89 protein-coding genes, 1 pseudogene and 1 riboswitch (2 of these 91 running past the window's edge) are annotated in these 115343 nt (G+C 72.0%); of the genes and pseudogenes, 41 read left to right on the forward strand and 49 right to left on the reverse strand.

Annotation, left to right across the window (positions count from 1 at the left end):
- On the forward strand, nt 1-863 hold the 3' end of the coding sequence (locus ACWGI6_RS13310) for a hypothetical protein (RefSeq protein WP_453267596.1). Its footprint begins 1039 nt before the window's first position; only the last 863 of its 1902 coding nucleotides appear in the window; the start codon falls outside the window, past its left edge; its stop codon occupies nt 861-863.
- Between the two features lie 192 nt (nt 864-1055).
- On the opposite strand, the gene ACWGI6_RS13315 is transcribed toward ACWGI6_RS13310, so the two are convergent.
- Nucleotides 1056-2408, reverse strand: a complete 1353-nt coding sequence (locus ACWGI6_RS13315) for an ABC transporter substrate-binding protein (RefSeq protein ID WP_453267597.1) — start codon at nt 2406-2408, stop codon at nt 1056-1058.
- A gap of 117 nt (nt 2409-2525) precedes the next feature.
- Here ACWGI6_RS13315 and ACWGI6_RS13320 point away from each other — a divergent pair, with 117 nt between their 5' ends.
- Both ACWGI6_RS13320 and purU read left to right on the forward strand, forming a co-directional pair.
- Nucleotides 2526-3038: an SCO4402 family protein gene (locus ACWGI6_RS13320; protein ID WP_453267681.1), complete on the forward strand. Its 513-nt coding sequence runs from the start codon at nt 2526-2528 to the stop codon at nt 3036-3038.
- A gap of 32 nt (nt 3039-3070) precedes the next feature.
- Entirely contained in the window at nt 3071-3961 is an 891-nt protein-coding gene (purU, locus tag ACWGI6_RS13325; RefSeq protein ID WP_453267598.1) for a formyltetrahydrofolate deformylase, read from the forward strand.
- A gap of 166 nt (nt 3962-4127) precedes the next feature.
- On the opposite strand, the gene ACWGI6_RS13330 is transcribed toward purU, so the two are convergent.
- Nucleotides 4128-5465 (reverse strand): zf-HC2 domain-containing protein, encoded by a 1338-nt coding sequence (locus tag ACWGI6_RS13330; protein WP_453267599.1) that lies wholly within the window; start codon nt 5463-5465, stop codon nt 4128-4130.
- 131 nt (nt 5466-5596) lie between these two features.
- Nucleotides 5597-6178 (reverse strand): annotated as a pseudogene (locus tag ACWGI6_RS13335) (sigma-70 family RNA polymerase sigma factor); the annotation flags it as partial.
- Between the two features lie 478 nt (nt 6179-6656).
- On the opposite strand from ACWGI6_RS13335, the gene ACWGI6_RS13340 reads away from it, so the two are divergent.
- Nucleotides 6657-7019 carry an STAS domain-containing protein gene (locus tag ACWGI6_RS13340; protein WP_453267600.1) on the forward strand — a complete coding sequence of 121 codons (363 nt, stop codon included), beginning with the start codon at nt 6657-6659 and terminating at the stop codon, nt 7017-7019.
- Between the two features lie 172 nt (nt 7020-7191).
- Here the strand turns inward: ACWGI6_RS13340 and ACWGI6_RS13345 are convergent, their stop codons facing one another.
- From ACWGI6_RS13345 to ACWGI6_RS13370, 6 genes are all read right to left on the reverse strand, one after another.
- Complete coding sequence (locus tag ACWGI6_RS13345; RefSeq protein WP_453267601.1) at nt 7192-8484, reverse strand: sensor histidine kinase; 1293 nt, start codon at nt 8482-8484, stop codon at nt 7192-7194.
- Nucleotides 8481-9143, reverse strand: coding sequence for a response regulator (locus ACWGI6_RS13350; RefSeq protein ID WP_393910533.1), 663 nt, complete (start codon nt 9141-9143; stop codon nt 8481-8483). The genes ACWGI6_RS13345 and ACWGI6_RS13350 overlap by 4 nt, the downstream gene beginning before the upstream one ends.
- A 335-nt stretch (nt 9144-9478) precedes the next feature.
- A complete protein-coding gene (locus ACWGI6_RS13355; protein ID WP_453267602.1) occupies nt 9479-9790 on the reverse strand; it encodes a hypothetical protein in 312 nt (103 codons plus the stop codon).
- 227 nt (nt 9791-10017) lie between these two features.
- Complete coding sequence (locus tag ACWGI6_RS13360; RefSeq protein ID WP_453267603.1) at nt 10018-11232, reverse strand: helix-turn-helix domain-containing protein; 1215 nt, start codon at nt 11230-11232, stop codon at nt 10018-10020.
- Between the two features lie 61 nt (nt 11233-11293).
- Nucleotides 11294-12316, reverse strand: coding sequence for a hypothetical protein (locus ACWGI6_RS13365; RefSeq protein WP_453267604.1), 1023 nt, complete (start codon nt 12314-12316; stop codon nt 11294-11296).
- Nucleotides 12317-12520: 204 nt separating this feature from the next.
- On the reverse strand, nt 12521-12991 hold the full coding sequence (locus ACWGI6_RS13370) for a hypothetical protein (RefSeq protein ID WP_453267605.1): 471 nt from the start codon (nt 12989-12991) through the stop codon (nt 12521-12523).
- A 108-nt stretch (nt 12992-13099) separates the two neighbouring features.
- On the opposite strand from ACWGI6_RS13370, the gene ACWGI6_RS13375 reads away from it, so the two are divergent.
- The 3 genes from ACWGI6_RS13375 (at nt 13100) to ACWGI6_RS13385 (ending at nt 18695) form a co-directional block, all read left to right on the forward strand.
- Nucleotides 13100-14992 carry a serine/threonine-protein kinase gene (locus ACWGI6_RS13375; protein WP_453267606.1) on the forward strand — a complete coding sequence of 631 codons (1893 nt, stop codon included), beginning with the start codon at nt 13100-13102 and terminating at the stop codon, nt 14990-14992.
- A 131-nt stretch (nt 14993-15123) separates the two neighbouring features.
- Complete coding sequence (locus ACWGI6_RS13380; protein WP_453267607.1) at nt 15124-16824, forward strand: succinic semialdehyde dehydrogenase; 1701 nt, start codon at nt 15124-15126, stop codon at nt 16822-16824.
- Nucleotides 16825-16844: 20 nt separating this feature from the next.
- Nucleotides 16845-18695 carry a GMC family oxidoreductase N-terminal domain-containing protein gene (locus ACWGI6_RS13385; RefSeq protein ID WP_453267608.1) on the forward strand — a complete coding sequence of 617 codons (1851 nt, stop codon included), beginning with the start codon at nt 16845-16847 and terminating at the stop codon, nt 18693-18695.
- Between the two features lie 127 nt (nt 18696-18822).
- Here ACWGI6_RS13385 and ACWGI6_RS13390 read toward each other — a convergent pair whose 3' ends face one another.
- Nucleotides 18823-19920 carry an LAETG motif-containing sortase-dependent surface protein gene (locus tag ACWGI6_RS13390; RefSeq protein ID WP_453267609.1) on the reverse strand — a complete coding sequence of 366 codons (1098 nt, stop codon included), beginning with the start codon at nt 19918-19920 and terminating at the stop codon, nt 18823-18825.
- 908 nt (nt 19921-20828) lie between these two features.
- Nucleotides 20829-21125, reverse strand: a complete 297-nt coding sequence (locus ACWGI6_RS13395) for a chorismate mutase (RefSeq protein WP_453267610.1) — start codon at nt 21123-21125, stop codon at nt 20829-20831.
- 250 nt (nt 21126-21375) lie between these two features.
- On the opposite strand from ACWGI6_RS13395, the gene guaA reads away from it, so the two are divergent.
- Entirely contained in the window at nt 21376-22962 is a 1587-nt protein-coding gene (guaA, locus tag ACWGI6_RS13400; RefSeq protein ID WP_453267611.1) for a glutamine-hydrolyzing GMP synthase, read from the forward strand.
- 187 nt (nt 22963-23149) lie between these two features.
- Here the strand turns inward: guaA and ACWGI6_RS13405 are convergent, their stop codons facing one another.
- Nucleotides 23150-23641: an SRPBCC family protein gene (locus ACWGI6_RS13405; protein ID WP_453267612.1), complete on the reverse strand. Its 492-nt coding sequence runs from the start codon at nt 23639-23641 to the stop codon at nt 23150-23152.
- Nucleotides 23642-23787: 146 nt separating this feature from the next.
- Here ACWGI6_RS13405 and ACWGI6_RS13410 point away from each other — a divergent pair, with 146 nt between their 5' ends.
- On the forward strand, nt 23788-24573 hold the full coding sequence (locus ACWGI6_RS13410) for a class II aldolase/adducin family protein (RefSeq protein ID WP_453267613.1): 786 nt from the start codon (nt 23788-23790) through the stop codon (nt 24571-24573).
- A 164-nt stretch (nt 24574-24737) separates the two neighbouring features.
- Here the strand turns inward: ACWGI6_RS13410 and ACWGI6_RS13415 are convergent, their stop codons facing one another.
- From ACWGI6_RS13415 to ACWGI6_RS13425, 3 genes are all read right to left on the reverse strand, one after another.
- Entirely contained in the window at nt 24738-25319 is a 582-nt protein-coding gene (locus ACWGI6_RS13415; protein ID WP_453267614.1) for a lytic polysaccharide monooxygenase auxiliary activity family 9 protein, read from the reverse strand.
- A gap of 195 nt (nt 25320-25514) precedes the next feature.
- Nucleotides 25515-26273, reverse strand: coding sequence for a bestrophin-like domain (locus ACWGI6_RS13420; protein WP_453267615.1), 759 nt, complete (start codon nt 26271-26273; stop codon nt 25515-25517).
- Between the two features lie 545 nt (nt 26274-26818).
- Complete coding sequence (locus ACWGI6_RS13425) at nt 26819-27112, reverse strand: hypothetical protein (RefSeq protein WP_453267616.1); 294 nt, start codon at nt 27110-27112, stop codon at nt 26819-26821.
- Nucleotides 27113-27550: 438 nt separating this feature from the next.
- Here ACWGI6_RS13425 and ACWGI6_RS13430 point away from each other — a divergent pair, with 438 nt between their 5' ends.
- Nucleotides 27551-28828 carry a hypothetical protein gene (locus ACWGI6_RS13430; RefSeq protein WP_453267617.1) on the forward strand — a complete coding sequence of 426 codons (1278 nt, stop codon included), beginning with the start codon at nt 27551-27553 and terminating at the stop codon, nt 28826-28828.
- A gap of 199 nt (nt 28829-29027) precedes the next feature.
- The gene (locus ACWGI6_RS13435) at nt 29028-29573 is read left to right on the forward strand and encodes a TQO small subunit DoxD (RefSeq protein WP_453267618.1); all 546 of its coding nucleotides are present in this window, start codon (nt 29028-29030) and stop codon (nt 29571-29573) included.
- Nucleotides 29574-29897: 324 nt separating this feature from the next.
- Here the strand turns inward: ACWGI6_RS13435 and ACWGI6_RS13440 are convergent, their stop codons facing one another.
- Both ACWGI6_RS13440 and ACWGI6_RS13445 read right to left on the reverse strand, forming a co-directional pair.
- Nucleotides 29898-30125, reverse strand: coding sequence for a hypothetical protein (locus tag ACWGI6_RS13440; RefSeq protein ID WP_453267619.1), 228 nt, complete (start codon nt 30123-30125; stop codon nt 29898-29900).
- Nucleotides 30122-31588, reverse strand: a complete 1467-nt coding sequence (locus ACWGI6_RS13445) for a PspC domain-containing protein (RefSeq protein ID WP_453267620.1) — start codon at nt 31586-31588, stop codon at nt 30122-30124. Before ACWGI6_RS13445 ends, ACWGI6_RS13440 begins: the two co-directional genes overlap by 4 nt.
- A gap of 331 nt (nt 31589-31919) precedes the next feature.
- Between ACWGI6_RS13445 and ACWGI6_RS13450 the strand changes: the two genes are divergently transcribed.
- The 4 genes from ACWGI6_RS13450 to ACWGI6_RS13465 all read left to right on the forward strand — a co-directional run bounded on the left by ACWGI6_RS13450 (nt 31920) and on the right by ACWGI6_RS13465 (nt 37225).
- Nucleotides 31920-33656, forward strand: a complete 1737-nt coding sequence (locus ACWGI6_RS13450; RefSeq protein ID WP_453267682.1) for a serine/threonine-protein kinase — start codon at nt 31920-31922, stop codon at nt 33654-33656.
- A gap of 157 nt (nt 33657-33813) precedes the next feature.
- A complete protein-coding gene (locus tag ACWGI6_RS13455; RefSeq protein ID WP_453267621.1) occupies nt 33814-35112 on the forward strand; it encodes a PspC domain-containing protein in 1299 nt (432 codons plus the stop codon).
- Between the two features lie 89 nt (nt 35113-35201).
- On the forward strand, nt 35202-35915 hold the full coding sequence (locus ACWGI6_RS13460; RefSeq protein WP_453267622.1) for a LuxR C-terminal-related transcriptional regulator: 714 nt from the start codon (nt 35202-35204) through the stop codon (nt 35913-35915).
- Between the two features lie 185 nt (nt 35916-36100).
- Nucleotides 36101-37225 (forward strand): alpha/beta hydrolase, encoded by a 1125-nt coding sequence (locus ACWGI6_RS13465; protein WP_453267623.1) that lies wholly within the window; start codon nt 36101-36103, stop codon nt 37223-37225.
- Nucleotides 37226-37250: 25 nt separating this feature from the next.
- Here the strand turns inward: ACWGI6_RS13465 and ACWGI6_RS13470 are convergent, their stop codons facing one another.
- Entirely contained in the window at nt 37251-38378 is a 1128-nt protein-coding gene (locus tag ACWGI6_RS13470) for an NlpC/P60 family protein (RefSeq protein WP_453267624.1), read from the reverse strand.
- Nucleotides 38379-38702: 324 nt separating this feature from the next.
- On the opposite strand from ACWGI6_RS13470, the gene ACWGI6_RS13475 reads away from it, so the two are divergent.
- Nucleotides 38703-39056: a hypothetical protein gene (locus ACWGI6_RS13475; protein WP_393906553.1), complete on the forward strand. Its 354-nt coding sequence runs from the start codon at nt 38703-38705 to the stop codon at nt 39054-39056.
- Between the two features lie 183 nt (nt 39057-39239).
- Here ACWGI6_RS13475 and ACWGI6_RS13480 read toward each other — a convergent pair whose 3' ends face one another.
- Nucleotides 39240-40391 carry an NlpC/P60 family protein gene (locus ACWGI6_RS13480; RefSeq protein ID WP_453267625.1) on the reverse strand — a complete coding sequence of 384 codons (1152 nt, stop codon included), beginning with the start codon at nt 40389-40391 and terminating at the stop codon, nt 39240-39242.
- A gap of 8 nt (nt 40392-40399) precedes the next feature.
- A riboswitch (cyclic di-AMP (ydaO/yuaA leader) is annotated at nt 40400-40583 on the reverse strand.
- A 289-nt stretch (nt 40584-40872) separates the two neighbouring features.
- Between ACWGI6_RS13480 and pcrA the strand changes: the two genes are divergently transcribed.
- A complete protein-coding gene (pcrA, locus tag ACWGI6_RS13485; RefSeq protein ID WP_453267626.1) occupies nt 40873-43377 on the forward strand; it encodes a DNA helicase PcrA in 2505 nt (834 codons plus the stop codon).
- A gap of 58 nt (nt 43378-43435) precedes the next feature.
- Here the strand turns inward: pcrA and ACWGI6_RS13490 are convergent, their stop codons facing one another.
- Together ACWGI6_RS13490 and ACWGI6_RS13495 are read right to left on the reverse strand one after the other, a co-directional pair.
- Nucleotides 43436-45292, reverse strand: coding sequence for a peptidoglycan DD-metalloendopeptidase family protein (locus tag ACWGI6_RS13490; protein WP_453267627.1), 1857 nt, complete (start codon nt 45290-45292; stop codon nt 43436-43438).
- 249 nt (nt 45293-45541) lie between these two features.
- Nucleotides 45542-46474, reverse strand: coding sequence for an esterase/lipase family protein (locus ACWGI6_RS13495; protein ID WP_453267628.1), 933 nt, complete (start codon nt 46472-46474; stop codon nt 45542-45544).
- Between the two features lie 374 nt (nt 46475-46848).
- On the opposite strand from ACWGI6_RS13495, the gene ACWGI6_RS13500 reads away from it, so the two are divergent.
- The gene (locus tag ACWGI6_RS13500; protein WP_393906558.1) at nt 46849-47307 is read left to right on the forward strand and encodes a cobalamin B12-binding domain-containing protein; all 459 of its coding nucleotides are present in this window, start codon (nt 46849-46851) and stop codon (nt 47305-47307) included.
- Nucleotides 47308-47366: 59 nt separating this feature from the next.
- Here ACWGI6_RS13500 and ACWGI6_RS13505 read toward each other — a convergent pair whose 3' ends face one another.
- Nucleotides 47367-49205: a DUF5691 domain-containing protein gene (locus ACWGI6_RS13505; RefSeq protein WP_453267629.1), complete on the reverse strand. Its 1839-nt coding sequence runs from the start codon at nt 49203-49205 to the stop codon at nt 47367-47369.
- Between the two features lie 80 nt (nt 49206-49285).
- A complete protein-coding gene (locus tag ACWGI6_RS13510) occupies nt 49286-50647 on the reverse strand; it encodes an SWIM zinc finger family protein (RefSeq protein ID WP_453267630.1) in 1362 nt (453 codons plus the stop codon).
- Between the two features lie 167 nt (nt 50648-50814).
- Here ACWGI6_RS13510 and ACWGI6_RS13515 point away from each other — a divergent pair, with 167 nt between their 5' ends.
- The 5 genes from ACWGI6_RS13515 to ACWGI6_RS13535 all read left to right on the forward strand — a co-directional run bounded on the left by ACWGI6_RS13515 (nt 50815) and on the right by ACWGI6_RS13535 (nt 58420).
- A complete protein-coding gene (locus tag ACWGI6_RS13515) occupies nt 50815-51969 on the forward strand; it encodes an ATP-binding protein (RefSeq protein ID WP_453267631.1) in 1155 nt (384 codons plus the stop codon).
- Nucleotides 51966-54632, forward strand: a complete 2667-nt coding sequence (locus ACWGI6_RS13520) for a DUF5682 family protein (protein ID WP_453267632.1) — start codon at nt 51966-51968, stop codon at nt 54630-54632. The genes ACWGI6_RS13515 and ACWGI6_RS13520 overlap by 4 nt, the downstream gene beginning before the upstream one ends.
- Nucleotides 54629-55963: a VWA domain-containing protein gene (locus ACWGI6_RS13525; RefSeq protein ID WP_453267633.1), complete on the forward strand. Its 1335-nt coding sequence runs from the start codon at nt 54629-54631 to the stop codon at nt 55961-55963. The genes ACWGI6_RS13520 and ACWGI6_RS13525 overlap by 4 nt, the downstream gene beginning before the upstream one ends.
- Before the next feature lie 134 nt (nt 55964-56097).
- Nucleotides 56098-56979 (forward strand): hypothetical protein, encoded by an 882-nt coding sequence (locus ACWGI6_RS13530; RefSeq protein WP_453267634.1) that lies wholly within the window; start codon nt 56098-56100, stop codon nt 56977-56979.
- A gap of 91 nt (nt 56980-57070) precedes the next feature.
- Nucleotides 57071-58420, forward strand: a complete 1350-nt coding sequence (locus tag ACWGI6_RS13535) for a hypothetical protein (protein WP_453267635.1) — start codon at nt 57071-57073, stop codon at nt 58418-58420.
- 181 nt (nt 58421-58601) lie between these two features.
- Here ACWGI6_RS13535 and ACWGI6_RS13540 read toward each other — a convergent pair whose 3' ends face one another.
- From ACWGI6_RS13540 to ACWGI6_RS13635, 20 genes are all read right to left on the reverse strand, one after another.
- On the reverse strand, nt 58602-59609 hold the full coding sequence (locus ACWGI6_RS13540; protein ID WP_453267636.1) for a peptidoglycan-binding protein: 1008 nt from the start codon (nt 59607-59609) through the stop codon (nt 58602-58604).
- The gene (locus tag ACWGI6_RS13545) at nt 59609-61240 is read right to left on the reverse strand and encodes a DUF6519 domain-containing protein (protein WP_453267637.1); all 1632 of its coding nucleotides are present in this window, start codon (nt 61238-61240) and stop codon (nt 59609-59611) included. Before ACWGI6_RS13545 ends, ACWGI6_RS13540 begins: the two co-directional genes overlap by 1 nt.
- A gap of 102 nt (nt 61241-61342) precedes the next feature.
- Nucleotides 61343-63517: a hypothetical protein gene (locus tag ACWGI6_RS13550; protein ID WP_453267638.1), complete on the reverse strand. Its 2175-nt coding sequence runs from the start codon at nt 63515-63517 to the stop codon at nt 61343-61345.
- A complete protein-coding gene (locus ACWGI6_RS13555) occupies nt 63514-67344 on the reverse strand; it encodes a putative baseplate assembly protein (protein ID WP_453267639.1) in 3831 nt (1276 codons plus the stop codon). The genes ACWGI6_RS13550 and ACWGI6_RS13555 overlap by 4 nt, the downstream gene beginning before the upstream one ends.
- Complete coding sequence (locus ACWGI6_RS13560) at nt 67341-70538, reverse strand: putative baseplate assembly protein (protein ID WP_453267640.1); 3198 nt, start codon at nt 70536-70538, stop codon at nt 67341-67343. Before ACWGI6_RS13560 ends, ACWGI6_RS13555 begins: the two co-directional genes overlap by 4 nt.
- Entirely contained in the window at nt 70535-70921 is a 387-nt protein-coding gene (locus tag ACWGI6_RS13565) for a GPW/gp25 family protein (RefSeq protein WP_453267641.1), read from the reverse strand. The genes ACWGI6_RS13560 and ACWGI6_RS13565 overlap by 4 nt, the downstream gene beginning before the upstream one ends.
- Nucleotides 70918-71268 carry a hypothetical protein gene (locus ACWGI6_RS13570; protein WP_453267642.1) on the reverse strand — a complete coding sequence of 117 codons (351 nt, stop codon included), beginning with the start codon at nt 71266-71268 and terminating at the stop codon, nt 70918-70920. The genes ACWGI6_RS13565 and ACWGI6_RS13570 overlap by 4 nt, the downstream gene beginning before the upstream one ends.
- A 23-nt stretch (nt 71269-71291) precedes the next feature.
- Nucleotides 71292-71816, reverse strand: a complete 525-nt coding sequence (locus tag ACWGI6_RS13575) for a phage baseplate assembly protein V (protein WP_453267643.1) — start codon at nt 71814-71816, stop codon at nt 71292-71294.
- Between the two features lie 60 nt (nt 71817-71876).
- Nucleotides 71877-73019 (reverse strand): hypothetical protein, encoded by a 1143-nt coding sequence (locus ACWGI6_RS13580; RefSeq protein WP_453267644.1) that lies wholly within the window; start codon nt 73017-73019, stop codon nt 71877-71879.
- Nucleotides 73012-73392, reverse strand: coding sequence for a hypothetical protein (locus tag ACWGI6_RS13585; RefSeq protein WP_453267645.1), 381 nt, complete (start codon nt 73390-73392; stop codon nt 73012-73014). Before ACWGI6_RS13585 ends, ACWGI6_RS13580 begins: the two co-directional genes overlap by 8 nt.
- 3 nt (nt 73393-73395) lie before the next feature.
- Nucleotides 73396-74055 (reverse strand): hypothetical protein, encoded by a 660-nt coding sequence (locus ACWGI6_RS13590; protein WP_453267646.1) that lies wholly within the window; start codon nt 74053-74055, stop codon nt 73396-73398.
- Complete coding sequence (locus ACWGI6_RS13595) at nt 74052-74735, reverse strand: hypothetical protein (RefSeq protein WP_453267647.1); 684 nt, start codon at nt 74733-74735, stop codon at nt 74052-74054. Before ACWGI6_RS13595 ends, ACWGI6_RS13590 begins: the two co-directional genes overlap by 4 nt.
- A gap of 14 nt (nt 74736-74749) precedes the next feature.
- Entirely contained in the window at nt 74750-81889 is a 7140-nt protein-coding gene (locus tag ACWGI6_RS13600; RefSeq protein ID WP_453267648.1) for an eCIS core domain-containing protein, read from the reverse strand.
- Entirely contained in the window at nt 81886-82251 is a 366-nt protein-coding gene (locus ACWGI6_RS13605; RefSeq protein WP_453267649.1) for a hypothetical protein, read from the reverse strand. The genes ACWGI6_RS13600 and ACWGI6_RS13605 overlap by 4 nt, the downstream gene beginning before the upstream one ends.
- On the reverse strand, nt 82242-84296 hold the full coding sequence (locus tag ACWGI6_RS13610; protein WP_453267650.1) for an ATP-binding protein: 2055 nt from the start codon (nt 84294-84296) through the stop codon (nt 82242-82244). Before ACWGI6_RS13610 ends, ACWGI6_RS13605 begins: the two co-directional genes overlap by 10 nt.
- 33 nt (nt 84297-84329) lie before the next feature.
- A complete protein-coding gene (locus tag ACWGI6_RS13615) occupies nt 84330-85493 on the reverse strand; it encodes a DUF4255 domain-containing protein (RefSeq protein ID WP_453267651.1) in 1164 nt (387 codons plus the stop codon).
- Between the two features lie 52 nt (nt 85494-85545).
- Entirely contained in the window at nt 85546-86322 is a 777-nt protein-coding gene (locus ACWGI6_RS13620; RefSeq protein WP_453267652.1) for a hypothetical protein, read from the reverse strand.
- Nucleotides 86315-87067, reverse strand: a complete 753-nt coding sequence (locus tag ACWGI6_RS13625; protein WP_453267653.1) for a T4 family baseplate hub assembly chaperone — start codon at nt 87065-87067, stop codon at nt 86315-86317. The genes ACWGI6_RS13620 and ACWGI6_RS13625 overlap by 8 nt, the downstream gene beginning before the upstream one ends.
- A gap of 20 nt (nt 87068-87087) precedes the next feature.
- Nucleotides 87088-87612 carry a phage tail protein gene (locus ACWGI6_RS13630; RefSeq protein WP_363151679.1) on the reverse strand — a complete coding sequence of 175 codons (525 nt, stop codon included), beginning with the start codon at nt 87610-87612 and terminating at the stop codon, nt 87088-87090.
- 30 nt (nt 87613-87642) lie between these two features.
- On the reverse strand, nt 87643-89544 hold the full coding sequence (locus ACWGI6_RS13635; protein ID WP_453267654.1) for a phage tail sheath family protein: 1902 nt from the start codon (nt 89542-89544) through the stop codon (nt 87643-87645).
- A 766-nt stretch (nt 89545-90310) separates the two neighbouring features.
- Here ACWGI6_RS13635 and sucC point away from each other — a divergent pair.
- Together sucC and sucD are read left to right on the forward strand one after the other, a co-directional pair.
- Nucleotides 90311-91486 (forward strand): ADP-forming succinate--CoA ligase subunit beta, encoded by a 1176-nt coding sequence (sucC, locus tag ACWGI6_RS13640; protein ID WP_453267655.1) that lies wholly within the window; start codon nt 90311-90313, stop codon nt 91484-91486.
- A gap of 20 nt (nt 91487-91506) precedes the next feature.
- Nucleotides 91507-92391, forward strand: a complete 885-nt coding sequence (sucD, locus tag ACWGI6_RS13645; RefSeq protein ID WP_453267656.1) for a succinate--CoA ligase subunit alpha — start codon at nt 91507-91509, stop codon at nt 92389-92391.
- Nucleotides 92392-92580: 189 nt separating this feature from the next.
- Here the strand turns inward: sucD and ACWGI6_RS13650 are convergent, their stop codons facing one another.
- Nucleotides 92581-93423 carry a hypothetical protein gene (locus tag ACWGI6_RS13650; RefSeq protein WP_453267657.1) on the reverse strand — a complete coding sequence of 281 codons (843 nt, stop codon included), beginning with the start codon at nt 93421-93423 and terminating at the stop codon, nt 92581-92583.
- A gap of 100 nt (nt 93424-93523) precedes the next feature.
- Between ACWGI6_RS13650 and ACWGI6_RS13655 the strand changes: the two genes are divergently transcribed.
- A complete protein-coding gene (locus ACWGI6_RS13655; protein WP_453267658.1) occupies nt 93524-95134 on the forward strand; it encodes a cell division protein PerM in 1611 nt (536 codons plus the stop codon).
- 125 nt (nt 95135-95259) lie between these two features.
- On the opposite strand, the gene ACWGI6_RS13660 is transcribed toward ACWGI6_RS13655, so the two are convergent.
- The gene (locus ACWGI6_RS13660) at nt 95260-96129 is read right to left on the reverse strand and encodes a hypothetical protein (RefSeq protein ID WP_453267659.1); all 870 of its coding nucleotides are present in this window, start codon (nt 96127-96129) and stop codon (nt 95260-95262) included.
- A gap of 245 nt (nt 96130-96374) precedes the next feature.
- On the opposite strand from ACWGI6_RS13660, the gene purN reads away from it, so the two are divergent.
- Both purN and purH read left to right on the forward strand, forming a co-directional pair.
- Nucleotides 96375-97040, forward strand: coding sequence for a phosphoribosylglycinamide formyltransferase (purN, locus tag ACWGI6_RS13665; protein WP_393906591.1), 666 nt, complete (start codon nt 96375-96377; stop codon nt 97038-97040).
- Nucleotides 97037-98602, forward strand: a complete 1566-nt coding sequence (gene purH / locus ACWGI6_RS13670; protein WP_453267660.1) for a bifunctional phosphoribosylaminoimidazolecarboxamide formyltransferase/IMP cyclohydrolase — start codon at nt 97037-97039, stop codon at nt 98600-98602. Before purN ends, purH begins: the two co-directional genes overlap by 4 nt.
- A gap of 74 nt (nt 98603-98676) precedes the next feature.
- On the opposite strand, the gene ACWGI6_RS13675 is transcribed toward purH, so the two are convergent.
- Together ACWGI6_RS13675 and ACWGI6_RS13680 are read right to left on the reverse strand one after the other, a co-directional pair.
- The gene (locus ACWGI6_RS13675) at nt 98677-99240 is read right to left on the reverse strand and encodes a hypothetical protein (RefSeq protein ID WP_453267661.1); all 564 of its coding nucleotides are present in this window, start codon (nt 99238-99240) and stop codon (nt 98677-98679) included.
- A 111-nt stretch (nt 99241-99351) separates the two neighbouring features.
- Nucleotides 99352-100080 carry an RDD family protein gene (locus ACWGI6_RS13680; RefSeq protein ID WP_453267662.1) on the reverse strand — a complete coding sequence of 243 codons (729 nt, stop codon included), beginning with the start codon at nt 100078-100080 and terminating at the stop codon, nt 99352-99354.
- A gap of 242 nt (nt 100081-100322) precedes the next feature.
- Between ACWGI6_RS13680 and ACWGI6_RS13685 the strand changes: the two genes are divergently transcribed.
- The 9 genes from ACWGI6_RS13685 (at nt 100323) to ACWGI6_RS13725 (ending at nt 110118) form a co-directional block, all read left to right on the forward strand.
- On the forward strand, nt 100323-101177 hold the full coding sequence (locus ACWGI6_RS13685; RefSeq protein ID WP_453267663.1) for a bifunctional methylenetetrahydrofolate dehydrogenase/methenyltetrahydrofolate cyclohydrolase: 855 nt from the start codon (nt 100323-100325) through the stop codon (nt 101175-101177).
- A gap of 66 nt (nt 101178-101243) precedes the next feature.
- Entirely contained in the window at nt 101244-101672 is a 429-nt protein-coding gene (locus tag ACWGI6_RS13690) for a DUF3017 domain-containing protein (protein ID WP_453267664.1), read from the forward strand.
- Nucleotides 101673-102137: 465 nt separating this feature from the next.
- Entirely contained in the window at nt 102138-102998 is an 861-nt protein-coding gene (locus ACWGI6_RS13695; RefSeq protein WP_453267665.1) for a peptidoglycan-binding domain-containing protein, read from the forward strand.
- The gene (locus ACWGI6_RS13700) at nt 102995-104005 is read left to right on the forward strand and encodes a helix-turn-helix domain-containing protein (RefSeq protein ID WP_453267666.1); all 1011 of its coding nucleotides are present in this window, start codon (nt 102995-102997) and stop codon (nt 104003-104005) included. The genes ACWGI6_RS13695 and ACWGI6_RS13700 overlap by 4 nt, the downstream gene beginning before the upstream one ends.
- Nucleotides 104006-104246: 241 nt before the next feature.
- Nucleotides 104247-105344 (forward strand): helix-turn-helix domain-containing protein, encoded by a 1098-nt coding sequence (locus ACWGI6_RS13705; RefSeq protein WP_453267667.1) that lies wholly within the window; start codon nt 104247-104249, stop codon nt 105342-105344.
- A gap of 483 nt (nt 105345-105827) precedes the next feature.
- Nucleotides 105828-106820, forward strand: a complete 993-nt coding sequence (locus ACWGI6_RS13710) for a malate dehydrogenase (RefSeq protein ID WP_453267668.1) — start codon at nt 105828-105830, stop codon at nt 106818-106820.
- A 235-nt stretch (nt 106821-107055) separates the two neighbouring features.
- Nucleotides 107056-108909 carry a hypothetical protein gene (locus tag ACWGI6_RS13715; RefSeq protein ID WP_453267669.1) on the forward strand — a complete coding sequence of 618 codons (1854 nt, stop codon included), beginning with the start codon at nt 107056-107058 and terminating at the stop codon, nt 108907-108909.
- Nucleotides 108896-109270: a hypothetical protein gene (locus tag ACWGI6_RS13720; protein ID WP_453267670.1), complete on the forward strand. Its 375-nt coding sequence runs from the start codon at nt 108896-108898 to the stop codon at nt 109268-109270. Before ACWGI6_RS13715 ends, ACWGI6_RS13720 begins: the two co-directional genes overlap by 14 nt.
- 2 nt (nt 109271-109272) lie before the next feature.
- Nucleotides 109273-110118 carry a hypothetical protein gene (locus tag ACWGI6_RS13725; protein ID WP_453267671.1) on the forward strand — a complete coding sequence of 282 codons (846 nt, stop codon included), beginning with the start codon at nt 109273-109275 and terminating at the stop codon, nt 110116-110118.
- A 25-nt stretch (nt 110119-110143) separates the two neighbouring features.
- Here the strand turns inward: ACWGI6_RS13725 and ACWGI6_RS13730 are convergent, their stop codons facing one another.
- Nucleotides 110144-110353, reverse strand: a complete 210-nt coding sequence (locus ACWGI6_RS13730) for a DUF5988 family protein (protein WP_393906604.1) — start codon at nt 110351-110353, stop codon at nt 110144-110146.
- A gap of 157 nt (nt 110354-110510) precedes the next feature.
- Between ACWGI6_RS13730 and ACWGI6_RS13735 the strand changes: the two genes are divergently transcribed.
- Nucleotides 110511-111089: a carboxymuconolactone decarboxylase family protein gene (locus tag ACWGI6_RS13735; protein WP_453267672.1), complete on the forward strand. Its 579-nt coding sequence runs from the start codon at nt 110511-110513 to the stop codon at nt 111087-111089.
- A 19-nt stretch (nt 111090-111108) separates the two neighbouring features.
- On the opposite strand, the gene ACWGI6_RS13740 is transcribed toward ACWGI6_RS13735, so the two are convergent.
- Nucleotides 111109-111924, reverse strand: a complete 816-nt coding sequence (locus ACWGI6_RS13740; RefSeq protein WP_453267673.1) for a hypothetical protein — start codon at nt 111922-111924, stop codon at nt 111109-111111.
- A 213-nt stretch (nt 111925-112137) separates the two neighbouring features.
- Here ACWGI6_RS13740 and ACWGI6_RS13745 point away from each other — a divergent pair, with 213 nt between their 5' ends.
- The 3 genes in view from ACWGI6_RS13745 to ACWGI6_RS13755 are tightly spaced (at most 59 nt apart) and all read left to right on the forward strand, a layout consistent with a single transcriptional unit that may run on beyond the window.
- A complete protein-coding gene (locus ACWGI6_RS13745; protein WP_453267674.1) occupies nt 112138-113646 on the forward strand; it encodes an aldehyde dehydrogenase family protein in 1509 nt (502 codons plus the stop codon).
- A gap of 59 nt (nt 113647-113705) precedes the next feature.
- Nucleotides 113706-115256, forward strand: coding sequence for a GMC family oxidoreductase (locus ACWGI6_RS13750; RefSeq protein ID WP_393906608.1), 1551 nt, complete (start codon nt 113706-113708; stop codon nt 115254-115256).
- A protein-coding gene (locus ACWGI6_RS13755) for a quaternary amine ABC transporter ATP-binding protein (protein ID WP_453267675.1) crosses the window boundary here: on the forward strand, nt 115256-115343 show its 5' portion. It continues 1037 nt past the right edge of the window; the window shows 88 of its 1125 coding nt (coding positions 1-88); its start codon is at nt 115256-115258; the stop codon falls past the right edge of the window. Before ACWGI6_RS13750 ends, ACWGI6_RS13755 begins: the two co-directional genes overlap by 1 nt.

The following is a 115343-nucleotide window of genomic DNA, read 5'->3' on the forward strand; positions in this document are numbered from 1 at the left end:
GCCCCGGTGCGCCCGGCGACCGCCCCACCCCCGCCGAGTTCGACGGCCTGTTCCGCGACGGGCCGGGTACACCCGGCCAGGCCGGCGCCCCGGACTCCACCGCGCAGTTGCCGCGCTTCGAGGACCCGGGCCGTCCGCCGTACGCCCAGCAGCAGGGCCAAGGCCAGCAGTTCCCGCCCGGCGGCTACGACCAGAAGGGCTCGTACGACGACGACGGGGGCGGCCGCCGCAGGCTCGCCCCGATCGCGATCGTCGGCATCGTCATCGTGGCGCTCGCGGGGGCCGGCCTCGGGCTCGGCTGGGCGCTGAGCGGGGGCAGCAGCGACGACAGCGCGAAGAAGCAGGGCGGCGGAACCGACACGACGAAGGCGGCCAAGGAGTCGGAGCAGCCGAAGCCGTCCGCCGATCCGGCCGAGGCTCAGGCCAAGGGGCTCGACGGGCTGCTGGGCGACAGCAACAACAGCCGCTCCTCGGTGATCGGCGCCGTCAACAGCATCAAGTCCTGCAGCAACCTCGGCGGCGCGGCCAAGGACCTGCGGGCCGCGGCCGGCCAGCGCAGCGACCTGGTGAAGCGGCTGCAGCAGCTGCCCGTCGACAAGATCCCGAACCACGCTCAGCTGACCGCCACGCTGACCAAGGCCTGGCAGTCCTCCGCCGCCGCGGACAACCACTACGCGGCCTGGGCCGGCCAGGTCGGCAGTAAGAAGGGCTGCCACAAGGGCAAGGCCCGGCTCAGCAGGCAGACCGCCCAGGGCAATGTGGCCAGCGGCCAGGCGACCACGGCCAAGAAGCAGGCGGCGCAGATCTGGAACCCGCTCGCCCAGAAGTACGGGCTGACGGAGCGCCGCCCCGAACAGCTCTGAGCAGCGTCCGGGGCGGGCGCCATCGAGCCGCCCGCCCCGCCCGGCAGCCCGTCCGGCGGCCCCTTCCGGGCTGCCCGGCGCCGCGACTCCGGCGGGCTCCCCTCAGCTGCCGGTACGCGGCGGTCCGCCGTCTTCCCGGCCCCCTGAGCTGTCCGTACGCCGCGGTTCCCCGCGACTCCGGCCGGCTCCCCCTCAGCTGTCCGTACGCCGTCGCTCCAGCGTCTTGGTGACGTTCACAAAACCGTCCCGGGCGGCGATCAACTCGCCGTCCCGTACGACCTGGTAGGTCACCATCCCGTTCACGATGCGCGGGAAGTCCTGGACGGCGAGCATGTCGTCGTCCCGCCAGCGCAGCTTCGGGGTCAGCCCGCCGGTGTCGATGGCGTGGTCACCGTGGTCCAGCGTCGTCTGCAGGGCGTGCGAGGTGATGTCCTCGACGCCGTCGTCGTCGAGCTGCCCGACCAGGGCGCGCAGCACGGTGTAGGCGATCCAGGTCGTCTGGACGCCCTGGTCGGCCGGGTCGATGCGGTTGTCCCCGAAGGCGAAGTCGTTGATGACCTTGCGCATCGGCTGCCAGCGCGGATCATGGGCGACCGGGTACCAGCCGGTGATGTCCGCGCCTTCCAGCGGCCCGGCACTGCCGCCCGTACGGTTCAGCAGCGACTGGCCGACGCTGCCCAGGACGGAAGCCACCTGCACCTTGGGACTCTCCTCCTGCAGCCGCCGGAACGAGTCGAAGAACGCGTCCGTGTGGTCGCCGAGCGAGGCTGTCACGCAGGAGCCCGTCGCCTTTCCGCCGGCCGCGGACGTGCCGTAGACGACCGGGTCGGCGCCCACACCGTCCAGTGCGCGGTTCACCTCGGACGAGTAGTCGGTGCCGTCCTCGGGCGCCTTGATGTCCTTGGCCGGGTGCCGACTGCCGCTCACCAGGCCGGAGTTGAGCAGCGACGGCATCTGGTCCCCCTGGATGCTGTCCGGCCGGACCAGCGCCACGCGCTTGCAGTCACGCGCCAGCTGGCGGCCGTTCCCGGCGAGGAGGGAGGCCTGGCCGCCGTTCACGGGGTAGGACAGCGGGCTCTCGAACTCCTCGTCCGAGGCGCCGTAGCCGCCGATGAAGGGGATGCCCTTGACCTCCAGCGGCGACATGAACGAGCGGCCGAACTGGCTGTACGAGCCGACGACGGCGACGGCGCCCTCGTCCACCGCGCGCTGGGCGCAGTGCGCCGCGGTCACCGAGTCGTTGTGCTCGTTGCAGGTCAGCACCTTCAGATGGTGGCCCTTGATGCCGCCCCGGGAGTTGATCCAGCGGGCGTAGGCCTGCGCCATGGCCGGCATACCCGGCATATTGGTCGCCTTGGTGTCCTCGGGGGCCCAGGTCATCACCGTGACCGGGGCCTTCTCCCCGGAACCCTCCGACGCTCCGGCGAGAGAGCCGCAGCCCGAGAGCAGGGACGCGAGGACCGCCGTACACGCCGCCGCCGAAGCGGTCGCGACCGTGGGAGCGGAGGAAAAGGGGCGGGGGAAGGAGCGTCGCCGTCCGGTCATGGGACAGCAGCCTTCCGTCCTGCCCGGAACGGGTTGGTGACGACGAGGCAATGGATGGTGACGTAGAGGTGAACTCCGGGGGGCCGCTTGAGATCATTGGTGAAGAACGTACGATCGATTGCTGTGCAAGGTTCGGAGAAGTCTTCCCGTCGCGGCCGCCGCTCGACCACCATGGGCGGCATGCCACTCAACGACATGCCGTGGTGGCGCTGGCGCAGCAATGTGCGCTCCGCGCTGCACATGCTTTCCGACCCAGGCTTCCAGCAGGAGGCCTGGCTGGCCGGCCTGCCCGGGTACGGAGATGTCACCGACGCCGTCTACCGGCTCGTCGAGGACACCTGGCTGGACAACTGGTCCGCCGAGAAATACGTCGGCACGATCTTCCGGGACTCCCAGGAGGCCCAGCTCGTCGATGTCGCCGTGCTCCGGGTGCTGCGGATCATGCACCAGGTCGGCGCGGACGCCCCGGTGACCGCCTACATGGAGCACGAAGGCTGGCCGGAGGCCGTACGGGCGGCCCGTGAGGCCCATCTGCAGCTGGCGACCGCGGACGGTGAGGACCCCGATGCCGCGCCGCGCTCGTTGGAGGTGCTGGCCATCATGACCGGCGGACCGGACACCCCGGCCTGACCTGCTCGGCAGGTGTGCGACCCTATGAGGTCATGAGCGAGTCGCAGCCCACCCAGCCCGGTCAGCCCGACCGGAACGATCAGTACGTCCTCACCCTGTCCTGCCCGGACAAGCAGGGGATCGTGCACGCCGTCTCCAGCTACCTCTTCATCACCGGCTGCAACATCGAGGACAGTCAGCAGTTCGGCGACCACGACACCGGGCTGTTCTTCATGCGGGTCCACTTCAGTGCGGACACCTCGGTGAGCGTCGACAAGCTGCGGGCCAGCTTCGCGGCGGTGGGCGACTCCTTCGGCATGGACTGGCAGATGCACCGGGCCGACGAGAAGATGCGGATCATCCTGATGGTGTCCAAGTTCGGGCACTGCCTCAACGACCTGCTCTTCCGCTCCCGGATCGGCGCGCTGCCGGTCGAGATCGCGGCGGTGGTCTCCAACCACACGGACTTCGCCGAGCTGGTCGGCTCGTACGACATCCCGTTCCGCCACATTCCGGTCACCCGCGATACCAAGGCCCAGGCCGAGGCGGAGCTGCTGGAGCTGGTACGGACGGAGAACGTCGAGCTGGTGGTCCTCGCCCGCTATATGCAGGTGCTCTCCGACGATCTGTGCAAGGCGCTCTCCGGCCGGATCATCAACATCCACCATTCCTTCCTCCCGAGCTTCAAGGGCGCCAAGCCGTACCACCAGGCGCACGCCCGCGGTGTGAAGCTCATCGGTGCCACCGCGCACTATGTGACCGCCGACCTCGACGAGGGCCCGATCATCGAGCAGGAGGTCGAGCGCGTCGGCCACGAGGTCACGCCGGACCAGCTCGTGGCGATCGGCCGGGACGTCGAGTGCCAGGCGCTGGCACGGGCGGTGAAGTGGCACAGTGAGCGCCGGGTGCTGCTCAACGGGAGCCGGACGGTCGTCTTCGCGTAAGCGCCCGTACGTGCTCGTGAGTGCCCGTAAGCGCCCGCAAGCGCCCGTAAGCCCGAGACTCCGAGAGCGCCCACCCGCAAGAGCCCGTACCGGGCGTGGAAGGCGGGCGGCCGGGCACGACTGCCCCAGGGCCTGTCCGGTGGATCGGAGGCGGACAGGCCCTCGCTCAGAGGCGGGACAGGGACGCGGTCGCGAACAGGACCTCGCGGATCGCGTCGCGTTCGCCGTGCTGACCCGCGGCGGCCTCCTCGGGCGAGATGTGGCCGGCGGCCAGCTGGCAGAACTCGGCGCTGTCCAGGGCGATATGGGCGACCGTGCGGTCCGGGGTGCCGAGCGCGGCCGGTGAGTCCAGCGCTATGTACCAGTGGCCGCCGCCATTGCCCTCGACCTCCAGATGGAGCGTACGGCCCGGGGCGCCCGCCTCGACCAGCCGCTGCGGCGGCGCGGCCAGCCCGGCCCGCCGGCGGTCGGCCAGCGCGCTCGGCAGCAGCCGGGCGGCGAGGTCGACCATCCGGTGGAGGTGCCCGGAGGCCGGCGGCTCGTACGGATAGTCCACCGCCTCCGCGATGTCCCCGGCATGCACCCAGCACTCGAAGGCGCGGTCCAGGAAGGAGTCGCGCAGCGTGAGCCGGAACTCCCCGTACGGCACGGCGAGTTCGGCCACCTTGTCGCCGGCGAACGACACCTGCCGCATCAGCGCATAGCTCTGGTCGCGCCATGGTGCGTGGAGGGCGAGCGGGCTCTGCTCTTCGTCCGGCGTCCGCCAGAACGTTTCCGTACGGATGAGGGGGTCCGGGGTACCCGGCGGGGCGGCCGTGCCGAGCGGATCGGGCAGCCCGAGAGCCGTCGCGACCAGGCCGTCCACCGCCATCAGATGCCCTATGACACCGGCGACGGTGGACTCCCGCTGGACCGGGCGCTCACCCTCGAACCAGCGCAGCCGCACCGGGGCGCGCCACTCCGCCTCGCCCATGTCGCGCAGCAGCGCGTCCAGTTTGGCGGTCTCCGCGTCGTACGGCGTCGCCCACTCGGGCACCGGGATACGGGCCGGGCGGCGGCCCAGGCAGCCCTCCAGCACACGGGAGCGCAGCAGCGGATCGAGGTCGAGGCTGTCGGCGGGATGCAGCAGCCCGACGGCATCGCGCAGCCGCAGCGCCTCGTCCGCACAGGAGGCGCAGTCGGTCAGATGCGCCTCGACCGCGGCCGTCTCCTCGGCGGAGCAGGCCGACAGGGCCCAGGCGCCGAGCAGCGACTTGAGGATCCGGTGCGGCGGGGCGGGCGCCGGGACGGCGAGGGGTGCGGGAGCGGTCAGCTCGGTCACGCGCTCGGCTTCCGGTTCGCTGGGGCCGCCGCCGGTGTCCTTCATCGGGTCGCGGACAGGTACCGGCGGGGCGTCCGGGAGCGGGCCGCGGTCCTCGGCTGCGGTGCGCGGTGAGGGTATCCGCGGCCGTTCGCCGGGGCCGCCGGGGAGTTCCTGGCCGTCCCACTCGTCCGGGCCGTTCACAGGGACCGTCCATGGCCCGGGCCGCCGGGCGGTGCGGAGCTCCCCGGGCCGGTGTGCCGGCTGTGCGGCGGGCGCGGTCCGCGGGGAGCGTGTGGTGCCTGCGGCGTATGGGGCGAGGTGGGGGCGGAGCGCGGGGCGGGAGTGGAGCGGTGAGCGGGCGGCAGCGCCTGGTGGTTGTGGGCGGTGGACAGCAGCTGCAGGCCCAGGCGGAGCCGACGCCGGGCCTCGTCCTCCGTGACGCCGAGGTCGGCGGCGGTCTGGCGGTAGTCCCGGCGCTGGAAGTACGCCAGCTCCAGGGCGGCCCGCAGGGGTGCGGGCATGGACGTGACGATGAAGTCGGCGCGGGCCGCAGTGGAGGCCTCGCGGATCTTCTGCTCTATTTCGGCGGGCGCGGGGGCGTCGGGCCCGCAGTCGCGCGCCGAGGCCGCCTCGGTCTGGCGCAGCCGCTGGACGGCCTGGTGGCGGGTGACGCCGGCGACCCAGGAGCGCAGCGGGCCCTGCTTGGGGTCATAGGAATCCGGGTGCTCCCAGATGTAGCCGAACACCTCGCGGGTGACGCGGTCGGCGGCGTCCTCGTCGTCCAGGACGCGATGGGCGAGGCTGTGCACCAGAGAGGCGAAGCGGTCGTAGAGCTCACCGAGCGCAGCCGCCTCACCATGGGCGAGCCGCTGCTGCATCCGCCTGTCCCACCGCGGTGGGGCGTCGTGTCCCATCGGATCCCCATCCCTGCCCGTCGCCTCCGGGCTCACACCTCAGCCGTCACTCCTGCACCCGCACTTGCCCGGATCTGTGTGCACCCTCACAGTTCCGCCGTGCCATCGAATGTAATGCGCGGCTCTGACAACGCACGCTCCTTTGCGGCAAAACCGAGCCCTGAGGGTTACGGGGATGGTAAAGCCCTGACGGGCCGATGCCCTCGCTTTGTGGCGATAATGCCCGATCGCATCGGATCGATGCGGATCGTTCGTGCCCGTATGGGGCTATGTGTTATCCGTGTGTGACCGGATGTCGGCGAATAGTCGGCGTCGTCGGGGCATAGCCTTAGACGGACTGCCTGTTGCGCCAAGGGTTCGGAAGAGTTTCAGGGGAGAGGGGCCGGGCAGTCGAGGCGGGGAAGGGTGAGTTCCGGATGCAACCCCGGTTCATCCGGTACGAAAGCGAGCGAAAGGCTTCGAGCGCGTGTCGTTGAAGGTGGCAGAAGACGAAAAGGGCCCATGGGCCGTACTCCAGGTGTCCGGTGAGATGGACCTGGTCACGTCACCGGCGGTGCGCCAGCATGTGCACGACGCGGTGGCCGACGGGCGGAGATCTCTGGTGCTCGATCTCTCCGAGGTGCGGTTCTGCGATTCCAGCGGCGTGGGCGTACTGATCGCCGCCCGCCGTCTGATGCGCTCCTGTCAGGGGCGGCTGCGGCTGATCCTCCCCGCCCAGGGCGCCGTGGACGGCTCGCACGTCAACCGTGTGCTGGCCGCACTGGGCGTACGCCGGCTCTTCGAGGTCTACCCGGACCTGCACACCGCCGTCGACGAGGCCGCCGCACCGCTCTCCGCCTGACGCATCCGGGACGCGCCCCTGCCGCGCCGTCCCTCCGGGATGCGCCCCTTCCGCCTCCCACGAGCCAGGGCCTCGCACGGGGCCTTGCGACTCACGCGGCCCATCCGCCGCACGAGTCACGCGCCTCATCCGCCGCACGAGTCCTTCCGCTCGCCCGCCCGCGCCGCCCCGATCACCCCGCTCCGTACGGGAATTCCGCCCGCACGACGAAGCCGCCCTCGGAGGTGCGGCGAGCCTCCAGCGTTCCGCCGAGGCTCTGGGCGCGCTCACGCAGCCCCACCAGACCGTGTCCGCCCCCGGGAAGCCCGGGGACCGTCGCCGTCGCATCCGGCGGCCCGTTCCGTATCTCCACCCGCAGCCCGTGCGCCGTACGGCCCTCCTCGGCCGCCTCCGCCCCGTCCGCCCCCGCGCCCCGGACCACGTCCACCGGATCCACCCGCACCCGGACCCGCGCCCCCGGTGCATGCTTGCGGACGTTGGTGAGCGCCTCCTGGACCGTGCGGAAGGCCGCCCGCTCCACCGTCTTCGCGCCCCTCACGCCGCCGGCGCCGGCCACCACACCACCCTCGTACGTCACATCGAGCGCGCTCATCTCGATCAGCCGCGGCAGCTCCTCCAGGTCGGGCTGGGGAGCCAGGCCGCGCGCCTCCGCCACCTCGCCGCCGTCCGCCCGCAGCACGCCCACCATGTGCCGCAGCTCCTCCAGCGTCCGTACGGACAGCTCCCGGATCGTCCTGGCACCCGCGCGCGCCTCCGCGTCCTCCGTGCTGACCTGCACCGCCCCCGCCTGCAGGCTGATCAGGCTGACCTGATGGGCCACCACGTCGTGCATCTCGCGGGCGAGCCGGGCGCGTTCGGTGGTCTTGACCCGGTCCGCGAGCAGACGGTCCTCACGCCGCAGGCTGCGGGTCAGATCCTCCACGCGGGAGGCCAGTTCCCGGCGGGTGCGCACCAGCAGGCCCAGGGCGATGGGTGCGGCCGAGGTGACCGTGGCGTCGATCAGCACCAGGGTGTTCTCGCGGTACGCGGTGAGTTCGAAGTCGGAGATCGGATACGGGAAGAAGTGCGCGGCGATCAGCAGCAGCGCACAGATGCCGAGCCGCACCCGGCCGGGCCGGCGGGCGGCCAGTGTGTAGAGCGCGATCATCGGCGCGAACCAGATGTAGCCGATGTAGAGCCCGGGAAGGGTGAAGAGGAAGACCAGCAGCGGAAAGCGCCGGCGGATCAGCAGGGCGGCCGCGGCCAGCATCGAGACGCCCAGCTCCAGCCCGAACTGGACGCCGTTGACCAGCATTGCGTCGGCGACCGCCAGCAGTACCGGGACCGCCAGCGGAGCGGCCTTGCGCAGCCGCCGCCCCCACACCCCGCGCGCCGCCGCCCGCCACCACTCGGCGTCGCGCGCCGCCGCCCCACGGCCGGACGTCAGCGGACCGCCCCGTCTGCCGCTCCTGCCCCCGGCTCTCACCACGCCCCCCGCGGATCGCCGGCCACCAGACCCGCACGGTCGGCGACGATGGCCGCCTGGATGCGGTTGATCCCGCCCAATTTGGCCAGCAGGGCGCGCACATGGTCCTTGACCGTACTGGGGGCGAGCCCCATCCGGTCGGCTATCTGGGCGTTGCCCAGGCCCTCGCCGAGCAGGGCGAGCACCTGCGACTCCCGCGGGGTCAGCCCGCTCACCGCCCGGTTCGCGGCGGCTTGGTCCTCGGAGGTCAGATAGCCCCCGATCACCGCACGGGTGACACCCGGGTCGAGCACGCTGCCGCCCGCCGCCAGCGTCCGCACGGCCCGTACGAGTTGTTCCGGATCGGAGTCCTTGAGCAGAAACCCGGCCGCCCCCTCGCGCAGCGCCGCCGTCAAATACTCCTGGGCGTCGAAGGTGGTCAGCATCGCCACCGCGGGCGGCTCCGGGGCGGCGCGCAGCCGGCGCAGCACGGTCAGGCCGTCCACGTCCGGCATCCGGATGTCCAGCAGCACGACGTCGGCCGCGCACCGCAGCACGGTCTCCACGGCCTCGGCGCCGCTGCAGTCCGCGACCATCTCGATGTCCGGGTCGGTCCCCAGAATCATCCGCAGTCCGGATCTGACCAACCGCTCGTCGTCCACCACAGCGACACGGATCACCGGCCGCCCCTTTCTCCTTCGCGCCCACCCGAGCCCGCGGAACCGCCCCGCATCGCGCGGTTCCGCTTCCCTGTCGTCCAGGACCGCCCTGCGGCGGACCCGTACCCCCGCCGAGCGGCGGGGGTGAGCCCGCGACCTCTGGAGGATGCCGCGGGGAGGACCCCACGGGCAGAGTGGTTCTCATGCTGCACCACTGAAGAGGCCACAAGCCCGGGACGCGTTGCAGTTCACATCGGCGGCCGCCGCGACCCCCACACGCGGCGGCCGCTTTGCGCGTGCGGGGGCGGTTCGGAGGGGGATCTCCCCCGCACGCCGGGAAAGCCCTTGGCGCTTCCTCAAAACACCTGGTCAGGCGGGGTGTTGTCGCTTCCCGGCCGCGCGCCCCGGCTCTCCGCGACCCGTAAGGCGTCCCGCAGCGCCGCACTGAGCTGAGCCGACAAAAACCGCAACTGCCGCGCGTCCACCGCCGGATCGTCGATCAGAACCCGGGCATGCTCCAGCAGCCCGACGCCCATCCTGAGTTGCAGCGCCTCGACCTGATCGGCGCGCCCGGAAACATAGCCACCGTCCTGGTCCGTGAGGAGATAGCAGGGTTTGTCGTCCGGCCCGGTCCAGGGGAGCAGCCGAGGGGTGCGGGGCGCGCTCATCGGACGGCCTCCGCTTGCGCGTTCTGCGGGTACGCCCGGAGGCGGCTGCGGACGGGGGAAGCGGGTGTCACGTCGACCTGCTTTCGTCGGGTGGGCATGGCCCTCCGGGCCGCAGGCGGCGGCTGTGGGGCCCGTCGTTCTTGACGATGCGGCAACGCTAGGCAGGGGCCTGTGCCCCGGACAGTGACGCCCTGTGCCACTTTCCGCCCCTGCTGGGACGCACTGTCCTACCCGTCGATATCGAGACGGCCGGCCAGCTCCGTGAGCGGTGAGGTGCGCCGTCGTTCGCGGTTGCGCAGGTCGGCCACCAGGCGGCGGCTCGTGGAGTGGTAGCGCATCCATTCGGGCGCGGTGCGCTCGGCGGTGAGCAGTGCCTGGAGTGCGCCGTCGTCCTTGTGCAGATCGGCGAAGGCCAGTGCGCGGTCCACATGGAACCGCGCACGCCAGGTCGGGGGCAGCGCGTGCAGCTCGGGCACGGTGCGTGAGGTGCGCAGTGCCTCGGCGCTCTCCTCCATCTCCACCAGGAAGTTGACCTTGGCCACACCGACGTTGGTCGGGCCGAACGGCGTCGCGTAGTCGAGGCGGTCCGTGCCGATTCCCGCCGCGGCCGCGCTCGCCATGGCGAGCAGGTCCCGCACCGTGTCGCGCCGCTCCAGACGGACCGCGGCCGTTGCCGCACGGAGCAGCAGGATTCCCCACAGGGCCAGTTCGAGCGGCGGGGAGCGGAACCCGGGCTCGATGCGTTCGGCGGCGTTCAGCGCGACGCGCTCGGCGTCGGCCAGCCGGCCCTGCTTGGTGAGCACCCAGGCAAGGCTGGAGAAACCGACGGTCTCCAGGTGGGGGTCGTCGCCCTTGGCTGCCGCCGCCATCGACCGTTCGAGGGCGGTGAACGCGGCGTCCTCCTTGCCCAGCGCGGTCAGCGTCGTGGCGGCGACCTGATACGCCTCGGCCAGGACGGAGTGGGCCGCGGCGGCCTCGGTCCCGGTGGTGGCGCGGGCGGCTGCCTTGGCATCCCTGATCAACTGCGGCAGCAGCGCGCCGATTTCCGCCATCCGTCCGTCGCGGCGGATGCGCTCCGTCGAGCGCAGGGAGGCCCGCAATGCCGCGATGCCCGGTGGATCCTCGGGGTCCGGATCGTCGCCCAGCAGGTCGGACACCGGCGAGACGGCCTGCCGCAGCGCCAGGACGGAGGGCTGTTCGCCCGCGCTGCGCACCTCGAAGGTGGCAGGCTGCCCGACGAGGGCGGACGGTTCCACGTCCAGGGCTCTGGCCAGCGCGTTGAGCGTCGTCAGCCGCGCCGTGCGACGTACGCCTTGTTCGAGCTTGCGGACGATATCGACGCACAGGCCCGCCCGCTCGGCGAGGCCCTCCTGCGTCAGCTTCCGGCGTGCGCGCAGCCGGGCGATGCGCTCACCGATGCCGGGTTCCTCGTACAACTCCATGGCCACCCCCGCGGGAAGGACGTGCCGACCACGCTACGCCCGCGCACGGCGGCCCCGCCCCCTACAACCCCCCACCCCGCCCCACCGCCGCCGCCCGGACCCCCTCCGTCCGTACCCCGTCGTACGGGCCGAAGCCGCGGCCGGTGGTCAGGACGACCACCGAGGTCATGGCCGCCAGGGCGTAGGCCGTCGTGGCCAGCGACAGGGCGCCCTCGGGGGTCTCGAAGGAGCGGTTGAAGAAGTCCGTCACGGTCAGCCATACGACCGTCCGCACGGTCATGTACAGCTCCAGCACGGCGAACAGCAGGAGCGCGCCGCGCACTTCCCGCCGTCCTCGGAAGGCCAGTACACCGAGGAGCAGGAGCACGCACACCGATCCGACGGTGGTGAACTCATGGGGCGCCGCCAGATCGAGGGTGCGGAGTACCGAACCGTCGACCACCCCGCGCAGATACTGCCCCGTGTCCACCTCGGAGGCCGTCAGAGCGTGGACGGTCCAGCCGATACGGGCCAGACACATCAGCAGGAACAGCACCCCGCAGATCCGGGACGAGCGGCGCCACCAGGCTTCCGGGTCGCCCACCCCCGGGGCGGTCGGGTGCCCGCCGCGCCGGCGCTCGGTGGCCGGGAACAGCGTGAACAGTACGACCAGCGCCACCACCAGCCCCAGACCGCGGGTGGCGAGCACCCAGCCGCCCAGCGAGTCGTTGCTGTACTGGTAGCGGTAGGCGGCGTCGAAGAGGCCCACGCCCTCCCGTAGGGAGACGGCGAGCAGGATGAATCCGGACAGCAGCGCCGCGGAGCGCGCCACCCGTCGCCGGGCCAGTGCCAGCCCTGCGATCACCAGGAACGCCATGGCGAAGGCCCATTCGTAGGGGCCGAGAATCTGGGCCGTGGGGGAGTCGCCCGGGTTGAACAGGCCCTCCAGGAAGTCCCAGACGTTGCCGTCCCCTTGGGCGATGCCGTAGATCGTCCAGGCGATCAGTACGCCGGAGTAGAGGAGCAGGGACAGGGCCGTCGCCAGATAGGCGCCGCTGTGCTCCGCGGCGGCCCGGCCCGGGTCGGGGCCCGGACGGACATCCACCGTTCCACCGTCCTGCATCACCATGACCGACCCCCGATCCGCCTCTCGTAGCTGCCGTACCGGTCGCTCCCGTACGACAGCCTCACTGTGTCAAGGACGGTGGGAGAGCAGGTGGAGGTTCCACCCCGTGTGTCGTGTGGTCCGTGCGGGGCCCGGGTCGGTTTCCCCGGTCCCGGTCCCGGTCCGGTGCCCGGTCCCGGACGATCAGCGCAGATGCCGGGCGGTGGCCGCGACGAAGTCCCGTATGCCCTGGCGGGTGGTGGCCCGCAGTTCGGTGAGGCTCTCCCGGTCGGGGGCCCAGTGCAGCTCGGTCGTTGCCGCCATCACCTGCTCGCTGCGGTCGAGTATCCCCGGGTCGTCGGTCACCATCTGGGCCCGGAACATGGCCTCTTGAGCGGCATAGCGGGTCTTGTACACCTCCTCGCGCAGCTCGGGGGAGTCCTCGTCGCAGCGGTCCTCCTCGTGGAGCACGAACCAGCGGTGGACGAGGACCCGCCGGTAGTCCAGCAGCGCCCCCGCGTAGGCGCAGTAGGCATCGATACGTTCCTGCCGCAGCCGCTCCGCGCGGGCGAACTGCTCGCTGCGCTCGGTCGCCCGGCTCTGGAAGAAATGGGTGATGCCGGAACCCAGCAGGGTGCCGATGACGGCCACGACGCTTGCAACAACTGCCTCCATCCGGGCAGTGGATCACGGCGGCCCGGCCCGGCGTCAGGCATCTGCGACGTTGGCCGGTCCCCGAGGGGGCGCCCTTCCGGTGGAGGGCCGGTGCGGCAAGATGGGCCCATGGGGATCTTCGGGGGCGAGGGCCGACTGATCGGTGGCCGGTACCGCCTGGGAATACGGCTCGGCCGCGGCGGAATGGGCACGGTCTGGCGGGCCACCGATGAGCTGCTGGGCCGCCAAGTGGCGGTGAAAGAGTTGCATTTCGATGACGGCACGGCGGAGTCCGAGTCGCGGGTGCAGCGCGAGCGGGCGATGCGGGAGGCGCGGACGGTCGCCGGGATCAAGCACCCGAACGTGATTGTCGTGCACGACGTCGTCGAGCAGGACGGCCGGCCGTGGATCGTGATGGAGCTGGTGGAGGGCCCGTCGCTGGCCGACCGGCTGCAGAGCGGCGGACCGGTCGCGCCGCGCGAGGCCGCCCGGATCGGTATCGCGCTGCTGGGCGCGCTGCGGGCCGCGCACACCCGTGGGGTGCTGCACCGGGACCTCAAGCCCGCCAACGTCCTGATGGAGTCGGGCACCGGCCGGGTCGTGCTCACCGACTTCGGTATCGCCCAGGTGCCCGGCGTCACGACGCTGACCGACGCCGGCGGCTTCGTCGGCTCGCCCGAATACACCGCGCCGGAGCGGATGTCCGGCCGCGGCACCGGCCCCGAGGCCGATCTCTGGTCGCTCGGGGTGCTGCTGTGCGCCGCGCTCAGCGGTGACTCGCCGTTCCGTCGCGACTCGTTGGGCGGTGTGCTGCATGCCGTCGTGTACGAGGAGGTCGAACTCCCGGAGGCGGCACGGGCGTTGTACGCCGTCGTCGAGGGGCTGCTGGAGCGCGATCCGGAGCGCCGGCTGGGTGTCGCCGAGACGGAACGGCTGCTGCGTGGCTATCTGCAGTCGGGCCGTGCCCCGGAGCGCGGGCCGGGCGTCCACGGGCCCGGCCGCGGCCACGGGGGCGGCGGGGCAGCGGGCCTCGCCGCCGAGGCCGTGGCGGGCGCGAGCGGACCGGCCGGACCGGGCCCCGGGGGGCCGCACGCCCCGCATCACTCCGAAGCCGATGTCCACGCCTCCCCGTACGACGGCCCCGGCGACGGCCTGCCCAGCGAACACCCGCCCAGCGAGGACCCCGTGGCCGCCGGTACGCCGCCCGCGGTCCCGTCCGCTCCGGGCCTCGCCCCCGCCGGAAGCGGCGCCGGGGGGCCGGGCGGGCGCGCGGGCGGCCGGGCCCCGGGCCTGCCGATCCGTGCGGCGCTCGACGACCGGGCGCTGGCCGCGGCCGCCCGCCCGCACACCGGCCGCCTCCGCACCGTCCTGCTGGTGACGCTCGCAGCGGTGGTGATCGGTGGCGTGGGCGCGGGCATCACGGTCCTGCTGATGGACCGGCACGGGACCGACGACGGCACCGGCCGCCGTTCCCCGCAGGCCTCGGGAGCGGGATCGGCACGCAGCCCTCGCCCCGACAGTGCGAAGCCCAGCCTCACGGGCACCTCCTCGCCTTCACCAGGGACCACCGGCAAGGTCCCCGCCGGATACCGCCTCGTCCACGACCCGGCCGGCTTCGTGCTCGCCGTACCGGACGGCTTCACCCGCTCGTACGAGAACGACCGCGTCTACTACACCTCCCAGGGCAGACGGTTCCGGATCGGCGTGCAGGTGCAGAAGCGGGTGCCGGAGGGGCCGCTGGGGGCGATGCGTACGGCGGATGCGGAGGGGCCCGCCCACTACCCCGGCTACCGCCAGGGGCAGGTCGTCGAGACCACCCACAACGGGCTCCGGGCCGGGCGCTGGGAGTTCGTCTGGGACGGTGCTGCGCAGGACGGCGGCGCCCGGTACACCTACGACCTCAGCTGGGACGAGAGCGGCAGGATGATCGACGTGTGGATCTCCTCCCCGGTCGGCTCGCGCACCGAGGCCGCACGGCACTTCGACACCGCGCTCGACGTGTTCCGGCTGACCGGGTCCTGACCCCGCGGCCTCCTGGTCGCCCCAGACCAGCCCCCTTGCGGCCAGCGAACACTGGCACGATTGTGCGTAGGGCGTGAAAACTCATTACTCCCGGGTACACAAAGCGTCCTGGGAGGAATACGCTCGCCGACATGACGGACTCGCAGGACACCGGAACAGCCGCCTCCGCCCCCGCCGAGGCCCCCGAAGAGGCCCCGGCCGCGGCTTCCGCAGCCACCGCCCCCGCCGAGGCCGCTGCCGCGCCCACCGACGGCAACCCGGTCGCCCCCGCCCCGGCGGGCGCCCGTACCGCCGCGGACGTGGTCACCCCCGAGGTCGCCGCCCGGCTCACCCGTGGTGTCGTCGGCAGCGGCCGCACGGCCAACCACACCCCGTTCACCGGGGAGAAGCTGGCCGACCTGCCCGAGTCCACCCCCGAGGACGTCGCCACCGCCTTCGAGCGGGCCCGCGCCGCCCAGGAGCGCTGGGCCAAGGTCCCGGTCAAGCAGCGCGCCGCGGTCCTGCTCCGCTTCCACGACCTGGTGCTCAGCCGCCAGGCCGAGGTGCTCGACCTGATCCAGCTGGAGACCGGCAAGGCGCGGCTGCACGCCCATGAGGAGGTGCAGGCGGTCACCGTCACCGCCCGCCACTACGGCCGCAAGGCCCACGCCTACCTCAAGCCCAAGGCGCGCACCGGTGTCGTACCGACCCTCACCAAGGTCACCGAACTCCGCCAGCCCCGTGGTGTCGTCGGGCAGATCGCCCCCTGGAACTACCCCTTCGAGCTGTCCGTGGGCGATGCCCTGCCGGCCTTCGTCGCGGGCAACGCCGTCGTCATGAAGCCCGACACGGAGACCGCGCTGACCGCGCTGTGGGCCCGTGAGCAGCTCATCGAGGCCGGGCTGCCGGAGGACGTCTGGCAGGTCGTGCTCGGCGAGGGCCCGGTCGTCGGCCCCGCCGTCGTCGAGCACGCCGACTACGTCTCCTTCACCGGCTCGACCCGTACGGGCCGCGAGGTCGCCCAGGGCGCCGCCGCCCGGCTGGTCGGCGTCTCGCTCGAACTCGGCGGCAAGAACGCCATGTTGGTGCTCCAGGACGCCGATGTGGAGAAGGCCGCCGCCGGCGCCGTCCGCGGCTGTTTCTCCTCGGCCGGCCAGCTGTGCATCTCCATCGAGCGGCTGTACGTCCACGAGTCCCTCGCCGACGACTTCCTCCAGCGCTTCGCCGCCCGTACGAAGGCGATGCGGCTGGGCAACGCCCTCGCCTACGGCGCCGACATGGGCTCGCTGGTCGGCGAGCGCCAGCTGGAGACGGTCACCCGCCATGTCGAGGAGGCCGTCGCCAAGGGCGCCGAGCTGGTCGCCGGCGGCCGCCCCCGCCCCGACATCGGCCCGCTCTTCTACGAGCCGACCATTCTCGACGGCGTCCAGGCACCGATGGCGGTCTGCGGCGAGGAGACCTTCGGCCCGGTCGTCTCGATCTACCGCTTCAGCGACGAGGACGAGGCGGTGGCCCTCGCCAACGCCACCCCGTACGGGCTGAATTCCAGCGTCTGGACGAAGGACGGCCGCCGCGGCCGTGCGGTCGCCGCCCGGCTGCGTACCGGCACCGTCAACGTCAACGAGTCCTACGCGGCCGGCTACGGCAGCGTGCAGGCGCCGATGGGCGGCATGGGGGACTCGGGTCTGGGCCGCCGGCACGGCTCCGAGGGCATCCTCAAGTACACCGAGGCGCAGACCGTCGCCCAGCAGCGTCTGATGCCGCTCGCGCCGTCCTTCGGGATGACCGATGAGAAGTACGCACAGTTCATGACCCGCAGCCTGCGCGCGATGAAGGCGTTCCGACTCCGCTAACAAATCAGCAGGGAGAGCCAGTGCCCCAGGAGAACTCTGCCCGAAATCAGGACCGGCACGGCGACCGGGAGGCCCAGGACGGTGGCTACGACTACGACGTGCTCGTCGTCGGCTCCGGCTTCGGCGGCTCGGTCTCCGCGCTCCGGCTGACCGAGAAGGGCTATCGCGTCGGCGTCCTCGAAGCCGGCCGCCGCTTCACCCGGCAGACGCTGCCGAAGAACTCCTGGGACATCCGCAGCTATCTGTGGGCCCCGGCGCTCGGCTGCTACGGCATCCAGCGGGTGCATCTGCTCGGCAACGTCATGGTGCTCGCCGGCGCCGGCGTCGGCGGTGGGTCGCTCAACTACGCCAACACCCTCTACGTCCCCCCGAAGCAGTTCTTCGACGATCAGCAGTGGGCCCATATCACCGACTGGCAAGCGGAGTTGGCGCCCTACTACGACCAGGCCCGGCGGATGCTCGGGGTGCGCCTCAACCCGACGATGACGCCCTCCGACGTCCACCTCAAGGAGACCGCGGAGAAGATGGGGGTCGGCGACTCCTTCCACCTCGCGCCGGTGGGCGTCTTCTTCGGGGACGGACGGGACGCCGTCAGCGGGGAGGAGACCGGGACGTCGAAGGCCGCACCGGGCACCGAGGTCCCCGACCCGTACTTCGGCGGCAAGGGCCCGGCCCGTAAGGCGTGTACGGAGTGCGGGGAGTGCATGACCGGGTGCCGGCACGGCGCCAAGAACACCCTCAACGAGAACTATCTGCACCTCGCGGAGCAGGCCGGGGCCGTCATCCACCCCATGACCTCGGTCGTCACCGTCACCGACGACTCCCGCGGCGGTTTCGCCGTCGCCACCCTGCCCACCGACAACAAACGCACGGGCGAGGGCCGCACCTTCACCGCCCGCCGGGTCGTCATCGCGGCCGGTACGTACGGCACCCAGACCCTGCTGCACAAGATGAAGGACAGCGGGCTGCTCCCCGGCCTCTCCGCCCGGCTCGGCGAGCTGACCCGGACGAACTCCGAGGCGCTGGTGGGCGCACAGACCGACAACCGCCGCTACCGCAAGCGGCACGGCACCAAGGCCGACTTCACCCGCGGGGTCGCGATCACCTCGTCGATCCACCCCAACGCCAACACCCATATCGAGCCGGTCCGTTACGGCAAGGGCTCCAATGCGATGGGCGCCATGTCCATCCTCCAGGTACCCCTCGCCGGACGCGGCTCGCGCGCCGCCCGGTGGGCCGCGAACTGCCTACGGCACCCGCTGCTGCTGCTCCGGTCGCTCTCCAACCGCCGCTGGTCCGAGCGGACCATCATCGGCCTGGTGATGCAGTCGCTGGACAACTCCCTGACGACCTACCGCAAGCCGAGCGGCATCGGGAAGGGCCTGCTCACCGCCCGCCAGGGCCATGGCGCGCCGAACCCCGAGCAGATCCCCGAGGCGACCGAGGCCGCCACCCTGCTCGCACAGGAGATCAACGGCTTCGCGGGCAGCAATGTCGGCGAGCTGATGGGGACCCCGCTGACCGCGCACTTCCTGGGCGGCTGCCCCATCGGCGAGGACGCCGACCACGGCGTCATCGACCCGTACCACCGCCTCTATGGCTACCCGGGCATCTCGGTCGTCGACGGCGCCGCGGTCTCCGCCAACCTCGGCGTCAACCCGTCGCTGACCATCACCGCACAGGCCGAGCGCGCGATGTCGCTGTGGCCCAACAAGGGCGAGCCGGACCCGCGCCCCGCCCAGGGCCGGGCCTACCGGCGGCTGGCGCCCGTCGAGCCGGTCCGCCCCGCCGTCCCCCCGAAGGCGTTCGGCGCGCTGAACCTGCCGTTCCTGGCCGTCCCGCCGGTGCCGCCGAAGAAGTCGCTGACCTAGGGCGTGTCCGCAACGTCCCGCCCGGCCCGACGGGTCATGGCCGGGGCGCGTGCCTGGCGATGGCTACGACGAAGGGCCGCACCGTCCCCGAGTGCGGCCCTTCTGCTCTGCTGCTCTGCGCCGGCCGTTACGCGGCGGCGCCACCGTCCGTCTTACGGCGACGGACGACGAAGAGCGCGCCCGCGCCGACGACCATGGCGACACCGCCCACGAGGCCGATGGTCGGCAGCGCGGAGGACGCACCGGTCTCGGCGAGGTTGCCGGTCACCGGCAGCTTGGCCATGCCGTCCTTCGGCTTGGTGGTGTTGACCGGCTTCCCGCCGCCCTGCGTACCGGGCTTGTTGCCGGGCTTGCCGGGCTCGGCCGGCGGGATCTCGCCCGGCTTGCTGCTGGCGGGCAGGATCGTGAAGTCGTACCACTGCTCCTCGGACCAGCCGCAGGAGCCGTCCTTGTTCTGGTAGTCGCCCGCCACCAGCGCGAAGCCGTCACCGGCCTTGGCGCCCTTGTCGGCGCGGATCCGCAGCTTGAGCTCCGCGGTCTGGTGCGCGTCGAGCTGGAACCAGCCGAAGTACTGGCCGTCGGTCCACTCGTCGAACGAGGTCCACTTGCCGGTGTCGGGGTTCTGGTACTCCAGGTCGAGCTGCGACTTGGGGTGGTCGATGTTCCCGGTCGGCACCGCGTAGATGACCGGGTAGACCTCGTCCAGCGCGTGGTCCGTGGTGTTGGCCAGGTGCACGCTGAAGCCCTTCCAGCCGCCGCCCGCGACGAGCTTGGAGGGCAGGTGGGCGACGGTCACTTTGATGGCGGCGTCGTCGACCTTGCAGTCGGGCTCGTCCCCGGGCTCGGCCGGCTTGGTGGGCTTTGCCGAGGTGGTGGGCTTGGGAGCGTCGCCGGGCTTGGTGTCACCGCCCGGGGCGGCCGGGTCGGACACCGTGGTGCCGTCACCGTTCCCGGTCTCCTCGCCGGGCTCGGTGCCGTCGCCCGTCGCGTCGTTGCCTGCCGCGTCGCCGTCCGACGTGGCCTCGTCACCGGCGCCCGGGGTCTCCGGCTGTGTGGCGGTGTCGTCGGACTGCTCCGGGCCGGGGGTGCCCGGGGTCGGTTCTGCGCTCGCGCTGGACTCGGTGCTCTCGGGGCCGGTCGCGAACGCGACGGGGGCCGCCATCAGGGCGGCGGGGGCTATGACGGCCGTCGCGGCGGCAGCCGTCAGGGCACGGCGAAGCTTCATCGAGAAGACCTCTCGGGGCCAAAGTGCCGTGGGGCGGCACAAGTGGGTGCGGGCCGTCGCGGTGGGGCGCGGTAGGGCCGTGCGATTGCAGGTACATGACCGGCCATGGCCGAAAAAGGTTGTCTACTCAACAACAAATGCTGTCGTGATGCCGATCACATCCGTCACAGCAGCCTCACAGGATTTACCAAGACCGCGCACAGGAGAGGTTCCGCGACGACCGTGCGCCGGGCGCACCCCCCCGCATAGCGAAGGGCCCCGGATACCGTCCGCGAGGGGGGTTGCGGACGGGCACGGGGCCCTTTGCTTTCGGTGCCGGCGTCAGGGCAGCGCCGGCACCGATCGGCGGCGCTGGGGGGGGGTAGCGCCGCTGGCTTTTGGGTGGTGCGTGATGGTGCGCGTGCCGCGGTGGTCGGACCAATGGCAATGCAAGGTCCATACCGGATGCGGTAGGTCGTTCGTCAAGCATCGTCCTGGATACGCCTCACCTGGCGCAACCGTTTCGACCGGATGCGGTCGGTCCCGGGCGTCCCCAGGACCGACCACCCCATCGGATGTGACCGGGCTGCTGTCCCCTGCTGACCGGCCACGCCACCGGAGTGAGGTCCCACGACGCGGACCGCGGCAAGCGGCCGGCGTCTCATCGCTCCGGGTTTCCGCCCGTGGGGCGGCGTCTACGCGTAGTCCTGCAGGCCGCGCCTGGCTGGCGTGGCACCGGGAACAACGAAGCCTTGCAGCGGCCGGTCACGCGCCGTACGGGTGAGTCGGCAACCGAACGCGGATCCGGCAGCTGCGCCGGGGCGCGTGCGCCCGCGCCACGCGCCCCGACCACCCCGGAAACCGACCGAATACCGTCCAGAACCAGCCATCGGGCGGCGCCGGGTGTGCCCGCTGACTCCCATGCCGCCTCAGATCTGGCCGCGGGACAGCTCCAGCAGGGTCATCGCCAGTGCGGTGCCCGGCTTGCCGAGCTGGTCGCGGTAGTGGGCGAGGATCTCCATCTCGCGGGAGAGGTTCACCCGCCGTCCGCCGGAGGTGAGGCGCTCGCGCTGGATGACGGCCGAGACGGCCATCCGTTCCTGGACGAGGCCGATGATCCGGCCGTCGAGATCATCGATCCGCTGCCGTGCGTCCTGGATGATCCCGGCCGCCTCGGGGGTGTGGGCGCCGGTGGCGGGGGCGGGGGTGGTGGTCTGGGGGCTCATGTACGTATCTCCTGGGGTGAGTGGCCCCGGAGCCGGTGATCGGTCCCGACAGACGCAGGCGCCCCGGACCATTTCGGCCCGGGGCGCCTGGGAAGTTGCTTGTCAGTGGATCAAGCAGCACGACCATGGCAGCCGGACGGGCCGGTGCCATAGGTAAAGACGAAGGTCAGCTGCTTGGACATAGCGCTCAGTATGAGCCCGTTAGAATCGAAAGTCCAACCCTGCTCCACACCGCCGGAAGGCCGCCGAAGTGCCATCAGCGCCCCCTGCCGCTGCCCCGGACGTCGTCCTCGTAGTCGACTTCGGCGCACAGTACGCCCAGCTCATCGCCCGCCGAGTCCGTGAGGCCCGGGTCTACAGCGAGATCGTGCCGTCCACCATGCCGGTGGCGGAGATGCTCGCCAAGAACCCGAAGGCGATCATCCTCTCCGGCGGCCCCTCGTCGGTCTATGCCGAAGACGCCCCCAGCCTGGACCGCTCGCTGTTCGAGGCCGGTGTCCCGGTCTTCGGCATGTGCTACGGATTCCAGCTGATGGCGACCGCCCTCGGCGGCACCGTCGACAACACCGGAGCCCGGGAGTACGGCCGCACCCTGCTGACCGTCTCCCGCCCCGGATCCACCCTTTTCGAGGGCACCCCCGCCGAGCAGTCGGTGTGGATGTCCCACGGCGACGCCTGCTCCGCCGCCCCCGAGGGCTTCTCGGTCACCGCGTCCACGGACGTGGTGCCCGTCGCCGCCTTCGAGAACGACGAGAAGAAGCTCTACGGCGTCCAGTACCACCCCGAGGTCATGCACTCCACGCACGGCCAGCAGGTCCTGGAGCACTTCCTCTATCGGGGTGCGGGCATCGAGCCGAACTGGACCACCACCAGCGTGGTCGAGGAGCAGGTCGCCGCGATCCGCGCCCAGGTCGGCACCAAGCGCGCCATCTGCGGGCTGTCCGGCGGCGTGGACTCCTCGGTCGCCGCCGCCATCGTGCAGAAGGCCATCGGCGACCAGCTGACCTGCGTCTACGTCGACCACGGGCTCCAGCGCAAGGGCGAGTCCGAGCAGGTCGAGAAGGACTTCGTGGCCGCCACCGGCGTCCAGCTGAAGGTCGTCGACGCCGAGGAGCGCTTCCTGACCGCGCTGGCCGGGGTCAGCGACCCCGAGCAGAAGCGGAAGATCATCGGACGCGAGTTCATCCGCGTCTTCGAGCAGGCCCAGGCCGAACTGGTCGCCGAGGCCGGCGCCGAGGGCGAGGAAGTGGCCTTCCTGGTCCAGGGCACGCTCTACCCCGACATCGTCGAGTCCGGCGGCGGCACGGGCACCGCCAACATCAAGTCGCACCACAACGTGGGCGGACTCCCCGACGACATCGAGTTCGAGCTCGTCGAGCCGCTGCGGCAGCTGTTCAAGGACGAGGTCCGGATGGTCGGCTCCGAGCTCGGCCTGCCGGACGAGATCGTCCAACGCCAGCCGTTCCCCGGCCCCGGCCTGGGCATCCGGATCGTCGGCGAGGTCACCAAGGAACGCCTGGACCTGCTGCGCGAGGCCGACGCCATCGCCCGCGAGGAGCTGACGGCGGCCGGTCTGGACCGCGAGATCTGGCAGTGCCCGGTGGTCCTGCTCGCCGATGTCCGCTCGGTCGGCGTCCAGGGCGACGGCCGTACGTACGGCCACCCGATCGTGCTGCGCCCGGTGTCCTCCGAGGACGCGATGACCGCGGACTGGACGCGGATGCCGTACGAGGTGCTGGCGCGGATCTCCACCCGCATCACCAACGAGGTCGCCGACGTCAACCGCGTCGTCCTCGACGTCACCAGCAAGCCCCCGGGCACCATCGAGTGGGAGTGATCCCGCCGGCCGAGTGGGAGTGATGCCACCGGCCGCCCGATGATGCCGCCGCTCGGTCTGTCCGAGCGGCGGCGTTGTCGTTGGGGTGAACGGCGAACAGCGAACGGCGAGCTGCGAGCGGCGGCCGGGCCGTGGGGTGGCCGCGGCGGTGGCCGGCCGGCCCGATGACGTGGGCGGGGTGCGTGCCTCAGTCCCGTACGGCCGAGGCCAGCCGCTCCAGCGTCGTGGCCATCGCCGGGCCCATCCGCTTCGGGAAGCCGGGGAGTTCGATGACGAGGCGGGGGAGCCGGGCGCGCGACCAGTCGTAGGTGTGGGTGATCCGGGTGGTTCCGCGGCCCTCGGTGCCGTCCGGGCCGCCGGCGTCCTCCACCGGGGTCAGCTCATAGCGCCAGCGCTGCCCTCCGACGAGCCGCCGGCCGCGGAACTCGCCCCAGGTCTCCCAGGCGATCAGCCGGTCCTTCTCGTACTCCACCACGACGTTCACCGACCGGTACGCGACGCGCCCCTGCGCCATCCCCATGCTGAACCGGTCGCCCGGACCCAGCCGCGACGGGCCCTCCGGGCGGCCGCGCAGCATGCCCGAGCCGTCCAGCTCGGCGTGCCTGGCCGGATCCCGGAGGACGGCGAAGAGCTGCTGCGGTGTGGCGTCGATGTCCTTGTTGACCGATATGGCCCTCATGGTCGTGCCCCCTCTGGTCCCGTTCTGGTGCCCTCATCATGCAGGTCCGGGCATTCGTGCCGGTCGCGGCCCTGGTTACCTGGGGTAGTGGAAGGTAGCTTCCGCATCGAGCATCAAGTGCCGTATGCGCCAGGAGGAGAGCCGCGATGCCCGAGCCGAGCCCCATACCCACCGATCAGCTGCAGTTCGCGATGCCGCCGACGCATCAGACCGTCGAGGGCGAGCGGAGCCACCGCAAGGAGCGCCTGGTCGCGGCACTGCGCCTCTTCGGGCGCTACGGCTTCGAGGAGGGCGTCGCGGGCCATATCACCGCGCGCGACCCGGAGTTCCCCCACTGCTTCTGGGTCAACCCCTTCGGGATGTCCTTCCAGCACATCACGGTCAGCGATCTGCTGCTGGTGAACGCGGAGGGCAAGGTCGTCGAGGGCCGCCACCACGTCAACCAGGCGGCGTTCGCCATTCATGCCCAGGTCCACCGGGCCCGTCCCGACGTCATCGCGGCGGCCCACAGCCACTCCACGTACGGCCGGGCGCTGTCCTCACTGGGTGAGCTGCTGGACCCGATCACCCAGGACGTCTGTGCCTTCTACGAGGACCATGCGCTCTTCGACGACTACACCGGCGTGGTGGTGGACGAGCAGGAAGGCCGGCGGATCGCGGCCGCCCTCGGGCCGCACAAGGCCGTGATCCTGCGTAACCACGGCCTGCTGACGGTGGGCGACTCGGTGGACGCGGCGGCGTGGTGGTTCCTCACGATGGAACGCTCCTGCCAGGTCCAACTGGCCGCCAAGGCCGCCGGCAAGCCGGTCCTGATCGACCACCACAACGCCGTCCGCACGCGCGAACAGCTGGGCAACGACCTGGTGGCCTGGATCAACTACCAGCCGCTGTACCAGCAGATCGTGCGCAGCGAGCCGGATCTGTTCGGCTAGGGCGGGTCCGTGCGGTCCCGTCGTTCGCCCGCAGGCCAGGCGGGACTTTGCGGACACGCCCAGGGCATGTCCGGTGGGTTCCGGGACCGGCCCCCGGTCGGTGGCAGCGCCCGGTCGCCGAGGAAGGCGACCGGGCGCCGGCCGAGCTCGGACCGCGCGTTGAGCTATCCGATGTTGAGGTCGATGACCTGGTAGAAGGCGTTGCCGGTGTCGGCGACCTCCCACACCGACAACAGCACGTGGTACCCCTTGCGGTCACCGGGCAGCGTGACGTGGTGGATGGTCGGGTCCTCGGGGAGGAGGTCGTCGGCGCTCCAGTACGGCTGGCCGCTGTTCTGGTACGTGGCGATCGGTTCCGGGGCGAACTGCGCCCGCGTCAGGCGCGCCCCCGGGTCCCAGCCGCTCTTGGTGAGGAAGTAGTTCCAGCGACGGGTCTTGTGCGCGGCGTGGTAGTTCCAGGTGATGTCCAGCGCCTGGCCGGCGGCCACCTGGTGCTTGTGCCAGTCCTGCTGCGCGTCGGGCTCGTCGAGCTTGGACGCGAAGTCCTTCCCTGCGCTGGCGATCCGGCCGTCCTGGGGCGGCTGGAAGTTGGGGACATCGTCCCGCGCGTAGGGGTCGGTGAGGCCGGCATCTGTCGCGGGGAAGAATTTGCCGGCCTCCAGGCCGGCGGCCTGCCAGTCCGCGAGGTGAAGTTGAGCCCTGGACTTGGGGTTGGTCACTGCTCCGTGTCGGGCTTCTCGTGCCACAGCTCTCTCCTTAAACGACGAGAAGGTCGGTATATCGACCCTGTGTGCGCACTGTATCCATGCGGTTACTCATTGTGTCCGTGGAGCGTTACGTGTCCCCGCGAACCACCGGACGGCACACCCAGGCCGTTCCCTTCGGATCGGTCGGCCGGGCCCGGCGGCGCGGACGACTGTCCCGCCGGGCCCGGCCCCGTCTCACAGGTGCGGGAACAGATCGAGGAACGGTGCGGCGGTTGCGGCGATGCCCCGGCTGAAGGGCGCGTCGAAGTCCCAGACGAGGAACAGCAGGAAGGCGATCAACGCGCTGAAGAGCCCGGCCATCAGCAACTCCCGCCCCGAGCGCCGGATCTGCAGGGTGAACATGACGCCGATCGAAATGGCGCCACCGGTGATCAGCCCGAACCACACCACGCCCGGCAACGTCGAATCGGCCGCGTCCGCACGGGCCGTGCGGGCGCCGTCGGCCACCGCGACCTGGTCGACGAGGGGCTGGTAGGACTGCCCTTCGAAGTCGTTGCGCGGGTGGTAGTCGGCAACATCCGCCCGGACCTTCGTCAGCAGGTCGGCGGCGTGCCCGGTCAGTGCCCCCTGCTTGGCCATGACCGGCCATTCCTTGTGCACCACATAGGACACATACGCGTCGACGTCCGAGCGGATGCGGTCCCGTACCGGCGCGGGGTAGGTCCGTGCCCGCGCGCTGACCTCGTGCAGCGCCTGTGCCTCGGTCCGTACGGTGTCCTCGGCCGCGCTCCTGGCCTCCCAGACACCGGCGATGGCCAGGCCCAGCACGATCGCGTACACCACCCCCACCATCATCGTCAGATACTCGATCACATCGGGCGTTTCGGTCGGGTCGTCGTCCTCACCGACCCGGCGCTCCTTGAGGACGGTGATGGTCAGGACGACGCCACAGGCGACGACGATGGCGATGGTCAGCACCAGCCATTGCGACATGGAGGCCTCCTACGAGGAACGGCGCCCGGCGGAACCGGACGAGGAGCTCGAACGGGGACGGAGGGCGGCGCCGGCCAGCACGGCCGGGGCGGTGATCAGCAGGGTCGTGGTCACCACGGAGCGCCCGGCACGCGGTTTGTGGGACACCGGCGCATAGCTGCGGGGCAGGGCGGGCGGAGAGGGCGCCGGGCGGGGGGTCGGCGGCTTGGGCTTCGGCTTGGGCGGCGGGGCCGCGGGGTGGGTGCGGGGAGCAGGGGGCGGAGGCGGGGGTGGTGGTGTCGGCCGCGGTCTGGAGGCGGGCGGTGGTGGTGGCGCGGGCTTCGGGCTCCGCGGAGGTGGCGCCGGCGTGTGGGGTGGCGGGGGCGGGGGCGTGGGCTTGGTTGCGGTGCAGGGGAAGTGCCAGTGGCGGGGCATGGGAAAGCCGGTCGGTACGTCCACGGGTGGTGCGGTACCGGCATAGGCGCAGTTGTCGCCGGTGACCGGGTGGTGAAACCGGTCATGGGCGGTCGCCGACGGCGCGGTGACGAGCAGCGCGGCGGCCCCGGTCAGGAGAAGGAAAGCGGCGGCGGCCAGCAGTCCGGCCCCCAGGCGCCGGATGCCGACGAGGGGGTGAAGGGGGCGGGCTCGGCGCCGGTGGGTGTGGTCGTGGGGTGGTGTCCCCTTGTCGTGTCGCTCTTGTGGTCCGCCCTGTTCGCCCGGTCCGCACTGTTCGTCCGGTGCAACCGGTCCGCCCGGTGCAACCGGTGCATATCGCGCATCTCCTGCATCTCCTGCATCGCCTGCATCACGTGCTCCCGGTCCGCCCGGTCCGCCCGGTCCGCCCGGTCCATTCGGTCCATTCGGGCCATGTGGTTCATTCGGTTCAGTCAGTGCGTCGGGTCCGTTCGGTTCCGGTGGTCGGTCCAGGTCAACGCGGCTGTGCGATCCGTGAGGTCCGTCTATTGGGAACACGGCGAGAGCTTGCGCAGCGCGCGTGCCAATCAGCCGTCGCCGTGGCCCGGTTCGCCCGAATAGGGGAAGCGCCGGGGTTGCGTGGTCGGCCGCCGGTCAGGTGTGCGGAAGCCTGCGCACACCGGTGCGGATATGCCGGGGCGCGTGCGACGGCCGGGGCCGCCGCTTGTCGTACGTCAACGCGCCGATGCGCCCGCCACCCGCCACCAGCTGGACGTTTGATGTCCGCCGGGCCATTTGGGGCACAATTCGCCTTTGTATAAAACAAGTTGGCGGCGAGCGGTGGCGGGGCGGTAACGGACGTGTCGGTTGAGGCGGCGGGCAGGATGGCCGGAACGGGCGAGCCGGGGGACGGCGCGGAGCGCGCCACCGGCGGCGAGTGCCGATGCGGACGGTGCCCGCACGGCGCCCGTGCGGGGCACCGGCAGGCGGTCGCCGCGTTCATCGCGCTGCGCGAGGACTTCGCCGCCGGGCACGGGGTGCCGGCCGGCCTCGCACGCTCGGCCGGCGCGGCCCGGCAGTGGGTCTCCGACGAACTGACGCTGTCCGCACGGGAGGTGGCCAAGCGGGGCGCCGCCGAAGGAGCCGCCTGGCTGACGTCCGTACGGTGGCGCACCCTGCTCGTCGTCTGGGGCGCGGTGATCGCCCTGCTGCTCGGGCAGGCGCTGACCGCCATCGGTGACGGCTGGACGGCGGCCCGTACGGCGGGGCTGCTCGCGGCCGTCGTGCTCGCGCTGGGGCTGACGGCGGCGGCCTGGTGGCACCGCGCGCACGGCGGGGTGCTGGCGCCGCTGATCGGCGAGGACGGGCGGCTGTCCACCTCGCGCGCGGTGGCGTCGGGCTGGGCGGTCGCGGTGCTGTACGCCGTGCTGACGACGGCCGGGCAGCTGGCGACGGCCACCGCCCCGGCTGAGCGGCGCGCTCTACTCGGGGGCCTGGAACTCGACCGGTCCGGTGCCCTGTTGGCGATGCTCGCCGTCGGGTGCGGGGTGGCCGTGCTGGCGTACGGGCTGGTGGCCGCGCGGGTGCGGTCGGGGCGGTTGCAGAAGGTTCCCGCGGAGCGGCCACGGGCCGCCGACCTGCTGGCGGACGACGCGGGGCGGGGCAGTTTCCTGGACGTGCAGTACGTCCTGGTGAACGCGGCCGTGCTGGTGTGCGCCCTGGTGCGGCTGGCCGGGCGGCCGGGGGAAGTGCCGCAGCTGCCCTGGGGATTGGTGGTGCTCCTCGCACTCTCCGGAGCGACCTATCTGTGGGGGAAGGCGGTGGCGGGCGGGCGTCCGGTGATCCTCTCCGTCGTCCGCGCCCGTGAGCTGGGTGATCTCGCCGCCCCGGTCCGTACCGGCGACGACATCGAGATCCGCGGTGCCGGCTTTGTCCCGCCGGGGGCCGGGACGCCCGACCGGCTCGCCCGGACCGTCGTGCGGATCGGCGATGTTCATGTACCCGTCCCCCTGGTTCCGGTGGCCGGTGGCTTCGCCAATCCGACGGACGGGGTGCTGACCGTCCCGGTACCGGTCGATGTCGAGCCGGGCCGGGTGACGGTCCGGGTGATCACGGCGGCGGGTGTGGAGACGAACGGCTACCCGATCGACGTCCTGGACTGAGGTCCGCAGCGGGCGGGGTGAGGATGGCTGCGGGCGGCGGGGCGCGGCCGGTCGCCCTTGCGTGACGATTTTGTGTGCCGCAACCGCCCGAAGTGCATCGCGCCGTTGAACCTCTCGCGCACGTGCATACGTATCTCCCCACGAGGCGCGGGCGGGGGCACAATCGTCTGCGCCCGGAGGCAATGGAGAGGCGGACGTCATGGTTCACGCGAATCGTACGATCGGTGCCGAATTGGGAGGGGTGGCCGTTGAGGGCTCCGGCGTCGGGTTGCGGGGGCAGCTGGCGCGCAATGCGCTGCTCCCGTTGCGGCTGTTCCTGGGGGCGACCTTCCTCTACGCGGGCATCGACAAGCTGACGGATCCGGCGTTCCTGGCGACCAGTGGCGCGGGGTCGCTCGGTGAAATGCTGCGCCAGGTCCATGACGTGGCGGCGCTGCCGCAGCTCGTGGACCTCGCACAGAAGAGCCCGGTGGGCTTCGGCTATGCCATCGCGGCCGGCGAACTGGCGGTGGGCCTCGGGACCCTCGTGGGGCTGCTGGGGCGGCTGGCGGCCCTGGGCGGGGCGCTGATCGCGCTGACGCTGTGGCTCACCGTGAGCTGGGCGACCACGCCGTACTACTACGGCAACGACCTCGCCTATCTGATGGCCTGGGTCCCGCTCGTACTGGCCGGCACACCGAGGTACTCCCTGGATGCCGCCCTGGCGAACCGCCGCAAGCGGCATGGGACGCAGCTGTTCGGCTAGGGCGTCTCTTGCGGATCAGCGCGGGCCCGCGACGCCTGGCACGGCCCCTCGCCGCGTTGTTGTCTCGCCCACGGACACTCGGTCCGCGGGCGGGGCCGCTTTGCCGTGCAGCTCGGCATCCGGAGGGCCTATGAGGTGAGGACGGCGCCCTGCGGCTCGGACGACGCGGTGCCGCTCGGTCGGATCGGTGCGGCCGGACGACGCGGTGCGGCTCGGGCGGATCGGACAGCGCGGTGCGGCTCGGACGGCTCGTCCGATGCGGCGCGGCCGCTCGGTCCTTCCGCGGCGGCGCGAGGCCGGGCCGGTCACGTGAGGCCGGGCCGGTCAGGGGTGCGGCAGGGGTGGCGCCTCGGTGTGCGGTGTGTCGCGGCGGGCCGTGGCACGGAAGGCGGCGGTGAGGCCCGAGAGGAACAGGCCGGCGGGGAGGGCGAGGAAGAGCCAGAGGCCGGGGGCCTCCCAGCGGCCGAGGGCGTCGAGACCGTAGCCCGTGCCGACGGTCAGGGCGGTGAGGCCCGCGATCAGGCGGGCCGGTTCGAAGCGATGGCGCTTCACTGGGGGGCTCCCTCGGGGGTGGGGGCGGTCGGCGGTGCGGGCGGCGCCGGGGCGGGTATCGACGGGGCGGAGGCCGGTGTCGCGCGCTGGATGACGATCTGTCCCGCGCCGAGTTCGAGGTCCAGATCCAGCGAGCCGCGCGGCTTCTCGCCCCTCTTGAGGCCGTCGGCCGGCAGCGTGATGGTCCGCTGGTCGCCTCCTGCCGAGAGGTCCACGTCGTGCGGCGATTCCCCGGGCAGCTGGATGTCGCCGAGGCCGAGGGAGATATGGAGGCGGGTGGTGACGCCTTGCGGCAGCGTCACCTGGAGGCGGCCGAAGCCCACTTCCGCGCTGGTGTGGACGGTACGGCCGCCCTTGACGGGCAGGTCGCCGAGGTCCAATGACCCTTCTCCCGAACCGATCTCGTAATGCGGACGGACGGCGCCGAGGGTGGTGGGGGTCCAGGTGTGCTTCTGCCAGTCGGTGGTGATGTTGTCGGGCAGGGCGGTCGCGGCCGCCAGCAGCAGCGCCGTCAGCACCACCATGAAGACCGTGCCGCCGCCCGTCCGCCCGAACCAGGCGCTGAGTACGAGCCCCAGGCCGAAGACGGCCAGCGCACAAGCCAGCCCTGCCTGGAGGGAGGGTGCGAAGCCGTCCTGGCGGAAGACCGCGTGGGCGGTGGTGCCGCCGGCGAGCAGCGCGAGCAGGAACGTCCGGCCGCCGATCGGGCGGCCGATGCGGCGGGTTGCGCGCGGGGCGCGGGCGGGAGGTGCGCCGTGCGGAGGCGGGCCGGGCGGGCCGCCCGCGTCGGACGAGCGGGGCCGGTCAGCGGCCGCCGCGCCTGCGCCGTGCTCGTAGCGGTAGGCGATGTCCAGCGGGAGCGGGGTGTTCTCGGGCCCCCAGAGATAGCCGGGGCCGCCCGCCTCCCTGGAGCGCTGGTTGCGCCACCAGGAGGGGCTGGTCGGCACCGGAGGGGCCTTGGTCTCGGGTGGGGCGTCGGCGACGGCCTGGGCGGTGGCGGCGTCCACCGACTCCGGGCCCCTGGTCTCGACCTCCCGGCGCCGCCGCGACCAGTAGGCGGAACCGGCCGCCGCCAGCGTCAGCATGATGGCGAAGGACATCATGCTGCCCTTGGCGAGGGTCGTCAGGAACAGTCCGCAGCCGACCAGCGCGAAGAGCAGGGCCGTCAGCGCGGAGCCCTCGACACGGCCGGAGAGCAGCCGGCGGCCCTCGTTCTCGTCCTCGCCGTGGAGGGGGATGAGCAGCCAGGCGAAGCCGTAGACGATGAGGCCGACGCCGCCGACGGAGAGCACGGCGAGCACGATCCGGAAGATCACCGGGTCGAGATCCCACTGGCGGCCCAGCCCGCCGCACACTCCGCCGATCACCTTGTGCCGCCGGCTGCGGCGCAGCGGGGCGTGCGGCGGGGTGGGGCCGGCGGGGTCGGAGGGCGCCGACTCCTCGACGGGGGCTGCATCGTTCATGGACCCATGGTGACGTGGGCAGCGGAGTCCCGGCATCCGTGGAAACCCTGGCAGACCCCTGAGATTCCCTGATGGCCAACCCGATATGCCCCAGGGGGGTCCCGAAACCCCTCGTGCCTTCGCATATGCCCCCCCGCTGGGGCCCTGGCCGGAACACGGGCGCGGACGGGCGGTGGCCGGAGGGCTTTCCACCGGCGAGGGCGACTATCGTTGCGCCCTGGATACGTACGGGTTTCCGGAGGGGCGTGCGGTGACGGAGGCGGCGTCGGTGGACGAGGGGCGACTGGTCGCCGGGCGGTATCGCCTGGTTGAGCGGATAGGCCAGGGCGGCATGGGAACCGTCTGGCGGTCCCGGGACGAAGTCCTTGGGCGTCAGGTCGCGGTGAAGCGTCTGCATGTGGCGCCGTATCTCGATGCGGACGAACTGGCGAGGCGCCATGAGCGCACCACCCGCGAGGCGCAGGCCGCGGCGCGCATCAACCACCCCAATGTGGTGGGGGTGCACGACGTCGTGGACGACGCCGGCATGCCGTGCATCGTCATGGAGTACGTCCGCTCGACGACGCTCGGCGATCTCATCAAGGAAGCCGCGCGGCAGGACAGTTCGGTCACGCCGCGCGAGGCCGCCCGTATCGGACGCGGCATGGTGGCGGCGCTGCGGGCCGCTCACTCGGCCGGTGTGCTGCACCGTGACGTCAAGCCGGGCAATGTGCTGCTCGGTGAGGACGGCCGGGTCGTGCTCACCGACTTCGGCATCGCGGTCGCCAGCGGAACCTCCACGCTCACCAAGACGGGCGAGCTGGTGGGCTCCATCGACTACTTGGCCCCCGAGCGGGTCAGGAGCGGCAGCCCGGGTCCCGCCTCCGACCTGTGGGCGCTGGGCGCGACGCTCTATCAAGCGGTCGAAGGACGGCCCCCGTTCCGGAAGGACACCGCGGTCGAGACGGCGTATGCGATCGCCATGGACCCGCTGGAGGCGCCGCGCAACGCCGGGGCGCTGGGCCCGCTGATCGAGGCGCTGCTCGCCAAGGAGCCGGGCGACCGCCCGACGGCCGAGGTCGTCGAGCAGGCGCTGCGGTCCGCCGAGGCCGACGCGGAAACGGCGCTGCTCGGCTGGCCGACGCTGGCACTGGGCACGGTCGGACGTGGTGCCCCGGAGTCGGCCGAGCTGAACGAGCAGACGGAGGCTCCCACCCGTCCGGTGCCTCATACGGGCGCGACGGGAACCATGTCGGGCCACACCGGGACGGGCACCGGCACCGGCACTGGGACCGGCACCGGCACCGGCACCGGGGCGCCTACGGGCACGGGGCCGGGTACGGGTACCGGCGGCGAGGCCCTGACCGGCCCGGTGGCCCTCCCGGACGGGGCCGGCGGCGGGCGGACCGCCGTGGACCGTACGGGAGCGCCGTCCGGCGGCAAGCCCCGTAAGCGGCGTGCCGCCCGGGTCGTGGTCTGGAGCGCCGTCGGGGTGCTGTTCGCCGGCGGCGGTGCGGGCGCGGCCTGGTACCTGATGCACCATGGCGACTCGGGTGCGTCCCCCAACGCCTCCGACAAGGGCGTACCGGGAGTTCCCAGCGTCCCGGACAACGACATCGGGCCCCCGCCGGCCCTCCCCGACGGCTACCGCAAGGTCACGGAGTCCGGGGTCGGCGTCAGCTTTCCGGTGCCCGACGGCTGGAGGCGGGAAGTCAGGGACGGCGGCCGGCAGATCGTCTACTCCTCGAATGCCGAGCGCGCGCAGCTCACCCTCAGCGTTCTGGACTTCTCCTCGGGGGACCAGGTCCAGCACTTCAAGGACGTCGAGGTGGCCTTCAAGAAGCTGTACCCCATCTACTCACAGCTGCGTATGCAGAAGACGACCTACCAGCACGATCCCGCCGCGATCTGGGAGTTCACCTTCGGGGGCCGGGCCCGTACGTTTCGGGGGATAGATCTCGGGTTCGGCCGGGAGGGCGCCAAGGAGTACGCGATCTACGTGTCCGCGCCGCAAGCGAACTGGGCGAAGTTCGAAAAGGTCTTCTCGGTGGTGAAGGACGGCTTCCGCAGGACCGACCCGAAGGGCTGAGGCGGCGGGCGGAGCCAGCGGACCGGAGCAGGCCGCCACGGGCCGGCCGGACCGGTCGCCGACGGCCCCGTCCCGGGCCGAACCCCGGAAACGTCAGGGGCGGGTTCAGGGTCGACCCTGATGCCCCGGGCCCCGGCGCCGTGTGACGATCGGGGACATGACCACCGCTCCGCCCCGCGCCGAGACGAGCTACGCCCCGGCGCCGGACCCTGATGAGCCACCCGTGCGCAAGCTGTACCGCAGCGCCGACGGGCGGTTGCTCGGCGGTGTCGCGCGCGGTCTGGCGGGGCATCTCGGGCTGCCGGTCTCCTGGGTGCGGATCGTGTTCGTGGCCCTGTTCCTGGCCGACGGCATGGGCGCCCTGCTGTATGCCGCGTTCTGGTTCTTCGTCCCGCTGGGCGTCGGCGGCGTGGACCACCGGCAGCCCGCCACGGCCGGCGGGAAACTGCGGCTGCGGCGGCACAAGCCCGACAAGGGCCAGGTCTTCGCGCTGATCGCGCTGCTCGTCGGCGCCGCGATCGTCGCCTCCAGATTTCAGCTGGGTCAGGCCAAGGGCTATGTCTGGCCGGTGTTGTTGATCGGCGCCGGCGTCGCCCTGGTGTGGCGCCAGGCGGACAACTCCCGCCGTGCGCAATGGCTTGAGCTCGGCCGCCGCAAGGGCGTGCTGCCGGTGTTGCGCGGCGCGGCCGGTGTGCTGCTGGTCGGCGTCGGGGTGACCGGCATCGTCGTGCTGCAGGGGTCGGTGCGCCATCTCGGCGCGGTGCTGCAGGCCTCGCTCGCCGTCGTCGTCGGTATCGCGCTGCTGGCGGGCCCCTATCTCGTGCGGATCACCCAGGACCTCTCCGAGGAGCGGTTGATGCGCATCCGCGCCCAGGAACGCGCCGAAGTGGCCGCCCACGTCCATGACTCCGTGCTGCACACCCTCACCCTGATCCAGCGCAACGCCGAGGATCCCCGGGAGGTGGCGCGGCTGGCCCGCGCCCAGGAGCGGGAGCTGCGCGCGTGGCTCTACAAACCCGAGGGCCGCGGCAAGGAGGAGGACGAGGAACCGGCCACCCTGGCGGAGGCGGTCCGCACGTCCGCCGCCGAGGTGGAGGACGACCACGGCGTCCCCATCGAAGTCGTGATCGTCGGCGACTGCCCGCTGGACGAGGCGCTGGGCGCCCAGATGCAGGCCGCACGCGAGGCGATGGTCAATGCCGCCAAGTACGGTGGCGAGGGCGGCGCGGTGCAGGTGTTCGCCGAGGTCGAGGGACGCACGGTCTTTGTCTCGGTGCGCGACCGCGGCCCCGGATTCGACCTGGACGCGGTCCCCGAGGACCGGATGGGCGTACGGGAATCCATCATCGGCCGTATGGAGCGCAACGGCGGCACGGCCCGGCTGCGTTCCGCCCCCGAGGGCGGCACGGTCGTCGAGCTGGAAATGGAACGCCCGGCGGCGGAGCACGGCACATGACCGGGCCGGGCGAGCGGCAGCCGGTGGCGACACCGCGGGCCGGAGCACGGGATGATGACCGGGCAGACATCGAGGGACGGGCGGAAGAGATGAGCAGCGAGGGCGCACAGCAGGGCGAGACCGGCGGCGGGACGGCCGAGGGCCGGACCGTACGGGTCGTGCTGGTCGACGACCACCGGATGTTCCGTACGGGCGTCCAGGCCGAGATCGGGGAGACCGCGCGCACCGGCGTCGAGGTGGTCGGCGAGGCGGCCGACGTCGACCAGGCGATCACGGTCATCACGGCCACCCGCCCCGAGGTCGTCCTGCTGGACGTCCATCTGCCCGGGGGCGGCGGTGTCGAGGTGCTGCGCCGTAGCGCCGCGATGATGGCCGACGCGGAGCGCCCGGTCCGCTTCCTGGCGCTCTCCGTCTCCGACGCGGCCGAGGACGTCATCGGCGTCATCCGCGGCGGCGCCCGCGGCTATGTCACCAAGACGATCACCGGCACGGACCTGGTCAACGCGATCTTCCGGGTCGCCGACGGCGATGCGGTGTTCTCCCCGCGGCTGGCCGGCTTCGTCCTGGACGCCTTCGCCTCGACGGACGCCCCGCCGGTCGACGAGGACCTGGACCGCCTCACCCAGCGCGAGCGCGAGGTCCTGCGGCTGATCGCCCGCGGCTATGCGTACAAGGAGATCGCCAAGCAGCTGTTCATCTCCGTGAAGACCGTCGAATCCCATGTCTCCGCGGTGCTGCGCAAGCTCCAGCTCTCCAACCGCCATGAGCTCACCCGCTGGGCCACGGCCCGGCGGCTGGTCTGACCTGCACAACCCGCTCGGGGGCCGGATAGCGGGGCCGCCGGAGGGCGGGTCGTAAAGAACGGCCAAAGACGGGCAACCAGGACCACGCGGATCACCATCTAAGGGCGCGGAGAGGCTCACTGCCGAAGGCGGGGCCGGAACCACCCCCACGTCCTTCGCGTAGTTGTCCTGGAAGCGAGATCCCGATGAGCCTGACGGGCACGCCCTTCTTCCTCACCTCGGTCACGCTGTTGATCGTCGCCTTTGTTCTGCCGCTCGCCCTGTGGGGCCGAATAGCCGGGCCACCCCTGGCGCGCGGCCTCGGCCGGCTGCTGATGCTGCTGTTCGCCCAGGTCACGGCCATCACCGTGGTCTTCGTCCTGGTCAACAACGCAAACAACCTCTACGACACCTGGGACGATCTGCTCGGCACCGGCAGCCATGTCGAGGCGGCCCGGGACCTCGGCCCCGACGGCATGGGCGGCCAGCAGATCAGGAACGAGCCCAAGCAGCTCCAGCAGTTCCGCCCGGCCGACGACCCCAGGGTGGGCCCCGGCGTGCAGATGACCGACCTCAAGGGCCGGATCTCGGGCGTGCTGGGCGAGGTCTACGTATGGCTGCCGCCGCAGTACAACGACCCGGCCTACCGGAACAAGAGGTTCCCGGTGGTCGAGCTGCTGCCCGGCTACCCGGGCTCGGCGAAGTCCTGGCTGGGCTCGCTGCACGTGGCCGAGCAGCTCCAGCCGCTGATGCAGCGCGGCCAGGTCAAGCCGGCCATCCTGGTGGCACCGCGTACCAACATCCTCCCCGGCGCGGACACCGGCTGCGTCAACATCCCCGGGAAGGTCAACGCCGACAGCTGGCTGACCGTCGATGTCCGCAAGATGATCGTCGACAACTTCCGGGCCGGGAGCAAGGCGGACTCCTGGGCCCTGGCCGGCTATTCGGCGGGCGCGCACTGCGCCGCCAAGCTCGCCCTGGCCCACCCGGACCGCTACCGCGCCGCGGTGGCGATGTCCGGCTACAACGACCCGGCGCTCGAACGCGACTCGCTGGCCGGCAAGGACCCCAAGCTGCGCGTCGAGTCCAACCCGATGCACATCCTGCAGTCCGCCAACGCGGCCGGGAAGCCGCCGCGTACGGCCCTGTATGTGTCGGGCGCGGCGGGCGACGGCTACCAGGCCGGCATCGGTCTGCGACAGCTCGCGAAGTACCCGACGACCGTGGACGTGCAGCAGATCTCGTCGGGCGCCGGCGGCCACACCACGGTGGTGTGGAAGCACCAGGTGCCGCAGATCTTCCATTGGCTGGGGATGAAGCTCAGGGCGTGAGCGCGGCACCCCCGCAAACGGCCCCTTACGCCGGCCGGGTCGCCGCCGCGAACGGCATCTGGTCGATCGGCGCGATCCGTACGGGCGCCCCCGGATGCGGCGCATGGATCATCTTGCCGTCCCCGACGTAGAGCCCCACATGGCTGATGCCGGAGTAGAAGAACACCAGGTCACCGGGGGCGAGTTGGGACCTGTCGATACGCGGCCCGGAGCTGATCTGGGTGTACGTCGTACGGGGCAGCGCCACACCGCCGGACCTCCAGGCGGCCTGTGTCAGCCCCGAGCAGTCGTACGCGGAGGGGCCGGTCGCGCCCCAGACGTACGGCCTGCCGAGGGCGCCGTAGGCGAAAGCGACGGCCCGCGCGGCACGGGGGTCGGGGGCCTGCGCCGCGGCCGCGGCGGCTGCCGAGCCGGTGGGGACCCCGCCGAGGAGGCCGTCCCCGCGCCCGGTCCCGCGGTCCGCGCGGCTCTCGCCGGCGCCGCCGCGGCGCGCCATCCGCTGCCGCTGTTCCGCGGTCAGCCGGCTCAGCAACTGCTCGGCGGCGCCCAGCTTGTGGACGATCGTGACCCGGTGCTTCTTCAGCGCCGCCTCGGTGTCCGCCAGCCGTTCCGCGGTGTCCTCGGCCCGCCGCTGAATCTGCCGTACGCTGCCGAGCCGGCGGGCGTACCCGGCCACCGCGGTCGCCTGGTGGCTGCCCGTACGCTCCAGCACCGCGGCGCCGTCCAGATAGCGCTGCGGGTCCGCGGACAGCAACAGCCGTACGGTCGGGTCGATGCCGCCGGAGCGGTACTGGCTCGCGGCCATGGTGCCCAGTTCGGTGCGGGCGGCGTTCAGTTTCCCGGTCCTGCGGGCGGCCTCGTCCTGCAGCCTGCTCAGCTCCTCGCGTGCGGTGTCGGCGGCTTCCTTCGCGCCGTTGTAGCTCTGCGTGGCCACCTCTGCCTCCTGGTACAGCGCGTCGACCCGGTTCTTGACCTGGGCGGGGGTGGGCTGGGGTGCGGCCTGGCCGGTGCCGTCGAAGCCGGTGGCGGTGGCGGCACCGGCCAGCGCCAGGGTGGCGGCCGTACGGGCGGTGCGTGCGCTGCGGGAGCCACCGGTGAGAGCGGTGAGCGGATGCTGCCGGGGCTTGCGGTGCGAGGCCACGGTGGCCGTCACTTCCTTCCCTTCGAGCCGTGGGCCCGGCGGCGGTCCGTAACGAGGGAACGGACCGCCGCCACACCTCTCGGCGGGGCGGCCGACAGGACGCCGGTGGGAGGCCGGCGATGGCGGGGAGTCGGCCGCCTGGAGGAGGACGCTAAGCCCGTGTGTTGCGGCGACGGGTGCGCTTGCCCGGGATTGTTCGCTTTCGACCGCGGTCGGCGCGCGGGTGACCGCGGCGCCGTGGCCGCACGGCCGGGACCGGGCCCGGCCTGACCGAAGCGGCGATTGTGGGCGCCCTGCCTGAAGGGCCGTGCTATGCGGCGGCTACGATCCAGCACTATGGACGTAGTAATCAATCTCTTCGTCGGCCTGCACATCATCGGCATCGCCTCCCTGCTGGGCGGCTTTCTGACCCAGATGAAGGCGATGAGCGCGGGCACCGCCCGGTTTGTCCCGGCGATGCTGCACGGCGCGCTGACGATGCTGGTCACCGGCATCGTGCTGGTCGGCCTCGACCAGGCCGCGGGCCACAGCCTCAACAACATCAAGATCGGCATCAAGATGGCCGTTCTGGTGGTCATCCTGGCGCTGGTCTACGTCAAGCGGGACGAGGAGACGGTCGCCAAGCCGCTCTTCGGCGCGGTCGGTGCGCTGACGGTGGCGAACATCTTCATCGCCGTGCTCTGGACCTGAGCGGAGCGGCGTTCCGCCCGGGAACAGGGCTCCACGGGCCGGAAGAAGGTCCCCCCGTGGGCCGGGAAGGCCCCCTCCACGGCACACCGCGCGGTCATCGCACTCCGAATCCGGAGGCGACGGCCGCGCGGTGGCGTGTGGGGGGTGGCCGTGGGGGGTGGCCCGGGGGAGCGCGGCCGGGTCTCAGCCCGGGCGGACACTCCCGTAGATCGGCATGTAGTAGATGGACTCTTCCCGGACGTTGGCGCCCGGGTGCGGCGCGTGGATCATCTTGCCGCCGCCTATGTACATGCCCACGTGGCTGATGTCGTCGTAGAAGAAGACCAGGTCACCGGGCTTGAGGTCTTTGGTGGCGATCCGCTGGCCGACCTTGACCTGGTCCCAGGTGGTCCGCGGCAGACTGACACCGGCGGCCTTCCACGCGGCCTGCGTCAGGCCCGAGCAGTCGTAGGAGCTGGGGCCGGTCGCGCCCCAGACGTACGGCTTGCCCATCTGGGAGCGGGCGAAGGCGAGCGCCTTGTCGGCCTTGGCCGAGGTGGAACCGCCGGTCGAGCCACCGTCGTCCGCACCGCCGCCGGTCTGTCCGCCGGCCGAGCCGCCGGCGTCGTGCTGGCGCCGGCGCTCGCGCTCCTGCTGCTTGCGCGCCTCCTCCTCGGCCTTGCGCTTGGCCGCCGCTTCCTTCCGGCGCTCCAGCTCCGCGAGCCGCGCCTTCTCCTGGGCGGTCAGCCGGGAGAGCAGCTGCCGGGCCTCGGCCAGCTTTTGCTGCACGGACCGCTTGGACTCCTTGAGGGATGTCTGCGACGTCTGCAGCCGCTCCAGGCTGCGGGTCGCCTCGGCGCGCTGCCGGGCGGCCGCCGCCTGCTGCTCCTGGTAGTCGGTGACGGCCTGCTTCTGCCGGCCGGTCAGCCGCTCCATGAGGTGGCTGCGGTCGACGAACTGCTGCGGGTCCTTGGCGAGCATCAGCTGCGCCGTCGGGTTCATGCCGCCGGTGCGGTACTGCGCCGAGGCGAAGGTGCCCAACTGGCGCCGGGACTCGTTCATCTTCTCGGCACGCTTGGCGGCGGCGTCGAGCAGGCCGTCCACGGTGTGGCGCTGTGTGTCGGCGTGCTCCTTGGCGGCGTTGTACTTCTGGGTGGCCACCTCGGCCTGGCGGTAGAGGCCGTCGACCTTCTGCTTGACCTCTTCGACGGTGGGCTTGGGCGCCCGGGGGGCCGCGTCGGCGGACTGCGAGAGCAGCGTGGCCGAGGCGAGGGCGGCAGTGGTGAGCCCGACGGCCGTACGTCGGCCTCCGGGTGAGGCGAGAATGCTGGTGCGCGGCTTGCGATGCGACGCCAAGGCCGGCGACTCCTTCCGTGGACCGCCTACCGGGTTAGCTGTCGGGTTCGGGCGGTGTCGCTGACGGAAGGCTTGCCCTACGGTCCGGACGTCCGCTGGCGACGGCTGTCCGGATCGATTCACCCCGGTGGTGCTGGTGGGTCCCCGGCTCCGGGTGCCTGAGGGCAGGGCCGGACTCGGCGTGGGCGGCCCGTGCGGACGCTGTCGTCCACGGGGAGGCGGGCTGCCTGAGCGAGGACGTTAGCCAACTCGTGTGGCTCCTGTGAAGGCTGATGTTCGATATGCCCGAAACCTTTTCGTGACCTGAACGCGATGCGGGGTTGTTGTGGCAGATGTCGGATTCGGGTAGACGAGCCGCCGACCGATCTGTGCCGGTCCCGGCCACCTGACCTGCCGCGGTGCCACGCCTCGCCCCGCAAGCGGCCGACAATGGGCTACTCCGCGGCGGACTGTCAGTGCGGCGGCCTAGACTCGGTGGGCGATGAGCAGCCTCTTTGACGACAGTTTCCTGGCGGACCTCGGCCACAAGGGCGAGGAGCACCCGCCGCCCCCCGAGGACGAGCACGGTCCGGCCCCGGAGGAGATCCCCGCCGACCTCTTCGGCGGGAAGTTCGACGCGCCCCCGCCCAGAGAGGCGTACTACCGCGACGGCGCCGCCCGTCCCGCCCTCGACCCGGCGACGCTGCTGGAGGGGCTCAACGACGAGCAGAAGGCCGCCGTGGTGCACACCGGCGGCCCGCTGCTGATCGTCGCCGGCGCCGGCTCCGGCAAGACCCGGGTGCTCACCCACCGCATCGCGCATCTGCTCGCCGAGCGCCATGTCCACCCCGGCCAGATCCTCGCGATCACGTTCACGAACAAGGCCGCCGGCGAGATGAGGGAGCGCGTCGAGGAGCTCGTCGGCCCGCGGGCCAACGCCATGTGGGTCTCCACCTTCCACAGCGCCTGCGTCCGCATCCTGCGCCGCGAGTCCAAGAAGCTGGGCTTCACCTCTTCCTTCTCGATCTACGACGCCGCCGACTCCAAGCGCCTGATGGCCCTGGTCTGCCGCGATCTGGACCTGGACCCCAAGCGCTACCCGCCCAAGTCCTTCAGCGCGAAGATCTCCAACCTCAAGAACGAGCTCATCGACGAGGAGACCTTCGCCGGGACGGCGGCTGGGGGCGCCTCCCAGACGGAGTCTGGGGGAGGTTTCGAGAAGACCCTGGCCGAGGCGTACGCGATGTACCAGGCGCGGCTGCGCGAGGCCAACGCCCTGGACTTCGACGACATCATCATGACGACGGTCAATCTGCTCCAGGCCTTCCCGGATGTCGCCGAGCACTACCGCCGCCGCTTCCGCCATGTCCTCGTCGACGAGTACCAGGACACCAACCACGCCCAGTACACCCTCGTCCGCGAGCTGGTCGGCCCCGCCGAATCCGCCGCCGAGCTGTGCGTCGTCGGTGACGCCGACCAGTCGATCTACGCTTTCCGGGGTGCCACGATCCGCAACATCCTCCAGTTCGAGGAGGACTATCCGGACGCGACGACGATCCTGCTGGAGCAGAACTACCGCTCTTCGCAGACGATCCTGTCCGCCGCCAACGCGGTCATCGAGCGCAACGAGAACCGCCGCCCCAAGAACCTCTGGACGGACGCCGGCGCCGGCCCCAAGATCACCGGCTATGTCGCCGACACCGAGCACGATGAGGCGCAGTTCGTCGCCGACGAGATCGACCGGCTCACGGACGCCGGAGACGCCAAGGCCGGCGAGGTCGCCGTCTTCTACCGCACCAACGCCCAGTCCCGTGTCTTCGAAGAGATCTTCATCCGGGTCGGGCTGCCCTACAAGGTCGTCGGCGGGGTGCGCTTCTACGAGCGCAAGGAGGTCCGCGATGTCCTCGCGTATCTGCGGGTGCTCGCCAACCCCGAGGACACCGTCCCGCTCCGCCGCATCCTGAACGTCCCCAAGCGCGGGATCGGTGACCGCGCCGAGGCGATGATCGACGCCCTGTCGCTGCGCGAGAAGATCACCTTCCCGCAGGCGCTGCGCCGCGTCGAGGAGGCGTACGGCATGGCGGCCCGCTCCGCCAACGCCGTCAAGCGGTTCAACGTCCTCATGGAGGAGCTGCGCACCATCGTCGAGTCCGGTGCCGGCCCCGCCACGATCCTGGAAGCGGTTCTGGAGCGTACGGGCTACCTCGCCGAACTCCAGGCCTCCACCGACCCGCAGGACGAGACCCGGATCGAGAACCTCCAGGAACTCGCCGCCGTGGCCCTGGAGTTCGAGCAGGACCGTGGTGAGGCTGCGACATCGGGGGCTGATGCCCCGGGCCCCGGCACGCTCTCCGACTTCCTGGAGCAGGTCGCGCTGGTCGCCGACTCCGACCAGATTCCGGACGAGGACGAGGACGGCAGCGGCGTGATCACGCTCATGACGCTGCACACCGCCAAGGGCCTGGAATTCCCGACGGTCTTCCTGACCGGCCTGGAGGACGGCGTCTTCCCGCACATGCGCTCGCTCGGCCAGACCAAGGAGCTGGAGGAGGAGCGGCGGCTGGCCTATGTCGGCATCACCCGCGCCCGCGAGCGGCTCTATGTCACCCGCTCGACGATGCGCAGCGCCTGGGGCCAGCCCTCGTACAACCCGCCCTCCCGGTTCCTGGAGGAGATCCCGGTCGACTACGTGGACTGGAAGCGCACGGGCCCGGCGACGCCGTCCGCGTCGATGGGCGGTATGTCGGCGGGCAGCGGTGGCGGCGGCTTCGGCTCCATGCTGTCGTCGTCGCGCGCCAAGGGCCCGAGCGGCTTTGCGACCCGCCGCGCCGCGGACCGTCCGGTGGTCGCCCTGGCCATCGGTGACCGGGTCACCCACGACACCTTCGGGCTCGGCACGGTCGTCGGCGTCAAGGGCGGCGGAGACAACGCCGAGGCGACGATCGACTTCGGCGGCGAGAAGCCGAAGCGGCTGCTGCTGCGGTATGCGCCGGTGGAGAAGCTGTAACGGGGCCGAGCAGCCCCCGCGGGGGTGTCCCCCGGGGGCTGTGACGGGGAGGCGGCGGTCAGTTCGGGTTGAGGCCGTGGTCGCGCAGCCACGGCTGCGGGTCGACCGCCGCGCCGCCGCCGGGGCGCACCTCGAAGTGCAGATGCGGTCCCGTGGAGTTGCCGGAGTTGCCCGAATAGGCGATCTGGTCACCGGCCTTGACCGACCCGGACCGGATCTTGGTGCTGCTCAGATGGCAGTACCAGGTCTCGGTGCCGTCCGGCGCCGTCACGATCGCCATGTTGCCGTAGGCGGAGTTCCACTGGGTGCGGATGGTGCCGTCGGTGGCCGACCTGACCGGGGTGCCGTAGCTGACCGGGAAGTCGATGCCGGTGTGCACGGACATCCAGTTCACACCGGCCTGGCCGAAGGTGGCGCTCAGCCCGTGCTGGGTGACCGGCAGCACGAACTTGGGGCGCATGGCCTCCTTGCGCGCCGCCTCCTTCGCCTTGCGCTCACGCTCCAGCGCCTGGCGCTCCTTGAGGTCGATCCGCTCCTGGGTGCGGCTGGCCCGGTCGCGGAAGTCGTCGGCGCTGGCGCTGAGTCCGGCGAGCTGGGTGTCGAGCTTGTTGTTCGCCGCGGACGGTTTGACGGCCCCCGGGTCGGGCGCGGCCTGGGCGGTCGCGTCGCCCTTGTCGTCCCCGGTGAATCCGGTGACGGACGCGGCGGCCACGGCGCACACGCCCATGGCGGCGACCGAGGGGACGGCCACGGTCAGCAGTGCCGACCGCTTTACCGGCCGTTTCCGGCCCCGGCCACGGACGGCCTTCCCGGCATCCGGGCCAACGACCCGACGCCCGGCGGGAGCCGCGGCGGTGACCGGCATGGCCTGCGTCATGGCGTCCGCCACGGCGGCGGCATCGCTGGTGTCGGCGTCGCCGTCGGAGAGATCAGCCTCGCCGGGGAAGCCGCCGTCGGTCCCGGTCCGGCCTGCCTCGAAAACATCGGCGTCGTAACCGTCGGCGTCGAACCGATCGGTGTCGAGCTGACCGACGTCGGGCTGACCGGTCTCGAAGTGCGGGGTGTCGCCCCAAGCGCTGGTGTCCCAGTGGACGGTGTCGGTCGGGGGCGGGCCGGCCTGGGCCGGAATGCCGGCGATCAGGTTCCGGTCCGTGGTCGGCCAGACCGCCGTGGCCTCGAAGCTCCCGGTCTCCTGGAGCGCGGTGGCCTGCTGGCCGACGGTGTCGAAGGCGCCGGTGGTCTCGTACGCGCCGGTCGCATAACTCCCGGTGTCGTACGTGCCGGTGGGGTAGCTCCCGGTGTCGTACCCGCCGTGCCCGTAAGCCGTGGCTTCGTAGGCGGCCGCCGTCTCGTACGCGGGAGAGGCGTACGCGGTCGCCTCGTGCGCCGGGGTCTCGTACGACGTGTGCGCATAGGGGTCGTAGCCCGCGGCGGCCGGGTGCGGGTCGGTGGCGGCGTAGGCGCCGCTGTCGTACGCACCGGTCTGGTAGGCGCCGGTGTCCCACTGTGCCGAGGCGTAGGTGCCGGTGTCGTAGGCGCCGGTGGTGTAGCTGCCGGTGTCGTAGCCGTCGGCCGCCGGGTATGCGCCTGTGTCGTACGCAGCCGTGTCGTACGCACCGGTGTGGAAGGTGCCCGTGCCGTACGCGCTCATGCCGTAGGCGCCCGCGTGGTGCGTACCGGTGTCGTACACCCCGGTGTCATAGGTGCCGGTGTCGTACATACCGGTCTCGTACATACCGGTCTCGTACGAGCTGGGGAGCGAGCCGAAAAGGGGGTCGCCGTCGCCGTATTCGGCGCTGCCCGAAGGGGATTGCTGCTGCTGCCCGTAGGAGTCGTAGGCCGGATAATGCGCATACGAGGCGTCGGAAGTGGAGCCGGTCGGGGGCTGAGCCCCCGATGGGTGACGGTCGTTCACCAACTTCTCTTTCGCCTCGGCAGCAGGAGAATTAGCGGTGACTGTACCCGGCGGTACGTGGCGGCGACAATCTTCCACAGGTTTTGGGTTCGGCCAGACCGGGCATTTGGCCGCCTTTCGGCAGTCCCCATGCGAGCCCTTGGCGCCCCGTTCGACGTTTGTTCGACATTAAGCCAAGATCAGGTCGCCTGTGCGACCCCGTTTCGGCCTCGCGCGAGGCCGAAACGGGGCGTTCGTCACCGGTCGGGGTCAGGCCACCGAAATGACGTCCGCGGCTCCCTCCGCCGTCTCCGCCGAGGTCAGCGCCTCACGTATGCCGGCGGCGACGGTGCCGTTGACCGGTAGCGCGAGATGTCCGACACCGGCGACATGCACGTTGTAAGCGAGCAAATCCGGGTGGTCGATTCTGGCCGTCGTGGCGGGAACCATCACCCGGTCCTCCTCACTCCAGAAAGCGACAAAGTGCGTCCGGCAATGTGGCGCCGGAAGCGACAACTCCGCAATCACCTCGGAATCGGGGCGCATCTGGCGGACGATCGGGTGCGCCGACATCAAGGGCGCGATGCGGGTGCCGGAGTGCGGGGTCCCGAGCGTGATCAATGTACGGACGCGGGCGTCGCCGCCGAGCCGCTGCACGTAATAGCGGGCGATGAGCCCGCCCAGGCTGTGGCCCACGATGTCCACCCGTCGATGACCGGTCCGCGCGCACACCTCCTCCACATGCCGGCTCAGCAGCTCGGCGGCCTTACGGAGATCGCAGGTCAGCGGGGAGTAGTTGAGCGCCTCGACGCGACGCCAGCCGTGCCGGTGCAGCGAGCGGCGCAGCAGCAGGAAGACGGAGCGGTTGTCGATGAAGCCATGGAGCAGGAGGACCGGCGGATGGGCCCGGCCCTCGGTCGGCAGCAGCGACGGTGCATCGGCGGCGGGCTGCAAGGGCTCCGGCGCCATGTGCCCTTCCGGAGTCCCGGCCGCGGGGTGCGGTGCGGGTCGTGGCGCGGGGCGTTCCGGGGAGATGCCGGTCGGATAGAGGAGGAGATGGCCGGCCAGCACCGCCAGCTCCACGGCCGTGCTGCGCAGGAGCACGGAAGAGACGCGGGTGGGGAGCCGGCGGGCGCGCCGGAGTGGTGTGGCGCAAAGGCGCGCGAGCAGAAGGGGTGCGGAGAGAAAGGGCAGGGCCTGCATGGCCGACCTCCCGAACGGCACGTGGGAGGCGGCTTTGACCCCCGTATGCCCTCGTGGGAAGTCATGAGCAGCGACGGCGGGCATGCGGCGTACCCGCCCTGATGCGCGCCCGGCGGCGCGGTGGCCCGGCTGCGACTCCCCGTGCGCCCGCCCCGCGTGTACGGATCCGCCCGGCTCTGGCGGCACGACACGCGGAACACGGCGCGTAGCGAACGTGTCCCATGTGTGATTTCCCCCTCCCCGGATGTCACGAAACGGCTGGGTACGGGATGCTGGCGATAACGTTCGTTCACGCTCGTGGCCGCCGGATCGCGGTCGCGCGATCGATGTCGGCTCGGCGGCACCACGGTGCCGTGCATGGCTTGGAGGCAGTGATGAGTGTGGCTCGGCATGACGGAGCGCAAGCGGGGAGCCAGGGCGCGGCGGGCAGGTCGGGGCCGATCCGGGTGGTCGTGGCCAAGCCGGGCCTGGACGGGCACGACCGGGGTGCCAAGGTCATCGCGCGGGCGCTGCGCGACGCCGGTATGGAGGTGATCTACACCGGGCTGCACCAGACCCCGGAGCAGATCGTCGACACCGCGATCCAGGAGGACGCCGACGCGATCGGGCTGTCCATCCTGTCCGGCGCGCACAACACCCTCTTCGGGAAGGTCATCGCCCTGCTGGAGGAGCGCGACGCGGCGGACATCAAGGTCTTCGGCGGCGGCATCATCCCCGAGGCCGACATCCCCCCGCTCAAGGCGCAGGGCGTCGCGGAGATCTTCACGCCGGGCGCGACGACCGCCTCGATCGTGGCGTGGGTCAACGCGAATGTGCGGTCCCTGGCGGTCTGAGCCACGAGACGGCCGGGCCGCCTGGGCGGCCGCGGCGCGGGAGGGTCCGGAGCGGAGGATCATGGGGCGAGGGGCTGTCGCGTGGCCCGGCGCGGGGCGCCGGCCGGGGTACCGGTAGTGATGCCGGTGTCCGGGCCGGTATCGGTGCCGGTGCTCGTGCCGGTGTCGGCAGGGCCGGCCGATTCGCTCTCGTCCCCGCTGTCGTGACCGGTGGGGGGCGGGGTGAGTTCCGCGTGCATGGTGGCGCGCAGGCGCAGGGTGCCGACCAGGCGCTGGAAGGCCTCGGACCAGTAGCCGCCGGCGCCCGGTGAGGCGCCCTCCGGCTCGTCCGTGACGGCGGTGAGCATCTCCAAACGGCCCGCCGCGGCCGGGTCCAGGCAGCGCTCGGCCAGGCCCATCACCCCGCTGAAGCTCCACGGGTAGCTTCCCGCGTCCCGGGCGATGTCCAGGGCGTCGACGACGGCCCCGCCCAGCGGCTCGGCCCAGGGGACCGCGCACACGCCGAGCATCCGGAAGGCTTCCGACAGCCCGTGTGCCGCGATGAACTCCGCCACCCACCGGGCCCGTTCGGCACCGGGCAGCACGGTCAGCAGCTTCGTCAGGTCCCGCGACGAGCCGGCCGGTGCGACCTCGGCCGCCTGGGACGGCGCGCCCGGCGCGCCCAGCAGCGCCCGTGCCCAGTCGGCGTTCCGCTGTCGCACCGCGGCGCGGCACCAGGCGTCGTGCAGCTCCGTCCGCCAGTCGTCGCCCACCGGCAGGGCGACGATCGCCGCCGCGTCGCGGCCCCCGAGCCGGGCGTGCCATCCGTCCAGCGGCGTCGCCTCCACCAACTGGCCCAGCCACCAGGACCGTTCGCCCCGTCCGGAGGGCGGCTTGGGTGCCACGCCGTCCCGCTGCATCCCCGCATCGCACTCGTGCGGCGCCTCCACGGCGATCACCGGTGCGCCGGCCGTACGGTCCAGGCCGACGCAGGTGTGGGCGCGCTGCGCCATACGGGCCGCGAGGGCGGAGCCGGGGAGCGTGGAGAGCAGTTCGGCGGCCGTGGCGCGGACGTTGCGGCTGCGGTCGGACAGCGCCTGTTCGAGGAAGGGCTCATCGGTCCCCGAGAGGCCCTCGCGCAACGAGTCGAGGAACATCAGACGGTCCTCGGCCCGCTCCGTGGGCCAGGTCGTGGCCAGCAGGGCCAGGCCGGCCTGCGGGTCCTGGCGGCGCAGCGCGGTCAGCAGGGCGACCCGCTCCGCGAACAGGCCCTCCTCCCAACGGCGTCGTACGCCCTCGGGGTTGTCGTCTCCGGAGAGCTCGGCCGGGCCGCCGACCCCTCGGAGTGCGAATTTCCACTCGTCGTTGAGCCGCGACAGCCACAGGGCACGCGGCCCCGCCAGCGCCAGCGCGGCGGGCCGCAGGTCCGTACGGGCGCGGGCGGCGTCGAGCAGCGCGGGCAGCAGCGCCTCCGGGGCGCGATAGCCGTACTCACCGGCGGCGGCCAGCCACTGGGGGAGCAGTTCCGTGAGATCGGGGGCCGTGCCGCGGCGGCTGCCGCCTCCGGCGCCGCGGTCGGCCAGCAGCAGGGACAGCCGGCGGCGGGCGGCGGGCGGCAACGGGGGCCGTGGGTCGGCCGGGGCCGCGGCGGGCCGCTCACCGGCCGGCGCGGGGCGGAGTGCGGCGCGCCGGCGCACCGTGCTCACCGCGGCCGCGTCCAGCAGCGCGGCCGCGCCGCCCTGCCCGGACCGCACCGCCACCGGCGGCGTCCGCCGCTCGGTCCCGAGGAGCGCGGCGCTCACGAGATCGGCCCAGGGGGCCGGGGCGGTCGGGGTGGGGGAAGAGGGGGCGGAGGGTGCACTGGAAGTGGCGGGAGCCGTGGGAGTCGTGGGTGGAGTGGGCGTGGTGGTGGGCGTCATGCGCTTCCTCCGGGGATCGGTGGTGGACGGCGGGCGCGGGTGGCGGGAGGCAGTGGCCGGCGGTGTGGCGGGGGCTCGGGTCACAGGGACACCGGGGCCGGGTCCCAGACGGTCAGCGGCAGAAAGCCGCGGTGGCCGCATTCGCCGAAGACCGTGACCGGCGCGCCGCCCGATATGGCGGCCAGCTGCCACAGGTTCGTACGGCCCGGACAGCGCGGGTCCAGCGGCAGCGCCGACTCCCCGTCCGCATCGGCCAGTTGCCAGCTCTTTCCGTCCCGCCCCGGAATCGGGGTGACCTCGGCGAGCACCACCGGCCAGGAATCCAGCCACGGGTCGTCGCGCAGAGCGTCGCCGTACGAGGCGAGGGCGGCATCGATGCCGCAGCCCGGTGGCACGGCCCCCGGGGCCGCCGGGGCGTGCCGCTCGCCCAGGGTGGCGCGCAGGGGGCGGGCGCCCGGGTAATAGGCGAGGTCCGCATCGAGCACCAGGCCGGGCGGCAGGGCCAGGTCCAGAGGGCGGTTGGCACCGCCGAAGGAGAGATGCAGCGCCATCCGGCCGGTCCGCTCGCCCCGAAGGAAGATTCTGCGGGTGGTCAGCTTGCCGTCCTCGCTGTCCTGTTGGGAGAGCACCAGCCAGCGGTCCCGGACCGTCGTCGCCCCGGGGCCGGTCAGCAGATCCGCCGTGTCCGTGGTCAGCCCGACGCGCGAGCGGACCGTCGCCGCGAGGGGGGCCGGCAGCCGCTCGATGCCCAGGAACCCCTGGTCGAGAAGGTGCAGCAGGGCGCACTCCTCCAGCAGCCGGGCCGGCCAGTCCGGACCGGATGCCACTGCCGAGCCCAACTCCCTTACCCGCGAGGCGAGACCGGGCGCCTGGGCATCGACCATGCGGGCGGCCGTCTCGTCCCAGGCCCCGTAACCGGCGCGCTCGGCGGAGGCCAGACCGGACTGCAGCAGATCCTCCAGGCGCTGCTCCAGCTCCGTCGCACCGGCGCCGATCCGCTGCATCCGGCGCTCCGCCCGCCGCTTGGCCGCCTCCGGGTCGGCCGGCGCACGCGACGGAGCGCCGCCGCCCGAGGGCGAATCCGCGGACCGCTCGGCGCGCTCCCGGCGTCCGGCCAGCCACTCGCCCGCCCACTGCGCCGGTTCCCCTGCCGGCACCTCCTGGCCGCCGCCCGCCCAGAGCAGCAGCAGTCCCAGCGCGTGCTTGCACGGAAATTTGCGGCTCGGACAACTGCACTTGAAGGCGGGGCCGTTGAGTTCCACGACCGTTTGATACGGCTTCTTGCCGCTGCCCTTGCACTGCCCCCACACCGCGCCCTCGTCCGCGCCCGTTTCCGACCACGGTCCCGGCGCCGCGAGCTTGCCGCCCGCCTTGCGTGAAGCCTCGTCAGGCGCCAGCGCGAGCACCTGATCCGTCGTCCAGCGTTCCCCCTGCGGATTCATGTCATCGACGCTACGACGCCCCACTGACAATCGCCGTGACGCGCGATGAACTCGCAGTTCAGGGCGGGTTTTCGGGGGATTGTCAGTGGCGTGGTGCAGGCTTGATTCCGCAAGCGGCCGCAGGGATTTCGGGGTCCCGGCCGCAGACGTTGCGACGAGGGGGAACCATGTCCGAGAACAGCTTCCAGACGACGGACGACGACAGCAATCCGAGCGGCGGGACGACGCCGCACGCCGCGGGCGGCCAAGCGCTGCGGCCGCACGCCGAGGACAGTTTCGCGGAGGAGCTGAAGGCCCTCGCGGCGGCCGACGACCGGCCTCGGCCGGAGCGCTGGCGGCTCTCGCCGTGGGCGGTCGCGACGTACCTTCTCGGCGGCACGCTCGCGGACGGCACGGTCATCACACCCAAATATGTCGGCCCGCGCCGGATCGTCGAGGTCGCCGTGACGACCCTCGCGACGGACCGTGCACTGCTCCTGCTCGGCGTGCCCGGCACCGCGAAGACCTGGGTGTCCGAGCACCTGGCGGCCGCCGTCAGCGGCGACTCCACCCTGCTGGTCCAGGGCACGGCCGGCACACCCGAAGAGGCCATCCGCTACGGCTGGAACTACGCCCAGCTGCTCGCGAACGGCCCCAGCCGGGAGGCGCTGGTGCCCAGCCCGGTGATGCGCGCGATGGCACAGGGCATGACCGCACGGGTCGAGGAACTGACCCGCATCCCCGCCGACGTCCAGGACACGCTGATCACGGTCCTGTCGGAAAAGACCCTGCCCATCCCGGAGTTGGGGCAGGAGGTGCAGGCCGTCCGCGGCTTCAATCTGATCGCCACCGCCAATGACCGCGACCGTGGGGTCAACGAACTCTCCAGCGCGCTGCGCCGCCGCTTCAACACCGTCGTACTGCCGCTGCCCGCAACCCCGGACGAAGAGGTGGACATCGTCTCGCGCCGGGTCGAGCAGATCGGGCGCTCGCTGGACCTCCCGGCCGGACCGGAGGGCCTGGACGAGATCCGCCGCGTCGTGACGGTCTTCCGCGAGCTGCGGGCCGGCCTCACCTCCGACGGCCGCACCAAGCTCAAGTCGCCGTCCGGCACCCTCTCCACGGCCGAGGCCATCTCGGTGGTGACGAACGCGCTGGCGCTGGCCACCCACTTCGGGGACGGTGTGCTGCGCTCCGGGGACGTGGCCGCGGGCATTCTGGGAGCCGTGGTCCGCGATCCGGCAGCGGACCGGGTCGTCTGGCAGGAGTACCTGGAGACCGTGGTGCGCGAGCGCGACGGCTGGAAGGACTTCTACCGCGCCTGCCGTGAGGTGAGCGCATGACCGGGCCGGTGCTGCTCGGGGTGCGGCATCACGGCCCCGGCTCGGCGCGGGCGGTGCGCGCCGCCCTGGACCAGTGCACGCCCGCCGCGGTCCTGATCGAGGGACCACCGGAGGCGGACGCGCTGGTGCCGCTGGCCGCGCAGGAGGGGATGCGCCCGCCCGTCGCACTGCTCGCCCATGCGCAGGACGATCCCGGCCGTGCGGCGTTCTGGCCGCTGGCCGAGTTCTCCCCGGAGTGGGTGGCGATGCGCTGGGCACTGGAGCGCGGCGTCCCCGTCCGCTTCATCGATCTGCCCGCGGCGCACTCCTTGGCGATGGGGGACGACGAGGGGACGGCGGGCGAGGGAACGGCCGACGGGGGGCCGGCCGCCGGTAAGGAGGCCGCGGCCGGGACCGGAACCGAGACCGGAACCGGAGCCGGAACCGAGACCGAGGCTGAAGCCGCGACCGCGACCGCGACCGCGACCGAGACCGCGACCGAGACCGCGACCGAGACCGTGACCGAGGTGCGGGTCGATCCGATCCGGGTACTGGCCGAGGCGGCCGGGTACGACGACCCGGAGCGCTGGTGGGAGGACGTGGTCGAGCACCGTGGAGGCGGGGGTGCCTTCCGGTCAGGGGGGCCCTCCCGTCCGAGCGAAGCTTCGAGCGAAGCCGGGAGTGGGGGCGAAGCCGGGAGTGGGGGAGGAGCCGGGAGCGGGGGAGGCTCCGGTGTGGATGCGCTGGCCCCGTTCGTGGCGCTGGCCGAGGCGATGGGGGCGCTGCGCGAGACGTACGGGGACGGCGGCCATGACCGCGATCCGGTGCGCGAGGCCCATATGCGGCTGCGACTGCGGGCCGCGCGGCGGGAGTTCGGGGACGGCATCGCCGTGGTGTGCGGTGCCTGGCACGTACCGGCCCTGGCGCAGCGCACCACCGTGGCCGCCGACCGGCAGCTGCTCAAGGGACTGCCGAAGGTGAAGACGGCGGTGACCTGGGTGCCCTGGACGCACCGACGGCTCTCCCGCCGCAGCGGCTACGGCGCCGGTATCGCCTCACCGGGCTGGTACGGCCATCTCTTCAGCGTCCCCGACCGCCCCGTGGAACGCTGGCTGACCAAGGTCGCCGGGCTGCTCCGGGAGGAGGACTACGCCGTCTCGTCGGCGCATGTCATCGAAGCGGTGCGGCTCGCCGAGGGGCTGGCCACGGTACGCGGCCGCCCGCTGGCCGGGCTGACGGAACTGGACGATGCGATCCGGGCCGTCATGGGGGACGGCTCCGATGCGCCGTCCTCGCTGATCCACGACCGGCTGGTGGTCGGGGAGGTGCTGGGCGAGGTCCCGGAGGACGCCCCCGCGGTGCCGCTGCAACGGGACATCGCCCGCAGCCAGCGGACGCTGCGGCTCAAACCGGAGGCTCCCCCACTCCCGACTTCGCTCGAGCGGGGGCACCACCCCCATGAACGGGAACTGGAGCTGGACCTGCGCAAGGATATTGACGCCGGCCGCAGCCGCCTGCTGCACCGGCTCCGGCTGCTCGGCATCCCCTGGGGCGAGCCCACCCGCTCCCGCGGCAGCACCGGCACCTTCCGGGAGACCTGGCGGCTGCGCTGGGAGCCCGAACTGTCGGTGCGGGTCGCGGAGGCCGGCATCTGGGGCACGACCGTGCTCTCGGCCGCCACGGCCAAGGCCTCCTCCGAGGCGTCCGGGACGGCCACGCTCGCCGACGTGACGGCGCTCGCCGAGCGCTGTCTGCTGGCCGAACTCCCCGACGCACTACCGGTGGTGATGCGGGCGCTGTCCGACCGCGCGGCACTGGACGCGGACGTGGGCCATCTCGCCCAGGCGCTGCCCGCCCTCGTACGGTCGGTGCGCTACGGCGATGTGCGCGGCACGGACGCCGTGGCGCTCCGCGAGGTGGCGACGGGCCTGGCCGAGCGGATCTTCGTCGGACTGCCACCCGCCTGCCCGGGCCTGGATGCCGACGGCGCCGCGGAAATCCGCGGCCATCTCGACGCCACCCATCAGGCCGTCGGCCTCCTCGGCCAGCAGGAGACCGGGCAGCGGCCCGGACCGCGGCAGCTGCGGACGCGGTGGGCCGGGGTGCTGCGGGCAGTGAGCGAACGGGACGCCGTACCGGGCCTGATCCGCGGCCGGGCGGCCAGACTCCTGCTGGACGAGGGGGAGTTGGGCGACGGGGGAGCGGAGCGGCTGATGGGGCTCGCGCTCTCGCCGGGTACCCCGCCCACCGACGCCGCCGGATGGATCGAGGGATTCGTCGGCGGCGGGGACGGCGGCATGCTGCTGGTCCATGACGAACGGCTGCTCGCGCTGGTCGACGGCTGGCTGACCGGAGTGCCGGACGCCGCGTTCACGGACGTCCTGCCGCTGTTGCGCCGGACCTTCGCGGAGTACGAGGCCGGAGTGCGGCGCACCCTCGGCGAACTGATCCGCCGCGGCCCCGCGGCCCCGTCCCGCCACCCGGCCGGCGATGCCCCGGACGCCGCCGCACCCGGGTTCGGCCCCGGCCTGGACCGCGACCGCGCCGCGGCCGTCCTCCCCACCCTGCGCATGCTGCTGGGGATCGGTGCCCACGGCTTCGACGACGAGCCGGGCGAGGGGCCGAACGACCCGCAACTGGACACCATCCGACCGGCCGACGACCTCACGGGGGCACGGACATGACCCGCACGACACCGGACCCGACGGCAACGAGTACGCCTACTGCCCCGGCGACGGCAACGACGACCACCGCCCCGGCGACGGCAACGGGCATGACTACTGCCCCGGCGACGGCGACGACCCCCGCCCCCACGACGGACCCGGACCCCGCTCCCGCCACCCCCGCCCCCGCCTCCGAAGCCGAGCGGCTGCGCCGCTGGCGGCTGGTGCTCGGTGGCGGCGGCGCGGACGGGACGGGGTGTGAACTACGGGGGCGGGACGCGGCGATGGACGGCGCACTGGCCTCGCTCTACGGACGGGAGAAGGGAAACGGCGGCAAGGCGGCCGACGGCAGGCGGTCGGCGGGGCTCGGGGCTTCGGCGCCCGGGGTGGCGCGCTGGCTCGGCGACATCCGTACCTACTTCCCGTCCTCCGTGGTGCAGGTGATGCAGCGGGACGCCATCGACCGGCTGGGGCTGTCCGCGCTGCTGCTGGAGCCGGAGATGCTGGAGGCCGTCGAGGCGGATGTGCATCTGGTGGGCACCCTGCTCTCGCTCAACAAGCTCATGCCCGAGACCACCAAGGAGACCGCCCGCGCCGTCGTCCGCAAGGTCGTCGAGCAGCTGGAGAAGAAGCTGGCGCAGCGCACCCGCGCCACCCTCACCGGCGCACTGGACCGCTCCGCCCGGATCAGCCGGCCGCGCCACCGCGATATCGACTGGAACCGCACGATCCGGGCGAACCTCAAGAACTACCTCCCGGAGCACCGCACGATCGTCCCCGAGCGGCTGATCGGCTACGGCCGCGCGGCGCAGTCGGTGAAGAAGGATGTGGTGCTCTGCATCGACCAGTCCGGTTCGATGGCCGCCTCGGTCGTCCATGCCTCGGTGTTCGGCGCGGTGCTCGCCTCCATGCGGGCCCTCGACACCCGGCTCGTCGTCTTCGACACCGCGGTCGTCGATCTGACAGACCAACTGGACGACCCGGTCGATGTCCTCTTCGGCACCCAGCTCGGCGGCGGCACGGACATCAACCGTGCGCTCGCCTACTGCCAGTCCCGCATCACCCGCCCCACCGAAACCGTCGTCGTCCTCATCAGCGACCTCTACGAAGGCGGAATCCGGGACGAGATGCTCAAGCGGGTCGCCGCGATGAAGGCGTCCGGCGTGCAGTTCGTGACGTTGCTCGCACTCTCCGACGAAGGTGCGCCCGCCTACGACCGTGAACACGCCGCGGCCCTCGCGGCCCTGGGGGCCCCGGCGTTCGCCTGCACCCCGGATCTCTTTCCGGACGTGATGGCGGCCGCGATCGAGAAACGGCCGCTGCCCATACCGGACATGGCGGAGCAACGGTGACAGGAACCCCTGGGGGACTTGCGTGGCACCTGGCTCCTCATGCAAGGATCAGGCCATCGCTCGATCGCCCGCGACGCGCGTGACGCCGAGGCCGTGTGCCTTGGGCGTCCCCGTCCGTAGGGGAAGGTCCCTCCTTGTCTGCTGTGTTCGCCCTGCCTGCCGCCGTGCGCCTGCCGCGCACGGTGGCCGTGCGGCGTGCGCTGCTGGCCGGGCTCTTCCTGGTGGGCTTCGTCGCCCTCGGCTTCGCCTTCGGTCCCGGCGCCCATGCCGACGACCGCACGCGGACAGCGGACCTGCCCGGGGTGGCGACCCCGGCCAAGGCCCCGGCCGAGGCGTCCACCCCGGACCGGGCCGCCACCCGGGACCGGGCGACGGACCGGGCGCACCAGCTGTCCGGCTCCGGGACCGGGCTCCAGCGGCAGGGCAAGGCGTCCGGCGCAAAGCTCGCCGAGCGCACCCACACCGCCTCCGGCGCGGTGGCCACGGCCGTACGGCCCGCCGCCGAGCAGGCCGCGCCGGTCACCGGCCGGATCACCGAGCCGGTGAGCCGGGTCGTACGGGAAGCCGGGGACTCCGTCGGCGCCGCACTGCCCGTACACCTCCCGTCCGGTGAGCAGACGGGACCCGGAGACGGCGCGAGCCACCAGCACGGCCGTACGCCGGGCGACGCACAGCCGGCCGGTCAGCGGACCGCTGCCCAGGCTGCCGCCGCTCGTGCCGCCCAGTCGTCGCACCTCGTCGGTGACCTGCACCGGCCGGCCGCCGAGCACCGTTCGGCCGCCGTCCACGAGCAGCCCGCCCCGGGCCACAACGGCCTTCCGGGACAGTGCCCGCAGGCCCCGATGGCGCCCACCTCGCACTCCGCCGGTGACGGCCATGGCCCCCGTGGCGGGGACCAGCACGCCGCCGCCCCGGCGGATCCCACGCGCTTCCGGCTGCTGCCGGGTGGCGTCCGCACGGCCGATGGCGCTCCGACGCGTCGGCGTGCCGAAGAAATCCTCGAATTCCCGGGCTAGGGCAGACCGCTCCGCGTCTGTAACTGGACCTGCCGCGCGGGGGCGGGACAGGTCTGCCCTTACACCCCTGAATTCGAAGGACATCACCTCCATGCGCTCGAACATCCGCCGTTCCATCGTCGTTGCCGCTGCCGCCACCGGTCTGTGGGCCCTGGGCTCCGTCGCCGCCAACGCCGCCGAGCTGCCCGTCGGCTCGGACCTGCCGGCCGCCGGCACGGTGACCGACACCGCCAAGCAGCTGCCCACCGGTGACGTGGCCGGCACCGCGACGAAGACGGCCAAGACCGTCACCACGACCGCCCAGGAGACGGCGGCCAAGGCCACCGGCGCCCTCGGTGGCGTGTCCACCCAGAACCTGCCCACCGGCAAGCTGCCGCAGGTCGGTGACGTGACCGGTGCGGTGGACGGCGTGCAGAAGCAGGCCCACGGTGTCGGCCTGCCGAAGACCGGTGACGTGCGGAAGGCCGCCGACCTGAAGAAGGCCAAGAAGGCCGCCAAGGCCGTCAAGAAGGCTGCCAAGGCCGCCGACCTGGGCAAGACCGGGCGCCTCACGAACGGCACGCTGCCCTCCGTTCCGTCGCTGCCCGCCACCCCGGGCGTCCCGTCGGCCCACCTCCCCGGTGGCACCCCGGCGCTGCCGAAGGCCCCCGCGCTGCCCAAGGCTCCGGGCTCGGTCGACAACCTGCTCGCCGGTCTCGCCGGTGCGGGCATCCGCCCCGAGCAGCTGACGAAGCAGGCCCAGGGCGGTCTCGCCACCGCCCGTCCGGTCGTCGGCAAGGCGGCCTCCGACGTGCTGCCGCCCGTCGCCCGCCGGGTCGTCGTCAAGGTCGTGCCGGTCGCGCAGGGTGCGGTCGGCGGTGCCGGTCACCTCGCCGGTGACGCGGCCGGCCAGGCGACCCCGTTCGTGATCACGGTCGGCGGCCAGGCGCAGCTGTTCGTGCAGGGTGCCGCGGCCGACGCGGTGCCGTTCGCCCAGGGTGTGGCCGCCGACGCGGCGCCGTTCGCGCAGGGCAAGGCGACCGACACCGTGGGGTTCGCCCAGGGTGCGGCCGCTGACGCCACCCCGTTCGCGCAGGGCCTGACCGCCGTCGTCGTGGCCGACGCGCAGGGCACCGCCGGCAAGGCCGTCGCCGGTGTGCAGGGCCTGGCCCCGGTGAAGTCCGTGCCGGCCGTGCCTGCCGTGCCCTCCGTCCCGGCCGTGCCTGCCGTGCCCTCCGTCCCGGCCGTGCCTGCCAACGTGACCGACGCCCTTCCGTCCGTCCCCGCCGTCCCGGCCAACCCGACCGACGCGGTTGCCGTCCCGGCCGTCCCGTCGGTGCCTGCCGTTCCGGCCAACCTGACCGACGCCGTTGCCGTTCCGGCCGTGCCCGCCAACCTGGCCGACCTGACCAACGCCGCCAACATCCCGGCGCTGCCGGCCCTCCCGGTCCAGGCGGTCTGAGGCCTCAGGCCGACACCACCGGCTGATCGGCCGCGGCGGCGGCCGATGCCGGAACACCCATGAACAGCCGGGCGGACCTCTGTGGGGGAGGGCCGCCCGGCCTTGGTGTATCCACCACCGCGCCGCACCACTTCGCATGGCGCCGCATCCGTGATGCGCTGGGCCAACGAGCCTCCCGCGCCTACGACTTGGGTACGTGCAGCCGCTCCCAGCTGACCTGCCCCGGTGCCCCGTCCGCGTCCTTGCCGCGGAAGCCGTTCTTGCGCTGCCAGGCCGCGTACGACTTGCGGTCCGCCTCGGTCCACTCCGGACCGGGGCCGTCTTTGTAGTGGCCACAGCCCTCCGCCACCAGCCGCGCACCCATCGCCGTGATCACCGGGCTGCGGGCCCCCGCCCGGAAGAAGTCGCGGCCGGGAAACGACTCGTACGGCGGATGCTGTGGCTTCGGCGGCACCGGCCGCGTCGAACCGTCACCGGAATCGCCGCCCGAGCCACCCGGCCCCGAGCCGCCGGCATCCGTACCGCCCGGCCCCGAGCCGCCGGCATCCGTACCGCCCGCATCCGTACCGCCGGCCTCCGGCGGGCCCTCCGCCGCCTTCGCCAGCCGCTTCTTGATCCGGCCGCGCAGGTCGTCCATCACGATGCCGCGCGGATCGACCTTCCCGGGCTGCCACTCCTTGTGCCCGATCACCGAGCGTTCGCTCCAGCCGTGCGCCCGGCAGATCGCCGCCGCGGCCTTCTCGATGGCGAGCTTCTGCTCCTCGGGCCAAGGGTCCTTGCCGTCTCCGAGGTTGATGCATTCGAAGCCGTAGAAGTGACGGTTGCCGTCGGTGTCCGCGGCGTTGTCCTTCGGCAGCTCCGCGTCCTCGTTGACCACCGCACGCAGGACGTCGCGGTCGCCGAGCCCGGCGTGGTTGGCGCGGCCGTTGCCGACGAGATGGACCTCGCCCTGCTTGTCGATCACGCCATGGCACAGCGGCCCCGGCAGATCGGAGCGCCCGTCGTAACACAGGTCCACCGAGCTGTCGGTGCCCTTCGTGGCGGTGTGATGGATCATCACGCCGTTCAACGGGCCCCAGCGGCCCTTGGTGTTCCGGTTGTGCTGACGCCAGTTGCGGACCTCGTGGACCACCAGGCCCTCGTCGCGCAGCGCCGCGATCAGCTTGTTCGCGGTCAGGGCGGTGGCCATCAGCCCGCACCTCCTTCGTCGGCCGCGGCTTCGGCCGCCGCGGTGGTCTGTGACCTGCTCGGCGCCGGATCCGCCGTGTCGTACGCCGCGCTGTCCGCCTCCTCCGCCCGTGCCTCCGCCTCGGCGGCGAGCGCCGCCTCGTCCGCCGCCGGAATGCCCGCCGACAGCGGGGCGAACGCCAGCCGCAGATCGGTCTCGCCCTGCTCGCCCGCGACCCACGCCAGCGGCGCGAAGTGCACCGCGATACCCGACGGGTACTCCAGCAGGGGGCGGCGCGCCGCATCCGTCGGCCACTCCACCGCGCCGGTGGCCGTACGGGCCGGGATCAGCCAGAAGTCGCCGGTGCGGTAGCTGCCGCCGGACGCGAAGTAGACCTCGACGCCGTCCTCCAGCGGCAGCCAGCCGCCCTCCTCGACCGGCAGTGCACCGTGCTTGAGCCGCCCGCCCCGCTCAGCGCGCGCGGTGGTCCGCCGGCCGCCTTCCTGGTGGTCCCAGCGGCGCAGGAACGGGTGCAGTTCGGGCCGCCGGCCGACGCCCGGCGCCGGCTCGTCCGAGAGCCGTACCCGGCGGCCCGGCAGATCGATCTCCTCCACCCGCAGCAGCGGCTCGGCCTCGCCCCGGCTCGTATACGCGGTGTCCACGAACTCGACCCGGTCGCCGACGTCCAGGTCCAGCTTGTCGTCGCTGCCCAGGGTCGCCAGCTCCACCCAGGTGCCGTCGAGTCCGTCGACCGGGAAGGTGACGGAGCCGTTCTCCCTGGACCATTTGAAGGTGGCGTCCTTCGCGCTGCCCCCGTCGTGCACCTCGACCCGGTAGAGCTGGTTCTCCGGCCCCCGGTAGCGGGCGTCCGGGACGACCAGGCAGGGTTCGTCGTCCGCGTGGTCCGGGCGTGCGCTGCGGGCCGCGAGACGGGAGCCGGGGGCACCCGCCTTCTGCGCCCAGCGGGTGAAGGCCGTACGAATGTCGTCGACCGACGGGCTGTCGTCGTCCAGCCCCAGTGCGGAGGCGGGCAGGGGCAGCACCTGCCACACCACCTTTGTGCGGGCCGCGGTGTCCGGCATCGCCGCGCCCAGGGCGACCTCGCGCAGCGCCGGGTCCTCGGCCGCGGTGACGAGCCGCTCCCACACCTTCAGACAGGCCAGATACGGGAAGGCGGTGGGCAGCCGGTCACCGGGCCGTTCCGGGTCCCGGAAGCCGTCGGGCTGGTCCCAGTACGTCCAGGTGGCGGGCGGTGCGGCCGGTTCGTCCGCGCCCTCGCCGCCGTCCTGGCCGTCCTTGGCCGCGGCGCCGTCCTTGCCGCCGGCGCCGTCCGCGCCGGCCGCGGGCACCGGCACCCCGGGCTGCGGGCGGGTCGCCTCACACAGGATGCCGTCCACGTAGTAGCGGCCGGGGCCGATGATCAGGTCGTCCAGCTCGCGGCTGCCGCCCCGCAGTTGGATCCTGAAGCCGGTGGCGCCGCGCGGCCCGCCGTGCTGACCGATCAGGTCGGCGGCGAGCGTACGGGCCTGGAACAGCTGGATCGCGGTCTGTTCATTGGCGTCCGCGTCCAGCTGGACGCGGCCCTGCTGGGCGACGACCGCGGAGTAGTGACGCTCCGGCCGGTGGGTGAGGCGCGAGAGATCAGCGTGCATGGAAGGGGTCCCCCTCGTACGGGATGCTCGGAAGGTCGGCGGTCGGGGCACAGCAAGGGCGCGCAGTGCGCGGGCAGTTCACGTCACGAACAGGCCGGTGGTTCACGTCACGAACACCACCCCCGCATCGCTCCCCGCCGGCGTGTACTCCGCCAGCCGGGCCCGCAGGCTGTCCTCGCGCTGCGGTTGGTAGAGGTCGTGGTACGCGCCCATCTCGGCGCCGTCCTCCGCGCCGCGCCTGATCTCGTCCGCGCAGCCCGTCGCCAACTGTCCGTACCACGGCGTCCCGTAGCGCTCACCGCGCAGCAGCGGCCGTACCCGCGCGGCGTCCTCGGCGCCCGCCAGGTCCGGCTGACAGCGGTAGCGGCGCGGGGTGCGCGACCCCGGCGGGACATAGCTGAAGCGCAGACAGCCGATGCCGCGCCGGGCGACGTGCAGCCGCCCGGTGAAGATGCTGTTCTCGGCGATCTGCACGGCGTGCGTGTGCACCTCGCCGATGACCGTGGCGCGGTGTGCGTGGAGCACCGCATGCGCATGCCGGCAGTCCGGCGCCGAAAGGGCCTCGCGGTCGGACCCGGTGGCGTCCAGGATGCTGTCGCGCAGATGGATCGGCAGCGGATCGGTGCTCACCTCGTCACCGATCACCTCGATGGTGCCCAGGATGCTGCGGTCGATCTCCACACACGCCGTCGTACGGTCCAGGACCAGGCTCGGCTCCTCCGGGGAGTGCGGATCGCACTCCGGCTCCAGTGACCAGCCCGGCACCAGCGTGCAGTGCCGCAGCACCAGTGCCCCCATCGGCCCGCTGACATTCAGCCCGCGGCCGGTGACCAGCAGCCCGTCCAGCACCATCCGTGGCCGGTCGCCGGGCGCGCAATCCGCCTCGCTCGCCCGGACGTTGAGCGCATCGGGCCGGTTGCTGTACCAGTCGAGCAGCCGGATGACGGGCCGGGTGCCCTCGGCGGCGCGCAGCTCCAGCCGGTCGCCGGGTTCCAGGTCGAAGTCCAGCTGCTCCTGGTAGGCGCCGCTGTGGGTGATCTCGATGATCCCGTCGGAGCCGCAGCGCCCGGCCCGCCGGTCGTGCTGCCACGCCCCGTACGCATCCATGATCCGCCGGAAGTCCTGGCGCGGCCCGACCCGGTAGACGGCGGCGCCCGCAGGGGTGTCCCGCTCCCGCTCGTACTCCCCGCCACCCAGCTCGTCGCCGAACCCGTAGTGGTAGTCCACCCAGACGCCCTGCCGCGGCGCCGAGCGCGCGCCGAACGCCATCCGCCCCAGCTCCGGATCGACGGCGATCTGCCCGCGCTTGGGCCGGTAGCGCCAGTCGCTCAGATCCGCGACGACGATGTCGGCCGGCGGCACCGGAGTGTCGTGTCCGTCCCGCCGGATGACGAAGCTCTTGCCCGGCCCGTAGTAGTCGGCGAGCCGGTCGTGCAGCTGCCGGCGGCGGATCGCGGCCGGCACATTGTCGAGGGTGGCGATGTGGCTCGCGGACGGCTCCGGCTCCGGGCGGGTCACCAGCGCCGTGTCGTTGCCCAGGATCGAGAAGGTGTAGAGGTTACGGGCCCGGTCGATGCAGTACGCGGGCGCCCGGGTGACCGACTGAGGCTTCAGCCGCCAGACGAACAGCCCGACCCCGGCCGGGGTGTAACCGCCTTGAGTCCGGGGCGAGTTGACCCTTCTGACATCCACCGAACGGGCCACCGTCCCGAACGGCCCGCCGGCCAGGTCCAGTGCCGCACCGTCCCGGACGTCCACCAGCCGCCCGCGCCCGCGCCGCCGCTCGTCGGCGGCCTCGGTGCCCGACCCGTACAGCTTCACCGGCTGCTGGTGCGCGACCAGCCGGGAGAACTCCACCGCCCGCGCCGGCCAGCCCGCCACCGACTCCGACAGTTCCTCCAGCAGCGCCAGAGTGCCCTTGCGCCGCCGGTTGCCGACCGTGGCCGCCACATCGCGGCGCGGCGCGAGCGCCTCGGCCAGCCGCCGGCGCGAGGAGTCCGGCAGCCCGCCGTCCCGCAGCCCGGTCGCCAACACCCGCTCGTATCCGGGCAGCGGACGGTAGCCCACCAGATCGCCGAGGTAGGGCAGCACCCACTCGGCGGCGCTCTCCACGAACCAGTCGTCGTACTGCTGGGCGACCCCGTCGCGTACCCGGTCCACCTGCTCGGCGATCACGGCGAGCAGGGCGCGCAGGGGCTCCCCGTTCTCCGCGTCGCGCAGCCGGTGCCACTGCGGAAGCAGCTCCGCGAGCCCGTCCGGCTCCCTGGACGTCGTCATCGGGTCACCTCCGTGAGGATCAGTGTGTCCGCGACCTGCGGTGAGAACAGCGCCAGCTGGGCCGGCCGGATGCCGCGGAAGACGGCGACCGCACGGCCCTTGGCCAGCGGTCGGGTGTCGGTGATGTCCGGGTTCAGCCGCAGCAGCTCGGCCGGCGAGATGCCGTACTGGCCGGCGACCGCGCTCAGCGTCTCGCCGCCGTCCGCCGTCACCTCATGGATCCGCTCGTCGTACGTGGCCAGGCGGGCCGGTACCGAAGCATTCGGCGGCCCGGTCAACTGGTCGCCCAATCCGGCGAGTTCGGCGGGAGTGGCGGACGCCGGCACGCCGGTGAACGCGTCCACATCGAGATGGTCGACACCCGGCACGGCCTGTGCCGCGGCCAGCACCTCCGACAACTGCGCCGCCTGCCCCAACTCCCGCCCGTCGTAGCCCAGCCGGGCCAGCAGCGCCCGCCGCACCCGCGGCTCGACCAGCGGCCACGTATGGTCCGCCGCCACCTTCACCTGCGCCACGAGCAGCAGCAGCACCGGCTCCCGCACGTCCACCCGGACCGGCAGCCGGGCGTCGCCGTACTCCGCGAGCGAGGACCGCAGCGCCCGCAGCACCTCCGCGTCCGGCGCGATCGGGGTGTCGTCCACCCCCGCCACCGTCACATGCAGCACCTTCCGCCGCCCGTCGAACAGTTCGCGGGCCGCGGCCCGGCCGATGCCGGCCCGGGAGCGGGCGAAGTCCTCATAGTCCGCGAGCGAGACCAGCCGGTCCAGCGCGGAGACCGCCAGCGGCACGGTGCGCCGGGTCAGCCCCGGTCCGTCGGCGTCCGCACCGCCGCTCGCCGGCTGCGGATTGGTGACGCCGGTGACGCCGAGCGGCCGGGTGACCGCCTGGGTGATCCGGTTCGCCGCGACATTCGCCGCCCGCCCGGTGCCGAAGCGGTAGCGGGCCCGTACGTTGTCGTGCCCGCTCGGCAGCCGGGCGCCGTGCACCCCGTCGCCGAACGTCACCGTCGTACGGCCTCCGCCGCCCCCGGCCCGGCTCGACGGGGAGGCGCCCCCGTCCGCCGTCCCCGTCACATAGACCCGCTCCCGCGGGCCGCGCCCGGCCAGACTGTCCACCGCATGCCACAGCAGTCCGTCGACCCGCACCTCCAACTGCGGGACGGCACCGAGCGCATTGTCGTCCGGCAGCCAGGTCAGCGGTGCCTGCCAGAGCGCGAACGTCTGGTTCCCGCGTGCGGCATCTCCGCTGCCGATCGGCTCGTCGCGGCTCTCACCATGCGTGGCGGGGACGACATTGCCCTGAACGCGGACGGTGTCCCGCCGGTACCGGTAGGCGAGATCCGCGGTGAGCGTGAGCACCGTGTGCACCTGGTCGCCCGGCAGCCCGGGGTCCAGGCGCTGGTCGACCGAGGCGATCACGGCCGGCTCGGTGGCGCGCAGCCCCGCCGACCCCGGGATGTCGGTGCGCTCGCCGGAGACGATGAGGCGCCTGCCGGGCAGCAAACCGTCGTACAGGGCGGCCAGTTCCAGCTCGTTGCCGTGCACGTCCTCGCCCAGCGGCTCGTCCGCCATCCGCAGCGGCACGCCGCCCGCGTGCACGGTCGTGTCCCGGATCGCGGAGAGCACCACATCGTGCTCGTCCAGCCAGGGGTCGGCCAGGGTCAGTTCGGTGCCGCGTCCGGTGATGCCGAAATCGGTGTAGGCGGCGGTACGCACCGCCGTCACGCGGGTGGTGACGAACGCCAGCTTCCTGTCCCCCGGGATGCCGTCGGGCCCGTCCGCGCCCTTACGGGGCCGCTGGACGGCCACCCAGCTGCCGACCGTGATGCCGTCCTGCACCGAGTCCAGCGGCAGCACCGAACGGTTGGCGGCCTCCGGGACCGTCGCGATGCCGATCTCCACGGCGGGCGGTTCGCTGCCCGGCGTGCGGCGCACCGTCACCTCGTACGCGCCGTGCCGGATCTGATCCTGGTCGCCCGGCTTGAGACGCCAGGTCTTGGTCTCGCCGTTGTGCACCGCGATCTCGATCCGGTCCTCGTCGTCCGGACGGGCCACGAACAGGGTGCGCTCCGGCAGGCCGGCCAGCAGCCGGGCCGTGATCCCGGCCTCCTGCGAGTCCGTCGGACGACGGCCCAGCCAGCTCAGATCGTGGTCCGGGCCGGTACGCGTGGACAGCTCGATGCGTCCGGGACCGAAGTCGAAGGCCCCGTCGGACGGCAGATTCTCGGTGCGCTGCACCGAACTGCCGGTCTCGATGTGCTGGAACTCGGCCTTCACCGGCACCTTGCCGGCCGTGTCGAACACGACCCGCATGCTGGTCAGCATCCCGCCGGTGAGCGGCCAGTCGGCCTGCCGGATGACCCGGCCCTTGTCGTCCTGCACGGGCTTGAGCGGCGCGGTCGCCCCGAAGGGCGCGGCGGTCACCCGCATCGCCAGCAACTCGCGCAGCGCGGACGGCACCGCGGGCGCCGCCTGCCGCCACGCCGCGTACATCCCGTCCGCCAGCCGCGGGTCCAGCGCGGACAGCAGCCGCGCGGTCAGGTCCGAACCCGGAGCGAAGAGCCGGCCGGGTCGCGCGCCGGACGGCGGGCGGACGACCCGGGTACGGAGGGCGGGGAGGACGGAACCCAGCGCCGCCAGCGCCGGAGCGCCCTGCCCCGCGGCGGACTTCGGCGTGCCGGGCACCGTGCGCGCGGGCGCCAGCTGCCCCGCGCGCTCCCGCAGTTCGCCGACCACCGCCGCCAGCTGCTCGAACCAGGCCGCGACCGCCTCGTACGGCGCGGCCAGCACCTGTGCCTCGGCCAGCCGCTCATGCGGCCCGGCGAGCCGCTCGGCGAAGGCCGCCGGCGTCCGGCCGGCGTCCCCGTCCAGATCCCTGCGCAGCGGCGCCAGCACCTGGATGTCGAAGGTCTCGATCAGCTTGCTGACGGGCCGCGGGTTCGGGACCTGCGGGCCGGGATCCGGCGGATAGTCCGGGTCGTCCGGGTCGACGCCGGTCTCCGGCTCGGTGATCCACTGCCGCAGCTCGTCCACCAGCTCCTTGAGGGTGGCCGGTGCGGACTGCGGCAGCCCGATCGCGGTGAGGTCCTCGTCCCGGTCGATGCGTACCTTCGCGACCGGCAGCAGCAACTGCCTGTCGCCGAAGTCGAAGAGCAGCTGGTCACCGGTCTGGAGGGAGGTCGAGGTGCCCGATACGTACAGCTCCGACCGCTGGGCCAGATCCTCGGCGACCAGCAGCGCCGGACGCCGCCTGCGCACCGTCAGCTCGTTCCACGCCCATCGCGCGGTCAGGTCCTCGTCCGTCTCGAAGGTCTGTGACTCCTCCACGTCGGCGGCCGGCACGCTGTGGCTGCGCGCGCCGCGCGGAATGACCACCGGCAGGTCCTCGGCGCGCGGATCCTTGTCGAGGGTGTACGCGAGGTGGGTGTCGGCCGCGACACCGGGCCGCGGACGATGCCCCACCAGCCGCCCCAGCAGGGCCAGCGACCGGTGCTCGTTGGCGGTCCGCAGATAGCCCTCCTCGGCGATCCGCTCGCTGTGGAAGGTCAGTACGTCACCGAGCACCGCCCAGGCGTCCAGCAGTCCGACCGCCGGGTCGTCCGGCGCACTCCCCCACGCTCGGCTCTGCTCGCGCGGGGGGACCCCCACGGTCAGGCCGCGCAGCGCCGGGTAGGCGGGCGAGGCGAGCCGGTCGAGCATCCCGGCCAGGAACGAGCCGTAGTCGCCGACGCGGTAGTCCAGGGCCGTGCGCCCCGGCGGGTTGTAGAGGGCGTCGGGGGCGCGGCGCTCGTCGCTGCCTCCCCCGCAGCCGCAACGGCAGCCGCTCATCGCACACCCCCGAGCTCGATGACCAGCGAGCCGTTCTCCGGCCGCTCCGGGTCGTTGTCGCACACGGCGATCTCCAGCGGGCCGAGCCGCAGCACACCGTCCTCCAGTGCTCTGTTGTCGATATATCCCTGAGGGAAAAGGCGTTGCAGCCGGGTCACCCGCACGCTCCGCACGCCGGGCACGGCCGCGGCCACCGCGACCAGCCGGCTCAGCCGGACCGGCTCCCCGAACGTCAGCGCGTCCGGGTGGAAGAAGCCGAGCCGGCCGCCGGGCAGCCGCCCGCTGCCCAGCACCCGCGTCAACTCGGCCAGGATCTGCCCGTGTTGATGCCCCGGGGCGGCACACACCTCCAGCGCGATGTCCAACGGCACCGTCCGGGCCGGCCCCACGACCAGGTCGTGGCCGATCCGCCGGTAGCACTCCAGCGCATCCGCGACGGAGTCCAGCAGCCGCGGGCCCGCCTCACCGGTCCCCGCCGCGTCGATCGCGACATGCGCCTCCTGGACGCTGCCGGTCCAGCGGATTTCCGCCGCCGCCCGCTGAACGCCGGGAAGTGCCGACGCCAGCTCCGCGTAGTCCGCGGCGGTCACGGCCCGCAGGCGGGTCCGCTTGAGGTCGAGCGGGGCGAGCTGCCGCACCTGTTCCAGGGGCTCCGGCTCGGTGCCACCCGTCGCGGGCAGCGGATTGCGGACCCCCGCCACCGGCATCGGGTCCCCGGCGTCAGAGGTCTGCGGATCCCGGCTCAGCACCAGGTGGTTGATCGCCTCGGCGCCGACATTGCCCGCCTTCCCGCCGCCCAGCCGGTAGTGCAGCGTGAGCCGGCTGCCGGGTGCGGGGTGGGCACCGTACCGCCCGTCGCCGAAGCGCAGCGCGATCCGCCCGTCGTCCTCCAGCTCACCGACGACATGCCGCTCACGGGGCCCGCTGCCGAGGAGATCGCGGCGGGGGCGCCACTCACCGTCGTCGTCCTGGATGCGCACGGCGGGGAGCGCGGCGCGCGGATCGGGCAGCAGGGCGGCGGCCGGACCGTGCAGCACCGGCTCGTCCGGATGCAGGCCCACCGCGTAGGCCGGACCCCAGCTCTGTGCGATCTCCCAGGCGATCCGCCCGTCCAGCACCGTGCCCACACGGGCCCGCGCGGTCAGCACCTCCAGCCGGCGCAGCTTGGCGTCCAGCAGCCGGTCCGCACGGTGCAGCAGCTCACGCAGCGCCCGTACCGGGTGGCGGCGCAGCTCCAGCCGTTCGAGGATCTTCAGGCCGAACACCACGGCCAGCTCGGCGATCTCGTCCTCCGACAGCCCGTCGTGGTCCCGGGCGCTGCGCCACAGCTCGACCAGCCGCGCCCGCACCCGCTCCCGGATACCCGCCAGATGACCGGCCTGCCCCGCGGCCACCTGCGCGGCCTGCGGGAAGGGCACCGTCTGGGCGACGGGGGAGCGGTGCAGCAGCGGCCGGAAGCGCGGGCCGATGCCCGGATAGACCACCTGCGCCAGCAGCGTGCGCAGCGCCTCGGCCTGCGCATACGCGGTACCGGGGACGACGCGTTCCCGGCCCCGCCCGGCTCCGGCCGGCTCCAGGCCGAGCCCGGCCCGTACGGTCGCCTCCTCGCCGACGACGGTGAACAGCTCACGGATGTCGTCGGGGGAGAGCGCCCGGTGACCACCGGTCTTCTCGCGCAGGGCGTTGATGACCCGGGCCGGCGCATTCCCCCCGTCCTTGCGGTCGCCGCAGCCGAATGCGGGCGGATCGCAGGAGCCGAGGACGGCCGGGACGGGCGGGACGGTGACGGTCTCCTGCTCGGTCTCCGCGGCCGAGGCCCCGAAGGTCAGCGACCGCCCGTGATCGACGAGTACGACATTGCCGCGCGCCACGCTCACGTCCTCGACGGGCGCGCAGTCCGGACCGCCCCGGGTGGACAGACACAGCGCGAAGGCCAGCGCGTCCTCCTGCGCCCAGGTGACCTCCAGCACCGGCTGGTTGTCGAGCCGGTCCACACCGGGGGTGACCGAGGTCAGCCGGACCGGCTGCCGGTGCGCCGGGTCCTGATCGCCGGGCGTGCCCGTACGCGGCCCCTTGACCTCCTCGAACAGCAGCAGGTCACCGGGGGAGAGGCGGAGTGCACGGGAGGCGCACCCGTCGTCCGCCCACTCGTCCCGCAGCGTCGCGCTCGTCGCCCCCTTCGGCAGCGCACAGACCTCCCCGCCCCAGGTCCACAGCCGGACGGCGTTGTGCTCCGCCCGCAGGGCCAGCGGTGCGTCGGCCACCGGCTCGAAGACCTCGACCGAACCGCGCTCGTCGAGCACCGCCAGATCCCGGTCGTCGATGACGCTGCCGATCTCGGGCCGGTCGCGTGGCCCGTACGTCCGGATGTCGACGGCGGCAAAGCGGAACTCGCCCGGTAGCAGCGTCAGTTCCCCGGTGGTCTCCAGGGACACGAACGCCCGCGCGCTGCACCCGTCGTGCATCGGATAGTCGATGAGCCGCACGTGCCGGCGCAGGGAGACCCGTCTCCGCGCCGTGTCGAGATATGCCTCCGTCGCCACCGCGTCCTGCTGATAACTGATCTGGTCCGCGGTGTACGCGAGCAGTTCGACCAGCGTCACCCCCAGGTCCGCCGGATTGCGCTCGACCCAGTCGGGAGTGGTCAGCCGCAGCCGGTCCAGGACGAGTTGGCGCAGGCTGTCGTAGTCGCGGGCGGTGTAATCGATGACCGGTGCCGGCCGGAAGGTGTCCGGGCAGTCGTCTCCGGCGCTCTCCCCGGCGCAGTCGAAGGCGCTCGGGCAATCGGTCCGGAAGAAGAACTCGGCACGGAAGTAGCGCTGGTCGAAACCCTCGTACGGCTCGGTGCCGGGGCGGCCGTACGGATCGGTGGCGACCAGCGACAGCCCGTACCGCGAAGTGTCACCGGTCCGGTCGAGGACGATATGCAGCCGGTCGTCGAGCTCGGGGTCCTCCTCCCGCTCGACGGAGACCTCCAGGGCCACCGGCCCGGTGATCCGGCGCCCGCCGTCGATACGCACATTCTCCGGACACAGCCCGTGCGGCGCCTTACCGAGAAAGGTGACCGTCAGCGTCACCCCGTCATCGGCGACCTCCACCGCATCGATCCCGTTGAGCTGCGCCGCCCTGATACGCCCGCGCCGACTGTCCGTACGGCACCTCAACTCGGCTGCCGCGCCGCGCTGTTCGCTCATTCCTCGCCCCGCCCCTCGAACACTTCGTCACGCCGGCTCGCGGTGGAGCGCACGACATAGCGCAGATACACCCGTACGACGTTCTCCTCGCTCACCACGTCCAGCGACTCGACCTCGATCAGGTCACCCAGCAGGCGCTGCAGCGAGGCCTGGACCGACAGCTCGACCGCCGACGCCAGCTCCGGGCTGTTCGGCGTGAACACGAGATCCAGCAGCCCGCACCCGAAGTCCGGCCGCATCACCCGCTCACCGGGGCTGGTGAACAACAGCTGCTCGATCAGGTCCCGTACGTGTGCGTCATGGCCGGCCTGCGCGGTCCGCCCCCGCCGGTCGATCCGGAACGGAAACGCGATCTCGGTACGTACTGGCCTTGTGGTCCTCATCGGCTGGAAACCCCCTGGTGGACGGACGCCACGACCGGCGGGCCCTGTGGCACCAGCCCGGCGTGGAAACACATGGCCGCCGTGGTGTCCAGCAGCACCGGCACCCCGTCGACCAGTACGGCGTCATCGCCCGCTGCCGGGGTCCAGCGGATGCTGGTGCACGGCCGCGGACGGCCGGCGACGACATGTGTGCACCCGCTGACCGTGTAGAGGTCCGCCGCGGTGACCGCGGGCGCACCGTCGATCCGCACCTCCGCGCCACTGCCCGCGCCCGCCATGGACAGCGCGCGCCCTCCGTGCGGGCAGCTGATCACGGCCCCGCCATGGACAAGATTTCCGCTCGCCATTGTCTTCTGTCCCCCCGTTCCCTTCAGCGCTTCTTGGGCACGGTCAACCGGCCCTCATTGATGTCGACTTGATCCCCGACCAAGGAAATCGAAGCGCCGTGCCCGTTATTGATATGGACACCCGTCGCATCGATCTTCACGAATGCGCCACCCGGCGCTTCCAGCAGAATTCCGTTGGTGGGCACATCCGACATCACCAACTTGTGCTTCTTGGGCGTCTGAATCACCACGGGATGCGCGATCGCCGGATCGGCCTGCGCGTCCTCCGGCAGCTCGTCCCGCCGCCCGTACCAACAGCCGGTCCACACCGGGAAACTCGGGTCCCCCTGCTCGAACTCGACCCACACACCGGCCCCGACGGACGGCACCACCACCTGTCCCGCCCGCTCTCCCGTGAACGGAAAGCAGGGCATCGCCCAGGTGGACACCTCATCGCCCAGCACGTCCGGCACCTGGACTCTGAGCCGTCCGATCCCCATCGGGTCGTCATTCGCCGCCACCCGGCCCCGGAACTTGCCGAGGAAGCGGTTGTTCGGTGCGCCGGCCATTTCTCCACGTCTCCTGGATCTCGTGCGTGCTGTTACGGGGCGAACCGCGGCTCCATGTCGCTACGGTCGTACGGTGCCGCTACGGGCGATCAGTCCTTCCCGCGACAGCGTGAAGTTCTGCTGGTAGGAACCCGGCCTCAGATTGGTCGTCACACTCTTCACGTAGTAATCGCCGTCATAGGTGACCCCGGCGCCGCGCACCCCGACCAACTCCCGTGCGCGCAGTACATATCCATGCCGGTTGACGTCCAGCTGCCCGGACCCGGAGATCGCGTCGGCCGACATGGCGGCCCGCCCGAGGGCCTCCGCCTTGGCCAGCGCCTCATCCTTCTTCGCCGTCCCCGAGAGCGTCCGCCGCTTGAGCGCCGGCGAACCGCGCAGCCCGAGGGGCGGCCGCAGCGGACTGATGTCGGGCTGTGCGAGCAGCGGAGCCTGCCGCGTCACCGGATCCTGGACCCGGGCCTGCGGCTCCTCGCGCGCGGTCCCGTCATAGGCGAACGTCATCTGGTCCACGGTCGAGTGGACGTCCATGTTCACGTTCAGCGCATGCTGCCGTTGGCCCAGCCGCTGCTCCGGGCCCCAGAACGCGGTCGACCGCCCGGGAACCGGCCCCGGGTCCAGATAAAAGGTGTACCCATTGGCCCTGGCCAGTTCATTCACATACTGCAGATCGGTTCCGGTCTGGTAGTCGACCCTCAGCTGCTCCCGCGGTGGCTGCGGCACCTGCTCCCGAATGATCCGGGCATCGATCCCGTAATCCGCGTACTTTCCCAGAATCCGCTCCACCCGCTGCGAGGGCGCGAGATTCGGATACCGGTCCGTCCGCTCCTCCAGGTCCATGAGAAGCGTGAGATCCTCCCCGGTCACCGTCAGAGTGGTCTGCCCCGGCTGATTGCTGGCCCCCACCTCCTGCCGCACGATCAACCCGTCCAGCAGCACGAACGGCGTCCCCTTGACCGACACGGCCAGAATCACCCGCGTCTTGGGGTCGAAGAACCCCTCGGGCAGCAGCCGCTGAATGATCGCCCCCTTCTTCGTCAGATCGAACGCGATCTGGAAACCGCTGCGCTCACCCGCCGTACTCGTGATCTGCGCCGAAAGCAGTGCCTCCGTCACTTCCTGCGGAACCAGCCGCGCCGACTTGGGCCCCATGTACAAGGACACATGGATGGGCCCGCTCCCCACCGGCTGGTCCTCACCCATTCCGCACCCCTGGCCCACCCGTCCCACCGGGGAACCCGCCCGGCAACGGCACGGCTACCCGCTCGCCGGGCTCATCGGTCAACTCCCGTGGATCCAGCACCGGATTGGCATCGGCAATCCGCCACCACTGGCCCGGATCCCCGAAATACCGCTGCCCCAGCTGATCCGCCCGCTCCCCGCTGCTGACCGTATGCGGCACGGTCTCCTCGGCCGCTTCATCGAGCGGCGGCAACAACCGCCGCCGCGCATACCGCACCTCGGTACCGTCCTGCGCCCGGTGCACCCCGATCTCGACCGCGTGGTACCGACTGCTGCGCGGATACGGATGCGCTCCCGGCACGTCGTCCAACGCCCGCTCATACGGCTCGATCACGCCTCAGATCCCCCTCCCGAGCCCCAACTGAGCGAAACTCCCCGCCCGTGCCTTGCGCGCCAACTGCTCCTTCTGCGCAAGGTGCGCGAGGTACAACTCGGCCCCCCGGTGCCCGGCCGGCAGATCACTCACCGTCAGCACCTTCATCCCGATACCGAGCGAGGCCCGTATCGGATTCAGATTCACATCGAACGCCGACTCATTGACGGACAACTCCGTGAGCCGCACGGGCATGACGCGCTTACTGCCCCAGGTGAAGAGGGTGAGCGGCGTCTCGATCGGACTGATCTCGATCGTGCCCTTCTTGCTGAGGTGCGAGGCGGCCCGGAGCTGGGCGGTAGTGGGCTGGACGAGCATCTCCAGCACGGCCAGCTCCGGATGAATCCCGTCCGGCGCCGCCACATCGAGCTGATCGGTGGCGTCGATCTCCGCGGTGAACTTCCAGGTCTCCTGGGCGGGGCCCTTGAGCCGCAGGGCCTCATTCCGGTCTCCACCGCCATCCCCGCCCCCGCCTTCCCCGCCGGCAGCTTGGGGCGCGACTGACCGCTCCAGGGTGTCCGGATTGAACTGGAGGACGATGATGCGCTGGGGGGTTCCGCGCTCGGGGTCCACGATGACAAGACCGGACCGGATGGGCTTGGGGATGTCGGCGTAGCGGGTCACAGCCGTTCCTCCAAGCGGGACCGGAGCGGGGCATAGTCGAGATCGGGGAATATCCTCGGGAGGGCTTCGAGCATGTTCCTCAGGCGATCGACCGCGCTCGCGAATTCCTCGGTATCAAGCGGTGCTTCAGTGAAGAGGTGCTGCCAGTCGAAGGCGCCCTTGGTGAGTTGCAGCGCCTCGAAATAGCCGAAATAGTCGAGGTCCATTTTCCAGATTCCTCGTTCACCGTCGGTGAACCAAATCTCGGGCTCTTCCGCTTCAGGTTGAAGCCTGAGCGCAGCGAAGGATCCCATTCCGGTCACCGGGGCCTCGTCGATGACGCGGAGTTCGGAGACCAGTTGACGCTCATCATCCGAGGACAGCGAGGATGCGAAGACGGGGGGATCTTCGTGTACGAGATGAGCAATGGGCGTGAAATGGAACTCGGCCGTGACGAAGGCGTACGGCTCAACGGTTTTCCACTGGCTGCCGATTTCCGAGAGCTGGAGGTGCGGCTCCTGAAGTGCGGGAGGTAGCGTGACTTTTTCCCGGTCTTCCAGCTCGTCAAATGATTCGAGAACGTCTTCGACCGCCAGCTCGGCCGGCCCCTCCACGTCTCGCATCACGTGGATCCCCGGACTTCTGCGCAATGATTGCAGGATGCTGAGCCAGCATTCTTCGAAGGGCGTGCGATCTGTCACTTCTCGTGCTCCCGTCAGAAAATAAGTCGTCCGCTCGCCTCTGCCGCTTCCAGCAGCTCGATCACCTTTTCGCGTGAAGCCTTTAGCCGGTCGGATTTTACGCCCTTCAGCAAGGCGGCCTTGAGCTCCTCCATTCCGTCGAATCTCTGGCCTGGTTCCTGCTTCCTCTTGGAGACGATGGTTTTGGCAGGCCCCTTATTGACCCGGGTGGCGGCGTGGATGGACTGGGCGTCGTCTCTGTTTATATTGGCGATCGCGTGGGGGGCGCTGTTCGCGTCCCACGGAGGCTTGGCGAAGCTTCCCTCACTCCAGCTTCCGGACCGTTTCCCGCCTGCGCTGATCCTCGCCCACGACCCATTCGGGTGGTGATATCCTCCCCAGCGCATCACGACAGAGCTCGGAAAACCCGGATAGTCCTGCCAATACGCGATGTCGACGTCGTACCAGATCATTTCATTGGGTGCGCCTGAGCCGCTCCATCCTCTGCCACCCGGGGCTTTGCCCAAGGAGCGTGCTGCGGGATGCTCTGCTTTTTCTCTGGCGTCGATATTGTCCGTGCCGCGTGCGGGCGCCAGGTTCGACGTGGACGACTCACCACCCAGCACGGCAGTCAGCATGTGCATGCGCACCCAAGCCGCATTTATGGCGAGGTTGCGCTGGACAATCTTGTCCCAGCCCAAGGGCCAGGCATCTGGTCGGTCGTTCGCTTCCGATCCCGCCGGTGTGGACTTTTTGATGTACGACGCCTTGAAGCTCCTCGCTACCGTGCCGTCGGAGAAGGGGGGCAGGATGGTGGGTGGCAGAGGTGGTTTATCGGCTTCCGAATAACGTTGCGCAAGCAGGTCGGCGAGTGCCTCCATGCTTATCTGCAGGCTTGCCATCTGTGCGCTGAAGTTCGCATCCGTACTGCTTCCCAGGGAAATCGGTGACCCGAGACGGCTGCCGGTTCGCGGATTCCTCGTTTCCTTCTCCGGCAGGTGATTCTGAATATCGTCCGTCGTGTCGCCCTTTTTCTTGGCCTGCTTCAGGAGGCTCTCCTGCTCGGCGAACATGTCCGGGTTGCTGTCCTTGATCTTCTTGTTGTCGTCTTGCCATTCGTTGAAATACGTCTGAAGAGGGTCAAGGCGGCTACGCACGGCCAGGCCCGCACTCCTGCCACGGCCGCTGAAAAGCAGGGTGTGCATTTCGCCGGCCTTGGTGCGGAAGTGCACCTTCGGCAGGTCGTAGTCCTTCTTGCTGTCGGGATCGCGCCGGCGGTCGCGATCGTGGTTGCGCCGTCGCTCATGACGACGCCGCAGCCGATCCCGCTGCCGCCTCCACCGGTCCCTCAGGCGATGGGCGCGGTTGTTGAGCTTGTGGCCCAACTTGCGGCCCTTGCCGAAGAGGCGGCGGGCGGCGCGGCGGGCCCTGGACAGGGCGGACTTGATGGTCTGGCGGGCGCGGCGGAGTGTGCGGCGGGTGCGGGACTCGGGCTTGCGGGGCGGGCGTTTCCTGGTGCTGACCTTCTTCTTGCCGTCCTTGTCCCGGGTGCGGTCCTTGTGGTGGCCCTTGTCGTCGTGCTTCTTGTTGAGGTCAGGCTTCCTGGGGTCCTTCTTGTGGAGCGGGTCCTTGGTCCTGTCCTGGTCCCGCTTCTGGTCGGGGCGCTTCTTGCGGAGGGTGTCGCGGGCCGGGCCGCGGCGCTTGCCGGCGGCCGGCTTGTCGTCGTCGCGGCGCTGCTTGCGCTTGGCGTCGCGCAGGCGGCGGCGGGCGTCGTTGACCTCGCGGCCGTCGTCGCGGCGCTCGTGCTCGTCGGGCTTCTTCTTGTGCTTGGGCTGGGGCTGGTGCTCCGGGCGGGGCTTCTTCTCGGGAGAGGGGTGTTTCGTGGGGCGGGGGCCCTCTTCCGGGCGGGAGGTCTTGTCGGGGGAAGGCTTGCGCGGGGCCGGACGCTGGTTGGGCTTGTCGGCAGGGCCGGGCTTGTCGGCCGTCGGGCCGGGCTTGTCGGCGTGGCCGGGGCGGCCGGCGGGGCCAGAGGTGTTGGCGTGGCCGGGGCTGTCGGGGTGTCCGGGCCGGCTGTTCCGGCCGGGCGAGCCCGAGTCGCCGGGCTCGCCGTGCCCGCCGGGCCGCCGCTTGCCGCGGATGTTCTTGAGCATCTCGCCGAGCTTGCTGGTGACCTTGCCCATGTACTTGTTGAGGCCGTCGATCAGAGCCTGGTAGATCAGCTCCAGGAGGGCGACGACACCGGCCGCGACCGCCTTGGCGAAGGGCCGGGCGCCGTTTCCGCTCTTGACGGCCTTCAGGAAGTCCATGAAGAGGCCGAAGGCGGCCAGGATTTCGCTGAGCGTGTCCCATGCGGTCTTCAGGGCATCGATGATCGCCATGACCCAGCCGGCCCCGGGGATCAGCTTGGCGACGACCTTTTCGATGACCAATTCACCGATGATCATGGGGAGTTGGGGGACGGCGGCGTCCCACGCCATCTTGCCCATTTCTTCGACGCTGACGTTCCCGGAGATCAGCGCCTGGAAGTCCTCCGGCGAAAGGCCGGTGATTTCCTGGACCTTGTTGTTGAACCACTCCTTGACCGCCGACTTGACCTCGTCGAAGAGGTAGTCCCTGGCGCCCGAGTGCGCCGCCGAACCGGCCTTGCTGATCCAGCCGCCGGGGTCGGAGACGATGTCGGTGAAGATGGCGGCCCATTCACCGAGCCCGGCGACGACGGCTTGCCCGAACTCCACCGCCGAGACGGTGACGCTCTCCGCGACCTCGACGGCCGCCAGCAGCCCGCTCTCCATCATGTCCAGGCCGGCGAGGAGCGCTCCGCCCAGCCCGTCGATGAGCTTGCCCGCCACCTCCTTCAGCGCGTCCGCGGCCTCGTTGACCTTCCGTACGGCGTAGTCGCGGCCGGCGTTGATGGTGTTGCGCCACTTGTCACGCATCGCCGGGTAGTCGGCGAGCATTTCGTCGCCGAACGCGATCAGCGCGTCGGCGAAGTCATTGATCTGCTTGACGACCCAGTTGCGTGCGTCGTCGATGAGCTGGAAGACCTCTTTCTTGAACTTGTCGATGAGGTCGGTGACGGCCTTCCGGGCCTGCTCGAAGAACTTCTTGATCTCGTTCTTGAGGTTCTCCCACCACTGCTTGAGCTGATCGAGGAACCCGCCGTCCCCCTTCTCGGCCTCCTTCTTCTTGTCGTCCTTCTTCTGCTCCGCGCCCTTCTGCGCGTTCGCATGCTCATTGTCGATCTTGTTGTTGTCGTCCTCGGTGCGCTTGTCCGCCTTGTCGTCCGTCTCCTTTTGCTTGTCGTCGACGTCCTTGCGGACCTTGTCGTACTTCTTGCCCTTCTTGTCGTCGATCTCCGTGACCTTGTCGTCCTGCTCCTTGCGCCACTTGTCGCGGGCATCGGAGATCTGGTCGCGGCCCTTCTCGCGCTCGCCGGCCTGCTTCTTGGTGCCGGCGTCGACCTCGCGCTTCACGTCCTGGTCGTGCTTCTGCTTGTCCGCCGTGGCCTTGTCGTCCTTGGCCCCGCGCTCCTTCGCCATCCGCTGGTGGCCCCGGGCGAAGCCCGCCTGGATCTGCGGGCCGCGGTCGTGCTCGGCCACGGCGGACGCGGACTCGACCGGCACGCCGCCGCCGGCCCCCTTGGCCGCCCCGCCGCCCTTCTGCCGGACCTGTTTCCCGCCGCCGCGCACCTTGGCGGTCAACGTCTCCTGGGGGGCGTCCGGGTAGATCTGGTCCTCGCCCATGGGCTTGGCCGCATCCTCGCGGCCGGACCGGTGCAGTTCGTCCTTGCGCTCGTCGAGCTTCTGCCCCTGCTCCTCGGTGCGTTGCGGATCGGAGTCGTCCTGGAGCGGCAGTCCGGGGGCGTTGCCCACCCGGTTGCCCTTCATGCCGTCGTCCGTGGTCTCGATGCCCATGACCGAGTCGATCAGGTCGTCGAAGGGGAAGATCTTCTTGAGCAGCGCGCCGCCGATGGTCAGGAGAATGTCCCACCAGCTCGGCTCCGGCACATCGGCGCCGGGCGCCTCTCCCTCCGGCCGCTGCTCGCCGGTGATCTCGTCCGTCTTGCCCTTGGCCGCGTCGGTGCGGGCGACCTTGTCGTGGGTGTACGTCCCCGGGGCGGCGGGGGTCGGGCCGCCCGGCACCGTACGGGGTGAGCCGATGGGGCGCGCCATCGTCGGCGGCCCCTTGTGCAGTGCCGTGCGCTCCTTGCCGACCGAGTTGCCCACGGCCCCGTCGACGCCCTTGAAGGTCTCCAGCATCTGGTACGGCTTGAGTTTCGACACCGTGGCCAGCCCGGCCTCGGGCGTGCTCTTGGAGACATCGGGCGTCGGGGCGTCCTTCTTGGCCTTCGCCGGACCGGACGCGGCACGGCCACCGCCGCCGCCCCGCGCGGGGGCCGCGGCCGTACGGCCACCACCACCGCCGCCTCCGCCACGCCGGACGGTCCTGGCCGCCTGCCTGGCCGCCTGACGCTGCCGGGGTGCGGCCCCGGCCTTCGGCCGTACGGCCGGCCGGCCCGGCTCCGGCTTCGCGGAGGGTTCCGGCTTGGGGGCGCCGCCCTTGGCCACCGTGGCGGCCATGGGGACGGCCGCCCCCTTGCCCGGTGACAGGGTGGGCGCGGCCGAGGGCCCGGTGCCGGGTGCCTGGTCCGGGCCGGCCTCCGGGCCCGGCACGGTCGCGGGTCCCTTCCCCTCGGTCACCTCCCTGCTCCGGGCGGCGTCCTTGGTTTCGGTGGCGCCCGCCGGCTCCGCGGCGTCCTTGCCGTCGGTCGCGTCCTTCGACGCGGTGGCGTCCATCGACGCCGCGTCGTCCGGGGACTTTCCGCTGCCGCCCGAGGCCGTGCCGCCCGCTTCCCTGCTCTCGTCCTTGCCGGCTGCGGTACCGGAGGCGGAACCGGCCGCCGAGCCGCCTTCCGTACCGGACGCGGTGGCGGAGCCCGAACCCGATCCGGTGCCGGACCTCTCACCGGAACCGGCGGACGGCTTCGGGCCCGTGTCCGGGGAGCCCTCCGAGCTCTTCCCCTCGCCGGAGCCCGCACCCGCACCCGCACCCGAACCCGAAGCGGCGTCCGCCGCGTTCGACGCCGACGACGAACCCGCCGCCTGTTTGCGGGCGTCCTCGTCGGCCTTCGACAGCTGCCCCGAGGCGGCTGTGTCGCCACCGGATCCGGACGCCGATCCACCGCTGCCCTCGGAGGCGGTACGAGCCGCGTCGTCCCGCCGCTTCGCCTCGGCGTCCTCCGTGCGCTCCTCGGCCTGCTCCCGTTCGAGCTCCGCGTCGTCCGGGTCCACCGAGTCCGAGCCCGAATCTCCGGACTCCTCACCGACCTTGTCGTCCGCCTGCTCGTCCGGCTCCGGCCCGATCTCCTGCTCGATGGACTTGTCGGTCTGGAGATCCTGGCCGATCCGGTCGTCGGACTCCTGCTCCTCCTCGGAAGGGCGCGCACCCCCACCGCTGCCGGATCCACCGTCCGCCTCTCGCAGGGCAGCCGTCGGATCCTCGGTGGCGGGCGAGTCGATCACGCCCGGGGCGCCGTGACCGTCCCCCTCACGGCCGCCGGAGTCCTTCTGGTTCCCCCGCCGTGCGGCCGACGGGGCCGAGCCGTTGAGTTCGCCATCGGACGGAGAATCCGCGGCGTCGGCATCGGCGTCCGCATCGTCCTCGTCGTCCTCCGGCTCCAGTTCCGCGTCCGCGTCCCCGTCCGCGTCCTGCTCCGCCTTCTCCTCGTCGTCCTCGTCGAGGTCCGCGGACTCCTCCTCAAGCCCCAACGGCTCGTCGTCGGCGTCCTCTTCGTTCTCCAGATCCCCTGAGCCGGGCTGCCCGTCGCGGTCCCCGCCCTTCCGGTCCTTTTCGCCGGGCTCGGCGGCGCTCTTGTCCACGGCCTCCGGACCGGTACCGCCCTCGCCGGCGTCCTCCGCACGCTCCCCGCCGGTGCTCTGCCCGTCCTGCTCGCCGGCCTGCTCCTCCGACTGCTCCGGCGAGTCCTCCCCCTGACCACCGGCAGCGCTCTCGTTGTCCTGCCGCGCGGCCTGCCCGGTAGCCGCCTTGTCGTCCTCCTTGGCCTGGGCCTGCTCCCCCTGCCGAGCGCCGGCCGCTTCCTTGGCCTGGGCCGCCGACTGCCCGGACGCCGCCGTCCCGCCTGCCGCGGCGGACGCCTTCGCCGCGCCCCCGGCCGTCTGCCGCCCGTCCCGCTCCGGACCGCCGTCGCCGGCGGGATCCGCGTCCTTGCGCTGCTGCGCCCGCTTCCGGCGGCCGTCGCTCTCCTTCTCGTCCGCCCTGCGCTTGTCGCGGGCGGCGGCGGCTTCCTGCGCCCGCTCCTGCCCGAGGACCTCGGCCTCGTCGGGGACGGCTTCGGGGGCCGTGGCCGACGCCGGCGGCAACGGCCCCTCCGCCACCTCCTCGACCAGGTCCAGCAGCCGGTCGAGTTCGGGGGTGGACAGCCGTATCTCCAGGCGGTCCAGCACGCTCTCCTGCACCTGCGGCGCCATCCGCGCCAGCTGCAGACGTACCCGCCCCGAGCGGTCCTCGGGGTCACCGCGCAGCGACCGCAGGACACCATTGGTCAGGCGGTCCACCAGCGTCGCCGGGTCCACCTTCTCCATACGGGAGCGATCGGCGTCGACCGTCGCGTACCGCAGCCAGCCGGGAGTCGCCTGCCCCGGCCGGACCTCCGCCGCCGGCTCCTCCTCGCGTACGGAATCCCGCAGCGCGCCCAGCACCGACGCCTGCGCCGCCGACTCCGCCTCCCGCTCGACCGACTCCTGCGGCAGGCTGACCGAGCCCAGGTCGCGGCCGGCCCGCAACGCGCCCAGGCCGTGCGGATTCTGGACGGTGTGCAGCAGCTCGTGGGCCAGCAGCCGCTGCCCGTCCGCCGTACCCGGCCGGTAGGTGCCCGCGCGGAAGAAGATGTCCTGGCCGACGGCGAACGCGTCCGCACCCATCATCTCCGCCAGCTGCCCGGAGTCCCGGTCGGTGTGCAGCCGGACCTGGCTGAAGTCGTGGCCGAGCTGCTCCTCCAGTTCGCGGCGGACGCCCGGGTCGAGGGGCTGGCCGGCGCCGCTGACGATGTCTTTCGGCTCCGGGGTGCGGGACTTGGCGGACCGCTCCTTGCGCTTGCGGCGCTTGTCGTCGGCGGCCGACCGGGTGTCCTGCGTCGAGGACCGTGCCGTACTCATTGCGCATCCCCCCGTCCCGCGAGTCCCGCGTGCACCGCGCGCGCCAGCGCCTCGCCCAGCCGTACGGGAGAGGCGGTCGCCGGTAGGGGCGGCAGCCCGGCGAGGCCGTCCAGCGCCACGCCGGTCCCGTCCGCTGCCAGCGGTACCCCGCGCTCGTGTACGAGCCGGGCCAACTCGTGCCGGAAGGCCTCCGATACGCGGTCCGGATCGATGCGGGCGTCGAAGCCCGACAGCACCAGTTCGCCGATGTCGATACGGAAGGAAGGCTGAGCGGACCGTGGCGTCGGCGCGGGCTGCCCGGCCGTCGCGGACCCGGGCACGGCATCCCGCGCGGGGCTCCTGACCTCGTGCTTCAGACCCATCCGTGGACCTCCGACGGCGTCAAGGAGCGTTCCAGCTTCAGGTATTCGGTGCGTGCCGCGGCGAGCATGTGGCTCATGTGCAGGCGGTCGCCTTCGTCCGCGGCGAGGAAGGCTCCGGAGAGGGCGATGTTGCGGATCGAGCCGCCCGCGACCGTGAGCTGGGCGAGAAGCACCGGGTCGATGTCCTTCATGGGGGCCTGGGCAGGCAGCACCCGCCGCCAGATCTCCGCCCGCTCCTTCTCACCGGGGAACGGGAAGTCCACGACGAAGCGAATACGGCGCAGGAAGGCGGAGTCCAGCGCCTTCTTCATGTTGGTGGTGAGGATCGCCAGACCGCGGTACGCCTCCATACGCATCAGGAGGTAGCTGACCTCCAGATTGGCGTAGCGGTCGTGGCTGTCCTTGACCTCGCTGCGCTTGCCGAACAGCGCGTCCGCCTCGTCGAACAGCAGCAGCGCGCCGCCGCGTTCGGCCGCGTCGAAGACCTTGCTGAGGTTCTTCTCGGTCTCGCCGATGTATTTGCTGACGACCTGGGAGAGATCGATGATGAAGAGGTCGAGGCCCAGTTCCTTGGCCATGACCTCGGCGGCCAGGGTCTTGCCGGTTCCGGAGCCGCCCGCGAAGAGGGCCGTCACGCCGAGGCCGCTGCGCAGTGCCTCGGCGAAGCCCCAGTCCTGGTAGACGGTGCTGCGCCGGCGTACGTGGGCGACGACCTCCTGGAGGATGCGCAGCTGGCGGTCGGCGAGGACCAGGTCGTCCCAGCCGGCGCGTGGTGCGATCCGCCGGCCCAGCTCGTCCAGGCCCATCCGGGCCTCGGTGAGGCCGGCCTGCCAGGCGAGTGCGACGGCGTCCGGGGTGCCGGAGCCGGACAGATCGCGGCGTACGGCGGCGGCGGCCGACCGTACGACGTGGGGCGGGAGCTGGAACTGGGCTACCAGGGACTGGAGATGACGCTTCGTCACCTCGGGGACGTCGGCGAAGGCGTCCACCCACAGGCCGAGCTGCTCCTCGTCGGAGAGCTTCGGTACGGTGACCCGCTCGCCGCGCGGCTGCCCGGTCTGCCGTGGATCCGGGCCGGAGACGACCAGGGGCACGGCCGCGCCCGCGACGAAGGCGTCGACAGCGGCGTGCTGAGCGCGGTCCATCTCGCCGACCTCGACCAGAAGCGCGGCCGGCAGCAGGATCGCCTCGCGCTGCCACAGGCGGGCCAGGCGGTCCCGCTCGGCGGCGTCGGCCGGTACGTCATCGGCCGCCATGGAGTAGAGGCCGAGTCCGGAGCGGCGGGCGGCGGTGGCGGCGATGTCGGCGCGGGTGCGGAGGTCGCCGCCGACCAGCTCGACACGGAGCGGAGCGTCGGGGCCGGCGCCTGCCCAGCCCGCCGCCACCCGTTCAGCGGCCGCGTCGTACGAGGGCGGCAGGCCGCCGGGCGCGGTGGTACGGCGCAGCAGCCCGTGCAGTTTGGCGTCCAGGTACGGCGAGCCGACCAGGAAGTGCAGGATGCGTTCGTCCAGGCGGAGCCGGGTGGTGGTCAGGCGGGTCTCGTCGTCCAGCTCGATCAGGCGCCAGCGGCGGAGCGGTGCGACGGGGGTGAGTGCGCTCCAGTGCGGGTCGGTGAGTGCGGCCAGGGCCAGTGAGAACGTCGGGAAGGCACGGCTCGGGTCGCTGCACGCGGCGGCGCAGCGGGGCCCGGTCGTCGGGTCCAGTTCGGCCGCGGCGGCGAGCAGGACGATCTCCCGCTCGAATGTGCTCAGGCCGAAGCACGAGGCCAGGACGTCGAGGGTGGCGACGGCCGGGAGCGGGCCGTCAGGGGAGGGGAGGCCGGCTGCCTCGGCGGTGGCTGCCGGGGCGGGGGGCGCGGTCTTGCCGGAGGGCGCGCCGGTGTCGGGGGCTTCCCCGCCACCGCCACCGCCACCCGCCGTGGTCCGGTGGGCGCGCGCGGCGTGGAGGTCCAGGCGCGCCAGCACGGACCGGATACCGGCAGTCAGCGCGGCGCCGTCCGCCTCGACGGGCGCCGCATCCGGCCCGGTGCCGCGGTCGCTGCCCATGTCCTTCTCCGCCCCCGTTCCGCGCACCGCGCCTCAGCTCTCCGCGCCGTCGTCCGTACGGCCCGGCTCGTCCGTACGGGCTGGCTCGTCGGTACGAGCCGGCTCGTCGGTACGGTCCGGCTCGTCCGTACGGCGTGCCGGGCGGCGCGAGCCGCCCCGGTCGCCGTCGCGCCCGCCGTCCCCCGCGGCCTCCTTGGTCGTCCTGCGGGTACGCGAACGGGCCGGCGTACCGGATGACTTGGCGCCCGTACCGGACGACGTGCCGCTCCCACGCCCGGCCGTCGCGCCGCCCGCCGCCTTCTTCGCCGCCCGCGCCCCGCCGCCGGACGCGGCCTTGGTGACGGTGGCCCGGACGTTGGTGGTGGCGCCGACATGCGTGGTCGGCTTCTCCTCGGCGGCGTGCGCATCGGCGGTCTTCGTGCGGGTGGTCGTCGTGTCACGGGCGGACTTGGCGTGCGCGGCACCGGCTCCGGCACCTGCACCGGTCGCCTTCGCGGACCTGGTGCCGGCACGCTTCGCCGGCTCGGCCTCGGCCGGCCCGGCGGCTTCCGTGCGCTCCCCGGTCAGCGGCCGTTCCGGTGCCCCCGGCGCCCCGAACGGCAGCGCCGTGACCTCCGGCCGCCGCACCGGCTTCGCCGGCTTCGGCTTCTCGTGGCCGTCCAGCAGCACCAGCGACGCCTGATACACGACCGACAGCGAGTACGGCGTGTTGTTGAGCATCCCCCAGAGCTTGGAGGTCTCGTCGACGTCCATCTGGGTCGGTGTGAAGCGGACCTGCTGCAGGGACTCGGCGAGATCGCTGCCCTCCAGACAGGGACGCTGCGCGGCCTCCTCGATCAACTCCTTCGGCAGCACCGGTATTTCGTGCAGGGTGCGCACCACGCTGCCGATCAGCCGCTGCCCGACCAGCTCGGTCTCCTCGCCGTACGCACTGATCATGAAGTGCAGATCGATCGCGGCGGCCGGCCGTTTCAGCAGGGTTCCGTCGGAGGCGCGGGTGACCAGGTCGCTGTTGCGCATCGAGGGGTTGTGGGTGACCTGGTAGAGGAAGACCGTGATCGTCGGGTCCGTCGGCGGGTCCGACGGCGGCTTACGGGTCTCCACCGAGACGGCCATATCGATCTCGGGGTGCAGATTGTGCTCGATCAGCAGTGCCAGGGCCTGGGTGACCGTCGCGACGGCGAGTGCGTTGCTCATGAAGTCCGTCCCTGCGAAGTCGGCCCGGGGCAGGTCGTGGGGTGCCTCACCGTCAGTTCGTCCTCTCCCCGCGCGCCAGATAGTCCGCGAGGCTCAGCGAGGGCGCGTGGCGCTCCGAACGCGCCGGCCGCCCGCCCGCCGCGGGTCGTTCCGTACCGGCCGCGCTCACTTCGAGACGGCCGATCTGTACGTGCACCACCCGCTCGGCGCTGCGCTGCCCGCGCCGCCCGGCAGGGGCGGTCCGGGCGGCGCCGCGGGCCGCCGGCAGCTCGTCGGTGCGCGGCCGGAGCATCGAGACCGCGGCGAGGGGCGCGGCGTCGAGACCGGGGAGGACGAGTGTGGAGGCCGTGGGCCGTGCGGTATCCGCTTCGCCCGCCGGGCGCCGCGTCCTGGGCTGCGGGCGGATGACGTCCGCAGTGGAGGGCCGCGGCCCGGGGGTGAGGGGTGTGGTGGGCCGCAACAGCGCTTGCTCGGGCCGTAGTTGTCGCTCGGGATCCGCGGCCTCTTGTCGTGGAGCCTCGGTCCGCAGCACGGTCTGCCGCTCGGTGGTCCTGATCTCCCGCTCGTAGCGGATCCGTTCCCCCTCGGACGCGAACGGCCGCGGTGCCTCGGGATACAGCGGCGCCGGCCCGTCCGGCTCGGCGGGCACACCGCGCAGCGCCTCGACGCGCTCGAACGGCCCCGGGAGCCGGGGCTGTACGAGGGCGCGCCGGGGCCCTTCCGCACGCGCGCCGGACCCGCCCGCACGGCCACCGGACGGGCCCGCGGGCGGGGCGCCCGGAGGCACCGGCGCATACCGCGTCAGCAGCCGGTCGAAGTAGTCAGGCATCGGCGCACAGCTCCAGGTAGTAGCGGCGGCGCAGCGGACTCAGCGCCAGGATCTGGGGCTCGCTCCAGCCGTAGGCCGAGGCGAGCAGATGGATGTCCAGGAGCACATCGCGTGCCCAGGCGTCCAGTTCGGTCCACAGGTACGCGGCGATGTCCAGCTCCGCCGGGGTGGCCGCGCCGCACTCCGGGCAGGCGATGTTCAGCGTCACCTCGGCCGCCGGGTCCGCCTGCTCGGCCGCTTCGGCGAACCGCTTGAGCACCGGCTCGGGCAGCGCAGCCAGCTCCTCGTCGGTCGTCGCCCGGCCCGCCAGCAGCGCCGAGAGCGCACAGCGGGCGCCCAGCCGCCGCCGGGCGTCCTCCCCATCGGCGGCCAGGGACGCGACCGCGGCGAGGTCGGCGGGGCTGGGCAGCCGGAAGCGCACCACCCAGTCGCCCTCCGCCACCCGCAGACCGCCCTCGGGCAGCTGTGGACGGGAACCCAGCTCCGCGGCATCGAGGTCGAACTCCATCGCCTCGCCGCAGTCCGGGTCCGTGCAGTCGATCGTGACCTGCATCCGCTCGCCGAACAGCGCCCGGCGCAGCGCGAAGAGGTCGGCGGCCCGCTCCCCGAGCGGCACCGACAGCAGTGTGTCGGTGCCGTCCCGGGGACGGGCGGCCCGGTGCAGCAGGAGGGCCCGGGCGCCGTTCTGCCCGGCCAGCCCGGCCTCCCAGGTGGCCAGCAGCTCAGCGGGTCCGGTGACTGCCATTGCTCACCTCGTCCCGCCGTTCAGGCCGGATGGGTGAACGACGGTTCTTCCGGCTCCGGCACCTCGTAGTCCCGCTCCCACCCCTCGCACTCCAGCTTCAGGCTCTGGATGGCGACGGCGTTGGCGTTGGCGTCCATCTCACCCAGGACCTGGTACTCGCTCGGCCAGGAGCGGTAGATCTTGTGTGAGACGGCGACCTGCCCGGCCTCGTTGAGGACCTGGATGACGAGGTCCTTGCGGAAGTCGGCCAGCGAGACCTCGGAGCCGAGGCCGGCGCCGACCTGCCAGACCTTGTTGGCCCAGCGGTCGAACTCCGGGTCGTGGGTGACGCCGCGCTCCAGGGTGATCCCCTCGAACTCGGAGCGGCCCGGGGACTTGCGCGGGGAGCTGGGGTCGCCGCCGTGCCGGTGCTTGACGACCTCGGTGGTGCGCTTCAGCGGGCTGATCTTGCTGACGCCCGCGACCGTACGACCGTCCCACAGGACCAGGAACTTGAAGTTCTTGTACGGGTCGAAGCGATGGGCGTTGATCTGGAACTCAGCCATCGGATTCCTTCACGTCTCCTTTCCTGTCCGTCACTGGAGGTCGAACTGCCCGGCCATCTGCTGGATCTTGACGACCACGAACTCCGCCGGCCTGACCGGCGCGATGCCGACGACGACGTTGACGATGCCGCGCTCGATGTCCTCGTCGGTCGTGGTGTCCTTGTCGCACTTGACGAAGTACGCCTGGCGCGGGGTACCGCCCTGGAACGCGCCCTTCTCGAAGAGCGTGTGCAGATACGCCGAGGCATTGAGCCGGATCTGCTGCCACAGCTGCTCGGTGTTGGGCTCGAAGACCACCCACTGGAGGCCACGCAGCAGGCTCTCCTCGACATGCAGGGCCAGCCGTCGCACCGGCACGTACTTCCACTCGCTGTCGAGCGCGTCCGCGCCCTCCAGGGTGCGCGCGCCCCAGACCAGCGGGCCGACCATGGGGAAGGTGCGCAGACAGTTGATGCCCAGGGGGTTGAGCAGCCCGTTCTCGCGGTCCGTCAGTTTGACGGTGAGCGAGTGAACTCCCGCCAGCCGGGCCTCCGTTCCGGCCGGCGCCTTCCAGACGCCGCGCTCGCTGTCCGTACGGGCGATGACGCCCGCGACGGCGCCGGACGGCGGGAAGGAGCGCAGCCGCCCGGTGAGCGGGTCGGTGAGCTGGAGGTGCGGGAAGTAGAGGCCGGAGTGGTTGTCGCGGACCGGCTCGAAGGCGGCGATACCGGCACGGGCGGCGTCCACACCGCTCCAGGCCGCGGGCGCGTCGACGAGCAGGAAGATCCGCCGCTCCTGGCACAGCCGCCCGGCCGCCGAGAGCACCGTGACCATGTCCTCGGTGGACCCGTACGACGCCAGCTCGGGCAGGGCGAGCAGATTGACGTCATGGACATCGCGCAGCGCCTGCAGTCCGCTCTTACGGGCCTCGCTGCCGATGAGGTCGCGCGGTCCGGGCGCCTCGCCGTCCTCGCCGCCGCAGAGCGGGAAGACCGGCGGGTTGACGGAGGCCTCCAGGCCCAGGTCATTGGCGCATTCACCCAGGAAGCGGACCGTGTCGTCGGGGTCGATGGAGCCGGCGACGACCTGGATGCGACGGCCGAACGCGGTGACCTCGGCGCCCGCGAAGGCGTGCTTGCCCGGGGCGTCCGGCAGCGCGCGCAGCTTGTGCTCCAGCAGCAGCGCCAACTCGGTGACGGTGCACGGCGCCTCGCCGTCGCAGTCCGGGTCGTAGAGCGTGAACTCGCGCTCGACCTCGTCGATCTTCACGGTCAACTCGACGTTCAGATCGGGAAGTTCGTGGTGAAAGGCCTTGGAGACGGTGCCGGACGGGTCCGGGCGGTCCTCCCCGACGGCCTTGACGCGGATCAGTGAGGAGCCGGCGTTGATCACCGTCTCGGCGTAGTGGCCGTGGCCGGGGTCCATGGACAGGCCGGAGAAGGACTCGCGGGCGGTGCCGTGGGCGTCGAGGACCTGGAGGTTGAAGGTCTCGTCCGAGGGAGAGGGGTGGCGCGAGGCGCCCCCTGCCGAGGTGGTGGCCCGGCGACGGGCGGGTGTGTCGTGGTCGACGGCGACCCGGAGGCCGGAGCCCCATACGCCCGGTTCCTTGGCGTGCACCTCGAGTACCGGGCACTGGCTGTGGCCCTCGGTGGACTCCAGGGTGACGTGGGCTTCCTTTCCGCTGCCGGCCTTGGCGACCCGGACGATCACCGCGACGGTGCCGCCGTTGCCGAAGAACTGATGGACGGCGTACGCGACCGCGCTCTGCGAGGTCAGACCACCGAAGCGGCGCTCGAAGTCGGCGAAGCTGGTGATCCGCACCGGCTGGTTGAGCGGGCCGCGCCGGGTGTGGCCGACGAATGCGGTCACGGAGGTGGTGACGGTGGTGATGCTGCGGATGCTGCTGGGAAGCTCTTCGACATAGACGCCGGGATAGGTCGTATGTGTCGGCATTCCCCCTCCAATCCCTTCAGGCACCGAGTGTGAGGACACCAAGAAATCGAGAAAGGGGGAGTGGCACGGGTGCGGAAGAGTTCACGGCCGCCCCGTGCCCGTGGCCGTGCATCCCCCCGCTACCCATCAAGTTCCCCCGTCTGCACCCGGTGCAATGCGATCTGCCGACCGGCCTGCACGGGACCAAGCCTGAAGCTTGTGACTCCTGATGCGTATGTATCCGTAAGTGCTCAACACAGTGTCCGTAGCGGCCAGTTGAAGGGTCAAGGGGCCTTTCCGGACACCGTCTGCGGAGGTCTTGTGAGGGGGAGTCGCAGCTTCTTCCCAAACGGATTCCCGCGGCTTCGGAACCGGAATCGCATGAGATGGGGGCGCACAGGGGCGTACCGGGTGGAGGCCGCGAACGACGCGCGACGTGAGAGTGCACGCCGAGTGACGACGGAGCCGTCGGACGGCGGGGGCCGGCCGGGCCCCGGCCCTCAAGACCGTCGGGGACGGTCGAAAACCGGCCGACGACATGCGGAAATCCGGAGGAGGCGTAACTTGGCCAAAAGATCTGTGATGGTAATCACCGCTGGAGTGTGATCTGCGATTTAGGGCCTCAGGTCCCGCGGCGATAACCTGCGGGACGGACATGCCGCGTATCCGGTCTCCGTGTACGCCTCCCCTGTGACAGCGCCGTCACGTTGCCCTTCGCGGCACGCCCATCGCAGACAACGAACCGCGATCACTACGGCGATTCTGAGAAGACAAGGGACGGACGCGCGTGGACCTGTTCGAGTACCAGGCGAGGGACCTCTTCGCCAAGCACGGTGTACCGGTGCTGGCCGGTGAAGTCATCGACACGCCTGAGGCGGCCCGCGAGGCGACCGAGCGGCTGGGCGGCAAGTCCGTCGTCAAGGCCCAGGTGAAGGTCGGCGGCCGCGGCAAGGCCGGCGGCGTCAAGCTGGCCGGCACCCCGGACGAGGCCGTCGCCCGGGCGACGGACATCCTCGGCATGGACATCAAGGGCCACACGGTCCACAAGGTGATGATCGCCGAGACCGCGCCGGAGATCGCCGAGGAGTACTACGTTTCGTACCTCCTCGACCGCACCAACCGCACCTTCCTGGCCATGGCCTCCGTGGCCGGCGGCATGGACATCGAGGAAGTCGCGGCCACCCGCCCCGACGAGCTCGCCAAGGTCCCGGTCGACGCCAACGAGGGTGTCACCAAGGAGAAGGCCCAGGAGATCGTCGCCCAGGCGAAGTTCCCGGCCGAGGTGGCCGACAAGGTCGCCGACGTGCTGGTGACGCTGTGGAAGACCTTCGTCGCGGAGGACGCCCTCCTCGTCGAGGTCAACCCGCTGGCCAAGGTCGCCTCCGGCGAGGTCATCGCCCTCGACGGCAAGGTCTCCCTGGACGAGAACGCCGAGTTCCGCCAGCCGGAGCACGAGGCCCTGGAGGACAAGGACGCAGCCAACCCGCTCGAGGCTGCGGCCAAGGCCAAGGGTCTGAACTACGTCAAGCTCGACGGCCAGGTCGGCATCATCGGCAACGGTGCGGGTCTCGTCATGAGCACCCTGGACGTCGTCGCCTACGCCGGCGAGAAGCACAACGACGTCAAGCCCGCCAACTTCCTCGACATCGGTGGCGGCGCCTCCGCCGAGGTCATGGCGAACGGCCTGGAGATCATCCTCGGCGACCCGGACGTCAAGTCCGTCTTCGTCAACGTCTTCGGTGGCATCACCGCCTGTGACGAGGTCGCCAACGGCATCGTCCAGGCCCTGGAGCTGCTCAAGTCCAAGGGCGAGGACGTCAACAAGCCCCTGGTGGTGCGCCTCGACGGCAACAACGCCGAGCTGGGTCGTCAGATCCTGTCGGAGGCCAACCACCCGCTGGTGCAGCGTGTGGACACCATGGACGGCGCGGCCGACAAGGCCGCCGAGCTGGCTGCTAAGTAAAGGACGAGGACACAACAACCATGGCTATCTTCCTGACCAAGGAAAGCAAGGTCATCGTCCAGGGCATGACCGGTGCCACTGGCATGAAGCACACCAAGCTGATGCTCGGTGACGGCACCAACATCGTCGGCGGTGTGAACCCGCGCAAGGCCGGCACGAGCGTCGACTTCGACGGCACCGAGGTTCCCGTCTTCGGCTCCGTCGCCGAGGCGATGGAGAAGACCGACGCCGATGTGTCCGTCCTCTTCGTGCCGCCGGCCTTCGCCAAGGCCGCCGTCGTCGAGGCGATCGACGCCGGGATCCCGCTGGCCGTCGTGATCACCGAGGGCATCGCGGTCCACGACTCCGCCGCCTTCTGGGCGTACGCGAAGTCCAAGGGCAACAAGACCCGGATCATCGGCCCGAACTGCCCCGGCCTGATCACCCCCGGCCAGTCCAACGCCGGCATCATCCCGGGCGACATCACCAAGCCCGGCCGCATCGGTCTGGTGTCGAAGTCCGGCACGCTGACCTACCAGATGATGTACGAGCTCCGTGACATCGGCTTCTCCTCGGCCGTCGGCATCGGTGGCGACCCGGTCATCGGCACCACCCACATCGACGCCCTCGCGGCGTTCGAGGCGGACCCCGACACCGACCTGATCGTGATGATCGGCGAGATCGGCGGCGACGCCGAGGAGCGTGCGGCCGACTTCATCAAGGCCAACGTCTCCAAGCCGGTCGTCGGCTACGTCGCGGGCTTCACCGCGCCCGAGGGCAAGACCATGGGCCACGCCGGCGCCATCGTCTCCGGCTCCTCCGGCACCGCCCAGGCGAAGAAGGAGGCCCTGGAGGCCGCCGGCGTCAAGGTCGGCAAGACCCCGTCGGAGACCGCGCGGCTGGCCCGCGAGATCCTCGGCGGCTGACCGCCTCCCGGCGTCCGCGCCGGATCGGACGTACGTCGTCCCGACGGCCGTCACTGATACCGCCGGACCCTCGCCCTCGTGGCCGCGCCGTCGCGGCGGAAGATTCTTCCGCCGCGAGGGCGCTCGGCGACCGGGGCAGGGTCCGGCGGTGTGCGTGGGGGGTTGTACCGTCCGTCGGCCGTTCGACGCCTAGCGGACGTCGGGCGTCAGGCGCGCCTCCCGGAGCCTCTTCCGCACGGCGGCGTTGCCGTGCTTCTTGATGTCCGCGCCACGGCGCCCGGACGGTGAGACCCGGACGTGCGGCGCGGTCGCCAAGGGCTGGTCCGGCGACGGCGTGTAGTGGTCCGGCATCACGATCATCATCACCAGCATCACCAGCGCGAACAGACCGGCCAGCCCGAACGCCGTCCGCGTGGTCCGCAGATCGCTGCGCTCGCTGTCGCTCCGTACGTGCTGCGTGGCGGCGGGCGTCACCTGCTGTGCGGCCGCCAGCTGGGTGAGCCGGGCCCGTAGGATCTCGCCCTGCCGCACCGGCGGGTGCCCGTCGAGCCCCAGCTCGGGCAGCCGCTCGGCGACCCGCTCGCGCGCATGCGTCAGCCGCCCGGCCGCGGCCGGCGTACTCGCCTCGATCTCCGCCGCGGTCTCGTAGAGCCCCAGCCCGACCCCGTCGTGCAGCATCAGCGCCCGTCGGTAGGGGGCGGGCAGACTCAGCAGGGCCTCCAGGAGCGCCCGGTCCGAGGGCTCGCCGCTCTCCTGGAACTGCTTCGGCTTCCGGGCCGGCCGCAGCCCCGGACACAGCCGGTGCCACGGCGTCAGCGCGTACTCGTACGCGGCCGCCCGCACCCACCCCGCCGGATCCGGATCCACCGCGACCTGCGGCCATCGCTGCCAGGCCAGCCGAAACCCCTGTTCCACGGCCCGCCGCGCGAGCCGCGGCCGCCCGGTGAGGAGATAGGTCTGCCGCGTCAGCGCTGCTGCGTGCCGGGTGTGGAGGTCGTCGAAGGCGGTGGCGGCCTGCTCGCGCTGGGTCATACAGAGCAGTGTGGAAAACTCGCTCCACCGGATACAGCGCGACACGTCGGGCATTTCGCCAGTGCAGGGATGAAACGTCTCTTATTGACAGCATGGCCGCGTGAGCCAGTTGACTGATCGTGGCCCAACGTTGTCCTCGCAGGGCCGAGCCGCCGCGCAGCGCTCCTCCGCGATCGGCGCGGCCTTCCTCGGCGGCGTGACGGCCGCCGGTCTCGGCCTCGGCGCGCTGGCGGTCGCCGTGCTGCTGCTCTGGGTGGCCTCCCCGGCCCCCGACAGCGGCCCGTCCCGGGCCCTGCATCTCGCCGCCGACCTGTGGCTGATGGCGCACGGCGGTGACCTCGTACGCACCACGGGCCACTCCGGCGCCCCGGTCGCCGTGACCCCGCTGCTGCTCGCCGTGCTCCCGGTCTGGCTGCTGCACCGGGCCGCCCGCCACGCCCTGGCGACCGCGGCCGACGGCCGCACCGGCCCCGGCGCGGGCCCCGGCAGCGGCACGGGCGCCACCCGGGCGGTCGTGCCGCGCACCCTGCTCGGTGCGCTGCTCACCGGCTATCTGCTGATCGCGGCCGGTGTGCTGCTCTACGCCTCCACCGGGCAGCTGAGCGCCGAACCGCTCAGCGTGCTGGCGTACGTCCCGGCCACCGCGGTCGCCACGCTCGGCGGTACGGCCTGCTTCCTGCTCCGCCATCCCGGCGCCGATCTGCTGCCCGCCTGGGCACTGCGGGCCGTGGCCGGAGTGCCGGGCGGTCTGCGGAGCCTTCTCGGCGGCTCCCGGTTCGCCGCAGCGCAGCGCGCCGCCGGCGCCGCCCTCGGTGCCCTGCTGGTCTCCGGCGCCCTGCTCACGCTGCTCTCCCTCGGCCTGCACGCGGGCCGGGTGCGCCAGGACCTGCTCCAGTTGGCGCCCGACTGGGCCAGCCGTGCCACGGTGCTGCTGCTGTGCCTCGTCCTGCTCCCGAACGCGGCCGTCTGGGGCGCCGCTTACGGCCTGGGACCGGGTTTCACGGTCGGCGCGGGCGGTACGGTCGGCCCGCTGGGGACCTCGGCACATCCGGTGCTGCCGCAGCTGCCGCTGCTCAGCGGGCTGCCGGACGCCGGCCCGGGAAACCCGCTGACCTGGGCGGTCGTCGTGGTGCCGGTCGTCGCGGGGGCGCTGCTGGCCCGCTCCGTGGCCCGTTCGGCGGCGGCGCCCGGCGCTGCGGAACGTCCCTGGTCATGGTGGACGACGGCATGCGCGGCAGCCCTGGGGGCGGTTCTTTGCGGCGCCGTCACGGCAGTGCTCGCGGGCCTCTCCGGTGGCGCGCTGGGCACCGGCGCGCTCGCCGCATTCGGCCCGAGCTGGTGGCGTACGGGCCTTGCGGCAGCGGGCTGGACCGCCCTGACCGGCATCCCGGGCGCGATCGGGCTACGGGTCTGGCGACGGCACGCGGAACGCCGGGCCAATGACGAGGACACCTGCCCCGGCACGGCGACCGGCGACGGCAAGGAAACCCCCCGCCCCGGCACGGCGACGGGCGACGGCAAGAACACCCGTCCCGGCGCCGCCGCAGCCGATCCCGGCCCCGACGCTGCCGCGCCCGACGCCGACGACCTCGCGGCTACGGAACAGGCCGTCGCGGAACAGGTCGTCGCGGAACTGGTCGTCGCGGAACTGGCCGCCACCGAACCGGCCGCCCCGAAACCGGCCGCCACTCACGCCGCCCCGGAGGGCTGACACCGGCCGGCGCCGCACCCTCAGCACCACATCGTCAGCCCCAAGCCGTCACTGCTGAACCGGCCATCGCTGAACCGGCCATCGCTGAACCGGCCACCGGCACACCCGGCCGGCGCCCACCGCGCCTACTGCTGGGTGCTCAGCAGCGGCCGCAGCTCCTTCGGCAGCATCTGCTCGCAGGACTTGCCGGCCGACTGGGTCAGGGCGTCGTTCACGCAGGTGAAGTAGTCGCGGTAGACGATCTGCACGGTGAAGGTGGCGGCCACCATCATCAGCGCCAGCGACGCGATCACCAGCCCCGCGATCGCCGCGGTGACCTGCGGCCGGGTGCTGCCCGGCGAGGTCGGGGCGCCGGACTGCGGGTCCGGGGCGGACTGGGCGGTGGGGGCCGGGCGGCCCTCCATGGCGGCGGTGGTGACCGCGGCGGCGGCCTTCGCCGGGTTCGGCTTGGCGCGCAGCGAGCTGATGCCCCAGTAGAGGGCCAGCGCGGCCAGCAGCAGGGCGACCTCCGGAAGGCTGAACAGCACACAGAAGAACGACCACAGTCCGGCGAGCAGCGCGAAGCGCGCCCGGCGCTGGGCCGGGTCGGTGGGGTCCCAGCGCAGTCCGCCGGGGCTGCCGGGGCCCCCGGGGCCGCCGCTCTGCTGGCCGTTGCGGGCGCCGGGCCGGGTACCGAAGCCGCCGTTCTGCCGGCCGGGCTGCCGGGGGCTCCACTGGCTGCCCCAGCCCGGCGCCGGCTCGTCCTGCGGCGGCTCTTCCTCGTCGTTGCCGCCCTGGCCCGGTGTGTGGGCGCGGTGGCGCGGGCGCCACTCCTGGTCGGGGGCGTCGGCCGGCGGCGGGGCGAAGGGGTTGTCCTGGTCGGAGTCCGGGGAATCCGGAGCGGAGGACTCCGGGGACGAGGACGACGACTTGCGCTCACGCGGCAGCAGCACCACCCCGGGGGCGGTGGCGGGCAGCAGGAGCAGGAGGGCCGCGCGGCGGCGTCGGTCCGTCATCTGGAGTGCGTCTTCCCCTTGTCTCGTCCGTACGCGGGCCTTAGCGACCGGCGCCCGGTTACCACGAACTGCATGCAGTCTTACGCCTGACGCTACCTCCCGTGCCCGCCCCCGTCCCGTGGGGGCCGCGCGGTGTGCCGGTATCGTTGCTGACGGTCGGCGCCTTCGTAGGGTTCCCCGGATCTGCGGTACCCGCAGTCTTGTATGACCACACAAAGCACGCGAGATCGGAAAAGAGCCCCGTCGTGGCTTCCTCCCCAGCCCCCACCCAGCCGGCCCGGCCCGGCCGACCCGGCCGCCCGGCCCGCATCGTCGTCCTCGTCTCCGGTTCCGGTACGAACCTGCAGGCGCTGCTGGACGCCATCGCCGGTCAGGGCGTGGCGGAGTACGGAGCCGAGGTCGTGGCCGTCGGCGCCGACCGGGGTGCCATCGCGGGCCTGGAGCGCGCCGGGGCCGCCGGGCTTCCGACGTTCATCTGCCGGGTCAAGGACTACGACAGCCGCTCGGACTGGGACGCCGCGCTCACCGAGGCGACCGCCGCCTACGAGCCCGATCTGGTGGTCTCGGCCGGTTTCATGAAGATCCTGGGCAAGGAGTTCCTCGCCCGCTTCGGCGGCCGCACCGTCAATACCCACCCGGCGCTGCTGCCGAGCTTTCCCGGTGCCCATGGCGTGCGCGACGCGCTCGCGTACGGCGCAAAGGTCACCGGATGCACCGTCCACTTCGTCGACGACGGCGTCGACACCGGCCCGATCATCGCCCAGGGCGTGGTCGAGGTCCGGGACGAGGACGACGAATCCGCGCTGCATGAGCGCATCAAGGAAGTCGAGCGATCACTGCTCGTCGAGGTCGTGGGGCGTCTGGCCCGGCACGGCTACCGCATTGAGGGACGAAAGGTACGTATCTCGTGACCGCCACCGAAGGTACGAAGCGGCCCATCCGCCGCGCGCTGGTCAGCGTCTATGACAAGTCCGGGCTGGAGGAGCTGGCGCAGGGGCTGCATGCGGCGGGCGTCCAGCTCGTCTCGACCGGGTCGACGGCCGCGAAGATCGCCGCGGCCGGGGTGCCGGTCACCAAGGTCGAGGAGCTGACGGGCTTCCCCGAGTGTCTGGACGGCCGGGTCAAGACCCTGCACCCGAAGGTGCACGCCGGCATCCTGGCCGACCTCCGCCTGGAGGACCACCGCCGGCAGTTGACCGATCTCGGTGTCGAGCCGTTCGACCTGGTGATCGTCAACCTGTACCCGTTCCGGGAGACCGTCGCCTCCGGCGCCACCCCCGACGAGTGCGTGGAGCAGATCGACATCGGCGGCCCCTCGATGGTCCGTGCCGCCGCCAAGAACCACCCGTCGGTGGCCGTGGTCGTCAACCCGGCCCGCTACGGCGATGTCCTGGAGGCCGTCACCGGCGGCGGCTTCGAGCTGGACGCGCGCAAGCGGCTGGCGGCCGAGGCCTTCCAGCACACCGCGGCCTACGACGTGGCCGTCGCCTCCTGGTTCGCCGACGGCTACGCGGCGGCGGACGACTCCGCCTTCCCCGAGTTCCTCGGCGCGACCTACGCCCGCAAGAACGTCCTGCGCTACGGCGAGAACCCGCACCAGGGTGCCGCGCTGTACGTGGACGGCAGCGGTGGGCTCGCGGAGGCCGAGCAGCTGCACGGCAAGGAGATGTCGTACAACAACTACACGGACACCGACGCCGCGCGCCGGGCCGCGTACGACCACGCCGAGCCGTGTGTGGCGATCATCAAGCACGCCAACCCGTGCGGTATCGCGGTCGCCGCGGAGGTCGCCGCGGCGCACCGCAACGCGCACGCCTGTGACCCGCTCTCCGCCTTCGGTGGCGTCATCGCCGTCAACCGCCCGGTCTCCGTGGCGATGGCCGAGCAGGTCGCCGAGATCTTCACCGAGGTCATCGTGGCCCCCGGCTACGAGGACGGTGCGGTCGAGATCCTCGCCCGCAAGAAGAACATCCGGGTGCTGCGCTGCCCCGACGCGCCGTCGCATCCCGTGGAGGTCAAGCCCGTTGACGGCGGTGCCCTGCTCCAGGAGACCGACCGGTTGCAGGCCGAGGGCGACGACCCGGCGAACTGGACGCTGGCCAGCGGGACCGCGCTGCCCGCCGACGAGCTGGCCGAGCTGGCCTTCGCCTGGCGCGCCTGCCGCGCCGTGAAGTCCAACGCGATCCTGCTCGCCAAGGACAGTGCCACGGTCGGCGTCGGCATGGGCCAGGTCAACCGCGTGGACTCCGCGAAGCTGGCCGTGCAGCGCGCGGGCGAGGAGCGGGCGCGCGGCTCCTACGCCGCCTCCGATGCCTTCTTCCCGTTCCCCGACGGCTTCGAGGTGCTGGCCGAGGCCGGCGTCAAGGCCGTGGCCCAGCCCGGCGGTTCGGTCCGCGACGAACTCGTCGTCGAGGCCGCCAAGAAGGCCGGCGTGACGATGTACTTCACGGGGACCCGGCACTTCTTCCACTGAGCGACCGGCACCACACGCACGGAGGGCCGCACCCCAGCCGGGGTGCGGCCCTCCGTGCATGCGGCCGGAAGAGGTCAGTAACGCGGCCTGTTGAACCAGAATTTGCTCTCGTCCTTGGACGTGAAGGCGATCACCAGGATGCCCAGGACCGTGTGGACCAGTCCGATCGGGAAGGTGAACAGGCTCAGCATGATGGTGGCGACGCCGAAGACGATGGCGCCGACCCGGACCCCGCCGCCGCCGTTGGCGAACTGCAGCGCCAGCGTGATGGCGACCGCGGTGAAGATCACGATGAGCACGATCACCGCGATCAGCAGGCCCTTGCCGACGTTCATCGCCGTGACGTCGTCCGCGGCGGCATACGGCGAGACGTTGTGCGAGGCCTTGCTGACGCCGCCCAGACCCATCACGGCGAGGATCAGGCCGATGAGGTTCAGACCGGAGAGCACGAACAGCATCACCCGCGCGGCCTTGACGCCGCCGGGCATCACCGTCGGGTACTGCGGCTGCATGCCGGGCATCCCGCCGCCGCCCGGGTACGGGCCGTACGGCTGCTGCTGCGGCGGCTGTTGGGGGTAGCCGTAACCGGGCTGCTGACCCGGCGGCGGACCGTAAGGGTTCTGGTTGGGATAACTCACGAGACGTGTCCTTCAAACGACGTGAACGGAGCCGCGAAGGCCCCGATCGCGCAGTGGCGAGGGGGCCTTCGCGAGTGGTGCACCTCGGGTCGGGGCGTCGCCCCGGACCGGCTACTGGGTCTTGACGACCACGGAGCCGACGGCCTTGTCGGCGAAGGTCTGCGCCTTGTCGTCCCACAGCGGCCACAGCCAGCCGACGTAGCAGGCGATGCTGTCGAGGAAGTGCGCCAGACGGCGGACGAAGGCCATGCCGAAGCCGAGCGGCTGACCGGTGTCCTCGCGGACCAGCCGGATGCTCATGGCCTTCTTGCCCGGAGTCTGGCCGGTGTTGCCTTCCTTGATGAGCATGAAGATGCCGCCCGCCATGGCCATCAGACCGGCCAGGCCGATCAGGATGAAGACGATGGCCGGCGGGCCGGCCGAGGCCGCGTCCGCCCGGCACTGGTAGTCGTCGAAGGCGCAGCTGTTGTAGTCGCTCACGGAGGACGCGGCGACGCCGGCCCCGATCCCGTAGAGGATGCCGGGCACCAGGCCCACGATCAGGCCGTCGATCAGCAGGGCGCACAGTCGCGCACCCCAGCTCGCGTACCCCGTCGGCATGCCCATACCCGGCATGCCGGGCTGGCCGTAGGGGGCGGCCTGCTGCTGCGGGTAGCCGTACGGCTGCTGCTGCGGGACCTGCTGCTGGGGGTAGCCGTACGGCTGCTGCTGCTGCGGGGGCTGCTGGGGGTAGCCGTAGCCGGGCTGACCCTGCGGCGGGACCGGGGGCTGCTGGCCGTACGGGCCCTGCGGCGCCTGCGGCTGCTGGCCGTAGGGGTTGTTCGGGTCGCCGAAACTCATCTGCTGCTTTCCTCCGTTGGGTGACTGTCGCGCGACGCGGCGTGACTCGGAGGAAAAACAGGATTCACTGGCCCGCCCCCGACGATGCCTGCGGCACTGCACGTCAATCCTTCTAGTTGCGCATTCACTCTGTCCAGTCAAGGCCCCTGGCTGTTGTGCAAGTGCAATGATCAATTCCGGCCACGGACGCCCCGCATGCCCTGATTGGAACGTGACCGCCCTCATCCGGGAAGATAGAGGGTATGACTGCCCAGATCCTGGATGGCAAGGCCACCGCAGCCGCTATCAAGTCCGAGCTCACCACCCGCGTCGAGGCGCTGAAGGCCAAGGGCGTGCAGCCCGGGCTGGGCACCCTCCTGGTGGGCGACGACCCGGGAAGCCGCTGGTACGTCAACGGCAAGCACCGCGACTGCGCCCAGGTCGGCATCGCCTCGATCCAGCGGGAACTGCCGGAAACCGCCACCCAGGAGGAGATCGAGGCGGTCGTACGGGAGCTGAACGAGGACCCGGCCTGCACCGGCTACATCGTCCAACTCCCGCTCCCCAAGGGCATCGACGCGCACCGCGTCCTGGAACTGATGGATCCGGCCAAGGACGCCGACGGGCTGCACCCGATGAGCCTGGGCCGGCTGGTGCTCGGCATCGAGGGACCGCTGCCCTGCACCCCGTACGGCATCGTCCAGTTGCTGCGGCGCCACGGCGTCGAGATCAAGGGCGCGCATGTGGTGGTCGTCGGCCGCGGTATCACCATCGGCCGCCCGATGCCGCTGGTGCTGACCCGCAAGTCCGAGAACGCCACGGTGACCCAGTGCCACACCGGCACCCGTGATCTGTCCGCGCACCTCAAGCAGGCCGACATCATCGTCGCCGCCGCCGGTGTGCCGCACATCATCAAGCCCGGGGACATCAAGCCCGGTGCGGCCGTCCTGGACGTCGGCGTCAGCCGTGACGAACAGGGCAAGATCGTCGGCGATGTGCACCCGGGCGTCGCCGAGGTGGCCGGCTGGGTCGCCCCCAACCCGGGCGGCGTCGGCCCGATGACCCGCGCCCAGCTGCTGGTCAATGTCGTCGAGGCCGCCGAGCGCGCGGCGGGCTGACCACGCGAGATCTGAGAGCCTGTCTCTGAGACAGACGGAACCGGACACCGGAAGGGACTGCCAGCCATGGGTGCCGAAGCGCATTCGGACGGGGCCTCCGAGCCGCAGCGCTCCTCGCGCCGCTTTCCCACGCTGACCCGCGACACCGCCCGGCCGGAAGGCGGCGGGCGGGCCGCCTCGGGCGGCTTCCCCGCGCCCGCCCGGCAGTGGCCGCTGCTCACCGTCATGGGCGGGGTCGCGCTCGGGCTGCTGCTGGTGGCGCTCGACGCGTTCCGTATCGGGGGGATCGTGATCGGGCTCTCACTGCTGGCCGGGGCGGTGCTGCGGTGGGCGCTGCCATCGGTGGGGATGCTGGCCGTGCGCTCGCGTTTCACCGATATGGCGACGTACGGGGGGCTCGGCTTCGTGATCGTGATGCTGTCGCTGATGGTGCAGCCCAAGCCGTGGATCCATATCCCGTTCCTGGACGACATCGTCCACTTCACCGTGCGCTAGGACGACACGGTCCGAGGCCCGTCCCGGGCGCACGCCGCAGGGCGTCTCCGGGCCCCCGGCCGATAGCGCGATGACGGCGGCCCGTCCTCTCCTCCGGGAGAAGGCGGGCCGCCGCCGTGCTGTGCCGAGGTGCCGTACGAAGGCGGCCGGGCGGCGCACGGGCCACGGCGGAGGCGGCGCGGGGCGGGCCGTGCGGCCCCGGGTGTGCCACCGGCCGTGCTCCCACCCGCCGGTGGCCGGCGTCGGCGGCCGCCGTATGCGGACGCCGTGGGATGCCGCGGCTGTGACCTGCGGGGACGTCGTCGAGGTGGACGTTTCGGTGGGACGGTGACGGGGGCGGCGGGGAGTTCGGGATACCGCGTGGAAAGAGTAAAAAGCGGAAACGGAGGTCGCGTCCGCGCCATCATCGGCGGCACAGGGGGCTAATGGCCTCGGGGGAGAACGAACGCGTATATGGGGTGGAACATGTCGCGTTGGAAAGGGCTGCCCGAATCGCTGGACCCTCGGGTGCGGCATCTGGTCGTCCAGCTACGGAGGTTGAAGGACCACAGTGGGCTGAGCCTGGCCGCGCTCGCTGCCCGGGCCTCGTACAGCAAGTCGTCCTGGGAGCGCTATCTCAACGGCAAGAAGCTGCCGCCGCGCGATGCGGTGGCGGCGCTGGCGCGGGTCTGTGAGGCCGATGCGACCCGGCTGCTGGCGCTGCACGAGGTCGCCGCGCAGGCCTGGAACGCGGAACGGCCGGAGCCGGCCCCGCCGGTGCCGCAGCCGGCGGCCCGGCCGCCCCAGGAACCGGCGGTGCGGCAAGCAGAGGGAACGCCGCCGCGGTCGGAGCGGGACGACGCGCCCGTCCCCGCCGCGGCCGCCGCGCCCACGGCCGGACGGCACGTGCCGCTCGGGCCGCTGATGCTGGGCGCCCTGGCCGTGCTCGTCATGGCCGGTGCGGCGCTCCTGGTGGTCCGCCTCTGGCAGGACGCCTCCGGCATCGGGCGCGGTGCGGGCGCCGCGATGGCCGTCGGCGCCCCCAGTGCCGCACCCACGTTCACCCACCGGCCGGGGGAGGCCTTCGACTGCCCCGTCCAGCGCCGGGGAGGTGCCCTGTACGCCGGGCACAGCCGCACCGGCACGGCGATCCTGGGCAGCGGCGCGACCGGCTGGGACGTCGTCGAGGCGCAGTGTCTGCTGCACCGCCAGGGCTATGACCCGGGCGTGGTGGACGGCATCGTCGGCGGGAAGACCATGCGTGCCGTCAAGCGTCTGCAGGCCCGGTCCGGGCTGCCCACGGACGGGATCGTGGGCCCCGACACCTGGAAGGTGCTGCGCCGGTGAGCGGGCCCGGCAGCGAGCCGAGGGAAAGCGTCGAGAGCTCCCGACTGGCAGCGCGCATGCGGGAGTTGAGGGGGCGTACCGGGCTCACCCTGGCCGCGCTCGCCGAGCGGACGCCCTACAGCAAGTCGTCCTGGGAGCGCTATCTCAACGCCAAGAAGCTGCCGCCGCGGGGCGCGGTCGAGGCGTTGTGCCTGCTGGCGGGGGAGCCGTCGGGAGGGCTCTTGGCGCTGTGGGAGCTGGCGGATGCGGCCTGGAGCGGACGCGGGCGGCCGGGCGGGGCCCGGAGCCGGAGCGTGGCGCCGGACCGGAGCGCGGCGCAGGCCCGGGGCCTCGCACCGGGTCAGGGCGCGGGACGTGCCGCGGACGGCGCGCGGGGGGAGGCAAGTGGCTCCGCCGGCACGCCGGGAGAGGGGAGTGCCTGTGGCGTGAGCGTGGTGGAGGAGGCGCCGCCCCGGGCGGGGGACGGTGACCGTGAGACGGCGGCCCGGCGGTCGCCGCGGGCGTCAGCACGGCTGCCGCAGCGGGTCGTGGCCGTAGTCGCCGGCGCCTGTGTGGGTCTGGTGGCGGTCGGGGTGGCGGCCCTGGTCTTCTGGGCGGGGGAGAGGGGCGTCGGGAGCGGCCCGCGGGAGGACGCGGTGCCCCAGCCGTCCGCGGTGACCGGCTGCCGGGCGAGGGCCTGCGACGGCAAGGACCCGGAGTCGATGTACTGCGAGCCACCGGACCTGGTGGAGACGCCCGTGGAGCGAACTGCCGCCCGGGGCGAGCATGTTCAGATCCGCTACGGCAAGGCCTGCGGCGCGGCCTGGGGCCGGCTCCGTGGCGGCCGGGTGGGGGACCGGCTGGAGGTGTCGGCGCCGGGGGCGCGGCCGCGGTCGGTGCGGGTGGTGGACCGGTTCGATGCCGAGGGGTATCTCGTCACGCCGATGGTGGCGGCCCGCGGGCCCGAGGGCATCCGCCTGTGTCTCTATCCGGCGGGCGGCGGGACAGGGGAGTGCTTCGCACGGTAGGCCCACGAGGGGTTACCCGGCCTGTTCTTGTCAAGAAACGTACGGAAGTCGTACGGCGTCCGGTCGAAATGCGACACTGCAGGGGTCACGGGGCGTGCGGGTGGGTGACGTGTGCCCGGATGCGCCCGTGCGCCCGTGAACGGGGAACTGCCGTCCTGGCCGGGCGCATCCCCGCGGGCAGCAAGGAGCGGGGCCGGGGGAGCCGCGCTGTCGCACGTAAGCGGGGGGATAGGGGGAGGCAATGCCTCGCTGGAAGGCGCTGCCGGAAGAACTCGATCCGCAGGTAGGGGAGTTCGCCGGTCAGCTGCGCAGGCTCGTGGACCGCAGCGGACTGAGTGTGGCCGCCGTCGCGGACCGTACGGGCTACAGCAAGACGTCCTGGGAGCGCTATCTCAACGGGCGGCTGCTGCCGCCGCTGCGCGCGGTGGTCGCGCTCGCCGAGGCGACCGGCGCGCATCCCGCGCATCTGACCACGCTGTGGGAGCTGGCCGAACGGGCCTGGAGCCGGGCCGAGATGCGGCAGGACGTCACCATGGAAGCGATCCGCGTGGCACAGGCGCGCGCCGCACTGGGGGAGTTCGACACGGAACCGGCGCAGACCGGGCCGGCGGCGAAGCCCGCAAAACCGGCGAAGGGTGCCAAGAGCGCCAAGGACGCGGAGTCCGAGCAGATCGCGGAGCCGCCCCGGACGCCACAGCAGCGGCGCTCGGACGTCCCGTCGACCGCCGACTTCCCCGGATGGGAGGCGGCAGCGGGCCCGTCCCCCGCTCCGGCAGCCGCGCCCGCCCCGGCCGCGGACCGCCGTGCCCGCCGCGGCCGGACCGTCCTGTTCGTCGCCGGTGCGGTCGGCGCGCTGCTGCTGGCCGGCGCCGCCGTCCTGCTGCTGAATCCGGCCGCCGGCCCGGCGAAGAAGGCGGCGGCCGCGCCCGCGGCAGCGCCGAGCGCGAAGCCGGCACTTCCGGCCGGGGTGCGCTGCACCGGAGCCGGCTGTGTGGGCAAGGACCCGGAGAAGATGGGCTGTGGCGGGCAGCGTGCGGTCACCCCGTCCCGCGGCCTGGCGGGCCGCGCGCTGATCGAGGTCCGCTACAGCGCGGTCTGCCATACGGCCTGGGCCCGGATCAGCCGCGCGGCACAGGGCGATCAGGCCACCATCAGCGCCGGCGGCCACAGCGCCACGGCGCGGGCCGAGCGGGACGGCGACGCCTACACCCCGATGGTCGAGGTGTCCGGTGACCCGGCGAAGGTCGCGGCCTGCCAGACGACCGTGGCGGGCGCGAAGAGCTGCGCCCGTCCGGTTCCGGCCACGCCCGCCGGCCAGGCCACCCGGGCGGCCCGCTAGGACGTGTCCTTCGGCGGCCCGGCCGATATCCGCTGGGCGCGGGCGGCGACAGCCAGGTGCCGGGGCCGCCCCGGTCCGCTCCAGGCCCCGGATCAGCCTCCCCGGAGGTTGGCCGAAATTCAGGGGGCATGCCCGCCGGGATCCCGGGCAGGCGACGGAATACCCCCCCACGGGTGTGGCACAACTCGGCGGCCGCCCGCACTCCCCCCTCCTTGAGCGGGCGGTCGCCGCCCCTTCCTGCGGGACCCGCGCGGAGCGCATGCCGGGCCGGGGAAGCGCGCACGGACGGCCGTACGGACGCCTCCGGGAGCACCCGGTGAGGTGTTCCACACCGGCCCGTCACTTGGGCCGGGCGGGGGTCCGATAGCCTGACGGCCGGGTCTCTCGATACCAAGAGACCTCGATAGCTGGGCAGGGACACCCACCGCCACCCATGGTGGTCCAGGGGCTTGCCCCCGGAAAAACACCGCGCAGGAGATCGCCATGACCCGCACTCCCGTCAATGTCACCGTCACCGGCGCCGCCGGCCAGATCGGTTACGCACTCCTCTTCCGCATCGCTTCCGGTCATCTGCTCGGCGCGGACGTGCCGGTCAAGCTGCGCCTCCTGGAGATCCCACAGGGTCTGAAGGCCGCCGAGGGCACCGCCATGGAGCTGGACGACTGCGCCTTCCCGCTGCTGCAGGGCATCGACATCTCGGACGACCCGAACGCGGCCTTCGACGGTGCGAACGTCGCGCTGCTCGTCGGCGCCCGCCCCCGTACGAAGGGCATGGAGCGCGGCGACCTCCTGGAGGCCAACGGCGGCATCTTCAAGCCGCAGGGCAAGGCCATCAACGACCACGCCGCGGACGACATCAAGGTCCTGGTCGTCGGCAACCCCGCCAACACCAACGCCCTGATCGCCCAGGCCGCCGCGCCGGACGTACCGCGCGAGCGCTTCACCGCGATGACCCGTCTGGACCACAACCGTGCGCTCTCGCAGCTCTCGAAGAAGACCGGCACTCCGGTCTCCGAGATCCGCAAGCTGACGATCTGGGGCAACCACTCCGCCACCCAGTACCCGGACATCTTCCACGCCGAGGTCGCCGGCAAGAACGCCGCCGAGGTCGTGAACGACCAGAAGTGGCTGGCCGAGGACTTCATCCCGACCGTCGCCAAGCGCGGTGCGGCGATCATCGAGGCCCGTGGCGCGTCCTCCGCCGCCTCGGCCGCCAACGCCGCCCTCGACCACGTCCACACCTGGGTCAACGGCACCGCCGACGGCGACTGGACCTCGATGGGTATCCCCTCGGACGGCTCCTACGGCGTCCCGGAGGGCCTGATCTCCTCCTTCCCCGTCACCACCAAGGACGGCAAGTACGAGATCGTCCAGGGCCTGGAGATCAACGACTTCTCCCGCGAGCGCATCGACGCGTCCGTGCAGGAGCTGGCGGAGGAGCGCGAGGCGGTCCGCGGTCTCGGCCTCCTCGGCTGACCCACCGCCGCGGCCGCCCCGCGCGGGCGGCACCGCAGCACCGACGAGCCCGCACGGTCCACAACGGCCGTGCGGGCTCGGCTTGTTTCCCCGTATCGCACGGACCCTGGGTAATCGCGCTGACACGGACCGGTCCGCTCCCCTATGCTGCGGCTTCGCACCGCCGTGGCCGGAGCCGGCAGCTCGCTCGCCAATCAGGCTGCGGAGGCGGCCGGTTGGAGTTCGGGGGAGGACGATGGCGCGGACGGATGTGCCTCAGCAACAGGGAGATTCCGACGACGCCCGGCCATCGGGCCGGACGCCCCAGGACCCCGGGCCCGCACCGCTTCCCCCGACCCCGCCGGGTGCCGGCGAGACCACCCGGCTGCTGTGCGCCGGCACTTACCTGGACGACACGTTCCGCGACGCGGTCATCGATGAGCTGTACGTCCATGAGCAGCGGTTCGCCGCGCCCTCCCTGGGCATCGACGCCGCCCGGGTCCTCGCCCACGCGCTGCGCGCCCGGCGGCTCCAACTGGGCTGGGCGGCGGCGATCCTGCTGCTGTGGATCGTGGCCGTCCCGCTGTCCTCCGGCCTCGCGGTGCTCTACCTCGTCCCCGTCATCCTGATGGCGCTCGGCCGCGCCGTCCGTCGGGCGCCGATTCCGCCCTGGCTGGCCGTGCTGGCCTCCTTCGTCCTGCGTTGGTACGGACGGCTGTCGCTGACCCTGTTCTGCCTGTCGCTGCTGGTGGTGGCGTTCGGCGGGGCCAACCTCATCAGCGCGGACTGGATGTTCTCGCCGCTCCCGGACGCCCTCAACCCCCTGACGAGCGGCTCCTCGGACGGCTACGGCTCGTCCTACGGCACCCCGCCGTGGGACGCCTCCCTCAGCCAGGGAATGGGCGCCCTGTACCCCGGTGCCGGCGGTCAGGGCGGCGTCCTGGTGCGGGTGTGGATCGCGCTGCTGCTGCCGCTGGAACTGGCGGTTGTCGTCGCGCTGCAACGCGGGCAGTTCGCCCGGGTGCTGGCGCGCGAACTGTCCAGGGAACGCTTCCCCGATGTGATGTCCGACCCCGCGGAACGGTCCGACGGCTACCGCTTCCAGCGGCTGCGGGACCGGGTGCGGACCGAGCAGCACGGGCCGCTGGTGATGTACCGGGCCGCCGATCCGTTCTGCGGCGCCGGCTCCCCGTACAAGACCTGGTCGCTGTCGGTGGAGCTGAACCCCCGGGCGGACCGCGATCCCGAGCCGCTGGACAACGGCGCCATCCTGGCCCGGATCGTCCCGCTGGTGGCGGCGCTGCGGGTGCCGTCGCCGCACGGTTCGCCGGAGACGGCGGCCGCGGTGCGCGACCGGCTGCGTGCGCTGGAGATCGACGAGTGTGTCTTTCTGCCGGCCGAGGGGCTGCCGACCCGCGCGGCGGCACCGTACGCACCGGCCGAGTTCGAGATGCACCGGGCGGCGGCGGTGGAGGAGGGCGGCGAGACCCGCCGGCACTTCCTGCGCATCCGGGTCGGCGGCTGGAACGAGGGCATCGTCACCACGCTCTTCGTCCGGGTCCACACGCAGGGCGGGATGCTGATGCTGGAGATCGCACCCCATGTGCTGTGGCCGCTGCGGCAGCTCTTCCAGGACGCCGACCGGCTCGCCCACCAGTACCGGTACCACCACCACTTCGGCAAGGCGGTGTGGGCGCTGTCCCGCACCCCGAGCTCGGCCGGACACGCCCTCGTCACGCTGCTGCGCGGCCTGCAGTCGAGCTGGCAACTGGCCACCGCGGGACATGGTGCGGCGCTTCCCGAAGGCCCCGGCGCCTCCGTACGCGAACTGGGTTCCTTCGGTGAGTCGTCGCTCTTCCAGGACATGGACGTCGCCCGCTATCTGAGGGCCATTCAGCAGCGGGTGTCGGCCGGGGTGACCACGGCGCTGCGCGAGGCCGGCTATCAGACCGACGAGTTCGAGCAGCGGGTGGTGCAGGTCGCCGCCGGCGGTGTCTACGTCGAGTCCGCACAGGGCGCCGTCGGCATCGGCGACCACAACACGATCACCCAGAACACCACCCAGCGTGGCTCCGCTGAGAAGGGAAGTGCCCGGCGTGGCAACGGCTGACGAGCGCGGCAACGGCATCCACATCGGCAGTGTCCGGGGTCCCGTCGCCATCGGCGACCACAACACGGTGACCCACAACGAGGGCGGGACCGCGCCCGCGGCGGACCCGGCGCAGGAGGAGCTGCTGCGCGCCGTCCGCGCCCTGCGCGACGATCTGTCCCGGGCGGTGCAGAGCCCGCAGATCACCGCCCTGAGCGGCGAACTCGCCGACGCCGAGACGGAGATCGCGGACACCGGTGCGGCGGCCCCGGGCCGGCTGTCCCGGCTCCGTACGGCGCTTGCCGACGCCGGTGCCGTGGTGGGCCTGCTGGCCTCCGGCGCCGCGGTCAGCCAGGCGGTCGCGGCCCTGCTGGGAGGCTGACCATGAAACGAGGCGGCCCGGCCCGCTGGAACAACGAGACCCAGCGCTGGGAGGACGGCACACCGCCGCCCGCGCCGTATACGGGCCCGCCGCCGCCCCGGCCGTCCTTCGCGCCCACGACGGGCGTCCCCTCCACGGACGGTCCCCTCCCCGCTCCCGCGCCTCCTGCCGAGCCCCTGCCCGGGGTCCGGCAGCGCGCCACGGCCCTGGTGGCCGGTGCGGCGGTGGCCGTGATCGCGGCGGCCGTCGGCGGCGGTTATCTGCTCTGGGGCCACCCCGGCGACGCCCCGGCCGCCGCCCGCCCGCCGGTCGGCAGCAAGGCGTCCGCCGCGCCGAGCACGGCCACCACCGTGCCCACCGGCAGCACGCAGCCCACCGCGACCGATCCCTCCGCCGGCGGTCTGCCCGACGGCTACCGTCTCGTGCACGACGCCAAGGGCTTCACCATCGCGGTGCCCGAGGGCTGGCAGCGCAGCGAGGAGGAGAACGGGGTCTTCTACACCGCATCGGACGACCGGGGGCTGGTGCAGATCTTCGAGGTCAGCGAACCGGACTCCACGCCGCGCCAAGCGCTGCAGAAGGCGTCGCAGGAGCGCTCCGCCCAGCCCGGGTTCGAGGAGATCAGCCTCGCACCGATGGGCGGCCCGGCGCCGGGCACGGACGCCGCCCAACTGGTCTACGCCTATGACAGCAAGCGTCTCGGCGCGCGCGTCAAGGTCGTCGACTGCGCCTTCACCGCCGCCGACGGCCGTCTGTTCGCCGTACTCGTCCTGGGCACCGAGGCCGACTGGCCGCAACAGGAGCGGACCCAGCAGATCGCCCTGCAGGCCTTCGCTCCCACCACCTGAGGCCCGCACGGCCGTAAGAGGGGCGCTACCCGGGCAGCTCCGTACGCTCCCACCACTCGTAGACGGGCAGGGCCCCCTCGGCGGTGTGCTTCTGCCGGCTGGTGGCCCGGAAGTGTTCATAGCCATTCCGGTACGGGATCTTCAGCTCGGTCCCGGGGGGATCCACCGGCACGATCCGCTCGGGGAGCTCCTCGGGGCCGCCTTCGAGCACCGCTTTCGCCGCTGTGTCAGCCATGCCTGCATTGTCGTCCGGGCCGCCGTCCACGGCTCCTCCGGTTCGGCAGCGCGGGTGACGGCTCCGGGGGGTGTCACATCGCGCGGTGCTGCCACGTCAAGGGGGTGAGGGGCCACCCTCGGGACACTCTTGAACGCTCTGCCCAGGAGGCACTGCCATGGCACGCATCTCTCTCACCCCGCGGCGCACACTCACCCTGCGACTGGCCCGGTGGTACTCGCGGCGCGCCTACGGCGAGGTGCTGCAGCCCGCTCTGGCGCTGGGGCACCACCCCAAGGTCCTTCGTTCCTACTTCTCCTTCGAAAGCAAGGTGGCGCGGTGGAAGGCGCTGGACCCGGCGCTGAAGCTGCTGGCGGAGCTGGCATCGGCGGCGACGATCGGCTGCTCGTGGTGTGTGGACTTCGGCCACTGGCACGCCGACCGGCTCGGACTGCCGTTGGAGAAGATCAGCAAGGTGCCTGACTGGCGGGCGCACCAGGAGTCCTTCACCGCGCTGGAGCGGCTGGTCCTGGAGTACGCGGAGGCGATGACCGCGACACCGCCGGCCGTGACCGACGAGCTGGCCGAGAGCCTGCGCGGGCGGCTGGGCGATGCCGCGTTCGTCGAGCTGACCTGCATGGTGGCGGTGGAGAACCTGCGCTCCCGTATGAACAGCGCCATGGGTCTGCACAGCCAGGGGTTCTCCGACGCCTGCGCGATCCCGCCGGTGAGCCCTGCGCCCGGCGGTGCGGCGTGAGCGCAGGGACGTCTCGGGGTCAGGCGTTCCGCGAACCCCGCAGCTGGTCCTCCAGGACGGAGATGTCGGCCGTGCTGGAGGGCGCGGGTGTCTTGGTGGACACCGGGGTGTCGTAGTTGCTCAGCAGGATGGTGTCGGTCTGGTGGTCGACCTCGGCGGTGAGTTTGCGGGGGTAGTGCTTGCCGTCGATGGCCACGTAGAGGGTCTGGACGCCTCCCCGGGCTTTCTTGACGACGGGGAGGACGCGGGTGCCTTCCTGGGTGGTCGGCCGGCCCTTGGTGAGGGAGACCGAGGACGAGGGGGCGGCCGAGGGGGTGTGGGACGGGGGCCGTTCGGGACCCGCGGCCGACTTCTGGAACGCCTTGAGGTCACAGGCGGCGGACAGGCCCCGCAGAAAGGTGTTCTTGGTCGTGCCGTGCAGGTAGGTGTCCTTGTACTGCGCCGCCGCGTCATCGCCCTTCTTGCCGGGCAGCTGGCTCTTCCAGAAGGCCGCGTCCGGTTTCATCCAGACCTGGTCTCCGCGCTTGATGAGCTCGACGCGGCCGAGTTCGCCCTTGCTGATGGCGCCGGTGCAGTTGCCGGCGCGGTCGAGGGTGAGGTCGATCTTGGTGGGATCGGCACTGGTCTCGGTGCGCAGCCGCATGGACTGCGCGGCGACCAGTTGCTGGAGGGCGTCGTCGGAGATCTGTTGGGCCGATTTGTTCGCGAGGTCGCCTTCGCCGCCGTCCGATGCGTCGGCCGCCACCGCGGCGGCCGTGCAGGCGACCCCGGCGAGCAGGGCCACGCCGCAGGTCAGAGCCGTGGTGGCGGTGGCGGCACGCCGTCTGAGGTTCATCTCGGTACCTCCGGTCCCGAGGGGACAGTCCGCCAAGGACATACGGCTACTCACGGTACGTTCCGGGACATTCCGTCGCACATTGAGTGAGTCGAGTCACTTTCCATGAATGTTTGGGCATAGATCCGCTCCTTCAGGGGAGGGGTCCCCGTTGCTGGTGACGCCAGTGGTTGCACCAGTGGGAACAGATCGGTAACCGGAAGGCAGAACGACGTGTCGTCAATCGAGACCATTCACGTAGACGGGGTGTGGCTCCCCGCCGCATCCGGCGAAACGCGGGAGGTCCTCGACCCCGCCGACGCGACGACGCTCCAGCTGGTGTCCGAGGGGGGTGCCGAGGACGCCGACGCGGCGGTCGCGGCCGCCCGCCGGGCCTTCGACGGCGGTACCGGCGCCTGGCCCCGTACGGCCGTCGCCGAACGCTCCGCGCTGCTGCGCCGGGTCGCCGACCTGCTGCAGCGCGACCGTGAGGAGATCGCCCTCATCGAGAGCCGGGACACCGGCAAGACGCTGGAGGAGGGCCGGGTCGACGTCGATGACGTCACCAACGCCTTCCGGTACTTCGCCGACGTGGTGATGAACGAGAGCGGCGGCCGGGTCGTCGACGCCGGATCGCCCGATGTGCACAGCGTGGTCGTGCACGAGCCGGTCGGCGTCTGTGCGCTCATCACGCCATGGAACTACCCCCTGCTGCAGGCGAGTTGGAAGATCGCGCCGGCCCTCGCGGCCGGCAATACTTTTGTGATCAAGCCCAGCGAGGTCACCCCGCTGTCGACCGTGCACCTGATCAGGCTGCTGGTCGAGGCCGGGCTGCCGGCCGGGGTCGCCAACATCGTCACCGGCGCGGGCCTGCCGGTGGGCCAGCGGCTGGCCGAGCACCCGGACGTCGACCTGTTCTCCTTCACCGGTGGCCTGGTCAGCGGGACGAAGGCGGGCGCGGCCGCGGTCTCCGGCGCCAAGAAGATCGCGCTGGAGCTGGGCGGCAAGAACCCCAATGTGGTCTTCGCCGACGCCTGCGCCACCGACGAGGGCTTCGACACCTCCGTCGACCAGGCGCTGAATGCCGCGTTCATCCACAGCGGGCAGGTCTGCTCGGCCGGTGCCCGGCTGATCATCGAGGAGTCGGTGCGCGACCGCTTCGTCGCCGAACTCGCCCGCCGCGCCGAGAAGATCAAGCTCGGCCGGGGCACCGAGGACGGCGTCGAGTGCGGCCCCCTCGTCTCCCAGCAGCAGCTCGACAAGGTCGAGGCCTATGTCGCCTCCGCGCTCGCCGAGGGTGCCCAGCTGCGCTGCGGCGGGACCCGGCCCACGCCGTCCGACGTCCGCCCGGCCACCGGCTACTTCTACGCGCCGACCGTGCTCGACGGCTGCCACCGCGAGATGAAGGTGATCCGCGAGGAGACCTTCGGGCCGATCCTGACGGTCGAGACCTTCACCACCGAGGACGAGGCCGTCGCGCTCGCCAACGACACCGAGTACGGCCTGGCCGGTGCGGTCTTCTCCGCCGACACCGCACGCGCCCGCAGGGTCGCCGCCCGGCTGCGGCACGGCACCATCTGGATCAACGACTACCACCCCTACCTCCCGCAGGCGGAGTGGGGCGGCTTCGGCAAGTCCGGCATCGGCAGGGAATTGGGTCCCACGGGTCTGGACGAGTACCGCGAGAGCAAGCACATTTACGAGAACCTCCGGCCGGAGCCGGTGCGCTGGTTCGCGGGCTGACCCCCGCCCCTCACTTGGCACCACCAGCACCACGCACGTTGTAAGAAGGAGCACCCCCAATGCCTGTGTATGACTATGTCGTAGTCGGCGGCGGCACCGCCGGTTCCGTGATTGCCTCCCGCCTCACCGAGGACCCGGATGTCACCGTCGCCGTCATCGAGGGCGGCCCCTCCGACATCGACCGTGACGAGGTGCTGACGCTGCGCCGCTGGCTCGGCCTGCTCGGCGGTGAGCTGGACTACGAGTACACGACCACCGAGCAGCCGCGCGGCAACTCGCACATCCTGCACAGCCGCGCCAAGGTCCTCGGCGGGTGCTCCTCCCACAACACGCTGATCTCCTTCAAGCCGCTGCCGTCCGACTGGGACGAATGGGAAGCAGCGGGCGCGGCCGGCTGGGGCGCCGAGGACATGGACCCCTACTTCGGCAAGCTGCGCAACAACGTCGTGCGGGTGGCCAAGAAGGACCAGAACCAGATCGCCACCGACTGGATCGAGGCCACCAAGAGCGCCCTGGGCGTCCCCGAGGTCGTCGGCTTCAACGACCAGCCCTTCGAGGAGGGCGTCGGCTTCTTCGACCTCTCCTACCACCCGGAGAACAACAAGCGCTCCTCCGCCTCCGTCGCCTACCTCCACCCGCACATCGAGGCCGGCGACCGCCCGAACCTCACGCTGCTGCTGGAGACCTGGGCGCACAAGCTGGAGCTGGACGGGACGACCGCCAAGGGCGTCCACGTCCGCACGAAGGACGGCGAGGAGGTCTACGTCGAGGCCGCCCGCGAGGTGCTGGTGTGCGCCGGTGCCGTCGACACCCCGCGGCTGCTGATGCACTCCGGCATCGGGCCCCGCAAGGACCTCGAAGCGCTGGGCCTCGAGTGCGTGCTCGACCTGCCGGGCGTCGGCGAGAACCTGATCGACCACCCCGAGTCGGTGATCGTCTGGGAGACCGACGGACCGATCCCGGGCAACTCAGCGATGGACTCCGACGCCGGTCTGTTCGTCAAGCGGGACCCGGAGCACAAGGGCCCCGACCTGATGTTCCACTTCTACCAAATCCCGTTCACCGACAACCCCGAGCGGCTGGGCTACGAGCGCCCCGAGCACGGGGTGTCGATGACGCCGAACATCCCCAAGTCCCGCTCCCGCGGCCGGCTCTACCTCACCTCCGCCGACCCCGAGGTCAAGCCCGCGCTCGACTTCCGGTACTTCGCGTACGACGAGAACGGGGTCGACTACGACGGCGACACCCTCGTCGACGGCATCAAGCTGGCCCGCAAGGTCGCCCAGGCCGAGCCGTTCAAGAAGTGGCTCAAGCGCGAGGTCTTCCCCGGCCCCGAGGTCACCGACGACGCGGAGATCAGTGAGCTGGTGCGCAAGGCGGCCCACACCGTCTACCACCCGGCCGGCACCTGCAAGATGGGCGCCGCCGACGACCGGCTGGCCGTCGTCGACCCCGAGTTGAAGATCCGCGGCCTGGCCGGCATCCGTATCGCCGACGCCTCCGTCTTCCCGACGATGCCCGCCGTCAACCCGATGCTGGGCGTGCTCATGGTGGGGGAGAAGTGCGCCGAACTGCTTCACAAGGCTCCGACCCAAGGAGGTGATGCGTGATGGCTACCACCGCCGCCGGCGCATCCGAGATACCCAACGCCCGCACGCCCGAGTCCGCCTCCGAAGGGGACGGCCGCCAGGTCGTCT

Source organism: Streptomyces sp. NPDC054786, assembly GCF_053611685.1.

What these genes read in the sequence shown, in the direction of transcription:
- ACWGI6_RS13750 (WP_393906608.1), top strand. Translation starts at nt 113,706, where the DNA reads ATGCCTGTGTATGACTATGTCGTAGTCGGCGGCGGCACCGCCGGTTCC.
- sucD (WP_453267656.1), top strand. Translation starts at nt 91,507, where the DNA reads ATGGCTATCTTCCTGACCAAGGAAAGCAAGGTCATCGTCCAGGGCATG.
- ACWGI6_RS13495 (WP_453267628.1), bottom strand. Translation starts at nt 46,474, where the DNA reads ATGCAGGCCCTGCCCTTTCTCTCCGCACCCCTTCTGCTCGCGCGCCTT.
- ACWGI6_RS13315 (WP_453267597.1), bottom strand. Translation starts at nt 2,408, where the DNA reads ATGACCGGACGGCGACGCTCCTTCCCCCGCCCCTTTTCCTCCGCTCCC.
- ACWGI6_RS13625 (WP_453267653.1), bottom strand. Translation starts at nt 87,067, where the DNA reads ATGGCAGTCACCGGACCCGCTGAGCTGCTGGCCACCTGGGAGGCCGGG.
- ACWGI6_RS13405 (WP_453267612.1), bottom strand. Translation starts at nt 23,641, where the DNA reads ATGAGGGCCATATCGGTCAACAAGGACATCGACGCCACACCGCAGCAG.
- ACWGI6_RS13525 (WP_453267633.1), top strand. Translation starts at nt 54,629, where the DNA reads ATGACCCGCACGACACCGGACCCGACGGCAACGAGTACGCCTACTGCC.
- ACWGI6_RS13620 (WP_453267652.1), bottom strand. Translation starts at nt 86,322, where the DNA reads ATGCCTGACTACTTCGACCGGCTGCTGACGCGGTATGCGCCGGTGCCT.
- ACWGI6_RS13410 (WP_453267613.1), top strand. Translation starts at nt 23,788, where the DNA reads ATGCCCGAGCCGAGCCCCATACCCACCGATCAGCTGCAGTTCGCGATG.
- ACWGI6_RS13510 (WP_453267630.1), bottom strand. Translation starts at nt 50,647, where the DNA reads ATGAATCCGCAGGGGGAACGCTGGACGACGGATCAGGTGCTCGCGCTG.
- ACWGI6_RS13420 (WP_453267615.1), bottom strand. Translation starts at nt 26,273, where the DNA reads ATGTCGCAATGGCTGGTGCTGACCATCGCCATCGTCGTCGCCTGTGGC.
- ACWGI6_RS13560 (WP_453267640.1), bottom strand. Translation starts at nt 70,538, where the DNA reads ATGAGCGAACAGCGCGGCGCGGCAGCCGAGTTGAGGTGCCGTACGGAC.
- ACWGI6_RS13600 (WP_453267648.1), bottom strand. Translation starts at nt 81,889, where the DNA reads ATGAGTACGGCACGGTCCTCGACGCAGGACACCCGGTCGGCCGCCGAC.
- ACWGI6_RS13520 (WP_453267632.1), top strand. Translation starts at nt 51,966, where the DNA reads ATGACCGGGCCGGTGCTGCTCGGGGTGCGGCATCACGGCCCCGGCTCG.
- ACWGI6_RS13435 (WP_453267618.1), top strand. Translation starts at nt 29,028, where the DNA reads ATGGTTCACGCGAATCGTACGATCGGTGCCGAATTGGGAGGGGTGGCC.
- ACWGI6_RS13650 (WP_453267657.1), bottom strand. Translation starts at nt 93,423, where the DNA reads ATGACCCAGCGCGAGCAGGCCGCCACCGCCTTCGACGACCTCCACACC.
- ACWGI6_RS13540 (WP_453267636.1), bottom strand. Translation starts at nt 59,609, where the DNA reads ATGGCCACCGCCCTGACCGCGAACAAGCTGATCGCGGCGCTGCGCGAC.
- ACWGI6_RS13570 (WP_453267642.1), bottom strand. Translation starts at nt 71,268, where the DNA reads ATGGCGAGCGGAAATCTTGTCCATGGCGGGGCCGTGATCAGCTGCCCG.
- ACWGI6_RS13615 (WP_453267651.1), bottom strand. Translation starts at nt 85,493, where the DNA reads ATGAGCAACGCACTCGCCGTCGCGACGGTCACCCAGGCCCTGGCACTG.
- ACWGI6_RS13610 (WP_453267650.1), bottom strand. Translation starts at nt 84,296, where the DNA reads ATGGGCAGCGACCGCGGCACCGGGCCGGATGCGGCGCCCGTCGAGGCG.
- ACWGI6_RS13550 (WP_453267638.1), bottom strand. Translation starts at nt 63,517, where the DNA reads ATGACGACGTCCAGGGAGCCGGACGGGCTCGCGGAGCTGCTTCCGCAG.
- ACWGI6_RS13580 (WP_453267644.1), bottom strand. Translation starts at nt 73,019, where the DNA reads ATGGGTGAGGACCAGCCGGTGGGGAGCGGGCCCATCCATGTGTCCTTG.
- ACWGI6_RS13355 (WP_453267602.1), bottom strand. Translation starts at nt 9,790, where the DNA reads ATGAGCGCGCCCCGCACCCCTCGGCTGCTCCCCTGGACCGGGCCGGAC.
- ACWGI6_RS13505 (WP_453267629.1), bottom strand. Translation starts at nt 49,205, where the DNA reads ATGACGCCCACCACCACGCCCACTCCACCCACGACTCCCACGGCTCCC.
- ACWGI6_RS13395 (WP_453267610.1), bottom strand. Translation starts at nt 21,125, where the DNA reads ATGAGCCCCCAGACCACCACCCCCGCCCCCGCCACCGGCGCCCACACC.
- ACWGI6_RS13450 (WP_453267682.1), top strand. Translation starts at nt 31,920, where the DNA reads ATGGGAACCGTCTGGCGGTCCCGGGACGAAGTCCTTGGGCGTCAGGTC.
- pcrA (WP_453267626.1), top strand. Translation starts at nt 40,873, where the DNA reads ATGAGCAGCCTCTTTGACGACAGTTTCCTGGCGGACCTCGGCCACAAG.
- ACWGI6_RS13515 (WP_453267631.1), top strand. Translation starts at nt 50,815, where the DNA reads ATGTCCGAGAACAGCTTCCAGACGACGGACGACGACAGCAATCCGAGC.
- ACWGI6_RS13475 (WP_393906553.1), top strand. Translation starts at nt 38,703, where the DNA reads ATGGACGTAGTAATCAATCTCTTCGTCGGCCTGCACATCATCGGCATC.
- ACWGI6_RS13465 (WP_453267623.1), top strand. Translation starts at nt 36,101, where the DNA reads ATGAGCCTGACGGGCACGCCCTTCTTCCTCACCTCGGTCACGCTGTTG.
- ACWGI6_RS13735 (WP_453267672.1), top strand. Translation starts at nt 110,511, where the DNA reads ATGGCACGCATCTCTCTCACCCCGCGGCGCACACTCACCCTGCGACTG.
- ACWGI6_RS13710 (WP_453267668.1), top strand. Translation starts at nt 105,828, where the DNA reads ATGACCCGCACTCCCGTCAATGTCACCGTCACCGGCGCCGCCGGCCAG.
- ACWGI6_RS13430 (WP_453267617.1), top strand. Translation starts at nt 27,551, where the DNA reads ATGGCCGGAACGGGCGAGCCGGGGGACGGCGCGGAGCGCGCCACCGGC.
- ACWGI6_RS13690 (WP_453267664.1), top strand. Translation starts at nt 101,244, where the DNA reads ATGGGTGCCGAAGCGCATTCGGACGGGGCCTCCGAGCCGCAGCGCTCC.
- ACWGI6_RS13740 (WP_453267673.1), bottom strand. Translation starts at nt 111,924, where the DNA reads ATGAACCTCAGACGGCGTGCCGCCACCGCCACCACGGCTCTGACCTGC.
- ACWGI6_RS13370 (WP_453267605.1), bottom strand. Translation starts at nt 12,991, where the DNA reads ATGGAGGCAGTTGTTGCAAGCGTCGTGGCCGTCATCGGCACCCTGCTG.
- ACWGI6_RS13715 (WP_453267669.1), top strand. Translation starts at nt 107,056, where the DNA reads ATGGCGCGGACGGATGTGCCTCAGCAACAGGGAGATTCCGACGACGCC.
- ACWGI6_RS13695 (WP_453267665.1), top strand. Translation starts at nt 102,138, where the DNA reads ATGTCGCGTTGGAAAGGGCTGCCCGAATCGCTGGACCCTCGGGTGCGG.
- ACWGI6_RS13685 (WP_453267663.1), top strand. Translation starts at nt 100,323, where the DNA reads ATGACTGCCCAGATCCTGGATGGCAAGGCCACCGCAGCCGCTATCAAG.
- purU (WP_453267598.1), top strand. Translation starts at nt 3,071, where the DNA reads ATGAGCGAGTCGCAGCCCACCCAGCCCGGTCAGCCCGACCGGAACGAT.
- ACWGI6_RS13730 (WP_393906604.1), bottom strand. Translation starts at nt 110,353, where the DNA reads ATGGCTGACACAGCGGCGAAAGCGGTGCTCGAAGGCGGCCCCGAGGAG.
- ACWGI6_RS13555 (WP_453267639.1), bottom strand. Translation starts at nt 67,344, where the DNA reads ATGAGCGGCTGCCGTTGCGGCTGCGGGGGAGGCAGCGACGAGCGCCGC.
- ACWGI6_RS13575 (WP_453267643.1), bottom strand. Translation starts at nt 71,816, where the DNA reads ATGGCCGGCGCACCGAACAACCGCTTCCTCGGCAAGTTCCGGGGCCGG.
- ACWGI6_RS13680 (WP_453267662.1), bottom strand. Translation starts at nt 100,080, where the DNA reads ATGAGTTTCGGCGACCCGAACAACCCCTACGGCCAGCAGCCGCAGGCG.
- ACWGI6_RS13705 (WP_453267667.1), top strand. Translation starts at nt 104,247, where the DNA reads ATGCCTCGCTGGAAGGCGCTGCCGGAAGAACTCGATCCGCAGGTAGGG.
- ACWGI6_RS13375 (WP_453267606.1), top strand. Translation starts at nt 13,100, where the DNA reads ATGGGGATCTTCGGGGGCGAGGGCCGACTGATCGGTGGCCGGTACCGC.
- ACWGI6_RS13565 (WP_453267641.1), bottom strand. Translation starts at nt 70,921, where the DNA reads ATGAGGACCACAAGGCCAGTACGTACCGAGATCGCGTTTCCGTTCCGG.
- ACWGI6_RS13425 (WP_453267616.1), bottom strand. Translation starts at nt 27,112, where the DNA reads ATGGACCGAATGGACCGGGCGGACCGGGCGGACCGGGCGGACCGGGAG.
- ACWGI6_RS13390 (WP_453267609.1), bottom strand. Translation starts at nt 19,920, where the DNA reads ATGAAGCTTCGCCGTGCCCTGACGGCTGCCGCCGCGACGGCCGTCATA.
- ACWGI6_RS13725 (WP_453267671.1), top strand. Translation starts at nt 109,273, where the DNA reads ATGAAACGAGGCGGCCCGGCCCGCTGGAACAACGAGACCCAGCGCTGG.
- ACWGI6_RS13605 (WP_453267649.1), bottom strand. Translation starts at nt 82,251, where the DNA reads ATGGGTCTGAAGCACGAGGTCAGGAGCCCCGCGCGGGATGCCGTGCCC.
- ACWGI6_RS13445 (WP_453267620.1), bottom strand. Translation starts at nt 31,588, where the DNA reads ATGAACGATGCAGCCCCCGTCGAGGAGTCGGCGCCCTCCGACCCCGCC.
- ACWGI6_RS13380 (WP_453267607.1), top strand. Translation starts at nt 15,124, where the DNA reads ATGACGGACTCGCAGGACACCGGAACAGCCGCCTCCGCCCCCGCCGAG.
- ACWGI6_RS13635 (WP_453267654.1), bottom strand. Translation starts at nt 89,544, where the DNA reads ATGCCGACACATACGACCTATCCCGGCGTCTATGTCGAAGAGCTTCCC.
- ACWGI6_RS13660 (WP_453267659.1), bottom strand. Translation starts at nt 96,129, where the DNA reads ATGACGGACCGACGCCGCCGCGCGGCCCTCCTGCTCCTGCTGCCCGCC.
- ACWGI6_RS13545 (WP_453267637.1), bottom strand. Translation starts at nt 61,240, where the DNA reads ATGCACGCTGATCTCTCGCGCCTCACCCACCGGCCGGAGCGTCACTAC.
- ACWGI6_RS13500 (WP_393906558.1), top strand. Translation starts at nt 46,849, where the DNA reads ATGAGTGTGGCTCGGCATGACGGAGCGCAAGCGGGGAGCCAGGGCGCG.
- ACWGI6_RS13460 (WP_453267622.1), top strand. Translation starts at nt 35,202, where the DNA reads ATGAGCAGCGAGGGCGCACAGCAGGGCGAGACCGGCGGCGGGACGGCC.
- ACWGI6_RS13630 (WP_363151679.1), bottom strand. Translation starts at nt 87,612, where the DNA reads ATGGCTGAGTTCCAGATCAACGCCCATCGCTTCGACCCGTACAAGAAC.
- ACWGI6_RS13360 (WP_453267603.1), bottom strand. Translation starts at nt 11,232, where the DNA reads ATGGAGTTGTACGAGGAACCCGGCATCGGTGAGCGCATCGCCCGGCTG.
- ACWGI6_RS13535 (WP_453267635.1), top strand. Translation starts at nt 57,071, where the DNA reads ATGCGCTCGAACATCCGCCGTTCCATCGTCGTTGCCGCTGCCGCCACC.
- ACWGI6_RS13455 (WP_453267621.1), top strand. Translation starts at nt 33,814, where the DNA reads ATGACCACCGCTCCGCCCCGCGCCGAGACGAGCTACGCCCCGGCGCCG.